The following is a 113,995-nucleotide window of genomic DNA, read 5'->3' as shown; positions in this document are numbered from 1 at the left end:
GTCGAGGCCCGCCGGGTCGGCGACCGCGCCTCGCTCTACGTCGAGGACCGCGGCATCGGCATCAGCCGCGAGCAGCTGCACGAGCTCAACGAGCGGCTCGCGACGCCCCCACAGGTGGACGTGGCCGTGTCCCGGATGATGGGCCTGGTCGTGGTCGCCCGCCTGGCGTCGCGGCACGGGGTCCGTGTCGAGCTGCGTCCCGGCGCCGACCGCGGCACGGTCGCGGACGTGACTCTGCCGACCTCGGTGCTGGTGCCCCGGGCGCTCTCCGGCCGGCAGCAGCAGCCGCCGGCCCTGCCCGCGGCTGGCCCGCAGTACGGCGGGCCACCGCCGGCGCTCGGCGCGCTGCCCGCGCTCGGCAACGGCCCTCGTCCCAGCGAGTCCGGCAACCAGGTCACCCTGGGCGGTCGGCCGTTCGACCCGGCTTCGCGCAACGGCGCCGGCACGCCCGCCAACACCGGTGCGTACCGCTCGATGCCGGCCTGGTCCGACCTGACCGGCGCGAGCGCGACGAACGGCGCCAACGGCGGCGATGGGTTCACCCCCCGGACGACCAACGGCCAGTCGATCGATCCGCTGCCGCAGCGCCGGGCCGGCGACGAGCCCACGACCACCGGTCAGCAGCAGCCGGGCATCCCCCGGCAGCTGCCCAGCAGCCCGGAAGCGCGCCCGTACTCCGCGCCGCCGGTCTCCGCGCAGCCGTACTCCGGCGCGCCGGTCTCCGCCTCGCCGTCCTCCGGCCAGCCGTACTCCGGGCAGCCCTACTCGGGTGCGCCGTACGGCAGCCCGCCGGTGTCCGCCGCTCCGGCCTCCGGCCAGCCGTACGCCGGCCCGCCGGTGTCCGCGTCGCCGTCCTCGGGCCAGCCGTACTCCGGCCAGCCGTATTCGGCGCCACCCGCCTCCGGGCAGCCGTACTCTGGGCAGCCATATTCGGCGCCGCCCGCCTCGGCGCAGCCGTACTCGGCGCCGCCGGCAGCCGGCCAGTCGTTCAGCGGCTTCACGCCCCGGTCCGCCCCGCCCGACCCTGGGCCGAGCGCCCCCGCGCCGCCGGCCTGGCCGCCGGTGCCGGGCGGCGAGCGGGACACGCAGACCCCGCCGGTGCCCGAGCGGCTCGCCGCCGCCCTGGACATGACGACGGAGCTGCCCCGGGTGCCGCGCGCCGAGCAGCAGACCGCCGCGGCTCAGCCACCGGCGACTCCCGCGCCGGCACAGAGCCGTCCGGCGCCCCAGCAGCCGCAGGCCCAGAACCGGCAGCGGTACGCGGACGAGACCATGGAGCTGCCGATCTTCCGGGAGCTCGAGTCGGCCTGGTTCCGTACCCGCCGTCCGGGTCCGGAGGAGGCGGCTGCCGCCGCCAAGCCGGCGGCGAACGGCGGCGACGCGACCCAGCAGCTCGCCACGGTCGAGGCCACCGGTCGGACAGTCCACAAGACACCACCCGGGACGACAGGTAACACGCCGATGGCAGAGACTCCGACGACCGGAGGAGCGCCGCGGGACAACGGGTCGACAGCGAACGGGGGCGCACGCCCCAGTCTCGCCGAGAGCCTGCCGAACCGCCGGCCCCAGCCGCAGACCAACGGTTGGCAGACCGCCGCCGACGACGGCTGGCGTGCCGCCTCGGCAGCGGCCAGCGCGGCCCCGGTGAACGAGACCACCACGACCGGTCTGCCGAAGCGCAAGCCGATGGCGCAGCTGGTGCCGGGCGCGGTTGAGAAGCCTGCCACCTCGGTCCAGCGGCGTTCCCCGGAGGCGGTCCGTGGCCTGCTCTCCGCCTACCACCGGGGCGTGCAGCGAGGGCGTAACACCTCGGACACCCCGACCAGCCCGGAGGCGACTCCGGGAGGGCAGCAATCCTCGCAGTCTGGCTCAGGCCCAGCGGCCGGGAGCGGGCAGAAGGAGCAAGAAGGATGACAACTACGCAGGATCTTGGTTGGCTGCTGGCCAACTTCGCCGACCGGGTGCCCGGTGTCGCGCATGCGGTCGCCGTCTCGGCGGACGGCCTGCTTCTCGCGTCGTCACGGGATCTGCCGCGGGACCGGGCCGACCAGCTCGCCGCGATCGCGTCCGGTCTGGTCAGTCTGACCCAGGGGGCGGCCCGCTGCTTCGAGGGAGGCGCCGTACTCCAGACCGTCGTAGAGATGGACAATGGCTTCCTGTTCCTGATGTCCATCTCGGACGGCTCGTCCTTCGCGGTGCTGGCCGCCCGCAGCTCGGACGTGGGGCAGGTTGGCTACGAGATGGCACTACTGGTCGACCGGGTGGGCGACGCCCTGACCCCGCAGCCGCGTGCGGCCGCGGGCATGCTGGGCTGACGTCCCACCAACCTGAGGTTGGCGCAACTGCAACGACAACAACGACGAGTTTCACCGGTGGGAGCCGGTACCGGGTGCGAAGGAGGTGAGCGGCGACATGGCCGATCGTGACGAACCGACCGGAGCGTTGGTCCGTCCATACGCCGTGACCCGTGGTCGTACCCGTCCCCGGCTCGACATCGCGCTGGAGGCGCTCGTCGAGACGACGGTGCGCGGCCGGGCCGCTGCTCATGGCAACGGTGGCCAGGGCCGCGAACACCAGTACATCGCCGCGCTGTGTGACGGACGCGTGCAATCGCTCGCTGAGATCGCGGCGCGGATGCAGCTCCCGCTCGGTGTGGCCCGGGTGCTCATCGCCGACATGGCGACGGACGGCCTGGTCGCGGTCCACGAGCCGACCATCCTGGACGACTCCGACGACGCGGTGGGCACTGAACTGCTGGAGAGGGTGCTGAGTGGACTTCGCAGGCTCTGACATGTCGCACCGCCCGCCGAACCCGAGCGGGCGCGTGACGTCGGCGAAGATCGTTATTGCCGGTGGGTTCGGCGTCGGTAAGACGACGCTGGTCGGCTCGGTCTCGGAGATCACGCCGCTGACCACTGAGGCCATCATGACCTCCGCTGGCGTGGGCGTCGACGACACCCGGCAGGTGCCGGGCAAGACGACGACCACGGTGGCCATGGACTTCGGCCGGATCTCGATCGACCGTGACCTGATCCTGTACCTCTTCGGTACGCCGGGTCAGACCCGATTCTGGTTCATGTGGGACGAACTGGTCCGGGGCGCGATCGGCGCGGTCGTGCTGGTGGACACCCGCCGGCTGGCCGACTGCTTCGCGGCGATCGACTTCTTCGAGCACCGGCGGCTGCCGTACCTGGTGGCCATCAACTGCTTCGACGGGATGCAGTACCACGACCCGCAGGACGTTCGGGACGCCTTGGCGATCTCGAGCGACGTGCCGGTGGTGGCCTGCGACGCCCGTAACCGGGAGTCGACGAAGCACGTGCTGATCTCGCTGGTCGAGTACGTGCTCACCATGCGCCGTACGCGCGCCGTCGCCCCGGCCTGACCGGGACGATCCCGCGCCCGGTGGTGGCCCTGGCCGCCACCGGGCGCTGAGTGCTGCCCGAGCCCACACCCCTCCCGGGCGCGCCTGCGCAACGCAAAAAGATCTTGGATGGGAGCCAGCCCGCCACAGGGGCCACTCATGTCCAAGATCTTTTGCGTTGGTGGGGGAGAAGGTGCCGAACCCGGTGCCCCGCCCTCAGGTTCGATGTCTGAGGGCGGGACGGGCACGTGTGGCGGAGCCGGGACTGCCGGTCGGTCAGGACTGGTAGCCGGCGGAGCGGTACTCGTACTCGCGGTCGTCGTCGCGGTCGCCGTGGTCGCGGCTGAAATCCCAGCCGCCGGCAGCCTCGCGACCCGGCCGGCCGCCCACCGCGAACCCGCCGATCTCCTGCCCGCGACGCCAGCCGCGGAAGTAGCCGGTGGTGTTCTCGGCGAGGCTTGCCGCGTCACGCACTATCCGCAGCGGACGCTCCTCGCGTATCGGGGAACCGGGGACCAGGTTGGCCTGCGGCACCCGCTTCGGCAGTCCGGCGTTGGTCTCGGCGCCCACCGAGGGGCGTGCGGCCTGCTCGGCGGCCTGCCAACCGGTGTCGGCCGTGGTCGACCAGTCCAGGTCGGACTCCTCGGCCTGCCCGACGAACCAGGCGGACTTGGCCTGCGCGAAGATCAGCAGGTCACCGTCGCCCTCGTCGGCCACCGGCGGCGGCCGGTGCTCGACCGGCGGTGCCGGCCGGTGCTCGGGGGCACGGTCGACGCGAGGCGCGGGGCGGCCGTTGCGGGCGGCCTGCTCCCGGTCGACGAGCCGCAGCGGCGGCGTCTCCAGGCGCGGGTCGGTCGACGGGTTGAGCCCCTCCCGCAGCGCCCGGTCGGCCAGCGGTGGCGGCTCGACGAGCCGCAACATCGGTGGCTCCTGCGGCAGGTCGTCGGCGAGCCAGGGCGGGGTGACCCGACCGTCGGCCCGCCCCGGGTCCGTCGGGGCGTCGATGCCACGGCCGCCGCCATACGAGTAGGCGGCCGGGTTGTTCGGCGAACTGTCGGCCGGGTCCTCCGGATTGTTGACCAGCGGCCAGTTCGCCCGGGAGCCCGGAGGCGCCTGCTCCTGGCCCGGCCGGGGGGCGGGCACCGGGATGCTGAGGTCGGTGGCGCTGAACCCGCCGGTGGGCGGCTCGTCGACCGGCCGCTGCAGGTGACTCGGTCGTTCGCCGTTGGTCTTGGGGCGGGGCGGGATGACCGTGCGCTGCCGCTCGGCCCGCGCGTTGTTGATCGCGGCGGTGGTCAGGGTCGGCCGGAACGGCTCGCCCGCCTCGGCCGGCGGGACGGTGCCACGCTGCGCCGGAGCGATCGGGGTGATCCCGGGCGGCGGGGGCGGCGGCGAGGAGACCGGGCGGTTGGTCGGGCCGTCGATCCGGCTCGGGAGCGGCTCGGCGCGGCCGGGGAGCGCCGACACCGGCGGGCCGGCCATCGCGGCGGCCGGTGCGATCGGTGCGGGTGCGACCGGCGGCGGAGTGATCGGGGCCGGGGCGACCGGCGGCGGGCCGAGCGGGCGCGGTGACGCCAGCGGGGCGCTGCCCGGGGCCGGCTCGGGGCGGCTGCGTCGGCCGACGACGGGTGTGGGCTCGGCGGCGGTCGGGGTCGGTCGGACGGCACGCAGGCCGGCGCCGGTGTTGGTCAGGCTGGTGTCGGCGTTGGTCAGGCCGGCCAGCTCGCCGATCGAGTCGCCACGACGGGTGGCGGCCCGGCGACCGGGAGCCGGAGCGGGCGTCCTGACCCGCGCGCTGAGCGCGCTCACCAGCGCCTCGCAACCGGCGTCGCAGGCGCGTACGGAGGCTACGGCCTGCCGGACCGTCTCGGCCACGGCCGAGGTGAGTGCCCGGTTGACCGTGGCGCGGCGCGGCGTCTCCGAGATGGCGACCCGCAGCGCGGTGACCGCCTCGTTGATCTCTTCGGCGTCGGCCACCCCGTCCGCCGCGAGGTGCGCGGCGATGGCGTCGGCGGCGACGGACACCTCACGACCCCGGGCGACGGTGCCGCCGAGCATGCCCGGCTCGGGCAGTGCGTCAAGCACCGCCAGCGAGACCGGTTCGGCCGGATCCGGGTACGCGCGCAGCGCCGCCGGGTAGAGCTCCCGCAGCACCTCACGCAGCGCCACCGCGGCGGAGTGCCGACCGCTGGCCAGGGCGGCGTGCGCGGCGAGCACCTGCTTGTAGCCGGCGAGGTCCCGGGGCGCCGGCAGCGTGACAGCGGAGAGCGCACCCGCCTGCAACGCACGGGCCAGACCGACGGCACGCCGCTCGGCCGGCGGTGACTGCATCTCCTCCAGCGAGTCGTCGTCGGCGAACCGCTCGGCGAAGTCGTCCACCGAGTCGTCGTCCGCGATCGCCAGGGGGCGACCCGCCGCGCTCAACAGCGAGGTGACCGTGTGGTCGTCGCTGTCGGCGGCGATGGCCGCACCACTCGGCCCGCCCGACCGCTCCACGAGCAGCGCGACGAGCTGGGCGTAGCCAGCCGCGTCATCACTGATCTCGCTGACATGAAGCAGACGGCCTGCGTCGTCGACCACCGCGGACGTCAGCGTCGACCTGACCGGAGCCGGTCGGTCAGCCGAATCCGCCGAGGCCAGACCGCAGTACACGCGCACGAGCGCCAAGGCGTCGTCCTCCTCCCGGGACAGGTCTTTCTACTGCCAGCAACTGATGCTCCCCGGTACGGGTCAGTCGCGCCAGTCCACGACCGCAGAGATCTTGCCGACAATGGTGCGCCAACCCAGACTTGCGGTTTGTGCCCCGATTTTTTTCAACCGCCGCCGGCCCATGAAACCGCCGATCCCGCCGTTGACCGTTGCCCGCAGTGCCTCGTCCAGGTTGTCGAGGCTGGAACCGGCGGAGAGCATGTCCAGGACCGCGGGCAGCCGCAACGCGTACGCCAGGTCACGGGCGACCTCGCCGGCCTCGATGAGCAGGGTCGAATCCCAGGCGTCGTGCCCGCCGCGCAGGTTCTCCACCACGAGGTCGAGCTCGTAGGTGTCCTCGTCGAGCGGCACGATATCGGCCGGCTCCACCCGTTCGGACAATTCATTCCAGCTGTCCAGTTGGGACAGGTCATTCGGTGCGCCGGAACGGATGAAACTCACCAACGACTCGGGGGTCTTGAACAGCAGCAGCTTGCCCCGGTGGCTGAGGAAGGCCGGCACCTCCTCGTCGTCCGCCTCGTCGGTGGCGTCCTCGTCGTCGGCCTCGTCGTCGTCGGTCGCGTCGGCGTCCGTGGTGCCGCCCCGGCGACGACGCGACGGCTCGTCCTCGTCGCTGTCGGCGAACTCCTCGGCCAGCTCCTCGTCGAGGATGACGACCTCCTCGTCGTCCTCCTCCTCGATGGCCTGGCGGCGGGCGAGGAACGGGTCGTCCTGGTCGCGCTCGGTCACGTCGGTCGGGGTCAGCGACCCCGCAGGCCGGTACGCCCGCAGCGTGAAGCCGGTGCCGGCGGGCAGGGCGATCTCCACCGGGTCGATCCGCAGTTCCTCCCAGAGCGCCCGGTCGATCGCGGCGCGGGGGGTGTCGGCCTCGTCGGCCTCGTCGGGCTCGGGGCCGGTGGTGTCGTCGAGCTCGGGCTCGTCGGCGTCGGGCCGTTGGGGCGACTGGCGGGCCACGCTGACCTCCGTGTGCTTCGGGTTGCTGACCCGTCGGCGTCTCGAACCGACGAGTGACTCTGGGCACATACCCTAGTCGGCGGCTCGGGAAGCTTGGAGCCCGCACCCCGATGACCGGCCGGGCCTGCGGGTGAGTGGCGGTGGCGCGCAGGCCGCCTGACAAGTAGCGTTGCTACGCATGAAGGCCCAGTCGCTGCACGGCCACCTCGACGCCCTTCTGCTCGCCGTTCTCGAACAGGGTGCGCTGCACGGCTACGCGATCATCGAGTCGCTGCGTGCACGCAGTGACGGCAGTCTCGATCTGCCCACCGGCACCATCTATCCGGCGCTGCGCCGGTTGGAGCGCGCCGGGCATGTGGCGAGCACCTGGAGCACTGTCAACGGGCGGGAGCGGCGCACGTACCAGCTCACCGACTCCGGCCGCCGGGCGCTGGCCGGGGAGCGGGCCGGGTGGCAGGAGTTCCGCGTGACGGTCGGCAGGTTCCTCGACCCCGGCACCCCGCCCACCACCCCGGCCTGAACGCATCGAGCCACGGGTCAGCGGGCGACGGCGGCACGCAGCCAGCCGCGCGCCGCGCGGGTCAGCGAGAAGTACGCCGCGCCGGCCAGCACCAGCCCGATGATCATCGGCGGCCAGGTCAGTGCGGCGTCCCACCGGTCGAGCGACCAGGCGAACAGGGCGCCACCGGACAGCATGCCGAGCACCAGCGTGCCGGTCAGACCGGCACCCACCGCCCGCTGCGCGGCCGCCAGACCCGGTCGCGGCGACCGGGCGCTCGCCGCCACCACCAGCAGACCGGCCACCGCGAGCAGCAGCGCGCCCATCCAGATCCAGTCGACGGAGGTGGACAGCAGACGATAGGCGGCCGGCGGGGGCGGCGCGCCGTCACTCCAACTCGACCCGCGCCAGGTCAGGTCGCCGGCCACCACCGCCACCCCGGCCACGGCCAGCATCCGCAGGGAGAGCCCGCGCAGGGCCGCCACCGCCAGTTCGGCCTGCCAGGAGGGGAGCAGCTGCGCCGGTGAGCCGAACTCGATCACCGCTCGCCGCTGCGCCTCCGTGGGCGGCACCCCGTCTTCGCGGTACGCGTCGACGACGTCCAGCAGGTCGTGTCGCGCCTCGGTCAGCAGGTCGGACTTCAGCCGCGCCGGCCCGTGCAATCGGGAGGCCAACTCCCGCAGGTGTTCCTCCACCAGGACGTCCTCAGCGCGTGGCATGACAACCACCCTGCCACGGACGGCAACGTCCTCACGTCGGGGAGAACCCTGGTCCGTCCCCGAGCCGGCTCAGGGGGCGAGCGCCAGATATCCGCGCTCGGCCGCCGCCTGGAGCAGCCACTGGTCCCGGTACCAGCCGGGGGAGGCGACGAGTTCGGCGTGTCGGCCGCGTTGGATCACCCGGCCGCCGTCCAGGACGACGATCTCGTCCAGCTCGGCCAGCCCGCTGAGCCGGTGGCTGATCAGCAGCACCGAGTGCCCGGCGGGGGTGGCGGCGAGGGCGGAGGCGAGCACCGAGTCCGCGGCGGCCGGGTCCAGCCCTTCGGTGGGTTCGTCGAGCACCAGCACCGGGGGCGCGGCGAGCAGGGCCCGGGCGAGTGCGAGCCGCTGCCGCTGGCCGCCGGAGAGTTGACCACCCTCCTCGCCGACGAGGGTGTCCCAGCCGGCCGGCTGGGCGCGTACCCAGTCGAGCAGGCCGGCGGCGGCGGTCGCCGCGGCCAGCTCGTCGTCGCTCGCACCGGCCCGACCGAGCAGCAGGTTCTCCCGCACTGTGGCGTGGAAGACGTACGCCTCGGCGAGCAGCCCACCGACCGTGCGGGGCAGGTCCTCCTCGGCGTACGTGGACAGGTCGCGGCCGGCCAGGGTGACGCGGCCGGAGGTGGGCCGGACCGCGCCGGTCAGCACGGCGGCCAGGGTGCTCTTGCCGGCGCCGCTCGGGCCGACGACCGCGATCCGCCGGCCGGCCGGCAGGTCCAGGCTCAGCCGGTCCAGCGCGGGTGCGGCACCGGCCCGGTACCGCACGGTCAGGTCGGTGAACCGCAGCTCGTGCGGGACGTCGCGGGCGGCGCCGCCATCCGCCTCGACGGGCTCGGGAGCCGGCGTCTCGGCGTCGAGCAGGGTGGCCACCCGGGCCAGGCCGGGCCGCAGTTGGGTCCACTGCCGGGCCGCCGCGACCAGGGCCAGCGCCACCTCGACGGCGGCCAGTGAGCCGACGGCCAGCACGCCGATCAGTACCCCGCGCACGTCGGCGGCGAGCGCGACGAGCACCACGGCGGCGGCCGTCAACCCGGCGGTCAGCACCCCGGCCGCGTCCACCGCGAACCCGGTGGCGGCCAGCCGGCGTTCCAGCCGGGCCAGCCGGCCGGCCCGGTGCTCGGCGGCGCGCAGCGCGGCGTCGGTCGCGCCGAACGCGGCCAGGTCGGCGGCACCGTGGGTGAGGTCGACCGCGTCGGTGGCCAGCGCACCACGCAGTGGGGCCACCTCTGCCGCGCTGCGTCGGGTGACCGCCGTGGCCAGCGCGGGCAGCGCCACCCCGGCGACGAGCAGGCCGATGGCGAGCACCCCGGCGGCCGGCGGCGAGATCAGCGCCGCGCCACCCACGGCCAGCACACCGACCAGGGCCGCCGCCGCACCGGGCACCAGCACCCGCAGCAGCAGGTCCTGGACCGCCTCGACGTCGGAGACCAGTCGACTCAGGACGTCCCCGGAGCGGTGGCCGGTGGTGCGGCGGGCCGCGAGGGTGGCGAAGACCCGGGCCCGGACGTCGGTGATCATGCGGAGGACGGCGTCGTGCCCAGCGAGCCGTTCGGTGTAGCGGAACACGCCACGGCTGATCGCCAGCGCTCGGACCGCCACGATCGCCACGGTGAGCCGGTCCAGCGGAGGCTGGCCGGCGGCGCTCATCAGCAGCCAGGTCGCCGTGGCCATCAGCGCGAGCCCGGCGAACTCCGTGGTGGCGGCGAGCAACCCCGCGCCGACCAGCCGGTTCAGGTACGGGCGGGCCAGCCGCAGCACCGCCCGCTCGGCGGCGATCCGCCCGGCCGGGGCCGCGTCGGCGGGGGCCGGCTCGATCGCCGGTGGCACTGGTGCCGCGCTCATCGGGCCACCTTCGGCGTCAGCTCGGTGACCTGGCCGTCCTCGATGCGCAGGATCCGGTCGGCGTCGGCCAGCAGCGCCGGCCGGTGTGCGACCAGCAGCGCGGTCCGCCCGGAGACCAGCCGGCGGGTGGTGTCGAGAACCACCGTCTCGGCGGCCGTGTCCAGTCGCGCGGTGGGTTCGTCGAGCAGCACCAGCGGGGCGTCCCGCAGGAACGCCCGGGCCAGGGCGACACGTTGCCGCTGCCCGCTGGAGAGCCCGTGCCCGCGCTCGCCGAGCAGCGTGTCAAGCCCGTCCGGCAGGCCGGCCACCACGTCGTCCAGGGCCGCGTCGTGCACCGCCGAGGCGAGCGCCTCCGGTGGGGTGTCCGGCGCGCCGAGCCGGATGTTGTCGGCCAGCGAGGCGGCGAAGAGGTGGGCTCGCTGCGGCACCCAGGCGACCTGTCGACGCCACGCGTCCGGGTCGGCGGTGGCGAGGTCGACGCCGTCCACGGTGACCCGGCCGCTGGTCGGTGTCACGAAGCCGAGCAGCAGGCCGAGCAGGGTGCTCTTGCCGGCGCCGCTGGGCCCGATGATGGCGATCCGCTCGCCGGGCCGGATGGTCAGGGTCACGTCGCGCAGCGCCGTGGTCCGCTCGTACGCCACGGTCACCGCCTCGAACCGGATCTCGCCTCGCCCGTGCGGGGTGGTTGCGCCCTCGCTGGCGCGGGGGGCCGCGGGGGCGGCCGAGACGGTGAGCGCCTCGTCCAGCGCGGTGAGCCCCTCCATGCTGGCGTGGAAACGGCTGCCGGCCGCCCGCAGTGGCAGGTACGCCTCCGGGGTGAGCAGCAGGATCAGCAGCGCGGTCTGCAGTGCGAGCCCGCCGCCGAGCAGTCGGATGCCGACCGGCACCGCCACCAGAGCCACCGACAGGGTGGCGACCAGCTCCAGCACCAGAGCGGAGAGGAACGCGATCCGCAGCGTCTTCATGGTGGCGACCCGGTGCCCGTCCGCCATCCGGCGCACCACCTCGGTCTGCGCCCGCGCCCGGCCGAACGCCCGCAGGGTGGGCAGCCCGGCGACCATGTCCAGGAAGTGCCCGCCGAGCAGGGAGAGCCGCCGCCACTGCCGTTCGGCGGCGGCCTGCGCCTGCCAGCCGAGCAGCGCGCCGAAGATCGGGATCAGCGGCAGGGTCAGCGCGATGATCAGCGCCGAACTCCAGTCCGCGAAGACGACCCGGGCCAGCACCGCCACGGGCACCGTGACGCTGAGCACCAGCTGCGGCAGGTACCCGGTGAAGTACGCGTCCAGCGCGTCCAGCCCGCGGCCGGCCAGGGTGGCGAGCTGACCGGCCCGCTGACCGGCCACCCACCCCGGCCCGTGCCGGCCCACGGCCTGGAACAGGTCGGCCCGCAGCGTGGCCTTGACCGTGGCGGCGACCCGCGCGGAGACCGTGCCCTGTGCCCAGACCAGCGCCGAACGGGCGGCGACCGCGACCACGAACCCCGCCAGCGCCGGCCGGTTCAGCCGCCCGTCGAAGGCGGTGGCCAGCACCGCCGCCAGCGCGGTGGCCTGCGCGATGATCAACCCGGCGGCGAGCACGCCGAGGAGGGCGAGCACGGCGAGGTCGCGCCGGGCCGCAGGGACCCGACGCAGCAGACGCGGGTCGAAGGGACGACGGTTCACCAGTACACCGGTGCCCTGCCGTCGGTCCGTCCCCGGAAAACCCACCAGCACATCGCCTGGAAGCCTAGTAGGGCCGGCAGCAGCGGCAGCGCCACCCAGCCGAGCAGCCGCAACGTCGGTGTGCTCGCGGCGGCGTCGGCCACCGTCAGCGAGGCATTCGGGTCGGCCGTGGACACCAGCACGTAGGGCCAGAGCGCCGCACCCACCAGCACCACCGGCAGCGCCAGGGCCGCGCCGGTGGCGACCAGGGCCCACCCCGGCCGCCGCCGCGCCAGCGCCGCGCGGGCCGCCAGCAGCGCCCCCACCAGCAACACCGGCAGGAGTACGCCCACCGCCGGCCGCTGCACGGTGTCGCGTACCCGAGCGGAGAGCAGGCCCACGACGGTGGCCAGGGCGATCGCGGACAGTGCCACCGGCACCAGCCGGCGGGCGGTGCGGCCGACCACGGCGGCGTCGGCCACCGGCAGTCGCAGGGTGAGGAACGTCGCACCGTGCACCGCGACGAGGGCGACCATGGCCAGCCCGGCGGCGGCGGCGAACGGGGTGGCCAGGTGGGACACTCCGGCGACGTGCCCGTCGGCCTGGCGGGGTACGCCCTGGAGCAGGGCGGCCAGCAGCACGCCCCAGCCCAGCGCGGCGAGCGTGCTGCCGACGATCACGACCCGGTCCCAGCGGGCGCGGGTCCGCTGGTCGCCCGGTCGGCTGCGCAGTTGCACCCCGGCGGTGACCAGGACGACCCCGACCAGCGCGCCGGCGACGGCCGGATAGCAGCCGGCGAGCAGCTCGCCCTCCAGCAGCGGGAACGCGCCGAACAGGATGCCGACGGCGGCGACCAGCCAGACCTCGTTGCCGAGGAAGAACGGGCCGAGGGCGTTGAGTGCGCCGCGCCGACCGGCGGGCCCGATGCCGCGGGCCAGCAGCAGACCGACGCCGTAGTCGTAGCCGGCGAGCACCAGATAGGTGGCGAAGAAGAGGCCGAGCAGGGCGTACCAGGCGAGGGCCACGGTGATCTCCTCAGACGAGGGTGGGCTCGGGGTGGGCCGGCTCGTCGGTCGGCGCCGGTGGGCGGCCGAGAGCCGGGTCGGCCGCGCCGCGCGCCGCGTGCCGGGCGAGCAGCACCCAGTTGGTGACAGCGAGGGTGCCCAGCAGCAGGCTGAAGCCGATCAACGAGGCGAGCATGATGGGCGCGCCGACCGGGGAGACCGCCTGCTCGGTGGGGAGCAGCCCGTACGCCACCCAGGGCTGGCGGCCGACCTCCCGGGCGATCCAGCCGAGGATCACCGCGACGAACGGCAGCGGCAGGGCGAGCAGGATCAGCCAGAGCGGGAAGCGCAGCCGGATGATCCAGTCCTTGAAGAGCAGGGGGAGTAGGAGCCAGACGCAGCCGAGGGTCAAGCCGATCAGGATCATGAAGCCCAGCCCGACATTGGCCAGCACGGGCGGGGTGTAGTCGCCGGGACCGAACCGCGCGGTCCAGTCGGCGATCAGCGCCTGCGCCCCGGGACCCTGGCCGAACTTGGTCGGCTGCACGTCGCCGACCGGGCCGAACTGGGCGAAGCCGAAGCCCTGCACCAGCGTGATCGCCAGCGCCGAGGTGACCAGGCCGATCCGCAGCGAGGTGCGGAAGAGCAGGAAGTCGGGGGTGCGCCGGATCAGGTGCCAGGCGCTCACGGCCGCCATCAGCATCCCGCCGACCAGCAGCGCGGCGGACACCACGTGCCCGAACGCCATGCCGAGGCTGGGGTTGGTGAGCAGCGCGCCGAAGTCGGTGAGGTGGGCGATCCCGTCGCGGACCTCGTAGCCGACCGGGTTCTGGAGCCAGGAGTTGGCCACCATGATCCAGAACGCCGAGGCGTACGCGGTGAGCGCCACGCCCCAGAGCAGCGCGAGGTGGACACCCTTGCGGAGCCGGTGCCAGCCGAAGATCCACATCCCGAGGAACGTGGACTCCAGGAAGAACGCCACAAGCGTCTCGATGGCCAGCGGAGCGCCGAAGACGTTGCCGACGTAGCGCGACAGCCCACTCCAGTTCAGCCCGAACTGGAACTCCATCACGATGCCGGTGGCGATGCCGAGCACGTAATTGATCACGTAGAGCTGACCCCAGTAGCGGGTGAGCCGCTCCCACCTCGGGTTGCCGGTGAGCACCCAGGCGGTCTGCACCCCGACCAGCAGGGTGACCAGCCCGAGCGTGACGACCACGAACAGGAAGTGGATCGAGGTGGTGGTGGCGAACTGCAGGCGGGCGATGAGCAGCGTGTCCATGGCCAGCTCCGGTAGATAGGCTCCCTTGATATAGCAACCATACACGTAGCCTCGCTACGTATTGGCCCGCGATCTTGCGCTCTCTGCCCGGGAAAAGGGTGCAAAAAGGCCGTAGCGGCGACCGGAAGTGCAAGATCGCCGACGAGGGCGGCGCGGGGTCAGCTCAGGAAGAGGCTGATCGGGAGGGCTACCAGGGTGGTGGCGACCGCCAGGGCGATGGCGCCCAGCACCCGGGGCGGCTGGTCGCTGATCAGGAGGCGTTGCATCCGTACGTCCAGGTCCCGATCGCCCATGCCCAGCGCGCCGGCCGGTGTGATCCGGTGGCCGGCGGCGGCGAACCGGCGCAGCGCACCCGCCAGGGGCGCCTCGGCGTGCAGCTCGCGCGCCTTGTCGTCAGCGCGCATCTCGACCAGCAGGGCGACCCGCTCGTGCGCGTCACGCACCCAGCCGAACCACGGCAACGCGCGGCACAGCGCGGTGAACGGCAGCAGCACCAGGTCGTGCCGTTCGTTGGCGTGCGCGCGTTCGTGGCTGAGCACCGCCGCCAGCTCGGCCCGGTCCAGCAGGCTGAGCGTGCCGGCGCTGACCACCACCTGTGGCCGGACACCTGGCAGGCAGTACGCGGCGGCACTCGGGTGATCCAGCACGAGCGCGCCGGGCGCGGCCGGGTCGTTGCGGGCTACCAGGGTGAGCAGGTCCCGGTGCCGGCGCTGGGCGAGGACGGCGCCGTGAATGCTGCGCACAGTCGTGCCGAGTAGCACCGCCCCGATGCCGATGCCGAAGCCGACCCCGACCCCGGCGAGGTGGAACGCGGTCTCGCCGGCCGGCAGGGTGCCGTGGACGAGGTCGCTGGTCAGGGCGAGCAGTGCGCGCCCGGTCGGCAGGTCGTACGCGGACAGACCGAGCGCCATCGGTAGACCCATCGCGGAGAGGCCCAACGCCAACCCGACGGCCTGCCAACAGATGATCGCCACCCGAGGGCTGCGCCACGTCCAGGTGGAGCGGGCCAGCACCTGAGCGGTCAGATAGCAGGCCAGCATGGTGGCGGCGAAGTGCGCGGCGTAGGCCATGACGCGCTACCGCTCCGCTGCCTCGCCGGCCGGTCGCCGGTCGGTCGGCCCGTCCACCCGGTCCGTCAGTTCCGCATCCGCCCCGCCCGTGGAGGCGGGCCCGGTCAGGCCGGCCTCGCTGCCGAGGGCAGCCCGCAGCACCTCTGCCTCGGTGCCGGTCACCGAGCGGGCGAAGCGCACCAGTGCCGCGTCCCGGCTGCCGCCCAGGTCGAGGGCGTCGAGCATGAGCTGGGCGATGTGCGCCTCACGGCTGGCCGCGGGCCGGTAGCGCCAGGCGCGACCCTCCCGCTCCCGCTGCACCATGCCCTTGCCGGCGAGCCGGTCCAGCACGGTCATCACCGTGGTGTACGCCAGTTCGCGGCCTTCGAGCGCGTCGGCCACCTCGCGCACGGTCACACCGTCCGACGTGCCCGGGACCACGTCCCACAGCACGTCCATCACCGCACGCTCAAGATCGCCCAACCGAGTCACGCCACAATCCTACCCCCGGTAGTAGATCAAGCCTGACCGCCCGGAGTGGGCGGGCTCCCCCGGAAAACCAACAGGCCGCGACCGATCACACCCCCTTGGGATGCCACACCGTCTTCGTCTCCAACAGGGCGGTCATCCGGGTCAGGCCCGGGTCGGCGGACCAGTCCTGCTCGGCCAGCGCCGGCCGGAGCACCCGCTTGAGGTTCTCCGCCGCCTTGACCTCCAGGTCGGTGGCGAGCGAGGGGTCGCTCACCCCGGTCAGGTCGATCGCGTTGACGTCCATGTGCGCCGCCAGCGTCGGCGCGGTCTCGGTGATCGCGCCGGTGAGAATGTTGACCACCCCGCCGGGCAGGTCGGAGGTGGCCAGCACCTCGGCCAGCGTCACCGCCGCGAGGGGCTCGGTCGCCGACGCTGCCACCACCACCGTGTTGCCGGTGACGATCGCCGGGGCGATCACACTGACCAGGCCGAGCAGCGCCGGGCGTTCCGGGGCGACCACCGCGACCACGCCGGTCGGCTCGGGAGCGGAGATGTTGAAGTACGGGCCGGCGACCGGGTTGGTGCCGCCGTACACCTGGGCGAGTTTGTCGGCCCAGCCGGCGTACCAGACCCAGCGGTCCACCGCGGCGTCCACCTCGTCGCCGGGCACGCCGAGGGCGACGAACTGCTCGCGGCGGCCCTCCAGCATCTCGGCGGCCCGGTAGAGGATCTGACCCCGGTTGTACGCGGTCGCGCCGGCCCAGCCCTTCACGGCGGCGCGGGCGGCGACCACCGCGTCTCGGGCGTCCTTGCGGGAGGCCAGTGACACATTCGAGGACTGCACGAGATACGACCGTCCCGACTCGCTGCGCGGGAACTTCCCGCCGATGAAGAGCTTGTACGTCTTGCGTACCGCGACCCGCTCAGACATTGAGGTATCCCTCCAGCCCGTGCCGGCCGCCCTCGCGACCGTAGCCCGACTCCTTGTAGCCACCGAACGGCGAGGTGGGGTCGAACTTGTTGAACGTGTTGGCCCAGACCACCCCGGCGCGCAGCCGGTCGGCCATCCACAGGATCCGGGAGCCCTTGTCGGTCCAGATCCCGGCCGACAGCCCGTACGGCGTGTTGTTAGCCTTCTCGACGGCCTCGGCCGGCGTGCGGAAGGTGAGCACCGACAGCACCGGGCCGAAGATCTCCTCGCGGGCGATCCGGTGCGCCTGGGTGACGCCGGTGAAGATGGTGGGCGCGAACCAGAAGCCCCGCTCGGGCAGCTCGCACGGCGGCGACCAGCGCTCGGCGCCCTCGGCCGAGCCGGCGTCGGACAGCTCGCGGATCCGTTCCAACTGGGCGGCGGAGTTGATCGCGCCGACGTCGGTGTTCTTGTCCAGGGGGTCACCGACCCGGAGCAGAGCCATCCGTCGCTTCAGCGACTCCAGCACGCGGTCGGCCACGTTCTCCTGGACCAGCAGTCGAGAGCCGGCGCAGCAGACGTGCCCCTGGTTGAAGAAGATGCCGTTGACGATGCCCTCGACGGCCTGGTCGATGGGGGCGTCGTCGAAGACGATGTTGGCGGCCTTGCCGCCCAGCTCAAGGGTGAGCTTCTTGCGGGTGCCGGCGATGGATCGGGCGATGGCGCGACCGACCTCGGTGGAGCCGGTGAACGCGACCTTGTCCACGTCGGGGTGCTCGACCAGTGCGCGGCCGGTGTCGCCGGCGCCGGTGACGATGTTGACCACACCGGCCGGCAGGTCGGCCTGCTGGCAGATCTCGGCGAAGAGCAGCGCGGTCAGCGGGGTGGTCTCGGCGGGCTTCAGGACCACCGTGTTGCCCGCCGCGAGGGCCGGGGCGATCTTCCAGGCCAGCATGAGCAGCGGGAAGTTCCACGGGATGACCTGCGCGGCCACACCGAGCGGCTGCGGGTTCGCGCCGAAGCCCGCGTGCGGAAGCTTGTCGGCCCAGCCCGCGTAGTAGAAAAAGTGCGCGGCGACCAGCGGCAGGTCGACGTCGCGGGACTCCCGGATCGGCTTGCCGTTGTCGAGTGACTCCAGCACGGCCAGCTCGCGGGAGCGCTCCTGGATGAGGCGGGCGATCCGGAACAGGTACTTCGCCCGGTCCCGGCCCGGCATCGGACCCCAGACCTTGTCGTACGCCTTCCGCGCGGCGCGCACCGCACGCTCCACGTCCGCCGCGCCGGCCTCGGCGATCTCGGCCAGCACTTCCTCGGAGGCGGGGTTGATCGACTTGAAGCTGCCGCCGTCGGTGGGGTCGACGAACTTGCCGTCGATGAACAGCCCGTACGAGGGCTTGAGGTCCACCACCGAGCGGGACTCGGGGGCGGGTGCGTATTCGAACATCGGCTCTCAGTCCAGGGTGAAGTAGTCGGGACCGGAGTAGGTGCCGGTCGTCAGCTTGGTGCGCTGCATCAGCAGGTCGTTGAGCAGGCTGGACGCGCCGAAGCGGAACCAGTCCGGGTCGAGCCAGTCGGCGCCAACGGTCTCGTTGACCATCACCAGGTACTTGATCGCGTCCTTGGTGTTCTTGATGCCGCCGGCCGGTTTCACGCCGACCTGCCGCCCGGTCGCCGCGCGGAAGTCACGGACAGCTTCCAGCATCACCAGGGTCACCGGCAGCGTCGCCGCGACCGGGACCTTGCCGGTGGAGGTCTTGATGAAGTCGCCGCCGGCCAGCATCGCCAGCCAGGAGGCACGGCGCACGTTGTCGTAGGTGGCCAGCTCGCCGGTCTCCAGGATCACCTTGAGGTGGGCGTCCCCGCAGGCGTCCTTGGTGGCCACGATCTCGTCGTAGACCTCCTTGTACCGACCGGCCAGGAACGCACCCCGGTTGATCACCATGTCGATCTCGTCAGCGCCGGCCGCGACGGCGGCCCGGGTGTCGGCCAGCTTGATCTCCAGCGGCGCCTGGCCCGACGGGAAGGCGGTCGCCACGCTCGCCAGGTGCACAATGCCAAGTCCGGCCGGCGCGGCGCCGCCCGCATGTCCCGGTCCGCCGGATGGCCGCCCGGACCCGGCACCGGACCCGCGCAGCACCTCGGCGACGTACGGGACCATGGCCGGGTAGACGCAGACCGCGCCGACGTGCGGGCAGGACGGGTCGGCCGGGTCGGGGCGCAGCGCCTTCGCGGCCAGCGCGCGAACCTTGCCCGGAGTGTCCGCCCCTTCCAGGGTGGTCAGGTCGACCATCCGGATCGCCAGGTCGATCGCCTGCGCCTTGGCGGTGGTCTTGATGGAGCGGGTGCCGAGCTGTGCCGCCCGCTGCTCAGCGCCGACCTGGTCCACGCCGGGCAGGCCGTGCAGGAAGGTCCGCAGAGCGGTCTCGGATCGTCCCAGCTCGGAGAGGTCCGACCGGGCCGACGTCGTTGTCGCCGTCATGCCCCGAAGTCTACGCACGGAACGACTGCGTGATCTTGCTCACGTCGGTCGGGCTGGGCGGCTCAGGTGAGCGGCGTCGCTGGTCCGACCGCACCCGCACCACCGGGCCGGCCCGCCCGGTAGGTTGAGCGATCGTGGACGTACACGTCATTGACCACCCGCTGGCCCAGTCTCGGCTGACCGCCATGCGGGACGCGCGCACCGATTCCTCGACGTTCCGGGCGGCGCTGCACGAACTGACCACCATGCTGGTGTACGAGGCGGCGCGCTCCTTCCCCGTCGAGCGGTACCCGGTGCAGACGCCGGTCACCGGCACGGTCGGCACCCGGCTGGCGAACCCGCCGCTGCTGGTGCCGGTGCTGCGGGCCGGCCTGGGCATGGCGGACGCCGCGCTCGGCCTGCTGCCCGAGTCGTCGATGGGCTTCGTCGGCCTGGCCCGCGACGAGGAGACCTACGAGCCGCGCGCCTACATGGAGTCGCTGCCCCGGGAGTTGGCCGGCCTGCCGGTGCTGGTCCTCGACCCGATGCTCGCGACCGGCGGTTCGTTGGAGCACTGCTGCCGGCTGCTGGCCGACCGCGGCTGCACCGACATCACCGTGCTCTGCGTGCTCGCCGCGCCGGTCGGCATCGAGCGACTGGAACGCTCCGGCCTGCCGTTGCGCCTGGTCACGGCCTCGATCGACGAGGGGCTCAACGACAACATGTTCATCGTCCCCGGGCTCGGCGACGCCGGTGACCGTCAGTTCGGTGGCATGCCCCGGTTCTGAGGCGTTACCCGGTTGGTGCCCCCTCCGGCGGGTCCGTGCGCGGTGGTGCACGGACCCGCTACCGTCTCCGGCCATGACTGGTGTTGCGCTCGCCGAGGAGTTGCTGCTCCTCGCCTACGACGACACGACCGGCAAGGCGACCATGCCGCGGATCAGCCTGGACCTCGGCATGGCCGCGGCGGTGCTGGTCGAGCTGGCCCTGGCCGGGCGGCTCGCGTACGCCGACGGGTCCCTGACCGTGGTCGACCCGACGCCCACCGGCGAGCCGGTCGCCGACGAGGTGCTCGGCCGGATAGCGGCCGACACTCCGCACACCCCGGCCTCCTGGGTGCAGCGCCTGCGGCACGGCCTGCGCGACCGCATCCTCGGTGACCTGTGCCGGCAGGGCGTGGTGCGGGACGTCGACGAGACCGAGTTGGGCTTCATCCACGTGCACCGCTACCCGGTGGTGGACACCTCCGTCGAGGCCGACACCCGTCAGCGGCTGACCGGCGCGCTGACCGGCTCGGTGGCGCCGGACGAGCGGACCGCCGCGCTGGCCACCCTGGTCGTGGTGCTGCGGATGGAGGCGGCGCTGGGGATGAGCGGCGCTGCCGCCGCCGACGCCCGCCGGCGGCTGGAGGAGATCGCCACGGGCGCCGGGTTCTCCGGCGAGGTGAGCATCGACGGCTCGGTGGTCCGCCCGTCGGTGGGCCTGGTCGTGGCCGCCCTGGGACGGGCCGTCGACCAGGCGCTCGGCCCCCGCCGCTGACGTCCGGAAGGGCTAGACGCCGAGGGCGGCGGCGATCTCGGCGCGGAGCTGCGCGACCGCCGTGCCCGCGCGGGCGCGTGCGGCGGCCACCTCGCCGTCGGGCACCGGCTCCACCACCTCCAGGTACGCCTTGAGCTTCGGCTCGGTCCCGGACGGGCGGATCACCACCCGGGCCGTCCCGGTACGCAGGATCACCACATCCGACTCCGGAAGCAGGTCCCGGACGCTGTCGACCTGCTGCCCGAGCAGGGTGGTGGGGGTGGCCGCCCGGATTCGGGCCATCGCGTCGGCGATCACCCGCAGGTCGTCCACCCGGACGGAGAGCTGGTCGGTGTGGTGCACGCCGAACTCGGCGGCCAACTCGTCCAGCCGGTCGGCCAGCGTGCGGCCCTGCGCCTTGAGGCCGGCGGCCAACTCGGCCACGGTCAGCGCGGCGGTGATGCCGTCCTTGTCCCGGACGTGCTCGGGGGCGACGCAGTAGCCGAGCGCCTCCTCGTAGCCGAAGACCAGGGGCGCGCTCCCGCCGCCGGCCCGGACGATCCACTTGAAGCCGGTCAGCGTCTCGTCGTAGGGCAGGCCCCGCGCCGCGCACATCGCCCGCAGCAGCGACGACGACACGATGGTGGTGGCGTAGAGCCCGGTCACCCCACGGCGCATCAGGTGGTCGGCCAGCAGCACGCCCACCTCGTCGCCGCGCAGCATCCGCCAGCCACCGGCGCTCTCCCGGACCACCACCGCGCAGCGGTCCGCGTCCGGGTCGTTGGCGATGGCCAGGTCCGCGCCGGTGGAGTCGGCCAGCGCGATGAGCCGGTCCACGGCCCCCGGCTCCTCCGGGTTGGGGAACGACACGGTGGGGAACGCCGGGTCCGGCTCGGCCTGGTCGGGCACCACACCGGGGACCGGGAAACCCGCGCTGGCGAAGGCGGCGGTGAGCACCGCCGCGCCCACCCCGTGCAGCGGCGTGTACGCCACCGTCAGGTCGCGGGGCCCGTCCGGGTCGATCACCGCGGTGGCCCGCTCGACGTACGAGGCGGCCAGGTCGTCACCGAGCACCTGCCCGGGTGGGCCCAGCGGCACCTGGGTCAGCGGGCCGACCGATCGGATGGCCGCCTCGATGCCGGCGTCGGCCGGCGGCACGATCTGTGCGCCGGCACCCAGCGCACCGCCCAGCTCCGCGCCGAGGTAGACCTTGTAGCCGTTGTCCTGCGGCGGGTTGTGGCTGGCCGTGACCATCACGCCGGCCACCGCGCCGAGCTGGCGCACCGCGTACGCGAGCACGGGGGTGGGCAGCGGGCGGGGCAGCACCAGGGCCGGTCGGCCGGCGCCGGTGGCAACCTGGGCGGTGCGCTCGGCGAACTGCCGGGAGCCGTGCCGGGCGTCGTACCCGATCACCAGCGGGCCGGTGCCACCCTGGGCCGCGAGCCAGCCGACCAGCCCGGCGGCGGCCTGGGTGACCACGGCGAGGTTCATGCCGTTCGGGCCGGCGCGCAGCGGGCCGCGTAGGCCGGCGGTGCCGAAGGTCAGCGGCCCGGCGAACCGGTCGGCCAGCTCCGGCGCGCTCGCCGGCAGTCCGTCGAGCACCGCCGTCAGCTCGTCCCGGCTGGCCGGGTCGGGGTCGTCGGCCAGCCAGCGTCGGGCTTGCTCGCGAATGTCGTCGATCTCAGAGGTGTCCGCCGCCATGCCCCTTGATAGCACGGCGGCGGATCACCGCTGTCGGTTCCCTCCGGCTCAGCCGTTCCCGGTGAGCTGGAACGTCCGCACCATCTCGTCGAAGATCGGCTTGCTCTCGGCGAACTTGGCGTCGATCGAGGTGAGGTAGAACGAGTACGCCTTGCCGTCCTGCGCGACGCCACGCCAGACGCCGTGCCGCATGGCGTCACCCTCGCCGCACGTGTATTCGAACTCGGCGGCCGGCTTGCTGGCCAGCTCGGTCTCCGTGGAGGAGACCTGGTTGTACGGCTTGACGCAGGAGGTGCTCTTGGTCTTGAGGCCGTTCTCGGCCGTCTCGGCCCACCGGGTGGAGCTGCTGGACCACTTCTCGGTGATGATCCGCACCTTGCGGCCGCTGTCCTCCGGGTCGATGTAGTCGGTGTACGAGCCGCCGGTGGCCTTCTTCCAGCCCTTGGGCACCATGACCTGGATGCCCCGCGCGGTGTGCTCCTGCATCTCGACCGCCGGGCCCGCCGCGGCGGACGGGGTGGGCTGCGCCTGGGGGGTGGTCGGCGCGGGGTCGTCGCCGCCCGAGAGCGCCAGCACGCCGAGCAGCAGCACCACGGCCAACCCGCCGGCCGCGGCGAGCTGCACCTTGCGCGGCCAGCCCTTGATGGTGCTGACCAGTTGGCCCCCGGTGGCGCGGACCTTGCCCAGGGCGCCGCCGCTCGCCGCGGTGGACGGCGTCGTCCAGGGCTGACCGGTGCCGGGCACCGACCACTGGTTGCCGCCGCCGTAGGTGCCACCGACGCGCTGGGTGGCCTCCGACCCGCCGTACCGGACCTGCTGGGTCGCATCGGCTCGGCTGCCGTAGGTGACCCGCTGGGTGGCGTCCGGGTGTGCGCCCGCGTCCACCCGCTGGGTGGCGTCCGCGCTGCCGCCGTAGGTGCGGCCGCTGCCGGGTCGGCCGCCGGCGGGCATCGCGCCGGTGGGCGTGTGCAGCGGGCCGGCGAGCGCGTCGGCGCTGGTCTCGTCGAGCCCGGCGGCGGCCGGGGCCCCGGCGGGCTCGGGCCGCTCGCCCCGGCGCAACGCGGCGAGTCGGTCGGTCAGCGACTCGTTCGGCGCGAGCATGGCCGGGCCGCCGATCTGGCTGTCCGGCTTCGCCTCCGGCTGGGGCGGCGGGAGGACGGGCACCGGGCGCTGCTGCACCGGCACCACGGCGTACGGGTCGGTGACCGAGTGCACCGCGGTCGCGGTGCTGCCCAGCGGGCCGGCGAGCAGCTCGCGGAGCATGGCCCGGGAGGTGTGCACGTCCAGCCGGCGGGCCGGGTCCTTCTCCAGCAGGCCCATCAGCACCCGGGTCAGCGGGCCGCTGCGCTGCGGCGGGGCCGGCGGGTCCTCGACCACGGCGTGCATGGTCTCGATCGGGTCGCCCTTGTCGAACGGGGGACGCCCCTCGACCGCCGTGTAGAGCGTCACGCCCAGCGAGAACAGGTCGCTCGGCGGGCCGAACTCCTGGCCCATGGCCCGCTCGGGCGAGATGAAGTGCGGCGAGCCGAGCACCATGCCGGGCGTGGTGAGCTGCACGTCGGTGGGCATCCGGGCGACACCGAAGTCGGTCAGCACGCAGCGCCCGTCGGTGCAGATCAGCACGTTTGCCGGCTTGACGTCGCGGTGCAGCACGCCGATCGCGTGCGCGACCTCCAACGCGCCGAGCAGCGCGATGCCGATCTTGGCGACGGCGCGGGGCGCCACCGGCCCGTCCTCGATGACCATGTCGGCGAGGCTGCGGGCGTCCAGCAGCTCCATCACGATCCACGGGCGACCGGCCTCGGTGACCACGTCGTACACCTGCACCACGGCGGGGTGCTGGATGGCGGCGGCGGCGCGGGCCTCGCGCAGGGTGCGTTCGTACATGGCGTCGCGGTCGCTGGGGGCCAGCCCTGGGGGAAGGACCACCTCCTTCACCGCCACGTCCCGGCGCAGCAGGGTGTCTGTGGCGCGCCACACCGTACCCATGCCGCCGTTGCCCACCGCGGACCGCAGCGAGTACCGGTCACCGATGGTGGTGCCGGGCGCCGCTCGTCCGCTGGCGGGACTTACCTGTCCGCCGCTCCACGTCGGGATCTGAGTCACAGAAAAGCCACCGGGGGAAATCGAGGGGGCTGGGACACAACCCCCCTATCTTGCTGGTTCCGACGCCCGATGCGAAAGCCGACGCGGCGGACGTTTACCGAAGTCGACGGATCGTGCCCAACCGTTCACCTCCCGTCGACCGGTCGGGACACAGTGTGCGGTATCCCTCACCCGATCGGACGCCAACGCGCCATACCATCCGGGGATGAGTGAGCGGCGGTCAAGCGAGTCCGGTTTTCCGATCAACGGCGTCTACACGGCGGCCGAGCTCCCGGAGGACCTGGACTCCCGGCTGGGCGCCCCGGGCGAGTTCCCGTACACCCGGGGGGTCTATCCCACGATGTACACGTCCCGTCCGTGGACCATGCGCCAGTATGCCGGCTTCGGCACCGCCACCGAGTCCAACGCGCGCTACCACCAACTGTTGCGGGCCGGCACGATGGGCCTCTCGGTCGCCTTCGACCTGCCGACGCAGATGGGCTACGACTCGGACGACCCGATCGCGCACGGCGAGGTCGGCAAGGTCGGCGTGGCAATCGACTCCATCGAGGACATGCGGCTGCTCTTCGCCGACATCCCGCTGGACAAGGTGTCCACCTCCATGACGATCAACGCGCCCGGCTCGGTGTTGCTGCTGCTCTACCAGCTCGTCGCCGAGGAGAACGGCGTGCCGGGCGCGGCCCTCAACGGCACCATCCAGAACGACATCCTCAAGGAGTACATCGCCCGGGGGACGTACATCTACCCGCCGAAGCCGTCGCTGCGCCTGGTGGCAGACACGTTCGCGTACTGCCGCAAGGAGGTGCCGAAGTGGAACACGATCTCCATCTCCGGCTACCACATGGCCGAGGCCGGCGCGACGCCCGCGCAGGAGATCGCGTTCACCCTGGCCAACGGCGTGGAGTACGTCCGGGCGGCGCTGGCCGCCGGGCTGGCCGTGGACGACTTCGCGCCCCGGCTGTCGTTCTTCTTCGTGGCCCGCACGACGCTGCTGGAGGAGGTGGCGAAGTTCCGCGCCGCCCGGCGGATCTGGGCCCGGCTGATGCGTGACGACTTCGGCGCCAAGGATCCGAAGTCGATGATGCTGCGCTTCCACACGCAGACCGCCGGCGTGCAGCTCACCGCCCAGCAGCCGGAGGTGAACCTCGTCCGGGTGGCGGTGCAGGGGCTGGCCGCGGTGCTCGGCGGCACCCAGTCGCTGCACACCAACAGCTTCGACGAGGCGATCGCCCTGCCCACCGAGAAGGCCGCCCGGCTCGCGCTGCGTACCCAGCAGGTGCTGGCGTACGAGACGGACCTGACCGCCACGGTGGACCCGTTCGCCGGCTCGTACGTGGTGGAGGCGATGACGGCCGAGATCGAGGCCGCCGCCGTCGAGCTGATGGAGCGGGTGGCCGACCACGGCTCGGCCGTGGACGCGATCGAGGCCGGGTTCCAGAAGCGGGAGATCGAGCAGTCCGCGTACCGGATCGCCCAGGAGATCGACTCCAGCGAGCGCGTGGTGGTGGGGCTCAACCGGTTCACCGTGGACGAGGAGGAGCCGTACGAGCCGCTGCGGGTCGACCCGACGATCGAGGCGACGCAGGCTGACCGGCTGGCCCGGTTGCGCGCCGAGCGGGACGCCGACGCGGTGGCGCGTGCCCTCGCCGAGCTGCGGGCAGCCGCCGAGGGCTCGGACAACGTGCTCTACCCGATGAAGGATGCGCTGCGGGCACGGGCCACGGTGGGCGAGGTGTGCGGGACGCTGCGTGAGGTGTGGGGGCTGTACCGGCCCACCGACCGGTTCTGACCGTCTCCTGACCGACGGCCCCGGGGTGTGCCGACCCGGGTTCGCGGGTACGCCGACCCTGCACCGTGACGCACATGGTGTGCGGTCAGGGCGCACCATCGCGTGTGAGCGTCCTTATCCGGCCGTTGCGGAGTGTGGTCGGCTAATTGTCGGAGTGTCAGTTCATCACCCTGACTAATGCGACAATTCGCGGCAAGGGCGTGCGAGTGGTGCCGCGACTCGCAACCACTGGTTTTGGTTACGCGTTGTAGGAGGTGAGGTGGCGGATGACGGCCTTCGACCGTGATCTACCTGCTGTCTCGCACATCTCCGAGCGTCCTCAGCAGGGCATACGTGACGCTGCGCGGTCTGATCATCACCGTAACGAGGTTGCGCAGCGTCACCGTCGGAGGTCTAGGCTGTCTGCTGTCCCCGATGATCCATCCATCTCCAGTAATCGAGATTTCGACGTGACGAGTGCGTTGACGCTGCCCACCGGCGGCCAGCTGGCGTCGTCCTGGCCGGACGCGCCGCCCGGGTCCCAGCCGCTGCCCCGCGACCTGGACCACCTCCTCGCCCTACGGGTACCGGGGCTCATCGCCACGCGCCGTCACATTCACTCGCACCCCGAGCTGTCCGGCACGGAGTTCGAGACGGCCGCCCTGATCGCCCGGGAGCTCTCCCTGGCGGGCCTGCACCCTCGGCTGCTGCCCAAGGGCAACGGGGTGATCTGCGACATCAACGGTCGCCCCGACGGGCCGGTCGTCGCGCTGCGCGCCGACATCGACGCCCTGCCGCTCGACGACTCCAAGGACGTGCCGTACCGCTCCACCGTGGAGGGCGTCTGCCACGCCTGCGGCCACGACGTGCACACCACGATCATGCTCGGCGTCGGCATGCTGCTGGCGCAGCTCGCCGACCTCGGCGAGCTGGACGGCCGGGTCCGGCTCATCTTCCAGCCGGCGGAGGAGATCCTGCCCTGCGGCTCGCTGGAGGTCATCGAGGCCGGTGGCCTGGAAGACGTGGTGCAGATCTTCGCGCTGCACTGCGACCCGAACCTGCCGGTGGGCCAGGTCGGCCTGCGCGTCGGCCCGATCACCGCGGCCGCCGACAACGTCACCGTCCGGCTCACCGGGCCGGGCGGCCACACCGCCCGCCCGCACCTGACCGTCGACCTGGTCGACGCGCTCGGCCGGCTGATCACCGAGGTGCCCGCCCTGGTCAGCCGCCGGGTGCCGGCCAACAGCGGGCTGCTGCTGGTCTTCGGCCACGCGTCGGCCGGCACCCGTTACAACGTCATCCCCTCCGAGGCGTGCGCCTCGGGCACCCTGCGGGTGATGGACCGTGACACCTGGGAGCAGGCTCCCAAGATCGTGGCTCAGGTGGTGCGGGACGTGATCGCCCCGACCGGTGCCACGGTCGATCTGGAATACCTACGCGGCCGGCCGCCGGTGAGCAACGACTCCCGGGCGATCCAGGTGTTGACCGCCGCCACCGCCGCCGCGCTCGGCCCGGAAGGGGTGGCCGAGACACCGCAGAGCATGGGCGGCGAGGACTTCTCCTGGTACCTGGAGTACGTCCCCGGCGCCCTCGCCCGCCTCGGCGTGGGCCGTTCCGGCCCCAACATCGACCTGCACCGCGCGTCCTTCGACGTGGACGAGCGGGCCATTCCGGCCGGCGTACGCGTCATGGTGCAGACCGCGCTGCGGGCACTGGTGGCGGCGCGCTGACCGGAGCGGTCAGGGCCGGGGTCTTCCGCCGCCTGCGCAGCACCAGCAGCAACACCGCCAGCGGTACGCCGAACGCCACCAGCCAGGGCAGCAACGCCCCCAGCACGGTGAGCAGGATGGTCATCGAGGCGACGAACGCCTTCCAGCCACCCTTCAAGCCGACCAGGAAGCCGGTCTCGGTCTTCTCCTCGGTGGCCTTCGCCGCCGGCCCGGCCAGCGAGACGGTGATCGTGGAGAGAGCGGTCAGGTCGGCGAGCCGTCGCTTCTTGGCCTCCAGCGAGGCCAGGTCCGCCTCCCGACGACCCAACTCGTTCTCCAGTGACACCAGGTCGGCGATGGAGGTGGCTTGGGCGAGCAGGCGACGCGCGCTGTCCACGCGTGCCCGCTGACTGGTGATCCGGGCGTCCAGGTCGACTGTCTCCTCGGTGACGTCCTGAGTGTTGATCTCCCGGCTCTGCTGCCGGCCGAGCTTCGCGACCGCCTCCACCACCCCGGCGAACTTCGCCGCCGGCACCCGCAGCTGCAACTCCGCCACCGCGTCCGCCTCGGCGCTGCGCCGCACGTCACCGCCGATGAAGCCGCCGGCCTGGGTGACCATGGCACTGACCTCGCGGGCCGCCGCGTCCACATCGGCCACCTGCACCCGCATCGCTCCGTTGTAGATGATGGCTCGCTGGTCGACCCGCAGGTCCGGAGCACCGGCCCCGGCCGCCCCCGCCGCGTCCGTGCCGCTGTTGTTCTTGTCCGCCGCGCCGCCCTCCGCGACGGCCCGCTCGGGTGCCGAGGCCGCCGAGTCCCGCGCGCCGCTGTCGCCGGCACCGCACCCCGCCAACGCCAGCGTCGCCGTGAGTGCTGTCGCCGTCAGCAGTGCGCCGCGACGCCATCCTGCCCGTCCGTCCATCCCCGCTCCCATCGTTGTCAACCGGTGTGGCGATACGTCGGACGTGGCGCGCCCGCCGGCTGGTTCCGGCAGACTGCGCTGAGGACATCACGATTCGATAGTCGAGGAGTCACGATGCGGCTCACCAAGTACGCCCACTCCTGCCTCCGGGTGGAACACGACGGGGGAGTGCTCGTCGTGGACCCCGGGGTCTTCAGCGACCCGCAGGCGTTGGACGGTGCGGACGCGGTGCTGATCACCCACGAACACCCGGACCACCTCGACCTGGCCGCGCTGCGCCTGCACCTCGACCAGCGACCGCTGCCGATCCACGGGCCGGCCTCGCTCGCCGGCACCCTGGGCGACGCCGCCGAGGCGTTGCGCCCCGTCACGCCCGGCGAGTCGTTCACCGCGGCCGGGGTCGCGGTCCGCGCGTACGGCGGGCGGCACGCGGTGATCCACCCGGACATCCCGGTGGTGGACAACCTCGGCTACCTGATCAACGACGTCGTCTATCACCCCGGCGACTCCCTCGTGGTGCCGGAGGAGACGCCGATCGACACGCTCTTCGCGCCGATCCACGCCCCCTGGTCGAAGTTCTCCGAGGTCGTCGACTTCATCCGGGCGGTCGCCCCGCGCCGCGCGTACGCCCTGCACGACGCCCTGCTCAACGACAACGGGCTAAGCGTGCTCAACCGGCAGTACGCGGCGCTGTCCGGCACGGACTACCAGCGTCTGGAGCCCGGTAGCCGGGTGGACGTCTGACCCGATGCCCGGCCCGCCCTCGGAGCTGGTGCAGCAGCTCTACCGCACCCCACCGGACCGGTTCGTGGCGGCCCGGGACGCCGCCGTGGCCGAGGCCCGGCGGGCCGGTGACCCGGGCACCGCCCGGCAACTGGCCCGGCTACGTCGCCCCACCGTGGCCGCCTGGCTGGTGAACCTGCTCGCCATCCACCGTCCCGAACTGGTCGCCGACCTGGTCCAGCTCGCCGACGCGTTGCGCGTCGCCCAGCGGGAGCTGCGCGGGCCGCGGCTGCGGGAACTGTCGGCCCAACGTCGGGCGGTGGTCGGCGCCCTGGTCGCCGAGGTCCGTAAGCTCGCCGCCGCCGAGCCGGACGCGCCGCCGGCCGGTCGGCTGCCGCTGGCCGAGGTGGAGGCGACCCTCAACGCGGCGCTCTCCGACACCGAGGTCGCCGAGCAGGTCCGGACCGGCCGGCTACTCCGATCGGCCAGCTACGCCGGCTTCGGCGAGGTGCCCCGGCCGCAGCTGCGGCTGGTCACCGACGACGACGAGCCGGAGCCGGAACCTCGCCCTGTGGCCCAGCGCGCACGCCCCGACGCGGCCTCCCGCGCCGACCAGGCCCAGGAGCGTGCCGCGCAGGCCGAACGCGCGGCGCAGCGGGCGGCGCGGGCCGAGCGGGCACGCCGGCGTCGCGCACTGGACCGGGAGTTGGACCGCGCCCACACCGACCAGCAGCGGGCCGAGGCCGAGTTGACCGAGGCGACCGGGCAGGAGCGGGACGGCGCGGCCGTACTCGACGGGATCGAGACCGAGCTGGCCGAGCTGGAGCGGCGGCGTGCCGTCGCCGAGCAGGACCTCAGCCGGGCCAGGCTGGCGCGGCGGGCGGCCGAGCGGGCGGTGACGGTGGCCCGCCGACGCGCGGGTGAGGTCGAGGCGGCCGTCGAGGCCCTGGCGGCCGAAGAGGGGGATGCGGACGCGGGCGGTGGCGCGGCAAACTGACCATCGATGGACGACGACGAGCGGACCGGCCGCCAGGCACCGGCCGTCCCGGACAGAGCCGCAGCTGGCAGGCCGAGGTTGGTGTCCGGATGACGCCGGAGCAGCTCGCCGCCGCCAGCAAGCCCGTCGTCCTCGATCTCGGCGACGGGTTCAGCAGGTGCCCGACCACGCTGCGCCGAGCCCGACTGCTCGGCATTTCCGGCTGGGCGTTCTACATCAGCGGCCGGGCCGGTGCGCTCGGCGACGTACGGGCGGAGACAGCCGCCGCGGCCATCGGTTTCGTCGCCCCGGACGCGGTTGCCGACGGGTGGGACGCCGCCGCCCGGGTCCTCCCGCCGGCCGAGGTGGCCGCCGCCAGCCTCGCCGAGTGCTGCCGGTGGGGGACGGAGCGCTTGGGCGCGCTGCCGGGGGCCGAGCGGCTGGCCGGGCTCGTCGAGCTGGCGGTGGCCGCCGCCGACGCCAGCGCGATGCCGCTCTTCGCCGCGTGGCGGGCAATGCCGCTGCCGGACCTCTCCCCGGGAGCCCGGAGCGCCGCCGGGCTGCGCCTGCTCCGCGAGCACTTCACCGGCGCGTACCTGCTGGCGGTGCGGGCCGCCGGAATGACCCCGCTGGAGGCGGTGCTGGCCGGGCCGGAGGGGGAGGCCGGCGCGGTGGCGTGCGGCTGGCCACCGCCGTACCCGCCGATCGGTCCGCTGGTGCGTCGACGACTCTGGGCGGAGGCGGTGACGAACCGGCTGGCCGCGCCCGCGTTCGCGGCGCTCGGCCCCGCCGACGGCGCCGAGCTGGTGGAGTTGCTGCACCGCACCCGCGCGGCCCTCGCCTGAACGGGCAGGATTGCCGTGGGTGGTCGAAGAGCTACGACCAGGACGGCGCGAGCACTCGGATTTCGCAGCGGACGCCGCTGGCCTTGGCGAGCCGACCATCGCCGGTCACAAGCGGGCAGGCCATCAACTCCGCCGCCGCGACATACGCTGCGTCGTACGCCGTGACGTTGCCCCGCAACTGCCACATTCGGTCGAGCAGCTTCGAGACGCCAACATCGTCGATGACCAATGAAGGCAGAGTGTCGATAGCCTCTTGAGCGCGGGCCAGGCCGAGCTTCCCACCGAGGACCTTGCCTCTGATCACCGACATGACCTCCACCAGAAGGTGCCCTGGCGCTGCCCAGTGCGGGTCTCCGGTCAGTTCCGCCCGCGCCGCGTCGCCCACCGGCCCGTCGTCGACCAGAGCATCAGCCAGGACTGAAGCGTCCACGACAATCATGCGGCGCTTCCGTATGGCCCCCGCTGCTCCCGCTGGTCTGTCAACTCGGCGGCGCTCTCCCCCGGAAGGGCACGAGCGCCATCAGACCGGCCGGCGAAGCGATCAAGGGTTGCCGTGTTGCGCAGACGTCGAGCCTGCGTCTCCACCAACTCCAGCAAGTAGGCCTGGAGCGACTGCCCGCGTGCCTTGGCTTGGGCAGCCAAGGCGTCTCGTACTTCCTCCGGCACGTCCCGAATCTGGAGAGCAACCATGCATTCATTATGCATGCATCCTCGCCGCGCTGCCCGGGAAAGGCCCAATTCCTCGTGGAGAAAATGGGCGGCGCTGGCGGCGGTCGGCTGTCAGGATGTGCTGCCGTGACGCTTCCCGCTGGCTGGGCCACGCGCCGGCCCACCCTTGACGACGTACCGGCGATCCTCTCGGTCGTGCACGCGGCGGACACCTTCGCCATCGGCCACCCCGACTTCGACGCGGAGGATGTCGAGGCGTCGCTGACCGCCCCCCACTTCGACCCGACCCGGGACTCCTGGCTGGCGACGGACCCGGACGGCACCGTGGTCGGCTGGGCGACGGTGGACAATCCGACCGGGGTCGGCCGGGAGTTCGTGGAGGTCTACGTCGACCCGGAGCGGGCGTCCAGCCTCCGTGCGCCGCTGCTGGCCCGGCAACTGGACCGGGTCGCCGAGCGCGCCGCCGAGCGAGGGCTGCCGGCGCTCACCGTCCGGTGCGCGGTCTTCGCGCCCGAGCGCGACTGGGAACGCGACCTGCGTGGCGCCGGGTTCACCCTCGCCAAGCGGTACGTCCGGATGAACCGCCCGCTGACCGACCTGCCCGCCGAGCCGTCCCCGCCGGCCGGGGTGACGGTACGGCCGGTGCGGCGCGACGACGAGGCCGAGTTGCGGGAGTTCCACCGGATCCACGACACCGCCTTCGGCGACACCCCGGATCACGAGTCGCTGTCGTACGAGCGGTGGCGGGCCCGGATCGGCGACGTGACCGCCTGGGACGAATGGTTCGTCGCCGAGGTGGACGGGGCGCTCGCCGGCGCGTTGCAGTCCTCGGACCAGGGGCTCGACCAGCAGGAGGGTTTCGTGCGGAGCCTGTCGGTGCTGCCCGCGTACCGTCGGCGCGGGGTGGGTGCGGCGTTGCTGCGCCGCGCCTTCGCCCGCTACGCCGAGAAGGGCCGGTTGTCCGCCGGCCTGGGCGTGGACCTCACCAACCCGACCGCCCCGGTGTCGCTCTACCGGTCGGTGGGGATGCGGGAAACCTGGTGGAGCGACATGTACGAGCGGGTGGTCCCGGCCGCCGGTGTGTGATTGACGACGCCCGTCCGGCCCGGCGAACCGCCGCACCGGCGACGGTTGCAGACTGTGCGGGTGCGAAGGGCGCTGGAAGGCTGCGGGGGGACCCGGTCAGGCCGAGGCGGTGCCGGTGGGACGGGATCGAAGCTCGGTGACGTAGTCGTCCGGTGCACCCGCCTTCTCGGCGGCGTTCGCGATCTCGGAGAGATACCACGAGGTCGGCAGGCCGCCCTCGTACCCGTCGAACACATAGATCCACGCGGTGACGTCGCCGTCGAGGGTGGAGATCCGGACGTGCAGCTTGCGGTACGTCCCGGCGGTCACGCCTTCCAGCTCGTCGAGCTGGGCCGCGTCGTACGGGTGGATGTCGTAGATCGCCACGAACACCCGGTCGCCGGGGGACTCGACGACGGTGCTCACCGCGCCCTCCCAGCCGATGACGTCCTCCCCGGCGAAGGTCAGCCGCCACCCCTCCAGCCACCCGGTGCCCACCATGGGCGAGTGCGGGCAGTAGGCCCGCATCCGGGCCGGGTCGAGGTTTGAGCCGTAGGCGGCGTGATGACGCACGGCGATGACGATAGCCCGGCTGGCGGGTGGGGGAGAATACGACTGTGCGTGTCGGATGCGTTCGGGAGAAGAAAGTCACTGTGAGCATCAACGAAGGGCGAACTCTGTGAGCCGGATCGTGATCATCGGCGGCGGGCCGGCCGGGTACGAGGCGGCGCTGGTCGCCGCCCAACTGGACGCCGATGTCACCGTGGTGGAGGCCGACGGCGCGGGGGGCGCCTGCGTGTTGTCCGACTGCGTACCGTCGAAGACGTTCATCGCCAGCTCAGGGGTGGTCACCGGCTATCGGGACACCGAGGAGTTCGGGGTGCACTCGGACGGCCTGGAGGCGGTCACCGTCGACGCGCGGGCGGTGCACGAGCGGGTCAAGCGGCTGGCGCTGGCGCAGTCCGCCGACATCCACGCCAAGCTGCTCAAGGCGGGGGTCACCTTCGTGGCCGGCACCGCCCGGCTCGGCGATGACGCCCTCGGGCACACCCACCTGGTCATCGTCACCCCGGCCGACGGCAGCGAGGAGTACTCGATCGCCGCGTCCACGGTGCTGGTCGCCACCGGCTCGACGCCCCGCCAGTTGCCCACTGCCGTGCCGGACGGCGAGCGCATCCTGACCTGGCGCCAGGTGTACGACCTGCCGGAGCTGCCCGAGCACCTGATCGTGGTCGGCTCCGGCGTGACCGGCGCCGAGTTCGCCAGCGCGTACCTGGCGATGGGGGTCCAGGTCACCCTGGTGTCCAGCCGGGACCGGGTGATGCCGCACGAGGACGCCGACGCGGCGTCGGCCATCGAGCGGGTGTTCCGCAACCGGGGCATGACCATCCTCAACAACTCGCGCGCCGACACGGTCCGGCGTACCGCCGACGGGGTCGAGGTGGAGCTCTCCGACGGCCGTAAGGTGACCGGTTCGCACGCGCTGATCGCGGTCGGTTCGATCCCGAACACCGCCGACCTGGGCCTGGCCGAGTACGGCGTGGAGCTGGGCCGGGGTGGCTACGTCACTGTCGACCGGGTTTCCCGGACCAACGTGCCCGGCATCTACGCCGCCGGTGACTGCACCGGCGTGCTGCTGCTGGCCAGCGTCGCCGCCATGCAGGGCCGGATCGCGATGTGGCACGCCCTCGGTGAGGCGGTCCGCCCGCTGCGGCTGCGGACCGTCGCGGCGAACGTCTTCACCGACCCCGAGCTGGCCACCGTGGGTGTCTCGCAGGACGAGGTCGACGCGGGCAAGGTGCCGGCCCGGCAGGTGATGCTGCCGCTGTCCGGCAATGCCCGCGCCAAGATGGACGACCTGTCCGACGGCTTCGTGAAGTTGTTCTGCCGGCCCGCCAGCGGTCAGGTGATCGGCGGTGTGGTGGTCGCGCCGAAGGCCAGCGAGCTGATCCTGCCGATCACGATGGCCGTGGAGAACAACCTAACGGTCAACGAACTGGCTCAGACCATCACCATCTACCCAAGCCTCTCCGGCTCAATAACCGAAGCAGCCCGCCAGCTAATGCTCCACGAGTTGGAGTAATCCCGACCCCGCTCGGGGGTCGATCATGGAGTTGTGGTGGCCGGGTTACGCCGGCACGCCCCTTTTGTGCGGCACCACAACTCCATGATCGACCGAGGGGCGGGTTTGGAGGACCGCCAGCGTTGTCAGCACCGCTACCTCGGTGAGGATGAGGAGGCGCTCGACCAGGCCTAGCAGCACGCGGTCGCCGGGGTAGGCGGACCAGATCATCGCGGCCGCGAGGATCAGGCTGAGCGCGACCAGGGCACGCAGGACGCCCGCCGCCGGTGCCAGGTCGGGTCGGCGGGCGAGCAGCCAACCGCCGACCGGCAGCGCGAGGAAGGCGACGACCGAGGCGTACCGGTGCAGGTAGGCGGCGGTGGTCATGGCGGTGCCCGGATCGTTCGTCGGCACGACCGCGGCCAGCAGCAGCCCCGCCACCCACGCGCCGAGCAGCAGCTCAGCCGTCCGACCGGAACCCGGCCGGGGTGGGCCGGTGCGGCGCAGCCCGTACAACACCGCGACGCTGGCGAGCGCGAGCACCACCATGGCGACGTCGATGACGCCGCCCCGGTCGGAGACGGCGAAGTCGCTGATGGTCAACGCCCACGGGTCGAGGTCGTCGCTGACCTCAAGATGGCCGATCACGGCGAGCAGGGCCGCGAGGGCGATCCCCCCGAGGGCCAGCAGACCGGTGTTCCGGATTCCAGGCATGCCTCAGCCTGTCGCCGCGGGCACCCCAGCCGGATCCGGGACGGCCACCGAAATCGATCCCCGGGACCACCCCTAGAGGGCCCCGAAACGACCGTCGCCGGATCAGGCGACGTTCAGTTGGATGTTCCCGATGCGGGCGACGACGTCGAGGTGGCCGCCCAGCCCGGTGACGTAGGCGCGGAGAGTGTCCAGGCTCGTGTGCTCGCCGTTCTCGATCTGGCTGATCCTGGCCTGGGTCAACCCTGCGGCCTCGGCCAGTTGGGCCTGGGTCATACCCAGGTGCTTGCGGATCTCTGCCAGTTGGGCGCCACTCACCGATGCCAACATCTGCTCACGGTGTTGAGCCCGCCGGGCGACCCGGTCCGGATGTTCCCAGGTCGGATCGAGCTCTCGGGCCTTGGCCCGGACGTCCCGCCAATCCACTCCATCGGTCATCTCTGCGTTTCCTTCAGCCTGGAGAGGTGCTCCTGGAACCGGTCGTCCGCCAACGGGACCGCGGTCTTGTACCAACTCTGCCACTGGCCCGACTTGTCGCCAGCGACCAGGAAGACTGCTTCTCGAACGGGATCAAAAGCGAAGATCATGCGGACCTCCGTGGAGCCGGCCGATCCGGGTCGCAGCTCCTTCATGTGGTGGAAGATGCTGCCCTTGAGGCGGTCAACCAGGGGACGCCCGAGTGCCGGCCCGTGCGCGGCGAGGAGGTCGATGGCCTCGCTGATGAGGTCGGCGCTGGCGGGATCCGTCCTGCAGAGGTCGAGAAACCACTCCTCGACCTCGGGATGAAGTTTGACGTCCCACATGACGTCAATATAAGCCCAGCTTATACCCGGCAGGTCCGGCGACACTCAGTCCAGGGGGACGTCGGCTGCGGCGGCGGTGCGGGCGTGCCGGGCGTTGACCAGCGTCATCGCCCATCCGGCCGCCGCGAAACCGGCCGCCGCTGCGGCGGCGATGATGGCCAGGCGCCACGCCGACTGGGTGAGTGCCGTGCCGCCCAGATGCCCGACCAGCGCCCCGTAGGTCGCCCAGCCCAGCGCGGCCACCGCCTCGTAGAGCACGAACAGGCGGTACGGGTAGCGGCTGCGCCCGGCCGAGAAGCATGCCGCCATGCGTCCGCCGGGCACGAACCGGCAGAGCAGAATGACCATCGGCCCGGGTTGACGCAGACCCTGCGTGACCCGGCTGGCCATTCGGCGCGCCCGGCTCAGCTCGGAATGTCGGGGCGCCCGCCGGTCCGGAGCGCTGCGGCCGAGCAGGTAGCAGGCCAGGTCACCGACGAACACGCCGAGCGCGCCGACGGCGATGATGATCGGCAGGTCGAGGCCGCCGTACACGGTGAGCGCGCCGCTGGTGATCATGACGATCTGGGTGGGGATCACCGGGACGAAGGCGTCCGCGATCAGCAATCCGAGCAGTACGAGGTACGCCCACGTCGGCGACGCGACGTCAGTCAGTAGTTCGGGCACGCCTGCCACCTCGCCGGATGCGGCCGATTGGGTGTGTCGAGCCTGACGTCGTGCCCGGCGTCACCGTGCACGGCCCCGTCCCGTCGTGACCGTCGACACCACAGGCCACCCAGATCCAACGAGGCGAACCACCCCCGGGTGACGGCTCCGAGGCTGTTTCACGGGTGCCCGAGGCGGTCGGCGGATCGGCGTCCGTCGGCGTACCGTTGTCGGCGCGGCCCAGCCCGTCGGGTCCCCCGTTCCTGACGATTCGGGTCGCCCCGGGCCGCCGGCGGGTCCCGCGCCGGCGGCCCTCCCCCTCTTTCGCCGCTGCAAATCCGGGTGCGTCCTCGACCGCCCGGCGGGTAGCGTCGCGGCATGCGCAGCGCGGTAGTGATGACCACGACGCCGGGTGTCCCCGGCGCGCCGCTCTGACGTAACCACCGTCGACCAGGCCCCGGGGCGATCCGCCCCCGAGAGCCGTACGGCGTTCGGTGTCCAGGTCGCCTCCGGGTCGTACCCGATCCAGGAGCCCGACATGATCGACCACCGCAGGCTCGGCCGCGAGCTGGACCTCTTCGTCTCCGATCCGCTGGCCGGCGCCGGCCTGCCGATCTGGCTGCCCGCCGGCGCCGCCGCCCGGCATGCCGTCGAGGAGTACGTCCGGGAGTTGGAGCGACGCTCCGGTCACCAGCACGTCTACTCGCCGCCGCTGGGCAAACGTGAACTCTTCGAACTCTCCGGGCATCTCGGCTACTTCGCCGACGACATGTTCCCGCCGATGCGGCTGAGCGCCGACGACGAGTTCGTGCTCCGGCCGGCGCTCTGCCCGCACCACGCGCTGGTCTTCCGCGCCCGGGGCCGCTCCTACCGGGAGTTGCCGCTGCGGATCGCCGAGCTGGGCGGGATGTACCGCTCGGAGCGCTCCGGGGTGCTCGGCGGGCTGTCCCGGGTACGCGCGATCTCGCTCAACGACGCGCACACCTTCTGCGCGCCGGAGCAGGTCGGCGCGGAGGTCGCGGAGATCCTCCGGCTGGTCCGCGCCGCGCACGCCGCGCTCGGCGTCCGCCCGGCCGGTTTCCGGCTGTCGCTGCGCGGGCCGGGCAGCAGGTACGTCGGCGACGACGCGAGTTGGGCCCACGCCGAGGATCTGCTTCGGGAGGCGCTCGCCGGAGTGGAGTACGTCGAGGCACCGGGCGAGGCCGCCTTCTACGGTCCGAAGATCGACATCCAGATCGTGGACGCGGCTGGCCGGGAGTCGACCATCTCCACCATCCAACTCGACTTCGACAAGCCGGAGCGGTTCGACCTGTCGTACACCGACTCCGACGGCAGCCGACGTCGACCGGTCATGGTGCACCGCAGCCTCGTCGGCAGCATGGAGCGGCTCCTCGCGTACCTCATCGAGGTGCACGAGGGTGCCTTCCCGGCCTGGTACGCGCCGGTCCAGCTGGTGCTGCTGCCGGTGGACGACGGGCAGGCCGGCGCGGCGGCCGAGCTGGCCCGGCGGGCCGTCGACGCCGGGCTGCGGGTCGAGGTCGACGCCGCCGGCTCGCTGGGCGCCCGGGTACGGGACGCGGCTCGCCGCCGTGTCCCGTACCTCGGGGTGCTGGGTCCTCGGGAGGTGGCCGACGGGCACCTCGCGCTGCGCCTGCGCGGTGGCCGCGCCCTGGCCCCGATGCCCGCCGCCGCCGCGCTCGCCCTGATCAGCGGGCAGGTCGCCGCCCGCGCGACCGACCTGCTGCCGCCGGACTGACCCGGGAGTCCGAGACATGCGCTAGACCGTCGCGGGTTGGGCGGCGGCCGGTTCCTCGTCGACCACCGCGCCGGTGAACTGGGATCGGTAGAGCTGGTGGTACGCGCCCTTGGCGGCGAGTAGCTGCTCGTGGGTGCCCTGCTCGACGATGCGACCGTTCTCCATCATCAGGATCAGGTCGGCGTCGCGGATGGTGGAGAGCCGGTGCGCGATGACGAAACTGGTCCGGTCCGAGCGCAGCGCCGCCATCGCCCGCTGGAGCAGCACCTCGGTGCGGGTGTCCACCGAGCTGGTCGCCTCGTCGAGGATCAGCAGCGACGGTTCGGCGAGGAACGCCCGCGCGATGGTGATGAGCTGCTTCTCGCCGGCGCTGACGTTGTTGCCCTCCTCGTCGATGACCGTGTCGTAGCCGTCGGGAAGGCTCCGCACGAACCGGTCCACGAAGGTGGCCCGAGCCGCGGCGAGGATCTCCTCCTCGGTCGCGTCCGGCCGCCCGTAGGCGATGTTGGCCCGGATGGTGCCACCGAAGAGCCAGGTGTCCTGGAGCACCATGCCGATCCGACCGCGCAGGTCGTCGCGGCGCATCGTCGTGATGTCCACCCCGTCCAGGGTGATCCGGCCGGCGTCCAACTCGTAGAACCGCATGATCAGGTTGACCAGCGTCGTCTTTCCGGCGCCGGTCGGGCCGACGATGGCCACCGTGTGCCCCGGCTCGGCGACCAGGGACAGGTCGTCGATCAGCGGCTTGTCCGCCTCGTACCGGAAGGAGACGTGCTCGAACTCGACCCGACCGTGCGGGTCGACGACCCGGGTCGGCTCGACCGGGTCGGGGCTCTGCTCGTCGGCGTCGAGCACCGCGAAGACCCGTTCGGCCGAGGCCACCCCGGACTGGAGCAGGTTGGCCATCGACGCGAGTTGGGTGAGTGGCTGGGTGAACTGCCGGGAGTACTGGATGAACGCCTGCACGTCGCCGAGGCTCATCGTCCCGGAGGCCACCCGCAGGCCGCCGACCACGGCGATCGCCACGTAGCTGAGGTTCCCGATGAACATCATCGACGGCATGATGATCCCGGAGACGAACTGCGCCCCGAAGCTGGCCCGGAACAGCTCCTCGTTCTTGGCGGTGAACGCGGCCTCCACCTCGCGCTGCCGGCCGAAGACCTTCACCAGCTCATGGCCGGTGTACGCCTCCTCGATCTGGCCGTTCAGCTCGCCGGTGTGCTTCCACTGCGCGATGAACTGCTTCTGCGAGCGCTTGGCGATGCGCTGGGTGACCAGCACCGACAGCGGCACCGCGACCAGCGCCACCAGGGCCAGCAGCGGCGAGATCCAGAACATCACGCCCAGCACGCCGACCACGGTCAGCAGCGAGGTGAGCAGCTGACTGAGGGTCTGCTGGAGGCTTGTCGAGATGTTGTCGATGTCGTTGGTGACCCGGCTCAGCAGCTCACCCCGAGGCTGCCGGTCGAAGTAGGGCAGTGGCAGCCGGTTGAGCTTCTCCTCCACCTCGGCGCGCAGCCGCAGCACGGTGCGCTGCACCACACCGTTGAGCAGCCAGCCCTGCCACCACGACAGCAGGCTCGCCGCCAGGTAGAGCCCGAGCGCCAGCAGCAGCACCCGGCTCAGGGCGGTGAAGTCGACGCCCACGCCGGGCACCACGTCCATCCGGGCCAGCATGTCGGCGAAGTTGCCGTTGCCGCTGGCCCGGGCCGCCGCGACGGCCTGCTCGGTGGTGGTGCCAGCCTCCAGTTGACGGCCGATCACCCCACTGAAGATCAGGTCGGTGGCGTGGCCGAGGATCTTCGGACCGGCCACGCTGAACCCCACGCTCACCACCGCGAGGGTGACGATCGCGGTCAGGTGCAGCCGGTGCGGGCGCAGCCGGCCGAGCAGCCGCCGGGCGGACGGCCCGAAGTTCATCGACTTCTCGGCGGGCATCCCGGCGCCCGCCCACGGCGGACCGCCGGCCGGGCGGCCCGGAGGCAGCCGCTTCGGTGTCGGCGCGTCGCCGCCGGCAGCCGGCGTCCGCGTGTCGCCGGCCGGCTTCTGCGTGGGTACGGCCGCGGTCCGCCGCTCGTCGGGCTCGCTCACGCCGTCACCTCCGCCGTCTGCTGGGAGGCCACGATCTCGGCGTACGTCGGACAGGTCTCCAACAACTCCGCATGTCGTCCCACTCCGACGACCCCTCCGTCCTCAAGAACGATGATCTGGTCGGCGTCGACGATGGTGGAGACCCGCTGGGCCACGATGACCACCGCGGACTGCGCGGTGACCGGACGCAGTGCCGCCCGCAGCCGCGCGTCGGTGCCGAGGTCGAGCGCGGAGAACGAGTCGTCGAAGAGGTAGATCTCCGGCTGGCGGACCAGCGCCCGTGCGATGGCCAGGCGTTGCCGCTGCCCACCGGAGACCGTGCTGCCGCCCTGGGCGATCGGGGCGTCCAGGCCGCCGGGCATCTGGGCCACGAAGTCCCGGGCCTGGGCGATCTCCAGGGCCGTCCACAGCTCCTCGTCGGTGGCGTCCGGGTTGCCGTAGCGCAGGTTGCTGGCGACCGTGCCGGTGAACAGGTACGGCCGCTGCGGCACCAGGCCGATCCGCCGCCACAGCTCGTCCGGTGCCATCTCCCGTACGTCCACGCCGTCGACCAGCACCGCGCCACCGGTGACGTCGACCAGGCGGGGGATGAGTGACAGCAGGGTCGTCTTGCCGGCGCCGGTGCTGCCGATGATCGCCGTGGTGGTGCCCGGGGTGGCCCGGAAGGAGATGTCCCGCAGCACCGGGTCGACGGCGCCCGGGTACTGGAAACGCACCCCACGCAGCTCCAACTCGGCGCGGGTGGGCAACTCGGTGACCGGCTCGGCGGCGGGGACCACCGACGAGTCGGTGTCCAGCACCTCGATGATCCGCTCGGCGCAGACCGCGGCGCGGGGCACCATCATCAGCATGAAGGTCGCCATCATCACGGCCATCAGGATCTGCATCAGGTACTGGAGGAAGGCGGTGAGCGCGCCGATCTGAATCGCGCCGCCGTCCACCCGCTGCGCGCCGAACCAGAGCACCGCCACGCTGGAGACGTTCAGCACCAGCATGACCACCGGGAAGATCATCGCCATCAGCCGGCCGGTACGCAGGGCGGTGGCGGTCAGGTCGGCGTTGGCGACGGCGAAGCGGTCCGTCTCGTACGGCTCGCGGACGAACGCGCGGACCACCCGGATGCCGGTGATCTGCTCGCGCAGCACCCGGTTGACCGTGTCGATCCGGGTCTGCATGAGCCGGAAGCCCGGCACCATCCGGCGGATGATCGAGCTGAGCGCGATGGCCAGCACCGGCACGCTGACCAGCATCAACCAGGAGAGCCCGATATCCTCCCGCAGCGCCATCACCACACCGCCGACGCTCATGATCGGCGCGGCGACCAGCATGGTGCAGCTCATCAGCACGAGCATCTGCACCTGTTGCACGTCATTGGTGTTGCGGGTGATCAGCGACGGCGCCCCGAACCGGGCCACCTCGCGGGCGGAGAAGCGGTTGACGTGCCCGAACAGCCTGGCGCGGACATCACGGCCGAAGCCCATGGCGACCCGCGCGCCCAGGTAGACCGCGGCGATCGAGCAGATGATCTGGATCAGGCTGACCAGCAGCATCCAGCCGCCGGTCCGCACGATGTAGTCGGTGTCGCCCCGGGCCACGCCCTGGTCGATGATGTCCGCGTTGAGGCTGGGCAGGTAGAGCGAGGCCATGGTGCCCACGAACTGGAGCAGCACCACCGCCAGCAACGGTCGCCGGTAGGTGCCCAGTTGACCGCGTAACAGTCGGATCAGCACGCCGAGTCCTTTGGTTCGGTGGGGCGTCCGCTCATCGGCGGGTCGTCCGCGCTGGCGATGACCTCGAGCAGGAACTCGCGGATCACCTGCGCCTTCGCCGGGTCGGCGTCGATGGAGGTGAGCGGCCGTCCGGAGTGCATCAGGGCACTGAGCGCGGCCACCCGCTCCCGCCCGGCGGGGGTGATGGCGAGGCGGACGCTGCGTCGGTCGTTGTCGTCGCGTTGCCGCTCGACCAGTCCGTCACGGGCCAGCGTGTCCACGATGCCGGTGAGGGTGGCAGGGCGGACGAAGCACCGCTCGGCCACCTGCCGGTGCGGCAGTTCGCCGTGTCGGGCGAGCGTCATCAGCGTCACCATGCCGGCCTGGGTGAGGCCGTGGTCCTCGGCGAGGTAGCGGTTCCACCGCTGCCCGACGAGGTGCCCGGCCACCACCAGCAGCCGGCCGATCGGCGCGTCCTGGAGCGTGATGAGTTGCACGGAGAGCAGGTTAGCTCCCTGATAGTCAGGCTCCAAACGATTTCCCACAGACCCCCGCGCCACGCCGCCCGCGCCCCCTCCTCCCCCGCGTCGATCATGGAGTCGTGGTGGGCGTTTCGCCCAGCCGTGCCCCTTTTGCGAGGCACCACAACTCCATGATCGACGCGGGGGTGGGGCGAGGAGCGGGCGGGGGCGGGGCGGGGAACGGGCGGGGCGGGCGGGTTACCAGCTGGTGGGTAGGGGCATTCCTTCGGTGAAGCCGGCGGCGCTCTGTACGCCGACGATGGCCCGCTCGTGGAACTGCGTCAGGTCCCGTGCGCCCGCGTAGGTGAAGGCGCTGCGGACCCCGGCGATGATCTCGTCGATCAGGTCCTCGACGCCGGGCCGGGCCGGGTCCAGGTACATCCGGGCCGAGGAGATGCCCTCCTCGAACACCGCCTTGCGGGCCCGGTCGTACGGGCTGTCGTCGGCGGTACGGGCGCTGACCGCCCGAGCCGAGGCCATCCCGAAGCTCTCCTTGTAACGCCGGCCGTCGGCGTCGGTGTACAGGTCACCGGGCGACTCGAAGGTGCCGGCGAACCAGGAACCGATCATCACGTTCGAGGCGCCGGCCGCCAGTGCGAGAGCCACGTCGCGCGGGTGGCGTACGCCGCCGTCGGCCCAGACGTGCCGGCCCAGTTCCCGGGCCGCCACCGAGCAGTCGAGCACGGCGGAGAACTGCGGGCGGCCCACACCGGTCATCATCCGCGTCGTGCACATCGCGCCCGGCCCGACGCCGACCTTGATGATGTCGGCGCCCGCCTCGACCAGGTCGCGTACCCCCTCGGCGGTGACCACGTTGCCGGCCGCCACCGGGACGCCCGGGTCCAGCTTCCGGACCGCCCGCAGCGCGGAGATCATCCGTGCCTGGTGACCGTGCGCGGTGTCCACGACCAGCGTGTCCACTCCGGCCTCCAGCAGCGCGGCAGCCTTGCCGGTGACGTCCCCGTTGATCCCGACCGCCGCGGCGATGCGCAACCGACCCCGGTCGTCCACCGCAGGTGTGTAGAGGGTGGCGCGCAGCGCGCCCTTGCGGGTCAGCACCCCGACCAGCCGGCCGTCGGCGTCCACCACGGGCGCGAGCCGGCGTCGGCCGGCGGAGAGCAGGTCGAAGCCGGTACGCGGGTCCGCGTCCGCCGGCACGGTGTGCAGCTCGGTGGACATCACGTGCCGCAGTTGGGCGAACCGGTCCACCCCCACGGTGTCCGCCTCGGTGACCACGCCCACCGGCCGACCGGCCTCGTCGACCACGATCACCGCACCGTGCGAACGCTTCGGCAGCAGGTGGATGGCGTCGCCGACGGTCTCGGTCGGGCCGAGGGTGATCGGCGTGTCGTAGACCAGGTGCCGCTGCTTGACCCAGGCGACGACGTTCGCGACCACCTCGATCGGGATGTCCTGTGGGATCACCGTGATCGCGCCCCGCCGGGCCACCGTCTCGGCCATCCGCCGCCCGGCGACCGCCGTCATGTTGGACACCACCAGCGGAATGGTGGTGCCGGTGCCGTCGCCGGTGGACAGGTCGACGTCGAGCCGGGAACCGAGGTCGGAGCGGGCCGGCGCCATGAAGACGTCGGTGTAGGTCAGGTCGTGCGCGGGAACCGCGCCGTGAAGGAAACGCACCCGGCCATCATTCCCGCCCCCGACCGCCCACGCCCACGTCGCTGCCGCAAACCACCCCGCCGCGCCCGCCCGTCGCGGATGAAGCGCCAGTAAGGGGCCGTCAGGCGATGGTGCAGATGGAAGCGCCGGCAGTGATGACCGCGCCGACCTCGGCGGCGAGCCCGCTGACCGTGCCCGCCTTGTGGGCGTGCAGCGGCTGCTCCATCTTCATCGCCTCCAGCACCACGACCAGGTCACCCTCAGCCACGGTGTCACCGTCGGCAACCGCGATCTTGACGATGGTGCCCTGCATCGGTGAGGTGAGCGCGTCGCCGCCGATCGCCGCGCCAGCCTTGGCGCCACCGGCACGCCGGGTCGGCTTGCGGGTGGCGGGTGCGGCTGCGGTCGTACCCCCGCCGAAGCCGGCGGGGAGGCTGACCTCAAGGCGCTTGCCGCCCACCTCGACCACGACGGTCTCGCGTTCGGCTGGCGCCTCGGCGGTGCCGGCGGCGGCGGCGAACGGCGGCACGGTGTTGTGGAACTCGGTCTCGATCCACCGGGTGTGCACGGTGAACGGTTCGGCGGTGAACGCCTCGTCCCGCACCACGAGCCGGTGGAACGGCAGCGCGGTGGCCATGCCGTCGAGCACCATCTCGTCCAGCGCGCGGCGGGCGCGCTCCAGCGCCTCGGCGCGCGTCTCACCGGTGATGATCACCTTGGCCAGCAGCGAGTCGAAGTTGCCGCCGATCACGTCGCCGGCCGAGATGCCGGTGTCGACCCGCACCCCCGGGCCGGTGGGTAGCCGCAGCGCGGTGACCGTGCCCGGGGCGGGCAGGAAGTTGCGGCCCGGGTCCTCGCCGTTGATCCGGAACTCGATGGAGTGCCCGCGCGGCGTCGGGTCCTCGGTGATCCGCAGCTTCTCGCCGTCGGCGATCCGGAACTGCTCGCGGACCAGGTCGATGCCGGCGGTCTCCTCGGTGACCGGGTGCTCGACCTGGAGTCGGGTGTTGACCTCCAGGAAGGAGATGGTGCCGTCCACGCCGACCAGGTATTCCACCGTGCCGGCACCGTGGTAGCCGGCCTCGCGGCAGATCGCCTTGGCGCTGTCGTGGATCTGTGCCCGCTGGGCGTCGGTGAGGAACGGCGCGGGCGCCTCCTCGACCAGCTTCTGGTGGCGTCGCTGCAACGAGCAGTCCCGCGTGCCCACCACGATGACGTTGCCGTGCTGGTCGGCGAGGACCTGCGCCTCGACGTGCCGCGGCTGGTCCAGGTAGCGCTCGACGAAGCACTCGCCACGGCCGAACGCCGCGACCGCCTCCCGGGTGGCCGACTCGAAGAGTTGGGGGATCTCCTCCATCGTGCGGGCCACCTTGAGCCCGCGCCCGCCGCCACCGAAGGCGGCCTTGATGGCGACCGGCAGGCCGTGGTCGACGGCGAACGCCATCACCTCGTCCGGGCTGGCCACCGGGTCCGGGGTGCCGGGGACCAGCGGAGCGCCGGCGCGCTGGGCGATGTGCCGGGCGGTGACCTTGTCGCCCAGGTCGCGGATCGCCTGCGGGGTGGGGCCGATCCAGGTCAGGCCGGCGTCGATGACCGCCTGGGCGAAGTCGGCGTTCTCGCTGAGAAAGCCATAACCCGGGTGTACGGCGTCGGCGCCGGCCCGGGCGGCGACGTCGAGCAGCTTGTCGATGCGCAGGTACGTGTCGGTCGCGCTGTCCCCGCCGAGGGCGTACGCCTCGTCCGCGAGGGTGGCGTGCAGGGCGTCGCGGTCGGAGTCCGCGTACACCGCGACACTTCCCAGACCGGCGTCACGGCAGGCGCGGACAACCCGGACGGCGATCTCGCCGCGGTTGGCAATGAGTACCTTGCGCACCTTTGTGACTCCTCCCGGCAGGTTACTGACCGGGAGTTTAGCGGTCACCCTGCCCACCCTAACGGTCGCTCAGTGTGGGATGCCGCACTGTGGCCGCAGCGCCCTAATCAAACTTGTCTATTACGCTTATCCGGTGTCTGCGACTCGGATGATGATCCTCGGGCTGGTGCGGTGGATGCAGCCCGTGCACGGCTACGACGTGCGCCGTGAGCTGCTGAGCTGGGGTGCCGACAAGTGGGCGAACGTGCAGCCCGGCTCGATCTACCACGCCCTGCGCAAGCTCACCGAGGAGGAGCTGCTGCGGGCCGTTGCGACCGAGCAGGTCGGTGGCCGCCCGGCCCGTACGACCTACGAGGTGACCGCCAAGGGTGAGGACGAGTTCGAGACGCTGCTCCGCAACCTCTGGTGGGGCCTCTCGGAGCCGCTCGACCCGTTCTCGGCGGCGTTCTCCTTCCTGCCCGCGATGCCGCGATCCGAGGCGGCGGCTGCCCTGCGCAACCGGGCCAACCTGCTGCGCGCCAACGCCGCCTCGATGCGTGCCTCGCTCGAGTCGGACTGGATCCGCAACGCCAAGCCGGTGCATGTCAGTTGGATGCTCGAACTCTGGTCCGAGCGCGCCGAGGCGGAGCTGAGCTGGTGCGAGCGAATCGCGGAACGCGTCGAGTCCGGAGTGTCGTACCTGCCTGCTGAGCTGGAGAGCGCGGATGGTTGGTCGGGATGGACGGACGGCGAAGAGCGGCCCGAGCCAAACGCGACATAATCAACGTTGACTACCAGAGTTATATCTCGTTAGCCTGCAGACGGCACAGCGGGGGAGTGCGCCGTCCGGCGTGGTCCCACTCGGCAGCCGGCTCTACCGGCCCGAACGACCAGGAGCAGAGATGATCGAGACCAGGGGGCTGCGGAAGTCGTTCCGCTCCCGCGCGGGTCGAGAGACGAAGACGGTGGACGCCGTACGCGGTGTCGACCTCAAGGTCGCCGAGGGCGAGATCTTCGGCTTCCTCGGCCCCAACGGCGCCGGCAAGACCACCACCCTGCGGATGCTCGCCACCCTCATCGAGCCCGACGGCGGCGACGCCACCATCGCCGGCGCCGACCTGCGCAAATCTCCCGCCGAGGTGCGCCGCCGGATCGGCTACGTCCCGCAGGGTGGCAGCACCTGGGACGAGTCCACCGCCCGCGAGGAGCTGGTGCTGCACGCCCGGATGTACGGCATCAGCAAGGCCGACGCGCAGCAGCGCGCCGCCCGCGCCCTGGCGGCCTTCCAACTGACCGAGTACGCCGACCGCAAGTGCAAGACGTACTCCGGCGGCCAGCGACGGCGGGTGGAGATCGCGCTCGGCATCATCCACGAGCCGAAGGTCGTCTTCCTGGACGAGCCGACCACCGGCCTCGACCCGCAGAGCCGCGCGCACATGTGGGACGAGATCCGGCGGCTGCGCAGCGACGGGATGACCGTCTTCATCACCACGCACTACCTCGACGAGGCCGACGCGCTCTGCGACCGCATCGCGATCATGGACAACGGCGAGGTCGTCGCCGAGGGCACCCCCGCCGAGCTCAAGCGGGAGATCTCCGGCGACGTGGTGCTGGTCGGCCTCGACCTGGCCGCCACCCCGCAGGCCGCCAAGGCGCTCGACGGCGAGCCGTACGTCAACAAGCTGGAGACCGCAGACGAGGGCGGCCTGCGTCTCTACGTCGACGAGGGCGCCACCGTCATCCCGCAGGTGCTGCGCCGACTCGACCACGCCGGGCTGGAGCTGCGCTCGATCGAGCTGCACCGGCCCAGCCTGGACGACGTCTTCCTCACCAAGACCGGCCGCTCGCTGCGCGAGTCCTGACCACCGGAGAGACGACTCATGAAATTCGCCCGTGACACGTGGCTGATCTTCCAGCGCCAGACCCAACTCCTGTTACGCAACCCGGTCTGGGTCTTCGTCGGCGTGTTCCAGCCGGTCATGTACCTGCTGCTCTTCGCCCCGCTGCTCAAGCCGGCACTCAACGCGCCCACCCAGGCCGCCGCCTACAAGATCTTCGTACCCGGTCTGCTGGTGCTGCTGGCCATCTTCGGCGGCCTGTTCCAGGGCTTCGGCCTGATCGCCGAGCTGCGTGCCGGCGTCATCGAACGCTCCCGGGTCACCCCGATCAGCCGGCTCGCCCTGCTGCTCGGCCGTTCGCTACGCGACGTGGTCTCACTTCTCGTGCAGGCGGTCATCATCACCCTGCTGGCGCTCCTGTTCGACCTGCGGGTGTTCCTCGGTGACCTGCTGCTGGCATACCTGATGCTCGCCCTGATCGCGCTCATGACCTCGGCCGTCTCGTACGGCGTCGCGCTCAAGGTCAAGAGTGAGGACGCGCTCGCCCCGCTGATGAACACCGTCGCGCAGCCCGTACTGCTGCTCTCCGGCATCCTGCTGCCGCTGACCTTCGCACCCGGTTGGCTCCAGGGCATCGCCGACTGGAACCCGTTCTCCTGGGCGGTCGATGGCACCCGCGCGCTGTTCGCCGGCGACCTGGGCAGCGACAAGGTCTGGCAGGGCCTCACCATCACCGCCGTACTCGCCGCCCTGGGTGTCTTCTGGGCGGCCCGCCAGTTCGCCCGAAGCGTCCGCTGACGCTCGGTTCTCGGGGTGCCCTCCGTCGTCGGGGCACCCCGATAGCCGTGTGGTGGCGCCCCTCAGTGCACCCGCGCGAGGGTCAGGCCGTCCGCGATCGGCAGCATCACCGGGTCCACCCGTACGTCGGCGAGGACCTCGTCGTTGAAGGCGGCGATGGCCCGGTCGTTGGCGTCCTGCGGGGCGATAACCCGGCCGCCGCGCAGCACATTGTCAACGGCGATCACACCGCCCGGCCGCATCCGGGGCACCAGCTCCGCCCAGTAGACCGGATATCCCGTCTTGTCCGCGTCGATGAACGCGAAGTCCAGGTGACGTTCGTGCGGCAGCTCCCGCAGCCGGTCGCCGGCCGGGCCGATCCGCAGGTCGATCCGGTCCTGCACGCCGGCCCGATCCCAGTAACGCCGGGCGATGCCGGTGAACTCCTCGGAGATGTCGAAGCAGGTCAACCGGCCACCCTCGGGCAACCCGCGGGCGATCGCCAGCGACGACAGCCCGGTGAACGTGCCGACCTCGACCGCCTGCCGTACGTCGAGCAGCCGGGTCAGGAAGGTCAGGAACGCGGCCTGCTCCGGTGCCACCTGCATGGTCGCGTGCTCCGGCAGCACCGACCGGGTCTCCTCGGCCAGGTCGCGGATGATCTCGTCCGGTGGGGCACCGTGCGCGACCAGGTACGTGTGCAGCTCGTCGGTGAGCGGGATCGACTTGGTGGTCATGACCGGACGGTACCGATCGATTCGACCGTCTGACCGCCCGGCGCGACCTTTGTCCACAAGTCGGTGATCTGTAGGCCCAACTCGGCGAGAAGGCGACGCAGCAGGGGCATCGACAGGCCGACCACCGTCCCCGGGTCACCCTCGATCCGCTCCACGAACGGCCCGCCCAACCCGTCGATGGTGAACGCGCCGGCCACCGCCAGCGGCTCCCCGCTGGCCACGTACGCGGTGATCTCGTCGTCGCTGATGTCCGCGAAGTGGACGGTCGTCGAGGCGACCGCCTCCGCGCGCCGTCCGGCCGCGACGTCGATCAGGCAGTGCCCGCTGTGCAGGACGCCGCTACGCCCTCGCATCCGCTGCCACCGCCGGGTGGCGTCCGCCGGATCGGCCGGCTTGCCGAGGATCTCCCCGTCGAACGCGAGCACCGAGTCGCACCCGATCACCAGCGTCCGCTGATCGGCGCCAGGGCTCAGTCGGGTCAACACCGCCTGCGCCTTGAGTCGAGCCAACTCCAGGCACAGATCCTCAGCCCGGTCGGTCACCACCAGCGATTCGTCCACCCCGCTGACCAGCACGTCCGGCTCGATGCCGGCGGCCTGGAGGGACTTACGTCGGGCAGGGCTCGCCGAAGCGAGCACGAGGCGGAGCGGCAGAGATTCAGACACCACCCGACGTTACCGCCTCCCGACTCACCACCGCTGCTCCGCAGCCGCCGTTCCGCAGCCCAGCCCCCATGATCAACTCCATATCGCCGATATCGCGCTATCCCAGGCCCGCGACACCCCCACATCGCCGACCTCGTGTCGATCACCCCTGTCAGGCCCGTCGAACGGTGTTGGTCCACTCGGGATCAATGAAGTCGGGCCATCCCACAGCCCAGGACACCGCGACATCAAGGAACCCGAGGCGATCACTGCGTCAGCGACTGATCCGGGGCGGTGGATCGTCGCCATGACGCCGACGGCGCAGCACCAGCGCCCATCCGACACCGGCGGCCACGATCACGCCGAGAGTGGCCAGGCCACGTACGGTCGCCCCATCGTCATCGCCCGGCCGAGCACCGGCCGTCGTGCTCGCGCCACCCCCGGCCGGAGCGCTCACCGATTCAAACCCCAACGGGGGTACGTCTGCCGTCAGGGCCGCGACGAGGTCGATAACCCCATAGCCGTACTCGTCGTCCCGCCCGGGCGGACCCTTGTCGACGGCTGTAGCCGTGAGTCGGTGCGCCACCTCCTGCGCGGGCAGGTGGGGATACTTCGATCTGATCAAAGCCGCCGCCCCCGCAACAATCGCCGTCGCGTCAGAGGTGCCGGTGCCTTTGCGGTACTTGCCATCGATGCTCGTGCTGTAGATATCGACGGCTGGTGCAACCACATCAATCTCCGGCCCGGCAACTGCGACCGCCGCGTGATTTCCCCTTCTATCAACGCCACCGACGGCGAGGACGCCATCCTCACTTGCTGGATAGCCAACCTCGGAGTCGGCAGGGCGGTTGCCCGCAGCGGCCACCACAACAATATTTGCAGATATCGCCGCCGTGATCGCACGTCTTAGGCTGGGGCTGGGGCTGCCCGCGCTCGAAATGCTGATGATGTCAGCGCCTGAGGAGATTGCATATTCTATTGCCTTTCCCAGGTCGTCTGCTCTGCTGCGGTTGTCGACACCAGACGACATGATCGGCAAGATCTTGGCTTCCGGTGCGATCCCTCGGGCTCCCTGATTGCCGCCTTGGCCGTGCGCGGCGATGAGCCCTGCCATGCCGGTGCCATGGCTATTCTGATCGGCATGGCCATCTCCGCTTCCGCCGCCGATAATGTCGGTGCCCGGAAGAAGGTTTCGCGCCAAGTCGGGATGCGGATAGACGCCGGTGTCAGGTATCGCCACTATGATGCCGTCGCCTCGACTAACGTCCAGCGCCTTATCGGTCTCAAGTGAAACCAAGTGCCACTGATCTGCCCGAATTAAACTAGGATTTTTGCTGGAGGGCGTCACAGTTGTCGAGGCCGCAATTGACATGCTCGACCCGAAGGTCGTCGCGATGCACGTGATTATCGTCAGGGTGGCATGGATTCCTGGCGGGCTCACCGGCCAATACCGATGGCTGGACCCGGGTCTATTGGGCCATCGTCTTCAGGGGGCCGGACAATTGGGTCAACCCCCTGCTCGGTGCTCCAAGGATTGTCCGGATCCCAACGATTTGGCTCCGTTGTGTGTCCGTCACGCCTGCCGGCGCGACCGGTGCCGCCCATCAATCCAGGCTGTCCCAGACCCGGCGCTCCGCCGATCGGAGGCAGTCCGTGTGCGCCGGAAAAGCCTCTTCCTCCTGAGGGGCGGGACCCGGCCCCGCCGGTAGGTGTCGTTCCGGCCCCGCCACCTCCGATTACGCCTCCAATCGGATTAACTCGACGTGGCGAATTGGCGCTCGCGTCGGTGCGGGGGGGTGTGGGTGTGCCTCCGATAAGTCCGCCTGGTGGCATCCCGCGAAGCGGGTCCGCAGACGCAGATCGAGATAACTGATCGGGCCTATTGGAGTTCAGGGCGCCGGTCCAGCCTCCTTGCCCCCGAATCGCTTTGGGTGCAGGAGGTGGAGGTGGATATGCGAGCGTCGGCCCGGACGGCGTAGATGGTGGCGATACGGGTGTCGGCAAAGTCGTGCTTGGCGGATTGGGGCCGATCCCGGTCCCGCCAAGAATGGGGCCGAGTCCGGGCGCCGTTGGCGTTGGTGCAGGGCCTGCGCTACTCGATGCCAGCTTGGCTGGGGTATTACCTTTGGCTGTTGTTGCCGGAATGGGCACCGGAAGGATCGGCGGAATGGTAGGCGCGGACGCAGTGCCGTATGCGTCTGAATTCGAGATGTCTTTGCCGGATTGTCGGGGCGGCGGTGGTGGGGGTTTTTGGAGGGTGGCTTGGGCTTGTTGGAGTTCGCCGCTCAGGTTGAACATCATCGCCCGTGCCTGTGCGTTCAGTCGCTCCAGCTCGACGTCGGTCACCGGTGGCGCGGTGGCCCGATTACCCATGATCGCCTTGGGATCGGCGGCGGTGGCCTCGTACGCCTGCTTCTGTTGGAGCTTGGCCGCGTACTCCTCGTGGATCTTGCGGAGTCGGGCGCGGGTGGTGCCGATGGCCTGGGTTGCGGCGGACAGCGCGGTGTAGTTCGCGGCGGCGGCGTCGTGGGTGTGCCGCACCTTGTCGATCAGTTCGTCGAGTTGGGCGAGGTACGTGCCGGAGGCGGCGCTGGTCTCGGGTGGCCAGGCTTCGGCGAGGCCGCGACGGTATTCCTGGAGGCGGCCGAGGTGGATCTGGGCCAGGTCGCAGACCTTGCGCCAGCCGGCGACCTGCTTCCAGTGGTTGGTGGTGTCGTGGTCCTGCAGGCACGCCCACATGCTGTTGACGTCCATCAGCTGCCAGTTGGTGTGGCCGGAGGTGCGGCCGCCGCCCCGTTCGATCACGGTAGGACCACCGGCCTCTCGCTGGCGGGGCCGGTGGGGTCGGTCAGGGTCGGGGTCCGGCCGCCGGGCAGGACGGTGCCGGGGTCGGCGAGGGCCCGCTGGACGTCGGTCGCGCGGGCGGCGGAGAAGGCGTCGGTGTCGGCGTACTGGGTGGCGACCCGGTTGGCGACGGCGGCGAGGTGGCCGGTGGCGCCTCGGACGGCGTACACCATGTCGGTGGTGGCCTGCTGCGTCTCGTGGTGTGCGTGCAGAAAGGTGACCAGTTCGACGAAGGCGTCGCAGGGGTTGGGCACCTTCGCGGACATGTCGTCGGCGATGTACGACAGGTGGGGCGCGTAGTTGCGTTGGACCTCGGCGGCGAGCCGGTCGGCGAACTCCCGAAGCTGTCGGATATCGGCCTCGATGCCGCCGTACTCGCGTAGCCAGGGCGCTGGCCGGTCCTCCTCGGGGATCATCGATCCTCCCTACCGTCACGGCACCGTTTCCCTGAGTGAGGTTAACGGCTGAAAGCCCCTCTGGCAGCCCTGTCCCGGGGGGTAGGTCAGCGGGGCAGGCCGGCGGTGCGCCACGCGCCGGGTCCGGCGGAGAGCGTCGTGCCGGTCGGTCGTGCGCTGCGTGCCCAGTTGGACGCGGTCGCGCGGGCCGGGGCGGCGGCCGGGCGGGATCGGACGACGATCGCGCCCACCAGGGCGGCCAGTTCCTCGGCGGTTGGCACGCCGCGAACGACCCGGAACAACGGCTCTTCGGCAGACATGCCGCCAGGGTACGCGGCCCGAAGTTACGGGAAGCGCACAGTGGCGTGCCGGCGGTGTGACCGTCGGCGGGTCCGGGTACCGTCTCAGCGATGTCGAACGCGCTTCCCCAACTCGTCGCTGACCGATACCGGCTTCTGTCGCCGCTCGGCCAGGGCGGCATGGGCCGGGTGTGGAAGGCGCGCGACGAGGTGCTGCACCGGGACGTCGCCATCAAGGAGTTGGTGCCGCCGCCCGGCCTCACCGACGAGGAACGCCGCGAGATGCGGGAGCGTTCGCTGCGCGAGGCGCGGGCCATCGCCCGGCTCAACCACATCAACGTGGTACGCATCTTCGACGTGCTGCGCACGGACGGCGACCCGTGGATCGTCATGGAGTACGTGGCGTCGAAGTCGTTGCAGGACACTCTCGCCGAGGACGGGCCTGTCTCGCCGGCCCGCGCGGTCGAGATCGGGCTCGGCGTGCTGGGTGCGCTCAACGCGGCCCACAAGGCGGGCGTCATGCACCGCGACGTCAAGCCCGGCAACGTGCTGCTCGGCGACGACGGCCGGGTGGTGTTGACCGATTTCGGCCTCGCCACCATCCCGGGCGATCCCAACGTCACCCGCACCGGCATGGTGCTCGGTTCGCCGGCGTACATCTCGCCGGAGCGGGCCCGGGAGGGCACCGCCGGGCCGGAGGCCGACCTGTGGTCGCTGGGCGCGACGCTGTACGCGGCGGTCGAGGGCAAGTCGCCGTACGCGCGGCCGTCGGCCATCTCCACGCTGGCTGCCTTGGCCACCGAGCCGATGCCGCCGCCGAAGAACGCCGGCCCGCTCAAGCCGGTGCTCAACGGGCTGCTGCGCAAGGACCCGAACGAGCGGATCACCGCCGAGGTGGCGGAGCGGATGCTGCGCCGCGCCGGTGGTCGGCGTTCGCGCGGCATCTCGCTGCTGGATGGCGTACGCCGGCCGGGGCCGAACGGTCCGCGTGAAGCGCGCCCGCCACACGTGCCGGTGCCGCGACCCGCCGAGGAGACCGCCGACCGATCGGTGCCGCCGCCGCCGCTCGCCGCCGCTGCGTCGCCCGCCGCCGCGACCCCTGCCGCCGATGCCACGCCGACGGCTGTCGTCGCGTCCGGTGCGGACGCCGACCCGACCGCCCTGGTGCCGTCCGAGCCGACCGCGACGATCGACGGTCCGGCCGCGTCCGACGCCGCCCCGACTGCGAAGCTCGCGGCCGCGAGCGACAACACCGGTGACGGTACGACGAACGGCGACGACGAGCCGACGGTCGTGGACGGTCCGCCGGTGGCGCCGGAGCAGCGCAAGCCGTCGACGCCGACGTCGCTGATGCCCCCGGCCAGTCCGGCGGGGCGGGCGGCGGTGCCGCCGCCGGACGGCACGAAGCCGAACAACACCCGACGCAACCTGCTGATCGGGGCCGTGGTGGCCCTGCTGCTGATCGGTCTCGCGGTGATCGTGCCGCAGCTCGGCGGTAAGGACGAGGACACTCCGCAGGCCGAGCCGACCGGGGCTGCCGCGGCGTCCGAGCCGGCGCCGACGTCCGCTCCCGCCGTGCCTCCGCCGACCACGGGCGCGCCCAGTCCGACGCCGTCGGCCACGCCGTCGGTCGACCCGAACGCGCTGCCGGCGGGTTGGAAGCTACACAGGGACCCGACCGGTTTCGCCCTGCCGATACCGGACGGATGGGTGCGCAGCCAGCCCGACGGCAACACGGTCGTCTTCGAGGAGGCCAACGGGCCGGGTGAGCTGCTGGTCCAGTGGACCCCGACGCCGAAGAAGGACGCCTACGCGGACTGGCAGAGCATCGAACCGGACCGCCGGAAGCTCGTGAACAACTATCAGAATCTCGGCATCAAGCGGTGCGACTTCTGGAAGACCTGCGCGGACTGGGAGTGGCTGGAGACCCGCGACGGGCAACGCATCCACGTCCGTAACCGCGGGTTCGTGACGGCCAGCAACCGGGGTTACGCCCTGCGGTGGGAGATCGCGGAGAAGGACTGGCAGGCCAACCTGCCGAACTTCGACCGGATCGCCACGGGCTTCGTGCCCGACCGCAAGGACTGACCTACGGGATTCGCGCCAGGCGAAATGGTTTCGCATGACCTTGCGTCGTTCGGGGTATCTGACCTCCGACGACGGAAGGAGGTGCGACATGGGTTACCGACGGAGGGACGCTCGGCCCCGGCTGGCACTGTGGATGCTCGTCGCGCTCGGCGATGTGGTCCTGCTGCTGGTCAGCGTGGGAATGCCGGCGGTCGTCGCCCTGCTCAGCGTCGCGACCGTGGCCGTCTGCGGGGTGGCCGCCTGGCGGTTGAGCCGGCGGCCAGCCCTGGCCCGTGAGGACGCTCCGGTGGTGGCGCCGGCGATGAGCCGGCGGCGAGCCTGACCCCGTACCTGCGAAATGGCGGCAGCAGGACCGATTGTCGACCGTACGGTGACAGCCGATCCCGCTGCCGCCAACCGCCTCCCCCAGGAAAGTCAGGCGGGGTGGCCGGGTCAGGCCGTGTTGTTGGCCAACGCGATCAGCCGGCTCCGGTCCCCGTTCCAGTAGTTGCGGTCCACGTTGCCGCTGATCCCGGAGACGGCGCCGGTGCTGGTGTACTGCCAGAAGCTCCACACCGGTGCGCCGGCCGGAAGCGTGCCCGGTGCGCTCGCCCAGCGGGCCAGCCACAGCGGGTGGTTGGCCCACGGGCCGGTCCAACTGCCGGTGCACTGGTTCCACCAGCTCGTGGTGGTGTAGATGACCGCGTACCGGCCGGTGCGGGAGCGGTAGGTGTTCAGGAAGTCCTGCACCCAGTTGCGCATCGCGGTCGTGCTGAGGCCGTAGCAGTAGCCGCCGCTGTACGGGTTGCCCTCGATGTCCAGCGCCGCCGGCAGGGTGCGGCTGTCCGCCGACCACGCGCCGCCGTTGGAGGCCAGGTAGTTGGCCTGGGTCGAGCCGGCGGAGATGTTCGGGCGGGCGAAGTGGTACGCGCCGCGGATCACCCCGGCGTTGTACGCGTTGACGTAGTTCGCGTTGAAGTTCGGGTCCTTGTAGCTGGTGCCCTCGGTCGCCTTGATGAAGGCGAACTGGATGCCGGCGTTGCGGACGCTTGTCCAGTTGATGGAGCCCTGGTAGCGGGACACGTCGATGCCGGGCGTGGTTGCCGCGGCCGCCGGTCCGGCGGTCGCGACCAGGGCCGCCGCCGCGGTGGCGAGGACGGTGAGGCCGGCCGCGAGCACGCGGCGCAGCGGTGATCTGGTACGGGCCATGAGTGCCTCCAAGGACGGTCTATTGACGCCCATCTTTGGAGTTAAATGCCCTAGATCACAAGACCTATAGAAAGAAACTTTCATCGACGGGTGTCGGTGGCCCCCGGAAACTGCGGTGGGACGGATCAGCGCAGAGCGGCCGGGTCGAGCTGCCAGCGGAACGGCTCCACGAGGGTCAGCGTCTCGCCGGGCTTGGCCACCTGGTCCTCGACATAGTGCTCGCCGTCCAGCCGGTACAGCCGCAGCGAGTGACCGTCGCCGTCCTGCTCGACCAGCAGGTACCACGGGATTCGCGCGATGGCGTAGAGCTGCATCTTGACCAGCCGGTCCGCGGCGGCGTTACCCGGCGAGACGATCTCGCAGACCAGCGCCACCTCAGCGGCCTCCACCACCGTGCCCTCGTCGTCGGTGTCCGCGACGACCACGTCCGGGATGGCGATCCGGTCCACCCCGAGTCGTACGTTGACCGCCTCGAAGACGAGGAGGTTGTCTGTTGCGACCTCGATGTGGTTGGCCAGACGGCGCGACACCAACTGGTGCCGCTTGCTTGGAGCAGGGCTCACGATCAGGCTCCCGTCGAGCAGCTCGATCCGGTCCGCGGTCTCCCCGAGGGCGAAGTAATCGTCCTCGGTCCACAACCCGACATGTGGTTCAAGGGGTGCCGCGCTCATCGGCGTCCGCCTTCCGCTTCGGAACTCACCTGCTCAGTCTCACAGGATACGAGCCGGTGCCTCGGAAGCGACACGGAAGCCGCCGGTAGGCTCGCGCCCCATGATGTCGATCGACGGGCTGGGCGACCTGTGGGACACGCTGTTCGGCGCACAGCCGGACCCGCCCCCACTGCTGGTGCTGATCACCGCCGCCGTCGCGCTGGTGGTGGTGTCCACCCGGCTGCCGTGGCGGATCGCCCGCAACGCGATCACCATCGCGCACGAGGGCGGGCACGCGCTGGTCGCCCTGCTCACCGGCCGTAAGTTGCGCGGTATCCGGTTGCACTCGGACACCTCGGGTCTGACGCTCTCCGCCGGCCGACCCACCGGACCGGGCATGATCCTCACCCTGCTCGCCGGTTACGTCGCCCCACCGCTGGTGGGGCTGGCCGGCGCCTGGCTGCTCGGCGGCAACCGGATCACCCTGCTGCTCTGGGTCGCGGTGGTTCTGCTGCTCGCCATGCTGATCATGATCCGCAACGTCTTCGGGGTGGTGTCGCTGCTGGTCACCGGCGCACTGGTGCTCGCCGTCTCGTGGTACGCCACGCCGCAGGTACAGGCCGCGTTCGCGTACGCCGGGGTGTGGTTCCTGCTGCTCGGCGGGCTGCGGCCGGTGGTCGAGCTGCAACGGCTGCGCTCGCGTGGCCGGATGCCCGCCTCCGACGCCGACCAACTCGCCGGGCTGACCCCGTTCCCGGCGTTCTTCTGGGTGGTCCTCTTCGCCCTGGTCAACCTGGCCGCCCTGGTCACGGGCGCGCTCCTGCTGGCCGGCCCGATCCTCACCGACGCCGGCCTGACCATCTGACCCCATCCGCCGGAAGGGCGCGGGGCCGCCCGGCGGGCAGAGGGAGGCCGGCCCTGGCCAAGATGAGCGGGTTACCGGGGCAACCGAGGGGCCGTCCCGGCGCGTGTTCCCTGCGACCGACACGGGGAGGTAGCGGGTGCCGGACGTCGACGGGTTCGACGAGTTCTACCGCGGGAGCCGGCAGCGGCTGCTCGGTTTCGTCTACGCGCTGACCGGCGATCGGGTCGAGGCGCAGGACGCCGTGCAGGAGGCGTACATCCGGGCCTGGCAGCGCTGGTCGACGGTCAGTCGATACGACGACCCCGAGGCGTGGGTACGGGTGGTGGCCAGCCGGATCGCGGTCAGCCGGTGGCGCAGCCTGCGCAGTCGCGCCCGCGCGTACCTGCGGCACGGTGCCGTCGAAGCCGTCCCCGGGCCGGGCACCGACACCGTCGAGGTGGTCGCCGCGCTGCGTCGGCTGCCCGAGGAGCAACGCACCGCCATCGCCCTGTACTACCTGGTCGGCATGCCCGTCGCCGACGTGGCCCGGGAGACCGAGGCCCCGGTGGGCACGGTCAAGGCCCGTCTCTCCCGGGGGCGCGCCGCGCTCGCCGGTCTGCTCGCCGTCTCTGACCTGGAGGAGGCAACCGATGCGTGACGACCCGACATTCGTCGAACGGGTCCACCGGGACCTGAGCGACGTGCGGTGGCCGGAGCCGCAGGAGATCCGGGCCAGGGCCCGGCGACGCAGCAGGCGTACGGCCGCGCTGGCGGCGGTCGCGGTGCTCGCGGCGGTGACCGGTCCGGCGTACGCCCTGACGGAGCGAGCGGCGACTCCGCCCGAGACGGCTGTGCCGAAACCAGTCGGGACCATGGCCACCGCGGACATCCCGCAGGAGTCGCTGCTGACGCCGAGCGAGGTCCCCGTCGTTACCGGCGTGCAGCTGGGCGATGCCGGCCTCGGTGAGCTCGTACGGTTGGACCCGGTGCTGCAGAGGTGCGGTGACGACCGTGGCCTGCCGGAGGTGCGCGCGTACTCCCGCTACTCGCGGTCGCAGACCCTCCTGTCGCCGACGAGGGACGGCGGCGGGCCGGTGCGGGCCGAGCTCAGCCAGGACGTCTACCGGCTCGATCCGGGGGCGAGTGGGCAGCTCTTCGCCCAGCTGAGAAGCCTGCTGAACGCCTGCCGCGAGTGGCGGTACTCCGGGTCCATCGTGGTCGACGGCGAGACGACGTCGGCCGAGATCGCGCACGCCTGGGAGATGGCGGCGAGCGATTTCGCCGGCGACGACTCGATTCTGGTGCGACACGTGCCGTACGCCCCGCTCGGCCCGCCCGCCGGGATCAAGCTCCGGCCCACCGGACGGGTCGACATGACCCTCGTGGTCCGGGTGGGTGACCTGGTCACGGTGCTGGTGCCCGGCTCCGACCTGACCCTCAGCGACGCGGAATTCGAGGCGCTCGGCCGAGCGGCGGCCCAGCGAATGTGCGCCGCCGCCATCCCCTCCTGCTGACCGCGAGCCGGCCCGGGGCACGGTCAGAGGGGGATGTTGCCGTGCTTCTTCGGCGGGAGGGTCTCGCGCTTGGTGCGCAGGACGCGCAGCGCCCGGACGATCTGCGTGCGCGTCTCGTGCGGCGGGATCACCGCGTCGATGTACCCGCGCTCGGCGGCCACGTACGGGTTGGCCAGCGTGTCCTCGTACTCGGCGATCTTCTCGGCCCGGACCGCCGCCGGGTCATCGGCGCCGGCCAGGTCCGAGCGGTACAGGATGTTCACCGCGCCCTGTGCGCCCATCACCGCGATCTGCGCGGTCGGCCAGGCGAAGTTCAGGTCCGCGCCGAGGTGCTTGGAGCCCATCACGTCGTACGCCCCGCCGTACGCCTTGCGGATGATCACGGTGACCTTGGGAACGGTCGCCTCGGCGTACGCGTAGATGAGCTTGGCGCCCCGGCGGATGATGCCGTCCCACTCCTGGCCGGTGCCGGGCAGGAAACCGGGCACGTCCACAAAGGTCAGCACCGGGATGTTGAACGCGTCGCAGGTGCGGACGAACCGGGCGGCCTTCTCGGAGGCGGCGATGTCCAGGGTGCCGGCGAAGTGCATCGGCTGGTTGGCCACCACGCCCACGGGCCGCCCCTCGACGCGCCCGTAGCCGACCACGATGTTCTGCGCGTAGAGCGGCTGGACCTCCAGGAACTCCCCGTCGTCGAGGACGTGCTCGATCACCGTCTGGATGTCGTACGGCTGGTTGGCCGAGTCCGGGATGAGCGTGTCCAGTTCGCGGTCCTCGTCGCTGATCTCCAGCTCGGCGGGGCTCTCGACGACCACCGGCTCGTCGAGGTTGTTCGACGGCAGGTACGACAGCAGGGCCTTGACGTAGTCGACCGCGTCCTCCTCGTCGGTGGCGAGGTAGTGCGCGTTGCCGCTGCGCGAGTTGTGGGTGCGAGCCCCACCCAGCTCCTCCATGCCGACGTCCTCGCCGGTCACCGTCTTGATCACGTCCGGGCCGGTGATGAACATGTGCGAGGTCTGGTCGACCATCACGGTGAAGTCGGTGACCGCGGGAGAGTAGACCGCACCGCCGGCGCAGGGCCCCATCACCAACGAGATCTGCGGGATGACGCCGGAGGCCCGGACGTTGCGGAAGAAGATCTCACCGTAGAGGCCGAGCGAGACCACGCCCTCCTGGATGCGCGCCCCACCGGAGTCGTTGATGCCGACCACCGGGCAGCCGATCTTCATGGCGAGGTCCATCACCTTGACGATCTTCTCGCCGAAGACTTCGCCGAGCGAGCCACCGAAGACCGTGAAGTCCTGGGCGAAGACGCACACCTGCCGGCCGTCGACCGTGCCGTAGCCGGTGACCACCCCGTCGCCGTACGGGCGGTTCTTCTCCAGCCCGAAGGCGGTGGACCGGTGCCGGGCCAGCTCGTCCAGCTCGACGAACGAGCCCTCGTCGAGCAGCATCTCGATCCGCTCGCGGGCGGTCTTCTTACCGCGTGCGTGCTGCTTCTCGACCGCGCGAGCCGAACCGGCGTGCACCGCCTCGTCGACCCTGCGCTCCAGGTCCGCCAGCTTGCCCGCAGTGCTGTGGATGTTGGTCCCGGTCTCGGTAGTCACCCAGGGAATATAACGATGGTTAAGGCCTTTGCGGCTGTGCAGTACGCCTCACTGCCGGGTTGGCCACCGCCGTAGGCTGGCGGGATGCCGGGCTCCCCGTACACCGATCTGGACCGACCGCCGCTGTCGGCGGCCCGCCTGCGGCGCGCACTGGTCGCCCCGCACGGTCCGTGGGCCCGGCTGGAACTGCGCACCGAGACGGGCTCCACCAACGCGGACGTGGCCGAGGCGGCGGCGGCCGGCGAGCCGGAGGGCTTGGTCGTGGTCGCCGAGCGGCAGACCGCCGGGCGCGGTCGGCGCGGCCGGATCTGGCAGTCCCCGGCGCGGGCCGGGATCGCCACCAGCGTGCTGCTGCGGCCCGGAGACGCCGTGCCGGAGCGTGGGTGGCCGGCGGTGCCCACCACGGGGTACGGGTGGCTGCCGCTGCTGGCCGGCGTAGCGCTGGTCGAGGCGGTGGCCCGGCTGGCCGAGCTGGAGGCCGTCCTGAAGTGGCCCAACGACCTGCTGATCAATGACGCGAAGTGCGCCGGGGTGCTGGCCGAGGCGGTGCCGGGGCGTTCGCCGGCCCAGCCGCCGGCCATCGTGCTCGGCATCGGCCTCAACGTGACGCTGCGCGCCGACGAGCTGCCGGTGAACCCGACCGGATTGCCGGCGACCTCGCTGCAACTGTCCGGCGCGGCGGCCACCGACCGGGACCCGCTGCTGCGGGCCCTGCTGCGCTCCCTCGCCGACTGGTACGACCGCTGGCGATCCTCCGGCGGGGACGCCGTGGCCAGCGGCCTGCGCGACGCCTACGTGGCGGCCTGCTCCACGGTCGGCCGCGAGGTGCGCGTCCTGCTCCCCAACGGCGACGAGTTGACCGGCACCGCGACCGGGGTGGACCCCACTGGCCAGCTCCTGATAACCACCTCAACCGGCGACCGCGCCCTGGCCGCCGGCGACGTCCTCCACCTGCGCTAACCCCACCTCCGCGATCTTGCAGTTCCGGTCGCCGTCCTGCGGCTTTCGCCCGTTCCGCCCGGGCAGCAACTGCAAGATCGCGAAGACTCGGGGTGGGCCGCGTGGCGGATGTTGTGGTGAGCCTTGGGGGGTTTACGGTCTGCGCGTCAGTAAAAGGCGTTGGAGGTTCCCGTGGCGTTTCCTGAAGACGTGCTCACCGAGGACGAGCATGTCGTGCTGCACCTGCACCCGCACTGGAAGGCGTTGATCCGGCCGATCGCGGTGCTGGTGCTGGCCATCGCCGCGGTGGTGGTCGGTGTGCTCCGGCTGCCCCAGAGCGGTGGTGGTTCGATCGCGCTGGCCGTGATCGGTGCGATCGCACTGGTCGCGGTGCTCTGGCTCGGGCTGTGGCCGTTCCTGGTCTGGCGCACCACGCACTACCTGTTCACCAACGAGCGGGTGCTGTTGCAGCACGGTGTCTTTTCCCGCGATCGGCGGGACCTCCCGCTCACCCGGGTCAACGACCACTCGATGAGCCAGCGCTTCATCGAGCGCCTGGTCGGTTGCGGCACGCTCACCATCGAGTCCGCCGGCGAGCGCGGCCAGTCGGTGCTCGTCGACGTGCCCGGGGTCAGCCGGGTGCAGACCACCCTGTACGAGCTGATCGAGGCGCAGCACGACAAGCACTCGCTGGGTGACGGCGAGATGCGCGACATCCTCGCCGACATGCGCGAGGGCAAGCCGCTGCGCGACCCCACCAGCTGATCCCGACCGCCCCGGCCATCGTGCCGGGGCGGGTCGGTCAGTGGGGCAGGTCCGCCCCGGACCGGTCGGCGTCGGAGCCTTCGACCTGCGCCGGGCCGGCCTCGTGGGTTCCGGCCCCGGACCGCGCGACAGGCACCGGTCCGTTTTCGGGCTGTTCGGCCGCGCGGGGTCCGTTTTCGGGCCGTGCGACAGGCGCCGGTCCGGATTCGGGGCGTTCGGCCTCGGGCGTGGCCTCGGCCGGGCGCAGGGCGAACCAGCCACGGAAGCGGGTCCGCAGCACCTCCTGCTCCGGCCGGTCGTCCGGGCCGAGGCGGAGCATGGTGCCGGTGAGGCTGACGGTGCCGAGCCCTGGGCGGGCCGTCGACGGCCGGGCGCCCATCACATCCACCCGGACGGCGAGACGGTCCCCGGCGCGTACCGGGGCGAGCCACCGCAGCTCCTCCAGGCCGGGGGAGGCGTCGGCCGCCGCGCGGGACAGCAGGTGATCGACGTACGCCCGCATGAACAGGCTGACCGTGTAGAAGCCGCTGGCGATCATCCCGCCGTGCCGGCTCGCCCCGGCCAGCTCCGGGTCGACGTGGTACCACTGCGGGTCGAAGCGACGGGCGAAGGCCACCATCTCGTCGCCGTCCACGGTCACCACACCGAGATCGACGGTGAGCCCCGGAACGAGGTCCTCGAAGAACAGCTCGGCGGGCGCCCCGGTGCCGGAGCGGGTGTGGGGAGTGGTCACCGGCGGGGCGCGCGGCGGGTGCCGGCGTGCAGATCCGCGGCGAGTTCCGCGGACAGGTCTGCGGGGAGGCTCGCGGTCATCGGTGTGTGCCGTCCCTGGGTGGGAGTGGCGCCGTTCGGGCCGGGTGCGGCCTCCGGGCGGTCACTGGACTGCGCCTCTTCCAGCTCGGAGACGGATTCGGCCAGTTCGGCGACCGGGTCCATCTCGGCCATCGTGTCCCACTCGTCGCGCGGGATGCTGTGCCAGGTGGGTGCGGTCTTCTCGTCGGCCTCGGCCGGTGCGATGGGCTGGAAGACGAAGGTCCGGTACGACCAGAAGCGGAACAGCGTGGCCAGCAGGACACCGACGGTCTTGGCCAGATTCAGCGCCAGCAGGCTGTTCATGCCGAGGCCGTACTTGGCGGCAGCCAGCACCCCCAGCTCGATGAGCAGGCCTGTCGCGTTGAACAGGAAGAACAGGACGTACTCCCGCCGAAGCGCAGATTTCGGGCGATCCCGGTACGTCCAATGGCGATTCATCAGATATGACGTGATCGTCGCCACGATGGTCGCGATCACGGTCGCCTTCAGCTGACCGTCGGCAAAGACGGTAAGTGCAAGGGCATTGAACACCGCGTAATTGATGACAGTGTTGATGCCACCGACGATGCCGAATTTGAGCGCCTCGTTGATGAACTTCTGCCAGCGCTCAGGCAGCAGACGGACAAGACGCATGCGAAACACCTTAGGGCAGTCGGTGAAGCCGGCGGTCACCGGCCGGACGAGGTGGGCGGCAGGTCACGCCCCGTGGTCGCGGTCGTGCTCCGCCTGCGGAACGGGCCGAGTTCCCGCTTCGACGAAGACGAACCGCCGGTAGGACCAGAATCGGAACAGCGTCCCGAGGCCCGTGCCGACCACGAAACTGGCGAGGTTGTCGGCCAGTTGTGTCTGGAAGACGGCCGGCCAGATGCTGCCGAGCCCGTAGCGGCTGATCGCGAGGCAGGCCACCGCGATGCCGAGGCCGACCGCGTTGAAGAAGAAGAACAGCGCGTACTCGCGGGCCGGGTTGCTGCGCTGGCGGTGCCGCCAGGTCCAGAACCGGTTGCCGACGAAGGCGAAGGTCGCCGCGATCACCGTGGAGATCGTCTTCGCGGTCACCTGCTCGACACCACGCGCGGTCGTCAGGTAGTTGAACAGCGCGAAGTCGATGAGGAACGCGATCCCGCCGACCGTGGCGAACTTGCTCAGCTCGCGGACGAGGTGACCGAAACGGTCGAGCAGTGCGCGGACCAGACCCGGTCTGGTCTGCCGGGGACCCGGTTGCTCCCCGGTCATCGTGGCGGCCACGGGCCGAGCCTACCGGCTGCGGACCAGTCGGAGGGGTAGCAACGCGAGCGGCCGTCGTCGCTTGATGCGGCCCTGTCGCCGGGTGCGTGCCGTTGAACGCAGCGTAACCAATTCGCAGGACTGAGGCGGCCTGGAACGGGAATCCCCGAACCGGTCGGCGATGCGGGTTCACGGCCCGACCGCAACGCGCGTCGGCCGGGGTGCACGACAAGATTTGCGTGAAACTGCGCAGGAAAGCGGGTATCAGCTCGTGATACCGCAGCGAAGCCGCACCTTGTGCAGTTCTTCACAACCAGTCCCACTGACTCGGAAGGCTGCCCGGTTTACGCTGAGGCCAATCCCAGGTTTCCACGAAGGCGACGCATTCGGCGCCGCCGAGTCTCGTGCATCCCATAGATCGGTCAGCGTCGACCACAAGGAGATGTGTCATGGTTGCTCCGGCTGTTGTGCGGGGTATCGATCAGGCCCCGACGTCCCATCCGAAACTGCTCGCCTGGGTCCGTGAGGTCGCGGAACTGACCACCCCCGACCGGGTCGTGTGGGTGGACGGGTCCGACGAGGAATGGCGCCGCCTCACCGATGAGCTGGTCGAGGCCGGCACGCTGATCCGGCTGAATCCGGAAAAGAAGCCGAACTCGTTCTACGCGCGTACCGACCCGACGGACGTCGCCCGGGTCGAGGAGCGCACCTACATCTGTTCCGTCGATGAGGCGGACGCCGGCCCCACCAACAACTGGATGGCGCCGGCCGAGATGAAGCGCACGATGACCGATCTGTACCGCGGTTCGATGCGCGGTCGCACCATGTACGTCATCCCGTTTGTCATGGGTCCGGTCGAGGCCGAGAGCCCGATGTTCGGTGTCGAGATCACCGACAGCCCGTACGTGGTGGCGTCCATGCGGATCATGACCCGGATGGGCGCGAAGGTCCTCGAGGCCATGGGTGACGACGCGGGCTTCGTGCACGCGCTGCACTCGATCGGCGCCCCGCTCGCGCCGGGTCAGCAGGACGTGGCGTGGCCGTGCAACGAGACCAAGTACATCTCGCACTTCCCGGAGACCCGGGAGATCTGGTCGTACGGCTCCGGCTACGGCGGCAACTCGCTGCTGGGCAAGAAGTGCTACTCGCTGCGGATCGCCAGCGTGATGGGCCGTGACGAGGGCTGGCTCGCCGAGCACATGCTCATCCTCAAGATCACCTCGCCGGAGGGCAAGGTCCACCACATCGCCGGCGCCTTCCCGTCGGCCTGCGGCAAGACCAACCTGGCGATGGTGGAGCCGACCATCCCCGGTTGGAAGGTCGAGACCATCGGCGACGACATCGCCTGGATGCGGTTCGGCCCGGACGGCCGGCTCTACGCGGTCAACCCGGAGTACGGCCTGTTCGGCGTCGCGCCCGGCACCGACTGGAAGACCAACGCCAACGCCATGCGGACCCTGGACCGGGGCAACTCCGTCTTCACCAACGTCGGCCTCACCGACGACGGGGACGTCTGGTGGGAGGGCATGGGCGAGCCGCCGGCGCACCTGATCGACTGGAAGGGCAACGACTGGACGCCGGAGAGCGACAGCCTCTCCTCGCACGCGAACAGCCGGTTCTGCACCCCGATCACCCAGTGCCCGATCCTCGCCGACGAGTACTTCGACCCCAACGGCGTGCCGATCGACGCGATCCTCTTCGGTGGTCGCCGCAAGGACACCATCCCGCTGGTGACCGAGGCCCGCGACTGGGTGCACGGCGTCTACATGGGCGCCACGCTCTCCTCGGAGACGACCGCCGCCGCGTCTGGCGCGGTCGGCGTGGTCCGGCGGGACCCGATGGCGATGCTGCCGTTCATCGGCTACAACGCCGGGGACTACTTCCGGCACTGGATCGAGATGGGCAAGGGCGCCGACGGCGACGAGGCCAAGCTGCCGAAGATCTACTACGTCAACTGGTTCCGCAAGGACCCGGACGGCTCGTTCCTCTGGCCGGGCTTCGGGGAGAACTCCCGGGTGCTCAAGTGGGTCGTGGAGCGGATCGAGGGCACTGCCGACGCAGTGGAGACCCCGGTGGGGATGGTTCCGGCACCCGACGCGTTGGACGTCGAGGGCCTGGACATGACCCCGGAGGACGTTCGGATCGCGCTCAAGGTCGACCCGGACGAGTGGCGCAACGAGCTGCCGCTGATCACCGAGTGGTTCGAGAAGTTCGGTGACAAGCTGCCCGGCGTGCTCTGGGCCGAGCTGGACGCGCTGCGGGCCCGTCTGGACGCCGCGCAGCCACAACGGTAGGTGTGAACATCGCCCGCCACGGGCATCATCAGATTCCATGAGGACGGCCGCCGAGACCGAGGTCCGGCGGCCGTCCGCCGTCCGGGTGCTCACCATCCTGCTGGCGACGACGGCGGCGGCCACCGTCGTGGTCGAGCTGCTCAACTGGTGGTACGCCCCGGAGCAGGGCTTTGGTCTGGCCGTACGCACCGGCTGGGCGATGTTGCGCTCGTTCGGGTTCCTGCTGCTGATCGGGCACGTGCGCCGGGGCCGGACCGTGGCCCGCCCGTTCGGGCTGATCCTCGCCGTCACCACGATCTTCGCTGTCGGCCGGCTGATCGTGCCCCGGCAGGGGGTGCCGCCGCTGCCCGGGTTGCTCGGTTTCGCCGTACTCGCCGCGCTCTGTGTGGCGGTGGTCTGGCTGCTCTACCGCTCGTCGGCACTGGCCGGGCACCTCGTGCGGTACCGGCCACGGCTGGTCATCGACCGGGCCGGCATCTCCTGGCGGGAAATCCCACCACGCCGGCCAGAGGCGAGCGGCTGGCTGTTGACCAGTCGGGTGGCGGCCTTCACCTACAGCCCACTGATGCTCGTACCGGCACTGGTGGCCGGCGGGTCCATCCTGGACGGTCGGTTGAGCGCCGTCCCTGCCGTGCTCCTCTGGTTCGGCGCGGGCATCTCGGCCAGCTACGCGGTGCTGTTCTGTACCGCCTTCCTGATGCGCGGCAAGCACTGGGCACGCGGCCTGCTGGTCGTCGTCACGGTGGTCGTCCTGGCCGTGGACCTGCCGCTGTGCTGGTGGCTGCTGGGGGTCGACGGCCTGGTCCGTGATGGCGCCCCGCTGGTCGCCGCCGCCGCGCTCACCCTCTACGGCCTCCACCGAGCAGCCCGTGCCCCGAACCCACCCCCACCCTGACCCCGCCCCACCCGCATCCCGCCCCCGCCCGCTGCCCCCGCTGCCCCCGATCCTGCCCACCGTCACCCCGTCCGCCGCCCCCTCTGCCGCCCACTGCCCGTCGATCTTGCACTTTCTGTCGGTATGTAAGGCTGCAAAAGCCGCAAAGCGGCGACAGAAAGTGCAAGATCGCGGGGATGAGCGGCGGCTGAGTCGCGCCCTGCGCCCAGGCGCGCCTGCGCCCCGCACCGCATACCCCGCGTCCGCGCCGTGCCCCGTGTCCCGTGCCCGCGTCGCGCCCCGTGCCCGCGTCGCGCCCCCGTGCGCCATGCCCCGCGCGCCCCTGCGTCGCGAGCTGCGCCCGGCCCTCCCGCGCGCCGATCTTGCACTTTCGGTCCGGGCGAAAGGCGTGAAAGGTACGAAGCGGCGACACAAAGTGCAAGATCGCGGGGGTGGGGGCAGGCGCGCTGCCGCACGGCGATAGCCGTGGGGTGGGTGGGGTGGGGGAGAATTGAGTGGCGGGGGTCACAGTGGGTGGGGTGGTGGAGGGGAGGAGGCCGGGTGGGCGACGAGTTCGATGTGGTGGTGGTGGGAGCAGGGCCAGCCGGGGCGGCTGCCGCACTGACGGCCCGCCGGGCGGGCGCCAGTGTGCTGCTGCTGGACCGGGCCGACTTTCCCCGCGACAAGGCGTGCGGTGATGGGATCGCCGCGCACGCGGTGGACGTACTTGCCGAGCTTGGGGTGACCGAGGCGGTGGACGGCTACGCCCCGCTGCCCGCGCTGCGCATGGTTGCCCCGGGTGGCGGGGCGGTGGCCCGGGCGCTGCCCCGGCCGGCGTACACCGTGCCCCGGGAGGTTTTCGACGCCCGGCTGATCGCGGCGGCGGTGGCCGCCGGCGCGCAGCTGCGTCGGCACACTGTCCGCCGCGTCGAGACGCGGGCGGATCGGGTGGTGCTCGACGGGGAGCTGTCCGGTCGGGTGGTGGTGGGCGCGGATGGGGCCGGGTCGGTGGTGCGCCGGGCGCTCGGCCACCCGGTCAACCCGGACCGGCACCTGGCACTGGCCATCCGGGGGTACGCTCCGGCGCTGCCCGGCCCGCCCGAACAGCTCATCGTGACCTCGAAAGCGCGCTGGCCGGCGTACGCCTGGTCGTTTCCGATCGGCGACGGGCGGGCGAACGTCGGGTACGGGGAGGTGCTGCGCGGTGAGGCGCTGAGCCGCTCGTACCTGCTGGACCGGCTGGTCGCCCTGCTGCCCGGCACCGATTTGTCGACGGTAACCGCGCTGCGGGCACACCACCTGCCGCTGTCCACGCATCGGCCGGCGCCGGGGCGGGGTCGCACCCTGCTGGCCGGGGACGCGCTGTCGCTGATCAACCCGTTCACCGGTGAGGGCATCTTCTACGCGCTGCTCTCCGGTGCGCTGGCTGGGGCCGCCGCGGCCCGCGAGCCGGAGGGTGCCGCCCGCCGGTACGCCGACGGGCTTCGCCGCCGCCTCGGCACCCACCTGCGGCACAGTTCGGTGGCGGCCTGGCTGGCTCGGCGTCGGCGGGTGGTCGACGCGGCGGTCCGGGCGGCCCGTCGCGACGACCGGGTGTTCGACGACGTGGTCGAGTTGGGGCTCGGCGACGGCCGGCTCACTGCCCGTACGCTGGGCATGATCGGCATCGAATTGTCCCCCGGTGATCGGGCTCCGAGGCGGTGAGCCGGCCGGCGGGTCGCTACGCTGCTAGGTGATGACGCTGCGGAACCTTATCTACTCCGTCTACGAGCGCCGGCTCACGGCGAAGCTCGCGGGCAAACCGGTGCCACGGCACGTCGGGGTGATGTGCGACGGCAACCGCCGGTGGGCGCGGGAGATGGGCTTCGTCGACCCGAATGACGGGCACCGCGTCGGCGCGGCAAAGATCAAACACGTGCTCGGCTGGTGTGACCAGGCCGGTATCGGGCACGTCACCCTCTACCTGCTGGCCACCGACAACCTGCGCCGCCCGGCCAGCGAGCTGGACCCGCTGCTTCAGATCATCGAAGACCTGGTGGTGGAGCTGGCCGAGGAGGGCAATCCCTGGCGGCTGCGCATCGTCGGTGCTCTGGACCTGTTGCCGGCCCAAACGGCGGCGGCGCTCAAGGGTGCCGAGGAGCGCACCCGGGACCGCAGCGACGGGGCTGAGGTCAACATCGCGGTGGGCTACGGCGGCCGACGGGAGATCACCGACGCGGTCCGCTCGTTGCTGCTGGAGCACGCCGCCTCCGGCGGGACCCTCGAGGAACTGGCCGAGGTACTGGACGTCGAGCACATCTCCGAGCATCTCTACACCCGCGGCCAACCCGACCCCGACCTGGTCATCCGCACCAGCGGGGAGCAGCGGCTGTCCGGTTTCATGCTCTGGCAGTCCGCACACTCGGAGTTCTACTTCTGCGAACTCAACTGGCCGGATTTCCGGCACATCGACTTCCTGCGTGCGCTGCGCTCGTACGCCACCCGCCAACGTCGTTACGGCGTCTGAGCGGGCGGCGTCAGCCGCGGCTCAGGGCAGGTAGGTCAGCGCCCGGGTGAGGAAGTCGCCCAGAGCGGCCGGGGACTCGATGGTCAGGTCGGCGGCGTCGGCCACCTCCTGACCGGTCTCCGAGTTGGCGACGGCCACGCACACGCCGAAGAAGTCCGGGTCCGCCGCGGCGCGGGCTCGCAGCGCCGCGAACGCCTTGATGTCCGAGACGTCGTCGCCGAAATACCAGGCGCCGGTGGCTTCCTGAACCACCTCGCCGATCACCATGCCCTTGTCCCGGTCGACGGGCGGCTTGAGCTCCAGCACCATCCGCCCGGCCTGCACCCGCAGCCCCAGCCGGTCGGCCTGCGCCTGCCCCCACTCCTGCACGGTCGGGCCGAGTTGCGGAGCGGTCCGCCAGTGCAGCGCGACGGAGAGCCGCTTGAACTCGACAAGCGTGCCGGGCGGCAGTTCAGCCCGGGCCAGGTCGGCCAGCTCCGCCATGGTCGGCACCCAGGGCAGGGCGGCGGGTTCGGTGACCGTCTCGCCGCCGGAGTGGCTGTGCTCCAGCCCGTAGAGGCCGTAGAGGTCCACACCGCTGAGCTCGCCGAGGCGGTCGCGGAGGAACTCGACAGGTCTCGCGGAGACGATTGCGACTCGCCTGACCACCGGGGCCAACGCCTCGATCGCGGCCAGCGCCTTGGGGGCGGGCCGCACTGCGGTCGGGTCATCGTCGACGGGCGCGAGTGTGCCGTCGAAGTCGAAGAAGAGCACCGTCCCGGCGGCCCGGCCGGCGGTGACCTGCCAGGCCTGGTCGGCGTTCAACGGGGTCTTCGGCTGGTGGTTGCCCAGATTCAACGGTGGCACGCGCGTCAGCGTACCCCGGCGATGCGGGCCTATTCCTGGCCGAGCGCACCCCGCTCGGCTGGGGGCGCGGTCAGCGTTCGGCGGCTCCTCGTCCGCGCCGGCCGATCGGCACCACCGCCGCCTCCTGGCCGTGGTTCAACAGGTAGCCCTCCACGAAACCGGTGTTGCGATCCCCGGTGCGCTTCTCGATCTCGTTGAGCCGGGCCACCAGGAAGTCGGTGAGTGCGCTCAACCGGTCGTTCAGGCGCTCGTGCAGCTCTGCGAGGACGGCCAGGACGACCGCCGTGCCGGCGCTGACGAGCGCGAGGAGGTTGACGAACAGCGGAAGCTGCCCGCCGTTGACCGCGAGGGTCACCGCATTGCCGGTCGCCCACAATGTCATCGACACCGCGGCGACCACGACTGCCACCCACTTCAGGGTCATGGACAGACCCCTCCTTCTGTCCCGCAGGGCTGAGTTCGGCCTTGTCCCGTCCCCCGCCGATGACGAGCCCAAGCAGTACGAATAGGGACGCTAGCGTGCCCGTTCCGGCCCCGGAGTGAAACGAATGAACCTGACCAGGCGTTCTTTCGCCATCTGAGGAACTACCCTGCCTGATTCCCTCTTTTTCGGACATCGACCGGCAGCGTTGGGCGGTATGCGAGATATCTGATGGTTTCGCGGATGTGGAACTTCTCCGCGTCCGACACGTCGGGGTCGACCAGGCGACGCAGCAGAGCCTCCACGTCCGGATCCATCGGCGGGGCGGGCTGGCTGACCCGCGGGCCGGAGGCGGTGCGGTCCCAGCCCAGCGCGGCGAAGGCGGTGGCGGGGTTCAGCCCGAGGCCCTCGCAGAAGGCGACCACCCGTTCGGCCTCGGGGTCGCTGGCCCAGTCGCCACGGACCCACCGGTTGATGGTCTGGCGGGAGACGCCGGTACGTCGGGACACCTCGGTGCCGCTCCAGGCCCGGGTGGCTCGCGCCTCGTCGAGGGCACGCCGGACGAAGGTGGCGAAGGCGATCTTTCGCGCATTGGCCGTCTCAGTCACCCCGTGACGGTACGGCCAAGGGGAGGCCTGTGTGTGTTCAGGCACGCTGCTGTCACGCGGACGTGACGGTGGCCTCGGGTTCCAGGTAAACGATCCAGAGTCACTCTTGAGGGGTGTCACCCGGGCAGAATAGATGCCCATAGTGGTCAAGGTAAACAGACGAAAAGCTGATACTGTCACGCTCATGGGACAATCTACGGTGTGTCACGTGCATGAGACGATTAGTGCTCGCATGCGTCACGCCCCCGGTGCCAGGGGGGTGTGGTGACCGAGCTCGCCACCCGAGCCCAGGCCTTCGGGCTGATCGCCGAGGGAGTGGCCGCGGGGCTGAGTGCCCCGTGGCGCCTCTACCTAGCCCGAGGCTGCCGATACCTGTCGCTGAGCGTCAGCGACCGCACCGAGTGGAATGCCTGGCGCACCCACCTCGGCTGCCCCGAGCTGAGCGTCCGGGTCTACGACGCCGGTGGGGAGATCCGCCGCTCCTCCGTGGCCGAGGTCGTGCTGGACGGCTGCCGGATCAGCGTCGAGCTGGTCGAGGAGGTCAGCACCGACGATCTGGACCGGCTTCTCGTCGCCGACCCGACCCAGGTCGAGCCGGAGGAGCGATGACCCGGCGTCCGGGCCGGGCCGGGGCCGCCCGATGAGCCCTTTCCTCGTGGTCTTCCTCGTCCTGGTGCTCGCTGCCACCAGCTACGCGGCCGGTCGGCTGCACGGGCAGTTGAGTTACCGCATCGGGTACCGCTTCGGTTACCGGCAGGGCTACTTCGACGGCGACCGGGGCGCCTGGAACCGGCGGCGGCGCGACGCCCAGGCGGCGATCGCCTCCGCCCTGTCGGTCTCCTCGGCGGGCGCGGTCCGTTCCGCCGGCACCGTGGCCCGCCCCGGCACCACCTACACCGGCTCGTCGTTCACCGCGCCGGCCGCCCCGATCACGGGGCGGCACCCGACCGGCACGCTCGTTCGACGGACCGGTTGAGCCGGCCGGCGGGCCGCCGCGAGCGGTCCCGCCGACCGGCGCCACGAACGCGGTGCGTCGTCCGCGGCGGACACGCACCGTCGGGGTCACGTCAGACCGGTGACGGTGGCTCCGCCGGCCGGGATGCGCGCAGGGGGCATGCATCCCGGCCGGCTCGCCGCATACCCCTGCCGGCCCGGCCACGTCCGGCGTCGGTGGGGTGTCAACAGGGCTGTCTCCGAAGATCCACGATCGTGCACTAGCCGGGACGGTCCGCCGCCGCTAGCGTCTAGGCATGGCACGGGGTTCTCCCGAGCCAGCCGGTCCGCCCGGATCTGCGACCTCGCACACGGGGTTCCGCATCCGACCCCGTGTCCCCGGGCACCGGACGAGGCGGAACACGGGTGGCCGGGTGCCCATCCGTCGGAGCAGGCCTGTGACGACTCGCCGTATCACCGCCGGTGCCGACCAGACCCCGGCCGCGACTGCCACGACCCGCCGCGCCACCCGGAGCCGCAGTGCGCCGGCCGTCGTGCCGGTCGACCCCGAGGAGCCGCGACCAGCCGGGCAGGCGTTCGTTCTGGACACCTCCGTGCTGCTGTCCGACCCGGCGGCGTTCCACCGGTTCGCCGAGCACGAGGTGGTGCTGCCACTGGTGGTCATCACCGAGTTGGAGGGCAAGCGGCACCATCCGGAGCTGGGCTGGTTCGCCCGGCAGTCGCTGCGCATGCTCGACGAGCTGCGGATCCGGCACGGCCGGCTGGACCGGCCGGTGCCCGCCAACGATGTCGGCGGCACGCTGCGGGTGGAGCTGAACCACACCGACGACGGGGTGCTGCCGCCCGGGTTCCGCACCGAGAGCAACGACGCCCGGATTCTCTCCGTGGCGCTCAACCTCGCCGCCGAGGGACGGGACGTCACCCTGGTCAGCAAGGACATGCCGCTGCGGGTCAAGGCTGCCTCGGTGGGTCTGCGCGCCGACGAGTACCGGCACGGCCAGGCCAGCGACCCGACCTGGACCGGCATGTCCGAGCTGGAGTTGGGTGAGGAGCAGATCGGTCAGCTGTACGCCGGCGAGACGCTCGACGTCGACGAGGCGGCTGGCCTGCCCTGCCACACCGGCCTGGTGCTGCACTCGACGCGCGGCTCCGCGCTCGGCCGGGTGCTGCCGGACAAGTCCGTCCGGTTGGTCCGGGGCGACCGGGAGGCGTTCGGCCTGCACGGCCGCTCGGCGGAGCAGCGGGTCGCGCTCGACCTGCTGCTCGACGAGTCGATCGGGATCGTCTCGTTGGGTGGCCGGGCCGGCACCGGCAAGTCGGCGTTGGCGCTCTGCGCCGGGCTGGAGGCGGTGATGGAGCGCCGTCGGCACAAGAAGGTGATCGTGTTCCGCCCGCTGTACGCCGTGGGTGGCCAGGAGTTGGGCTACCTGCCGGGGTCGGAGTCAGAGAAGATGTCGCCGTGGGCCCAGGCGGTCTTCGACACGCTCGGCGCGGTGGTGCACGAGAACGTGCTGGAGGAGGTCACCTCGCGGGGCATTCTCGAGGTGCTCCCGCTGACCCACATCCGAGGGCGCAGCCTGCACGACGCCTTCGTGATCGTGGACGAGGCGCAGTCGCTGGAGCGCGGTGTGCTGTTGACCGTGCTGTCCCGGATCGGGCAGGGCTCCCGGGTGGTGCTCACCCATGACGTGGCCCAGCGGGACAATCTGCGGGTCGGCCGACACGACGGCGTGACCGCTGTCATCGAGGCACTGAAGGGCCATCCCCTCTTCGCCCATGTCACGCTCAGCCGTTCGGAGCGTTCGCCGATCGCCGCAATGGTGACCGATCTTCTGGAGGACATCCCGCTCTGATGGGGCTTTTGTAGGCTTTCGTCCACATTTTCAGTGTGGTGCAGATCACAAACGGCCGTGTTGGTTTCCCATCAGCCTCACTGTGCGCGATGGTGTCCAACGAGCGCCCACGCACCACGGGGATCGTTGGTGATCGGTTGCCCAGAGATGGCGACCATCGGTGACGGTCGGTGCGTCGGCGCGACCGGCAGACCGGTCGGGGCGCTCGCGGCACGGCTGACGGCCCGCGTGGCCTGGGCCGCGCCGTGTCCTTGCCCCCGACGAAGGGACCACTTCGTGAGTCGGCTGTGGAGCCGGTTGGGCGCCCGTACGGCTGCTGTCGCGCTGCTCTCCGTGGGCGTTGCCGGTGGCTTCTACCTGGGCGAAGACCGCGAAACTCAGCAACAGGGCCTGACCGAGCAGGTCAGCCTCGAGGTCGACCGGGCCGATTTCGCCTACCAGCGTGATCGGCAGGCCGCACACCAGGTCGCGTTCGCCAAGCAGCGGGCCGCCGAGTACCAGGCCAAGCTGCGGGCCGCGCAGGCCGCCAAGGAGGCCGCCGAGCGGGCCCGTAAGGCCGAGGCCGCCGCAGCCGCCCGCAAGGCCGAGCGGAAGGCCGCCGACCAGGCCGCCAAGCCGTACGACGGGCCCATCCCGGCGTCCTGCGCCGAGTACAGCGGCAACCGCAAGATCGGCTGTGCGTTGATGATCGACGCGGGCTTCGGCATCTCCGAGTTCCCCTGCCTGGAGAAGCTCTGGACCAAGGAGAGCGGCTGGAACCACAAGGCCCGCAACTCCTCGTCCGGCGCGTACGGCATCCCCCAGGCGTACCCGGGCAGCAAGATGGTTTCCGCTGGCGCCGACTGGCAGACCAACCCGGCCACGCAGATCAAGTGGGGGTTGGGCTACGTCAAGGGCAGGTACAAGACGCCCTGCGGTGCCTGGACGTACTTCCAGAACAACAACACGTACTGACGATCTCCACGGCGGGGCGGGTGGGCGACCACCCGCCCCGCCGTCGTCCGTACAGCGGACGTATGGGCGGGACGCGAGTGGCGGTTGGCCGCTTTTGCTGATAGCAGTTGGGGGGTGACACTGCACCCGTCAAGCGGCGACCCCCACCGGTTCGGCACCGAGGCGTTCTACGCCGCGCTCGGTCGGGCCTTCGTCGCGATGTGCGCGGTGGTCCCGTTCCTCTTCTTCATCGAGGCCTTCGACCAGGGCCTCGACTTCGGCCTGGATGCCACGGCCGGCATCATCCCGCACCGCATCGACGGCCTTGACGGGGTCTTCTTCTCCCCGTTCCTGCACCACGGCTTCGACCACCTCTACAGCAACAGCATCCCGCTGATCCTGCTCGGCACCTTCGTGCTGGCCGCCGGTGCCCGGCGGTTCCTCTGGTCGACCCTGATCATCATCCTGGTCAGCGGGCTCGGCGTGTGGTTCACCGGCTCGCCCAACTCGGTGGTGGTCGGCGCCAGCGGGGTGATCTTCGGCTACCTGGGCATCCTGCTGACCCGGGGCATCTTCGAGCGCAGCTGGTGGAACTTCGCCGTCTTCCTGCTGGTCGGCCTGCTCTACGGGTGGCAGCTCGTCGGCATCCTCCCCACCGACGAGCGGATCTCCTGGCAGGGGCACCTGTTCGGGTTGCTCGGTGGCGTGGTGGCGGCGATCCTGTTCCGCCGCCGTCGGCCCACCGTGGACGGCTCGGACTACTCGGGGTCCACCCTCAGCCTGCCCTGACCTGCTCGTCGGCGCGCCGGGACATGCTTGCCCGACCGGTGCCACCCGCTTACCGTCTGGATCAGCAAGCGTTGATCCGTGAGCGGAAAGCGACGGTACGCCATGCATGAGGTCGATGTAGCCGTGATCGGGGCCGGCCCGGCCGGGCTCTTCGCCGCGTACTACGCCGGGTTTCGCGGGTTGTCGGTGGCGGTGATCGACGCGCTGCCGGAGCCTGGCGGTCAGGTCACCGCCATGTACCCGGAGAAGCTGATCCTCGACGTGGCCGGCTTCCCCGCCGTCAAGGGCCGCGACCTGGTGTCCAACCTGGTCGCCCAGGCGGCCCCGTTCGGCCCGCGGTACCTGCTCGGCACCAGGGCCGAGAAGCTCTCGTACGTCGATGGCCGGCCGGTGCTCGGCCTGGCCGGCGGCGACCAGCTCGCCTGCGGCGCGGTCGTGGTCACCGGCGGGCTGGGCAGCTTCAGCCCACGGCCGTTGCCCTGCGCCGACGGCGCGCCCGGCACCGGGATCGTCTATTTCGTCACCGACCCGGCCGAGCTGGCCGACCGGGACGTGCTGATCGTCGGTGGCGGCGACTCCGCCTTCGACTGGGCGTTGGCCCTGCAACCGCTGGCCCGTTCGGTGACCCTGGTGCACCGGCGGGAGAAGTTCCGGGCGCACGCGTCGACGGTCGCCCGGGTGCTGTCGCTGCCGGTGCGGGTGGTGGTCAACGCCGAGGTCACCCGGCTGCTCGGGGACGGCACTGTGACCGGTGCCGAGGTGACAGTGCGTGGTGGCGCGGCCGAGACGCTGCCGGTGGACACGGTGGTCGCCGCCCTCGGTTTCACCGCCGACCTGGGTCCGCTCGCCGAGTGGGGGCTGCGGCTGGACCGCCGACACATCCTGGTGGACAGCGCCATGGCCACGAACCTGCCCCGGGTCTTCGCGGCCGGCGACATCACCGAGTACCCGGGCAAGGTACGCCTGATCGCCACCGGCTTCGGCGAGGCCGCCACGGCCGTGAACAACGCGGCGGTGGTCATCGATCCGAGCGCACACCTGTTCCCCGGGCACTCCTCCGACGCCGGCTGACCGTCGGTACCGGACACTGACCGGCCCGTGTCCGGATCGAGACGGGTCGACCGGACCCTGAGGGGATGACGGGGTCCGAGAAAGCACGTGACGGCGCACCGACCACGCTGTCGTGGCTCTGCCACCCGGCCACTCTGCTAGCCCTGGTGGTGTTGGTGGTCAACGACCACGTGTGGAAGGCGGCGTTTCCGGGCCTGGTGACGGGCAAGTTGAGTGACGTGGCGGGCCTGGTGCTCGCTCCGCCGCTGGTCGCGGTGTTGCTGACGCTGGTGGTGCCGCGAATGCCGGCCCGGATCGCCGCCGTGGCCGGCCTGGTCGCGGTGGGTGCCGGGTTCGCGGTGGTCAAATCCAGTGGGTACGCCGCTGAGTTGGCCTCCTCGGCCTGGACCGCGCTGGCGGGGCCGTCGCTGGTCCGGGCCGACTGGACCGACCTGTTCACGCTGCCGGCGCTCGGCCTGGCGTGGTGGAGTTGGACGCGGGCCCGGGTGCGGCCGGTGCGGCACCGGACGGCTCGGCTGGTCCGGCTGCTGGTTGTCCTGCCGCCGGCAGTCCTTGCGGTGGCCGCCACCAGCCCGGTCCACTACCCCTACGCGCTGGGCGTCACGACATTCGAGGGTCACCCGGCGATCGCGGTCGGCACGGGCTTCGACGGTAGCTGGCCCGACGGGCCGGCCGACGGCTGGTGGTCGATCAGCGACGACGCGGCGACCACCTGGCGAACCGCCACCGACGGCGAGGTGCAACTACTGCGGGCCCAGGACTCTCCGCGCCAGCAGGCGTGCGCGCCGGACGAGCCCCGGCGCTGTTACCGGGTGGTCCCCGGGCACCTGCGGGTGGAGCAGAGCGACGACGCCGGCGTGACCTGGCAGATTGCCTGGGAGGTGTCGGACGCACGGCGCGAGGCGTTGGCCCGCCGATACCCTAGCCCGGGCGACGTACGCCGACACTTCTCCTCCCGCGAGTTGGCTGTCTATCCACACGCCGGCGGTGGCCACGAGGTACTTGTCGCAAACGGTCGGGACGGCTTCCTGCGCCGTCTGTCGGACGGCGATTGGCGGCGCGACGGCCACCTCGGCCCGTCCAGCTACAGGGTCGACAAGAGTGATCTGCCGGCGATCGACGACGACGGGTCGGTGCGACGCGAGACGGACCTGCTGCTCGCCACCACGCTCGCGTTACTACTCGGCTGCGCGGTCACCGTGATCGCCGGTCACGTGGCGATCCGACGTGGTGGAGGAAGCCGCTGGTGGGGAATCGCCGGTGCCCTGCCGATCCTGCTGGCCGCCCTTGTGCTGGAGGCCGCCTGGCCCCGCGACGACGACGGCGGCGTCGTGGTCATGGTGCTGTTCGTCATCCTGCCGTTGGGCGCGCTTGCGGTGACGGGCATGCTCCTGGTCCCGTGGCTCGGCAGCGCGCCGGGCCGTTGGGTCGGATGGACCGTGGCCGACCTTCTGCTCACCGCGATCCTGGCCGGACTGCCGCTGGTCGGCTGGGTGAACGGCACTCCCGAGCAGACCCGGGTGGCGGTCGCGCTGGCCCTGCTGGCCACCGTGCCGGGTCTGCTGCTGGCCGTCCGGCTCGCCAAGCTCGCCGACCCGGCCCGCGAAGAGAACCGGCGCGGCACGCCGCCCTACCCGCCCTACCAACCCCTGCCGCCGAGGGTGCCGCTGCGCTGACGCCTGCTGCGGCCCCGGGACGTGTCGGCGGGCGGGTTGTGTCAGTGCGGGACGAGCGCGCCTTTTCGGTATCGCGGGAGGTAGATCTTGGCCACTTTCCGTTGGCTAACGGAAAGTGGCCAAGATTGTCAGCGATGGCGGGTGAAGCGGCCCGAGGTCGTGCCCCGCGGGCGCGCGGGTGGGGCCAGGGCGGCGATCAGCACGGCCACCATGGTCAGCGCGGCCCCGAGCAGGGTGTTCACGCCGGGGTGCGAGGCCGCCGTGGGCAGCACCAGGTCCAGCAGGACCGCGCCCACGATCTGGCCGGCGATGGTGGCCAGGCCGAGCAGCAGGACGCCGGTGAAGCGCACGATCGCGGCGGCGATCGCGATGAACACGATGCCGATCGGGCCGCCCAGGTAGAGCCACGGCTCGGTCGGCAGGTGGCCGGTCGGCCAGCCGCGTACCGCGATGTCGATGGCGAACGCGACGAGCAGCGTGACCGTGCCGACGGCGAAGTTGACAAGCGTGGCGGTCAGCGCGCTGTCGGCTGCCGCCCGGACCCGGCCGTTGACCGCCTGCTGCCAGGCGATGCCCACCCCGGCCAGCAGCGGCAGCAGGGCCAGCGCCAGCGTGCCCGGGTCGCCGAGCCGGTCGCCGACCGCCAGAGCGACCGCGAGCACGGTGAGCACCGCTCCGGCCAGGCGCTGCCGGGTGATCGGCTGCCGACCGGTGGGGCCGATGCCGGCGCGATCCACCAGGAGGCTGCTGCCGGTCTGGCCAGCGACGACCGCCACGGTGAAGAGGGCCACACCCAACGAGCCGATGGTGAGCCCCTGGGTCGCGACCAGGAACGCCCCGCACATCCCACCCAGGCACTGCCAGGGCCGCAACGCGCCCCCGGTGAGGGCACGTCGCAGCGCCGCCAGGCCGCGTCGCCCACCGGGGGTGGTGGGCACCAGCACCAGCAGCACCAGCAGACCCAGCCCGAACGAGACCACCGCGGCGGCGAACCCGTCGGCCAGGCGTACGCCCAGCTCGCCGTTGATCCGAGATTGCACCGCCACCGCGACCCCGGAGAACGACGCCAGCGTGACGCCGGTGATCCGGCGGGCGGCGGAGAGGGACTGCGGGGTCGCAGTGTCGGTGACTGTCACTCCTGCTCGGCCAGCGGCCGACCGTCGAAGTCGACGGCCGAGTAGAGGGCCAGCTTCTCCAGCCGGTGGTACGAGTCGATCACCCGGATGGTGCCGCTCTTCGACCGCATCACGATCGACTGGGTGTACGCGCCACCGGCCCGGTAGCGCACCCCACGCAGCAGGTCGCCGGAGGTGACCCCGGTCGCCACGAAGAAGCAGTTGTCCCCGGTGACCAGGTCGTCGGTGCCCAGCACCCGGTCCAGGTCGTGCCCGGCGGCGAGCGCCTTCTCCCGCTCCTCGTCGTCGCGTGGCCAGAGCTTGGCCTGCATCGCGCCACCCATGCACTTCAGCGCGCAGGCCGAGATGATGCCCTCCGGGGTGCCGCCGATGCCCATCAGCACGTCGACGTCCGACTCGCCCCGGGCCGCCGCGATGGAGCCGGCGATGTCGCCGTCGGAGATGAACCGGATGCCCGCCCCGGCCCGGCGGATCTGCGTGACCAGGTCGTCGTGGCGGGTGCGGTCCAGCACGCAGACCGTCACCTCGGACACGTCGGTGCCCTTGACCTTCGCGATCCGGCGCAGGTTCTCGGCCACCCCCGCGTTGATGTCCACCACATCGGCGTACGCGGGGCCGACGGCGAGCTTCTCCATGTAGAAGACCGCGCTCGGGTCGAACATCGCACCCCGCTCGGAGACGGCGAGCACCGCCAGCGCGTTCGGCATGCCCTTGCTCATCAGGGTGGTGCCGTCCACCGGGTCGACCGCGACGTCCACCTCCGGGCCGGTGCCGTCGCCGACGTGTTCACCGTTGAAGAGCATCGGGGCGTTGTCCTTCTCGCCCTCGCCGATCACCACGATGCCGCGCATCTGGATCGAGTTGATCAGCTTGCGCATGGCGTCGACGGCGGCTCCGTCGCCGCCCTCCTTGTCGCCTCGGCCGACCCAACGGCCGGCGGCCATCGCCGCGGCCTCCGTGACCCGGACCAGGTCGAGGGCAAGGTTGCGGTCGAGATCCTGTGGGATCCGCGTCCTGGTGTTCGTCATGACGGCTCCTCCTCGCGACGGTGCGGGGACGACCGGCGGCAGGGTGGTCCCCTGCTGCCGGCTTTGTCGCTGATCCTCACACGATGGCCGACCAAGCTTCGGCGCGGGGCGGTGATGGCCCGGATACCGCCGGTCGGGCGGCTGCGAAGATGGGAGGGTGGAACCCGCACAGCCAGCTGATCGCGTACCCGCCGACCGCACGCCGCCCGCCGGCCAGCCGCCGGCCGGGCTGCCCGCCGATGCCGCTGCCGAGCCCGTCGTGACCGGTCCGACGACGCCGGCCACCGGCGAGCCTGCCCTGGTCGCGTCGGAGCCGGCGGCACAACCGCCGGCACCGCTTGGCGGCTCCGGGGCCGGCGGCGTCCCGAGCACCGGCGGACGACCCACGCCGCCGAGGGCGGCGGCGGCCAAGGCCGAGCGGTCGCCGAAGGACATGGCGATCTCGCTGCTGGTGCTGCTGATCCCGATCGCGCTGCTGCTGGCGTTCTACCGGGGCTTCCTCGGCGGCGACCAGGCCGCCACGGTCGACCCGGCCCCGGCGATCGAGCAGGCCCGGTCGGCGAACACCTTCCCGGTGAGCCAGCCGCAGGGTCTGGGCTCCGACTGGCGTACGGTCAGCGCCCGCTACCAGAGCGTCGAGGGCGGCGCGAACCTGCGGATCGGCTACCTCACGCCGGAGGGGCGGGGGGTCCAGTTGTTGCAGAGCAGCGTGCCGGCCGAGCGGCTGCTCCCCGCCGAGTTGACCGACGAGGGGCAGCCACAGGGCCCGACGGAGCTGGCCGGGCGCACCTGGCAGCGCTACGCGGCCCGGGGCAACCAGCAGGCGTTGGTCCTGCTGGAGCCGACCCGAACGGTGATCGTCCTCGGTGACGCCCGGGACAACGAACTGCGCGAACTCGCCGGCGCGTTGCGCTGAGCGGCGTCGCGGGCGGGCCGGGGCGTCGTGTCCTTCTCCGCCGGCAATCGGACATCAGGGTGATTGTCCGAGGCGTCGACAGGGAACAGAGGAGGGAGTGATCCGGGCGCACTGCTCGGCCCGGGTCGCGCGGCGTGGCCAACGGTGTTGCCGCGTCGCCCGGTTTCCGGCGCCGACCAGGTCGTCGGGTGACCCCCTTGGGAGACACGAATGACTGTTCGACGACTCAGTGCCGGCCTGGTAGCCGCCGCCCTGTTCACGCCCGCCCTGACCGCCTGCGCTGGCGGTACGACCGGCACCGCCGGGTCGACCGCGTCGCCGACGGTGAGCGCGTCCGGCACGCCCAGCGCGTCCGGCGCACCCGTGTCGGGCGACGCCAAGCAGGCGCTGCTCGACTCCACCAAGGAGATCAGCAACGGCAACTTCCGGTTCACCCTCTCCGGCGCCGGCTCGACCGCCGAGGGTCAGGTGCACCAGCCGAGCCAGAGCGCGGCGATGAAGTTTGCCCTCGGCGGCCCCTCGTCCGACCTGGCCATGAAGCTCGACGTGATCCACGCCAAGCCGGACAGCTGGGTGAAACTGGAGCTGACCGGTCCCACCGCCGACAGCCTGCCCGCCATCAAGCAGCTCAACCTCGGCAAGTACCAGCACCTGGACCAGACCCGCATCAAGGGCAACAAGAACCTCGGCTTCGACTTCGACAAGGTCGACCCGGCCGGCAGCGCGGTGCTGACCCAGGGCATCACCGAGGTCCGCAGCACCGGCACCGGCACGTACGCCGGGACCATCGACGTCACCAAGGCGGCCGAGGCGGGCTCGCTGAACGCCGCCACGATCGCCGCGCTGGGCACCCAGGCGAAGACCGTGCCGTTCACCGCGAAGGTGGACCCGCAGGGCCGGCTCAGCGAGCTGGTGCTCCAGCTGCCGGCCGCCGGTCAGACCGCCGCCCAGGAGATCAAGATGACGTACTCCGACTACGGTGCCGCCACCGCCGCGCAGAAGCCGCCGGCGGACCAGGTCGTCGAGGCGCCGGCCGAGCTGTACAGCCTGTTCAACTGACGTACGCGGGTGGGGCGGCTCCGGCCGCCCCGCCGGCGGTCAGGAGGCGGGCTCCTGCCGGGCGGCGTCGATCCGCGCCCGGGCGCCGTCCAACCAGCGCTGGCAGATCACCGCCAGCGCCTCGCCGCGCTCCCAGAGCGCCAGCGACTCCTCCAGCGACGTGCCGCCGGCCTCCAGCCGCTCGACCACCGAGGCCAGTTCGGCCCGCGCCTGCTCGTAGCTGAGCCGCTCGTCCGGCCCGGCCTTCGTGTCGTCAGTCATCGCGCCCATCTCAGCACATCCCTCCCGCGGTCACCGCGTCGCCACTGCGCCGTCGCACACTCAGCCGTCCACCGTCGCGGCCAGCTCACCGTCGGCCAGTCGTACCCGCAGCGGGTCGCCCTTGCCGACCTCGGCCGCCGCGCGGACCACCTGGCCGTCGGCGCGCTGCACGATCGCGTACCCCCGGTCGAGGGTGGCGGCGGGGGAGAGGGCACGGAGGCGGGCCAGGGTGTGCCGCAGCTCGTCGTCCGCGCCGGCGAGCCGGTGGTCCAGGCAACGGCTGGCCCGTTGGCGCAGCGCGGTCAGCTCGGTCACGCGGTGCTCCACCATCACCTGGGGCCGGGCCAGCACCGGCCGGGAGCGCAGGCTGTCGAGGCGGTGGGACTCGCGGTCGACCAGGTTGCGTACCGCCCGTTCGAGGCGGTGCCGAGCCTGGCCGATGAGGCGTACCTCCTCGGTGAGGTCGGGGACGACCCGCTTGGCCGCGTCGGTCGGGGTGGAGGCCCGCAGGTCGGCGACGTAGTCGATCAGCGGCGTGTCCGTCTCGTGGCCGATCGCGCTGACCACCGGGGTACGGCACGCGAACACCGCGCGGCAGAGCGCCTCGTCGGAGAAGGGCAGCAGGTCCTCGATGCCACCGCCGCCCCGGGCGATGACGATGACGTCGATGCTCGGGTCGGCGTCCAACACCTTGAGCGCGTCGATGATCTGCGGCACCGCGGACGGGCCCTGCACGGCCACGTTGACCGTCCGGAACTCCACCGCCGGCCAGCGTCGCCGGGCATTGGTCAGCACATCCCGCTCGGCCGCCGAGGCACGCCCGGTGATCAACCCGATCCGACCCGGCAGGAACGGCAGCCGGCGCTTTCGGGAGCGGTCGAACAGCCCTTCGGCGGCGAGCAGTTTCTTGAGCTTCTCCAGTCGGGCCAGCAGCTCGCCCAGCCCCACCTGCCGGATCTCGTCGGCCCGCAGGCTCAGCGTGCCCCGGGCGGCGTAGAACTCCGGCTTGGCGTGCAGCACCACGCGGGCGCCCTCACGCAGCTCCGGAGCGCCAGCGTCCAGCACGTCCCGGTTGGTGGTGACGGTCAGGCTCAGATCGGCCGACGGGTCCCGCAGGGTGAGGAAGACGGTGGTGGCGCCCGGACGGCGGCTGATCTGCGCCACCTGCCCGTCCACCCAGACCCAGCCCAGCTTGGCGATCCACGCGCCGACCTTCTGGCTGACCACCCGGACCGGCCAAGGCTCCTCGGCGGTGCTGCCACCCACCCGTGCGGTATCACTCACCCGCCCACCCTACGGACCCCCTCGGTGATCAAGAAGTTTGCGTCGGTGCCGGGCGCGTTTCTGACGCGAACCTCTTGATCACCGGGGCTTTGGGGGTGGGGCTGTGGGATCTGCCGGCTGGGGTGCGGGCACGTACGATGGGTGGGTGACTCAGGCTGAAGCGACTTCCCGGACCGGCAAGCGCGTGCTCCTGGCGAAGCCCCGCGGCTACTGCGCGGGTGTCGACCGTGCGGTGCAGACCGTCGAGGAGGCGCTCAAGCTCTACGGCGCTCCGATCTACGTCCGCAAGCAGATCGTGCACAACAAGCACGTCGTGCAGACCCTGGAGGCCCAGGGCGCGATCTTCGTGGAGGAGAACGAGGAGGTGCCCGAGGGCGCCACCGTCATCTTCTCCGCGCACGGAGTGGCCCCCGAGGTCTACGAGCAGGCCAAGGCGCGCTCACTGAAGGCGATCGACGCGACCTGCCCGCTGGTCACCAAGGTGCACCAGGAGGCGAAGCGGTTCGCCGCCGAGGACTACGACATCCTGCTGATCGGCCACGAGGGGCACGAGGAGGTCATCGGCACCGCCGGTGAGGCTCCCGCGCACATCCAGCTCGTGGACGGCCCGGACGGCGCCGACAAGATCAGCGTGCGCGACCCGGAGAAGGTGGTCTGGCTCTCCCAGACCACGCTCTCGGTCGACGAGACGCTGGAGACGGTCGCCCGGCTCAAGCAGCGGCTGCCGCTGTTGCAGTCCCCGCCCAGCGACGACATCTGCTACGCCACCTCCAACCGGCAGCACGTCGTCAAGGAGATCGCCGCCGAGTGTGACGTGGTGATCGTGGTCGGCTCGACGAACTCCTCCAACTCGATCCGGCTGGTCGAGGTGGCCCTGGATGCCGGCGCTCGCGCCGGTCACCTGGTGGACTTCGCCCACGAGATCGACGACGCCTGGCTGGCCGACGCCCGCACCGTCGGGCTGACCTCCGGCGCGAGCGTCCCGGAGGATCTGGTCCGGGATGTGCTCGCGCACCTCGCCGCGCGTGGGTTCGGCGACGTCGAGGAGATCATTACCGCCAACGAGCGGCTCACCTTCTCGCTGCCGCAGGAGTTGAAGCGGGACATGAAGGCCGCCGCCGCAGCGCGCGGCTGAGTATCCGTTTGACGGGAACGCCGGGGCGTTCCGGTGCGTCGAAGCCGGCATGAGGACATTTCGGCTCGCCGTCCCCGCCCTGGTCGTCTGCGCCGTGCTGAGCGCCTGTGGTGGGACGGCCGACCCCGCCAGCCCCGGCACACCGTCGACAGCGACCGCGGAGCCAACCTCGGCCGCCCCGACGCCCCCGTCCCCGACGCTCAAGTCCCCCGGTGGGCCCAGCGTCCCGCCGCCCGTCGGCGCCACCGAACTCACCGGCACGGTCACCCCCGGGGTGGAGCCGAACTGCCTGCTGCTCGACGGCTATCTGCTGATCGGCGGCCCCCGGGACGTGCTGACCTCCGGCGCGCGGGTCACCGTCACCGGCCGGGTGGAGGCGGGCCTGATGACCACCTGCCAGCAGGGCACCCCGTTCGTCGTGGAGGGCGCCCACCGCAGCTGACCCCGACCGGACCGCCCGTCAATGGTTGCGCTCGGCCCCGTCCAGCAGCTCGGGCGCCTGCGGCTGGCGGGGCGTCAGCTCGACCTGGGCCGGGGCCGCCAGCTCCTCGTCCGAGACGCCCAGCTCAGCGAGCTTGCGGGCACTGACCAGCACCCGGGCCTCCAGCGAACCGACCGCCCTGTTGTACGCGGTCACCGCACCGGTCAGCGACGACCCGAGCTTGCCCACGTGGTCGCCGAGGGTGGAGAGCCGGCCGTACAGCTCCCGGGCGAGGGTGTGCACCGCGACGGCGTTGCGGGCCAGCGCCTCCTGCCGCCACGAGTAGGCCACGGTGCGGAGCAGGACGACCAGGGTGGCCGGCGTGGCGAGCACCACGTTGCGGGCGAAGGCGTGCTCCAGCAGCGTCGGGTCACGCTGGAGCGCGACGTCGAGGAACGGGTCGGCGGGCACGAACAGGACCACGAACTCGGGGGAGCTGTCGAACGCGGTCCAGTACGCCTTGGCCGCCAGGGCGTCGACGTGCCCTCGCAGGTGCCGGGCGTGCGCGTCGAGGTGGGCGTCCCGGCCCCGCTCGTCGCGGGCCTCCATCGCGGTGAGGTACGCGTCGAACGGCGCCTTGGCGTCCACCACCACCGACCGGCCGCCGTGCAGCCGGACCACCAGATCCGGGCGTACGACCTGCTCGTCGGTGGTGGCGGTGACCTGCTCGGAGAAGTCGCAGTGCTCCAACATGCCGGCGGCCTCGACGATCCGGCGCAACTGGTGCTCGCCCCAGCGCCCTCGCACCTGCGGCGCGCGTAGCGCGGCCACCAGTTGCTTGGTCTCCGTGCGCAACTCGCCGGAGACGGCGCTCATCGAGCGGACCTGCTCGCGCAGCTCGGCGTACGCGTCGACCCGCTCGTGCTCCAGCTCGGCGACGCGCTGCTCGTAGCGGCGCAGCGTGTCGTGCAGCGGCGCGACGGCACGGGCCACCGCCTCCTGCGACTGTGCGGTGGCCTCGTAGCTCAACGCCCGCATGGACTGCTCCAGCCGCCCCTCGCCCTCGCGAGTCGCGGTCAGGGTGGCGTCCAACCGGGCGATGTCGGCCGCCGAGCGGGATCGGGCCGCGAGCCAGCCCACCGCGCCGCCGGCGCCGAGGCACACGATCACCACTAGCAGCGTCGAGACGTCCATCACCGGAGCTTGCCAGACGTCTACGACGAGACACCCGGGGGTACGTTCGATGACATGGAACTTGTGCTGTGCCTCGCCATCGTGCTGATCGGGGCGTTGGGTGCCGTGGCGCTCGGCCGTGCCCAGTCCACCGCCCGTCGGCGCACCGAGCTGGGCGACGCCCGCGCGGAGGCGCAACGCTGGTACGAGCGCCTCGGCGGCCAGCTGTTGACCCTGCAGGGCGACGAGCCGGCGGTCCGCCAGGCGCTCTCCGACGCCGGTGAGCGGTACAACGCGGCGGGCTCGCAGCTGGAGCAGGCGCGTACGCCGCACCAGTTCACGCTGGCCCGGGAGACCGCGCTGGAGGGCTTGGCGTACATCCGGGCGGCGCGGACCGCGCTGGGGTTCGATCCCGGCCCCGAGCTGCCGGCGCTGGCCGCCGCGCGGGGCGTCGGGCAGCTCACCAAGGAGCGCGAGGTGCAGGTGCAGGGGCAGACCTTCCGGGCCGGCCCGCAGCCTGGTCGGGGCACGCCCTACTACTACCCGGGTGGTCGGTACCAGGGCCGGCCGGTGCCCGCTGGCTGGTACTCGACGCCGTGGTGGAAGACCGCGCTGGGCGCCGGCGCGGGCGTGCTCGGCGGCATCCTGATCGCCGACGCGCTGTTCTCACCGGCCTTCGCCGACCCGGGGTACGGCGCCGACGCGGCCGGTGCCGACCAGGGCATGGACGGCGGCGACCAGGACTTCGGCGGCGGTGATCAGGACTTCGGCGGCGCCGACCAGGGCGGCGATTTCGGCGGCGGCGACTACGCAGGCGGCGACTACGCAGGCGGTGACTTCGGCGGCGGCGGCGGTGGCTTCGGCGACTTCGGCGGCGGGGATTTCGGCGGCGGGGACTGGTGAGCCTGGACGGCAGCGTCGATCATGGAGTTGTGGTGGCCGATTAGCACCCGCGAGGGGCTTTTGTGAGGCACCACAACTCCATGATCGACTGAGCTGGGGGCGTCAGCCTGTGTTGCGCATGCCGGCGGCGATGCCGTTCACCGTGGTGAGTAGGGCCCGCTCCAGCGCCGTGCCGTCGCTCGGTGTGCGCCGGCCGCCTGGCGCGGTGGCGACCGCCCGTCCGGCGGCACCGGAGTCCCGGTACTGCCGCAGCAGCGCCACCTGAAGGTGGTGCAGCGGCTCCAGGTAGGTGTCCCGGACCGCCAGGGTGCGTTGCAGCACCGGCGAGTTCTCCAGCAGGGCGGGTGAGGCGGTCACCGCTAGCACCTCCCGCTTGGTCAGCTCGTACTCCCGCTCGATCTGCTCGAAGATCGGGTGCAGTTGCTCCGGCACCAGGGTCTCGACGTACCGGCGGGCGATGCTCAGGTCCGTCTTGGTCAGCATCATCTCGACGTTTGACAGGAACGTCCGGAAGAAGTGCCAGTTGCGGTGCATCTCGGCCAGTACGTCCGCCAACCCGGCCTCGCGGGCGGCGGCCAGCCCGGAGCCGACGCCGAACCAGCCCGGCACGATCTGCCGGGTCTGCGTCCAGCCGAACACCCACGGGATGGCCCGCAACCCGGACAGCCCGGCGCCGGTGTTGGGGCGCTTCGCCGGCCGGGAGCCGATGTTCAGCGCGCCGAGCAACTCGGTGGGGGTGGATGCCCAGAAGTAAGCGGGCAGGTCCGGGTCCTCCACGAGCGACCGGTACGACCGGTAGGCCGACTCGGAGACCACGTCCATCGTGGCGTCCCAGCGCTCCAGCATCTCGGCCGGCTGCCGGGGAGCGGTGTGCAGAAGCGTCGCCTGGAGCACCGCGGCGAGGGTGAGTTCGAGGTTCTCCCGGGCGAGCGAGGGCAGGCTGTACTTGTCGGAGATGACTTCGCCCTGCTCGGTCACCTTGATCGCGCCGTCCAGCGTGCCGTACGGCTGGGCGAGGATCGCCTCGTGCGTCGGCCCGCCGCCGCGCCCCACCGTGCCGCCGCGGCCGTGGAACAGTCGCAGGTGCACCCCGTGCCGGGCGGCCACGTCGCGCAGTGCGCGCTGTGCCCGGTGGATCGACCACTGGCTGGTGGTGATCCCGGCCTCCTTGTTGGAGTCGGAGTAGCCGAGCATGACCTCCTGCACGTCGTCGCGGGCCGCGACCAACGCCCGGTACGCGGGCAGCGACAGCAGTTCGTCGAGGAGTTCGCCACCGGCGTTCAGCTCGGCCGGCGTCTCCAGCAGCGGCACGAACCCAATCCGCGCCCGCCCGCTGTGTACGTCCACCAGGCCGGCCTCACGGGCCAGCACCACGGCGGCCAGCACGTCGTCCACGCCCATGGTCATCGAGATGATGTACGACTCGATCACCTCGGTGCCGAACCGGTCCTGGGCTTCCCGGATGGTCCCGAACACGTCGAACGTCTTGCGGGCCGCCTCGGAGAGCGGCGTGTCCAGGGTGGACAGCGGGCGGCGGCCGGTCAGCTCGTCGGCGAGCAGTTTGGTGCGCTCCAGCCGGGTCAGCGCCGGGTAGTCGGAGACCTCACCGACGGCGTCGTACAGCTGGGCGAGCACCGCGTGGTGCGCCTCGGCGTGCTCACGGACGTCCATCGTCGCCAGGTGCAGGCCGAACGCGGAGACCGTCCGGATGGTGGAGGCCAGCCGGCCGACGGCGGTGAGCTGCCCGGAGTTGCGGGCCAGCGAGGCGCGCAGCAGATCCAGGTCGGCGATCAGCTCGGCGGAGCCCCGGTAGTCCCGGCCCGGCACGTGCGCGGTGCCCTGGCGCAGCCGCTGCCGGGTGTTGGCCAGCTTCGCCTTTACACAGCGCGCCTTGAGCCGGTACGGCTCCTCGGCGTTGACCCGGCGGAAGCGGGGTGCCACCTCGGGCAGCGCGTCCAGGTCGGCGGCGAGGCTCGCGGAGAGGTCCAGCGAGACCCCGCGCAGCCGGCGGGAGACGGAGACCTCGTTGATGAGGTGGTCCATCGCCTTCTCGGTGGCAGCGATGCCGTGCTCGTGCTGGATGGTCAGCACCTCGCGGGTGACCGCCGGGGTGACGAACGGGTTGCCGTCCCGGTCGCCGCCGATCCAGGTGCCGAAGCTCAGCGGGCGGGCCGTCGGGGACGTCTCCACACCGAGCGTGCGCAGCGTGTCGGCCAGGTCGTCGAGCACCTGCGGGGCGGCCTCGGCGTACAGGTCACGCAGGTAGTAGATGGCGTTGCGGGCCTCGTCGGTCGGGTCGGGTCGGTCCAGTCGCAGCTCGTCGGTCTGCCACATCAGGTCCAGCAGTTCGGCGAGTCGGCGGTTGGCGGGGCCCTCGTCGCTGGCGCCGTACAGGATGGCGTTTGCGGTCTCGGTGTCCAACTCGTCGGCGATGGCGCGCAGCTTGGACAGGATCGAGCGGCGGGCCGCCTCGGTCGGGTGGGCGGTGAAGACCGGCCGGACCGCCAGCCGGCGGGCCGCGGCGGCGATCTCCTCGGCCGGCACCCCCCGCTCGGCGATCATCTTGGCCGCCTGGTCCAGCCAGCCGCCCTGCACGGCGCGACGGCGGCGCAGGTCCCGGCCGCGGTGCACCTGCTCGGTGATGTTGGCCAGGTGGAAGTAGGTGGAGAAGGCGCGGGCCAGCTTGGTGCCGGTGGTCACGTCCAGCCCGCCGAGCCGCTGGGCGGCCGCTGGCGCGTCGGTGCGGACCTGGGCGCGGATCTCCTCGACGAGGTCGAGCAGCGGGCGGCCCTCCTGGCGTGCCAGGGTCTGCCCGAGCAGGGTGCCGAGTCGGCGGATGTCGGCGCGCAGCGCGGCGTCCGGGCCGTCGTGGTCGTGCTGGTCGGTCACGATGCGCTCCTTACGTGAGTACGAAGGACAGCGCTGTCCGACTCCCTGGATGGTATCCGCGCCGGACCTGATGGCAGGAGGGGCTCTCCGCATGGTGATCCGTGACGCGGAACACGATCACCGCGCGCCCGGTGCGGGCGGTCACCCGTCGTCTCCGTACCCGAATCAGAATGGCGTATCCCGGGATGCGCGCCCGATTCGTGGGTGAAATTCGCTGGCCGCGCCCGTTACCGTCTGATCATGGACGCACCCCGATATCCGGCCAAGCCGCAGCCGGGCGACCGGGTCGCGGTCGTCTCACCCTCCGCCGGGCTGGCGGCCGTCTTTCCCCACGTGTACGAGTTGGGGCTGCGCCGGCTGCGCGAGGAGCTCGGCCTGGAGCCGGTGGAGTATCCGACCACGCGGGTGGCGGGGGCGGACCCGCGCGACCGGGCCCGCGACCTGACCGCCGCCTTCGCCGACCCGACAATCACCGCGGTGCTCGCGACCGTCGGCGGGGACGACCTGATCACCGTCACCCCGTACCTCGACGACGACGTGGTGCGCGCCAACCCGAAGCCCTACTTCGGGTACTCCGACAACACAAACGTGCTCAACCACCTCTACCGGCTGGGCATCGTGGCGTACCACGGTGGTTCGGTGTTGGTGCACCTCGGCCGGCCCGGCTCGCCGCACCCGATGACGTTCGACTCGCTGCGCGCCGCTCTGTTCACCTCCGGCTGGTACGAGTTGACGGCCGCGCCCGAATGGGGTGACCGGCCGAACCCGTGGACCGACCCGGAGTCGTTGGCGTACGAGCCGGAGATGCTGGCCGGCGAGGGCTGGCGCTGGCAGGGCCCGGAGCGGGAGGTGCGAGGGCGCACCTGGGGTGGTTGCCTGGAGATCCTGCACTGGCTGATGGCCACCGACCGGGTCCCGGCCGCCGAAGAGCTGGCGGGATCCGTGCTGATCTTCGAGACTTCCCAGGAGATGCCCAGCGCTGACGAGGTGTTCCGGATCGTGCGGAACATGGGGGAGCGAGGGCTGCTCGCCAGCTTCCCGGCGGTCGTTGTCGGTCGGCCCAAGGCGTGGGATTTCGACAAGCCGCTGTCGGTGCCGCAACGGTTGGCGTGGGGTGAAGCCCAGCGCGAGGCGATCACCCGCGCGCTGGCGCCGTACAACCCGGACGCCGTGGTGGTCTTCGACGTCGACCTCGGCCACACCGACCCTCAGTTGATCATCCCGTACGGCGGGGAGATCCGGGTCGACGCTGTCGAGCGCCGGATCGCGGTGCGCTACTGATCTGCCTCCGCCCGCCCTCACCGGGCCTTGGGGAGGGCCCGGTCGAGACGAGCAAATTTCTTCAAGACGCTGGGAACGCCCGCGCCCAGGATTGTTCACGTGGGTCCGGGAGTTGCCAACCAGTGCAGCACCGGAGCGGGGCGTGCGGACCTTTTCGGGGAGGCCCGACGCCCCACCGGACCCCGTGGCGCCCCTGGCGCTCGAGGAGGTGCCGCCCGTCCCCCGACGGCACCTCCCTCGCCGTCGGGGGAGCGGCAGTGGTCAGGCCGCGTCGGACGGGGTGAGCAGCCGGCGCAGCCGGGCCGGCGGGTGACCCACCTGCTCCCGGACCACCCGGGTCAGGTGTGCCTGGTCGGCGAAGCCGTACTCGGCGGCGAGTGCGCCGAGCGAACGGCCGTCGGACTCGGCGAGGGTGTCCAACAGTTCCCGCACCCGCAGCCGGTTGCGGTAGGCCGTCAGGCTGCTGCCGGTCATTCGGTGGAACACCCGGCTGAGATGGTGCGGAGAGCTACCAACCTCCTGGGCGACCTCGTTCAGGCCGAGCGTGAAGCCGGAGTTCGCCAGCACCTCCCGGGCGCGGTCGGCCAGCCTCCGGTGCGCGGCGAGCGTCGCCGGCCGTCGGCGTACGGCCCGATCGACCTCGCCGCCCACGTCGCCGGTGCCGAGAGGGCTGTGGTGCAGCAGGCGAGCCAGGAACCGGTGCAGCCGCTCGGCCATCTCGAAGCCGTCCAGCCCACGCCGGAACTCGGCCACCAGCAGCCGGTGCGCCAGGTCCAGCGGGGCGTCCGACGTCCCGGCCCAGCCGCCCCGGTCCATCCAGTGCTCCGCGTCCGGCCGGTCCGCCAGCGCTGCCGGATCGATCTCCAAGCAGGTGTACGAGTCGCCGCAGCCGAACGGGTGCGACACCGCCAGTTCGTCGCCCGGTCGGGTGATGATCATGGAGGTGGCGTCGGAGAGCCCGACCCGGCCGTTGAGCCGGCGACGGTACGCCCCGGAGCGCCCCAGAATAATCTTGTGGCGGTCCTCCACGGCGGCCTCTGTCCATCCGTGGTTCTCCACGATGCACCGCACCTGATAGATCAACAATCCGTCCGGGTGCCCCAGCACGCGCCACCGTGCGGGCGTGGTGCGGCGACGCGGATCACTGCCGACTCCCTCGGCGGGCATCGTTCCCCCCTGCTCGCGATGTGCTCGTCGGCGGCACGGTGACGCTTCACGGCCAGCACAGATGGTTGTCGAACCATCGATCCCCCGTCCACCCCGGTTCGCGGCGCAACTGCTCGCCGGTGGCGCCCGGTCGTCGGTTGCGCCTGTTCAGCGGCCAGGTGGCGGACATCCTCGACGAACGCGTCCCGGTCGGCCACCTGTTGGCCGAGATCGGTCGACGTCAGGCGTCGACGACGGCGAAGGCGCGGACCGGGAAGGTGCCCATGCCGGCCACCATCGGTGGGGCCGCCGTGAACCGGAACCCGCTGGGCGGCAGCGCGTCCAGGCCGGTCAGGTGCTCCACGATCGGGATGCCGGCGGCGAGCAGGGTGCTGTGCGTGGGGCGTTGACCGCCGGCCGCCGGGCTCATGTCGTCGATGTTGATCGAGTCGATGCCGACCAGGGCCGCTCCGGCGTCCACCAGCGCCTGTGCGGCGTCCCCGGTCAGGTGGGGCGCCTCCGGCGCGCCGTACCGCTCGGTGCCGAAATGCGCGTCCCAACCGGTGTGCAGCAGCACCGCGCGCCCGGCCACCTCGTACGGCGCCAGCAGCAGCCGGTCCACGGCGCGGGTGCCGGCCGGCACCCGGACCACCACGCCGGGCAGGTCCGCCAGGCGGTCCAGCGGCACCCTGGCCAGGTCGTCGCCGTCCGACCAGCGGTGGGCAGGGGTGTCCAGGTACGTGCCGGTGTTGGCGATCATGTCGATCCGGGCCACGTGGAACTCGGTGCCCGGCGCGTAGTTCGCCCGGGACGCCGCGAAGGTCAACCAGTCGCCGATCCGTGGCGCAGGCCAGCCGGGCAGGGTGGTCATCCCGTCGCTGATCACGTGGCTCAGCTCGACGAGCCGACGCCCAGCGCCACTGCCGTCGACGGCGACGCCCCGGCCGCCCTTGTGCGGCTCTTCGATGATCGTCTTCGCGCTGATCCGGACCTGGGCGACCATCAGCAGCCCGAGGTGCCGGACGAAGAGCGCGGCCAGATCCTCGTCACTGATCTCCCGACCCGGGATGTCCAGCCGGAACCCCTCGGTCCGTAGCCCGCCACCGTTGGCGAACCTCACCTCCGCGTCGAACTGCACCCGCCACTGCGTACCCATCCCAGAACCCGACCACGACCCCCCGCCCCGGTCAAGATCCGCGCGGATCGTGGCGGAGGGGATGTGCGGATCAGCCGGTCGGATAGAAGGTGTCTGCCCCGTCGGCCGCCCAGCCGCCCGGCCGCAAGATCGTGCTCGATCCAGGATCGAGTGGTGTTGGTGCGTCGCGGAGGCCACTACATCCAGGATCGAGCGCGAGGGGCGAGGGGCGAGGGGCGAGGGGCGAGGGGCGAGGGGCGAGGGGCGAGGGGCGAGGGGCGAGGGGCGAGGGGCGAGGGGCGAGGGGCGAGGCGCGCGGCGCGCGGCGCGCGGCGCGCGGGGATGTGTGAAGGCGCGCGGTGGGGACCTGGGCGGAAGGGGATGTGTGTCGGTGGACGGGGATAGGCTGGGCGTCGTGCACCCCCCGTCCGACCGGACGAGGGGCAGCCGTCGTGTGCGTCGACTCCCCTGGAAGTGATCACATGCTCACCGGTCTGTTCTCCGCCGCCCTGGCCGATCCCGGGCTGGCCCGGGCGCGTGACCTGGCGCGCTCCGGTGCCGCGCAGGTCGACGGCCTCGACATCACCGCTCCGGCGGCGCTGCGCCCGTTCGCTGTGGCAGCCGTCGCGGCCGACCCCGACGGCACCCGTGGCGGGGCGGGCCGGCCGGTGCTGGCGGTGACCGCCACCACCCGGGAGGCCGACGACCTGGCCGCCGCGCTGGGTGGGCTGCTGCCGCCGGGGCAGGTGGTGGTCTTCCCGTCGTGGGAGACGCTGCCCCACGAGCGGCTCTCCCCCCGCTCCGACACGGTGGGCCGGCGGCTGGCCGTGCTGCGCCGGCTGGCGCACCCCGAGTCGGCCGACGCCCACGGCGGCACCGGGCCGTTGCGGGTGGTCGTCGCACCGGTTCGCTCACTGCTGCAACCGCAGCTCAAAGGGCTCGGTGACCTGGAGCCGGTGCAGCTCGCCGCGGGCGAGGAGGCCGACCTGGAAGAGGTGGCCCGCCGGCTGATCGACATGGCGTACGCCCGGGTGGACCTGGTCACCAAACGCGGCGAGTTCGCGGTGCGCGGCGGCATCCTGGACGTCTTCCCGCCCACCGACGAGCATCCGTCGCGGGTCGAGTTCTGGGGCGACGAGGTGGAGGAGATCCGCACCTTCGCCGTGGCCGACCAGCGGACCATCGAGCAGGTCCCGCTGCTCTGGGCACCGCCCTGCCGTGAGCTGCTGCTCACCCCGGCGGTCCGTGATCGGGCCGCCGCGCTCGCCGAGCAGCACCCGGAGTTGGCCGAGATCCTCGACAAGCTGGCCGAGGGCATCCCGGTGGAGGGGATGGAGTCGCTGGCACCGGTGCTCGTCGGCCCCGACTCGCTGGAGCTGCTGCTGGACGCGATGCCGCCGGGCACCCACGTCCTGCTCTGCGACCCGGAGCGGATCCGCACGAGGGCGCACGATCTGGTGCGTACCTCGGAGGAGTTCTTGCAGGCCTCCTGGGCCGCAGCGGCGGTCGGCGGCCAGGCCCCGGTGGACGTCGGCGCCGCAGCCTTCCGCACCCTGGCCGAGGTCCGCGCCACCGCCGGGACGCTCCGCCAGCCGTGGTGGACGCTGTCCCCGTTCGGCCTCGTCGAGGCGGACACGGCCGAGACGCGGCAGCCCTGGGAGGACGCACCCGAAGAGGCCGCCGTCACCCCGGACGACGCCATCGCGGTGACCCTCGCCGCCCAGCCGGCTCCGCTCTACCACGGCGAGACCGCACGGGTGGTCGACGACCTCAAGCGCTGGGCCGGTGAGGGCTGGTCCATCGCGCTGGTCTTCGAGGGGCACGGCCCCGCCCAGCGGGCGGTGGAGGTGCTGCGCGACGCGGGGCTGGGCGCCCGGCTGACCGAGGAGGTGCCGACCGCGCCCGCCCCCGGCGAGCTGATCGTCACCTGCGGCTCGCTGGGCAGCGGGTTCGTCGACGAGGCGTCCCGGTTCGTGCTGCTCACCGGCAACGACGTCACCGGCGGTCGGGGCACCTCGACGCGGGACATGCGCAAGATGCCGAGCCGGCGACGCAACACCATCGACCCGTTGGAGCTCAAGGCCGGCGACTTCGTGGTGCACGAGCAGCACGGCATCGGCCGGTACGTCGAGCTGGTGCAGCGCACCGTCAACGGCGCAAGCCGGGAATACCTGGTCATCGAGTACGCGGCCAGCAAGCGGGGCCAGCCCGGTGACCGGCTGTTCGTCCCCACCGACCAGCTCGACCAGCTGTCCCGCTACGTCGGCGGCGAGCAGCCGACGCTGCACAAGATGGGCGGCTCGGACTGGCAGAAGTCCAAGGCCCGTGCCCGCAAGGCGGTCCGGGAGATCGCCGCGCAGCTCATCCAGCTCTACGCCGCCCGCAAGGCGTCCAAGGGGCACTCGTTCGGGCCGGACACCCCCTGGCAGCGGGAGTTGGAGGACGCGTTCCCCTGGCAGGAGACGCCGGACCAACTCGCCGCCATCGACGAGGTCAAGCGGGACATGGAGCAGACCGTCCCGATGGACCGGCTGATCTGCGGCGACGTCGGCTACGGCAAGACCGAGATCGCGGTCCGGGCGGCGTTCAAGGCGGTGCAGGACGGCAAGCAGGTGGCGGTGCTGGTGCCGACGACGCTGCTGGTGCAGCAGCACTACAACACGTTCGCCGAGCGGATGAGCCAGTTCCCGGTCCAGATCCGGCAGCTGTCGCGGTTCCAGACCCCGAAGGAGACCGAGCGGACGCTGGAGATGGTCGCCGACGGCACCGTCGACATCGTCATCGGCACCCACCGGCTGCTGCAGACCGCGACCCGGTTCAAGCAGCTCGGTCTGGTGGTCGTCGACGAGGAGCAGCGGTTCGGCGTCGAGCACAAGGAGCACCTGAAGACCCTGCGGGCCTCGGTGGACGTGCTGAGCATGTCGGCCACCCCGATCCCGCGCACCCTGGAGATGGCGATCACCGGCATCCGGGAGATGTCCACCATCGCCACCCCGCCGGAGGAGCGCCACCCGGTGCTCACCTTCGTCGGCGCGCAGGACGACCGGCAGGTGGCCGCGTCCATCCACCGGGAGTTGCTCCGCGACGGGCAGGTCTTCTACCTGCACAATCGGGTCGAGTCGATCGATCGGGCGGCACGGCGACTGCGGGAGCTGGTGCCCGAGGCGCGGGTCGCGGTGGCGCACGGCCAGATGAGCGAGGACGCCCTGGAGAAGGTGATGGTCGGCTTCTGGGAGAAGGAGTTCGACGTCCTGGTCTGCACGACGATCGTGGAGTCCGGCATCGACATCCCGAACGCCAACACCCTGATCGTGGAGCGGGCCGACCTGCTCGGCCTGGCCCAGCTGCACCAGATCCGTGGCCGGGTGGGCCGGGGCCGCGAGCGGGCGTACGCGTACTTCCTCTACCCGCCGGAGAAGCCGCTCACCGAGCACGCCCACGAGCGGTTGGCGACAATCGCGCAGCACACCGAGCTGGGTGCCGGCATGTACGTGGCGATGAAGGACCTGGAGATCCGGGGCGCCGGCAACCTGCTCGGCGGCGAGCAGTCCGGGCACATCGAGGGCGTCGGCTTCGACCTGTACGTGCGGATGGTCGGCGAGGCGGTCTCTGCGTTCAAGGGTGAGCGGCCCGAGGAGGAGGTCGACGTCAAGATCGACCTGCCGATCGACGCGCACCTGCCACACGACTACGTGAGCGTGGAGCGGCTGCGCCTGGAGATGTACCGCAAGCTCGCCGAGGCCCGCGACGAGGAGCGCCTGCGCGAGGTGGTGGCCGAGATGACCGACCGGTACGGCGAGCCGCCCGCTCCGGTGCAGAACCTGGTGGCGGTGGCCCGGTTCCGCCTGCTGGCCCGCCGGTACGGCCTGACCGACGTGTCCATGCAGGGCAAGCACGTCCGGTTCGGTCCACTGCCGCTGCCCGACTCGAAGCAGTTGCGGCTCAAGCGCTACCACCCGGACGCGGTCTACAAGCAGGCCACCGACCAGGTCAGCGTGCCTCGGCCGAGCACTCGCCGGATCGGCGGCGAGCCGTTGCGTGACCAGGCGCTGCTGGAGTGGTGTGCCCAACTGCTCTCCGACGTGCTGGGCGCTCCCGCTCCCGCTCCGGCTGCGGTGGCGAGCGCCTGAGCGGGCACCGATCAGGGCGGTGTCGCGCCGACATTGCCCTGGTCGGTGGTTGGGCGTGGGTGGGGGCCGTCACATCGCCGGGTGACGACGTGAGAGAGTGACTGACATGCGTGCTCGCCGTCTTGTCGCCGTCGCCAGTGTGGCGCTCGGCCTCGTCGCCCTCTCCGGTTGCCGTGCTGAGCCGGGCATCGCCGCCTACATCGGCGACCAGCGCATCACCGACGGCGAGGTCACCGCCGCGATGAACGATCTGCGGACGAAGAACCCGGCACCGACCGCTTCGCCGGAGCCCGGCCTCGGCGGCCAGCCCGCAGCGCCGCAGCCGCAGCTTCCCGAGCTGGCGGACGTGGTCCGGGTGATGGTGCTGACCAACGTGTGCGAGCAGATCTCGGCCGAAGAGGGCTACCAGCCGCGCAGCCAGGTCGCTGTCGAGCAGGCCGCCCAGCAGCTCGGCCTCAACCCGGAGACCGGCTACGTGCGGGAGATGGCCAAGCTCTTCACCTGCCTGTCCGGGTTGCCGGAGGACCAGGTCGAGCCGACCGAGCAGGAGATGACCGACGTGATCGCCGCCGGCCGCGCGGGGGGCAACATCCCGGCCGAGGTGTCCGATCAGGACGCCGCCCGTCAGCTCGACGGCGAGCAGCTGCGCGGGGCGCTGGCGACCAAGCGGGTCCTGGCCGAGGCGGTCGAGCGTTACGACGTGACGGTCAGCCCCCGGTACCGCCCGCTGGAGTTCCCGCTGCTCAGCTTCTCCGGCGACGTCTCGGCGGTCAGCGTGCCGCTGGGTGAGCCGGGCTCCGGCGCGGTCACGGACATCTCCACCCCCAGCGAGGTGCCGTCGCACTCGGACTCGGACTCGCATGGCGAGGGCACGGCCAGCTGAGCATGACGGCACGGATCGTCCTGCTGGTCACCTCGCCCCGGCTGCCGGCCGGCCTGCTCACGGCCGCCGCCTGGGACGTCGTACGCCAGCACCCGGTGCTGACCGGTGCGGAGAGCGAGTTGACCACGGCCATGCGCCAGGCGGGCGCCGACGTGGCCGTGGTGGACGGCCCGGCGACGCAGCCGCTGCTGGACGCGGTGGCGGCGCACGGCACGGTGGTGTGGTTGGCCGGTCCCGCGGGCGACGAGTCGTTGGCTCGGGAGTTGGGCCTGCGGCTGGCCCGGGAGCCGGGGCTGGCCGAAATGGAGCTGATGTACGGCTCGTGGGATCCGCCGGGCGCGCGGCTGCTCGACGCGGTGGCCGTGCTGGACCGGCTGGCCTCGCCGGGCGGTGACCCGTGGAAGCGGGCCCAGACGCACCGCAGCCTCGCCGGTTATCTGCTGGAGGAGAGCTACGAGGCGTACGACGCGATCATCGCCGACGACACCGACGCGCTGCGCGAGGAGTTGGGCGACGTGCTGCTCCAGGTGGTGCTGCACGCCCGGCTCGCAGAGGAGTTGCCCGAGGGCGAGCGGTGGACCATCGACGACGTGGCCGGTGGCCTGGTCGACAAGATGATCCGGCGTAATCCGCACGTCTTCGCTGGCGCGGAGGCCGGCACGCTGGAGGAGATCACCGAGAACTGGGAGCGGATCAAGCGGGCCGAGAAGGCGCGCGACTCGGTGCTGGACGGCATCGCGCTGAGCCAGCCGGCCCTGGCTCTCGCCACGCAGATCCTGGACCGCGCCGCCCGCGCCAACCTGACCGTCCCCCTACCACCGCCGGATGCCCAGCCAGACGAGGAAGCCCGCCTAGGCGCCAGCCTCCTAGCCGCGGTCGCCACAGCCCGCAAAGCAAACCTGAACCCCGAAGAAGCCCTACGCCGCGTAACCCTGACCCAGGCCCAAGCCCTCCGGAAGACCGAACCCCCACCCCCAGACCCGCGTTGATCATGAAGTTGTAGCCACGACTCGCCGAGATGGCCGGCAATAACTTCATGATCGACGGAATGGGCGGGAGGGCTGGGGGCGGTCGGTAGGGTGGGCCGGGTGGAAGAGTTTGGGGTTCTGGCGGAGCGGGTTGTCGAGGCTTTGCTGGAGACGCGGCCGGGGGTTGCCACCTCTGCCGGGGATCACCGGTTCGACGACCGGCTTCCCGATCTGTCGGCCGACGCGTTGGCCTCCGATCGGGCGATGCTCTCCGACGCCGCCAACGCACTGTCCGAGTTGGACCCGGACTCGCTCGGCGTCGACGAACAGGTGGATCACGCGCTTCTCACCTCATTCGTGGACCGCGAGCTGTTCGAGCTGACCGAGATCCGGTCGCACGAGTGGGACCCGCTACGCCACAATCCCGGCCCGCTGCTGCACCCGCTGCTGGCCCGCCCGTACGCCCCGGTCGAGGTGCGGTTGACGCAGCTGGCCGGCCGGCTCGCCGCCGTACCGGATGCCCTCGCGACCGCCCGCGCGACGTTGCGGGACATGCCCCGCATCCACGCCGAGACGGCGGTCGGGCAGTTCGCCGGCACGGCCGCGCTGATCCGCGACGAGCTGCCGCCGCTGCTCGCCCAGGCGCCGAGCGCCCTCGACCGGGTCGAGCCGGCGGCCACGGCGGCGATCGCCGCGCTGGAGGAGTTCGTCGCGTGGCTGCGCGCCGGCCTGGCCGCCGACGCGGGCCCGGGGCGTGACCCCCGGCTGGGCCGCCGCCGCTGGGAGGCGCGGCTCTGGCACACCCTCGACACCGAGTTGGGCGCCGCCGAGATCCAGCGCCGCGCCTGGGCCAACCTGGACCGGGTCACCGCGGAGATCCGCGAGGCGGCCGTCGAGCTGGTCGGCGGCCCGGCCGACGACGAGGCGGTACGCCGCGCACTCGACGTGCTCGCCGCCGAGCACCCGGACGACGCGACGATCGTCGAGCTGGCCGGGGTGACCCTGGACGAGGCGACCGACTTCGTCCGCGCGCACGACCTGGTCACCCTCGTCGACGACAAGTGCGTGATCCAGGAGATGCCGGAGTTCGCGCGGGGCGTCGCGGTGGCGTACTGCGACGCGCCCGGCCCGCTGGAAACCGCAGCCGTGCCCACCCTCTACTGCATCGCGCCCACCCCGTCCGAGTGGCCAGCGCATCGAGTGGAGTCGTTCTATCGCGAGTACAACGACCACATGATCCGCAACCTGACGGTGCACGAGGCGATGCCGGGGCACTTCCTCCAGTTGGCCCACGCCCGCCGCTACGTCGGTGGCACCCGGGTCCGGGCGCTTGCCGAGTCCGGCCCGTTCATCGAGGGCTGGGCGGTGTACGCGGAGGAGCTGATGGTGGGCCTCGGCTTCGGTGGCCTGCCGGTGCGGTTGCAGCAGCTCAAGATGCAACTACGGATGACGATCAACGCGTTGCTCGACCAGCTGGTGCACGCCGAGGACCTGCCCGAGGCCGAGGCGATGGCGTTGATGACCGGGCGTGGCTTCCAGGAGGAGGGCGAGGCTGCCGGCAAGTGGCGCCGGGCGCTGCTCACCTCCACCCAGCTCTCCACCTACTTCGTGGGGTACAGCGAGGTGGCCGAGATCGCCGCCGCCCGCCCGGACGGGGTGTCGGTCCGCGACTGGCACGACGCGATGCTCGCCCACGACTGCCCGCCGCCGCGCCACCTGCGCACCCTGCTCGGCGTCTGAGGTATCCACCAGGCCCGTGGGCCATCACGGCCGGCGGACGGGTGCCCGACGGTGAGCCAGCGCGGCGGGACGGCGGCGATCGTGCTCGGGCCGGTCACGAGCCGCCTGGCCGCCGGTCCACCACGCCGGCGCCGGCGGGCGGGTCGAACGCGTCCTGCTGCACGGTCTCGCTGTAGCGACTCAGCGCCAGCTCCGTCGGCTTGCCGTCGACCGGGCCGCTGAAGCTGCCCAGCACACCCTCGGTGGTCACGCAGGCGGTGAAGTCGCCGTCGGCGCGCTGCACCTCGACGCAGGCGGCGTGGTGGCCGGCGACGGTGGTGTCGCTCTGCTTGATCACTGCCTGCGGGTCGAGCGCGGCGGCCGTCAGCATCCCGACCACCACTGGTGGGGTGACCAGGCCCTGCTGGTTCGCCTCGGCGAAGAGCGCCACGGTGGGCTTGGTGCCCGGAGTGGGGGGTGTGACAAGCGTGCACGCCATGCGGCCGCCGGTCTCCGCGCACCGGGTGACCGCGTCCGGGGTGACGGTGAGCCGCCCGCCCGGATAGGTGTACGCGGAGCGGGCCGGATCCTGCGCCTGCACGATCGCGGCGGCCTGGCCACCGGGTAGCTGGTAGTCGGCCGTGTAGGTCAACTCCAGCGCCCGGTCGAGTCGGGCGGCGAGGTCGTTGACGAGATCGGAACGGCCCATGGCGCGTCCGGCGTCCTCGAATGTCTGACAGCCGGTGACCGTGAGCGACGCGATGACCGACACGGCGAACATGCGGAGGGTGGTCGAGGCGGCGGGCATGGCGACCAGCCTGGTGGATCGGGTCGGCGCAGCGCAAACCCGTTGCCGGTTGAGGCCGGGAAATCCGGGAATGTCCGTCAGCGCAAACCGCCTCGGGTGCGCGGGCGACGCCGTGCCCGTTCGCGCCGCCCGATACGCTGCGTTCAACACCTGCCTCAGCCGCACCGTCGCGGCCCACCCACGGACCGGATCACAACAACGAGGAGCGACTCAGTGGCAACCATCGAGGGAATCGTCGCCCGGGAGATTCTCGACTCGCGGGGCAACCCCACGGTCGAGGTCGAGGTCGGCCTGGACGACGGCACGGTGGCTCGCGCCGCGGTGCCCTCCGGCGCCTCCACCGGCGCCTTCGAGGCGATCGAGCTGCGCGACGGTGACGCCGGCCGCTACCAGGGCAAGGGCGTGGAGAAGGCGGTCTCCAACGTCGAAGACAAGATCGTCGACCAGATCATCGGGTACGAGGCCAGCGAGCAGCGGCTGATCGACCAGAAGATGCTCGACATCGACGGCACCGACAGCAAGTCGGAGCTGGGCGCGAACGCCATCCTCGGCGTCTCACTCGCGGTCGCCAAGGCCGCCGCCGGCAGCGCCGAGCTGAGCCTCTTCCGCTACCTGGGCGGCCCGAACGCGCACCTGCTGCCGGTGCCGATGATGAACATCCTCAACGGTGGCGCGCACGCCGACTCCAACGTCGACATCCAGGAATTCATGATCGCGCCGATCGGCGCGCCCACCTTCCGTGAGGCGCTGCGCTCCGGCGCGGAGGTCTACCACGCGCTGAAGTCGGTGCTGAAGAAGAAGGGCCTGTCGACCGGGCTCGGCGACGAGGGTGGCTTCGCGCCGAACCTGCCGACCAACGCGGCGGCCCTGGACCTGATCGCCGAGGCGGTCGAGAAGGCCGGCTACCGGCTCGGCACCGACATCGTGTTCGCCCTCGACGTGGCGGCCACGGAGTTCTTCGACAACGGCACCTACACCTTCGAAGGTGCCGGGAAGTCCGCCGAGGAGATGAGCACCTACTACACCAAGCTGGCCGACGAGTACCCGATCGTGTCGATCGAGGACCCGCTGGCGGAGGACGACTGGAGCGGCTGGCAGACGCTTACCGCCTCGATCGGCGACCGGGTGCAGATCGTCGGCGACGACCTGTTCGTCACCAACCCGCAGCGCATCGCCCGCGGCATCGCGGAGAAGGCGGCGAACGCCGTACTGGTCAAGGTCAACCAGATCGGTTCGCTGACCGAGACCCTGGACGCCGTGGACCTGGCCCACCGGGCCGGCTTCAAGTGCATGATGAGCCACCGCTCCGGCGAGACCGAGGACACCACCATCGCCGACCTGGCGGTGGCCACCGGCTGCGGTCAGATCAAGACCGGCGCGCCGGCCCGCTCGGACCGGGTCGCCAAGTACAACCAGCTGCTCCGGATCGAGGAGGAGCTGGCCGACGCGGCGCGCTACGCCGGTGCGGGCGCGTTCCCGCGCTACCGTTCGGCCTGAGACGCGCAGAAGCCTCGGGGGAGGGGGTGTGACGATGCAGCAGCGCCGCACACCGGGTGGTCAGCGTCCCGCCCGCCGGCCGGGTCAGTCCGGCCGGCCGGGCGGTGGCCGGGCCACCCGTGGGTCCGTCCGGGACGCGGGCGTACGCGCCGAACCGCGCGGTGCCGCCGGTCGGGCACCGGGCGCGGTCCGGGGCGCCGAGGGCGTGCGCTCCGCGAACCGTCCGGCCGCTGCCCGGCGCACCGCCTCCGGTGGTGCCGTCAAGCGGCTCGCCGCACCCCACCCCCGTCGCTTCACCGGCCGCGCGACAGTGCTGTTCGCGGTCCTGATCGCGCTCGCGCTGGCCTACACCTATCCGGTGCGGGTCTACCTGGACCAGCAGGCCGACATCGAGCGGATGGAGGCGGCCCAGGCGGTGCAGAAGGAAGAGATCGCCAAGCTCGAAGCCGAGGCCGCCAACTGGAAGGACCCGGCGTACATCGAGACGAAGGCCCGGGAGCGGTTCTTCATGGGCCGGCCGGGCGAGAAGATGATGGTGGTGCTGCACGACCCGGAGGGCGCTGCCCGCGACGCCGGGAAGTCGGCCGGCGCGGCCACCGAGGCCGGCCCGGTGACCTGGTACGACACGCTCTGGTCGAGCGTGCAGGCGGCGGACAGCCAGCAGCCGGGTAAGTGATCCACCGACCAGCGCACCAGGAGAGATGGGCACCGTGACTGTCGTACCACCGTCGGAGTCGGCGGCGGATTTCGTACCCCTGCCGCAGCGGGAGCCGGCCACCGAGGCTGACCTGGCCGCGGTGGCGGCGCAGCTCGGCCGTACGCCCCGGGGCACCCAGGCGGTGGCGCACCGCTGCCCGTGTGGCCTGCCGGACGTGGTGGAGACGACGCCCCGCCTCGCCGACGGCACCCCGTTCCCGACGCTGTTCTATCTGACCTGTCCCCGCGCCACTGCGGCGTGCAGCCGGCTGGAGTCGGCCGGGCTGATGAAGGAGATGGCCGACCGGCTGGCGACGGATCCGGAGCTGGCCGCGCACTACCGGGCCGCGCACGAGGACTATCTCGCCCGGCGGGAGGCGATCGGCGACGTGCCGGAGATCGCCGGGATCTCCGCCGGTGGGATGCCGGGGCGGGTGAAGTGCCTGCACGTGCATCTCGGGCACGCGCTGGGTGCCGGCCCTGGCGTGAATCCGTTCGGCGACGAGACGGTGGCGCTGGTCGAGCCCTGGTGGGCGGCTGGCCCGTGCGTGGACGTGCCCCCGACCGAATGACAGCCCAGGCCGAGGATCAGATCACGGTGCGGCGGGCCCGCACCGGGGACGTGCGTGGCATCCGGCGGCTGGTCGACACCTACACCGACGACCGGCGGCTGCTGAGCAAGGCCACTGTCACGCTCTACGAGCAGGTGCAGGAGTTCCGGGTGGCGGTCCGGGCCGAGGACAGCGCCGTGGTGGGTTGCGGGGCGCTGCACGTGATGTGGGAGGACCTGGCCGAGATCCGCACGGTGGCCGTGGACCCGTCCTGCCGGGGCCGGCGGATCGGGCACCGGCTCGTGGGTGAGTTGATCGACGCGGCCCGTGAGTTGGGCGTGGCGCGCATCTTCGTGCTCACCTTCGAGACCCACTTCTTCGGCTCGTTCGGGTTCCGGGCGATCGACGGCGCGCCGGTGCCGCAGCCGGTCTACGAGCAGTTGCTGCGCTCGTACGACGAGGGTGTCGCGGAGTTCCTGGACCTGGAGCGGGTCAAGCCGAACACGTTGGGCAACACCCGGATGCTGCTGCGGCTCTGAGCGCGTGGGCTCGCCTCCGAGCACGGCCGGTGCGCTGTCGTAGGGTTGCGGGGTGACGACGCGTGTGGCGGCCATCGACTGCGGGACAAACTCGATCCGACTGCTGGTCGCCGACCTGCCCGACGCGTCCGCTGGCGCGGAGGCGCCGCTGACCGACGTGACCCGCCGGATGGAGATCGTCCGGCTGGGGCAGGGCGTGGACCGGACGGGGCGACTCGCGCCGGAGGCGATCGAGCGGACGCGGGTGGCGCTGGCGTCGTACGCCGCCGACATCGAGAAGCTCGGCGCCCAGCGGGTGCGGATGTGCGCCACATCGGCGTCCCGGGACGCCGCCAACGCCGCCGACTTCACCGAGATGGTTCAGCGCACCCTGGGTGTGGCGCCCGAGGTGGTCACCGGTGACGAGGAGGCCCGACTGTCGTTCACCGGAGCGGTCCGCGGGTTGCCCGCCGACGCGAAGGAGCCGTTCCTGGTCGTCGACATCGGTGGCGGCTCGACCGAGTTCGTGGTCGGCGACCGGGCCGGTGGTGTGCGGGCGGCGATCTCGGTGGACATCGGCTGCGTCCGGATGACCGAGCGGCACCTGCCCGGCGACCCGCCGACGCTGGAGCAGATCGACGCCGCGCAGGCCGACATCGCCGCCGCCGTGGACAGGGCGCTCGCCGTGGTGCCCGGCCGCGACGCGGCCACGCTGGTCGGCCTGGCCGGTTCGGTCACCACCGTGGTCGCCATCGCCGAGGGCCTGCGCGAGTACGACCCGGAGCGGATCCACCACGCCCGCGTGTCGTACGAGGCGGTGGCCCAGGTGACCGCCGACCTGCTGGGGCGGACCAGCGCGCAGCGGTTGACGATCCCGGTGATGCACCCGGGCCGGGCTGACGTGATCGGCGCGGGCGCACTGGTGCTCCGCGTGATCATGGAGCGGGCCGGGATGCCGTCGGTGGTCGCCTCGGAGCACGACATCCTCGACGGCATCGCCTGGAGCCTTCAGCAGCCCTCGAACTAGCTGGGTTCGATCGACTCCAGTTCGCCGACCTGGTGGTATCCGGCTCATCGGACATACCCAGGTCGCCGACCTGGGGTCGATCACCATCCGCGCGCCGTCCCGCGCGCCGTCCCGCTCCGGCGTGTCGGGATCGAATCGTTGACGCTACTTCGCATTGCACACTAGTGTGCAATGCGTGGACACCACACAGTTGTTGAAGGGCGTGCTCGATCTGGCCGTCCTGGCCGTGCTCCGGGAGGAGGACGGCTACGGTTACGACATCCTGCGCCGGCTCCGCGAGGCCGGCCTGGAAGAGGTCGGCGACGCCTCGGTCTACGGCACGCTGCGCCGCCTCTTCGCCGCCGGCCTGCTCACCACGTACGTCGTGCCGAGCGAATCGGGCCCGCACCGGAAGTACTACTCACTCAACGCCGCCGGGCGTGACCAGTTGACCCGCTCCGGCAAGCTCTGGCGCTCGTTCGCCACCACCATGGACAGTCTGCTCGACGATCGGGGGCTGGCGGCATGACCGTCACGGAGCAGGAGATCACCGACTACGTGGCACGCGTCCGGGCCGCCCTGGCCGACCTGCCGCCCGAGCGGCGCGACGAGTTGACCGAGGACCTGTCCGACCACCTCGCCGAGGTGGCCGCGGAGGCCGACGGCACACTCGTGGAGCGGCTGGGCGAGCCCGAGACGTACGCCGCCGAGTTGCGCGTCGCGGCCGGCGTCGGCCCGGGCGGCGGGCGCAACCTCGACCAGCGGGTCGCCACCGCGCTGGCCAAGGTCCGGGCCCGGCTGCGGGTGATCGACACGGGCCTGGGCCCAGCCCTGGGGTACGAGACGGCCAGCGACTTCCTCCGGTTGCTGCGACCCGCCTGGTGGGTGCTGCGCGGTTACCTGGCGGCGATGCTGATCACCGTGATGAGCACCGGGGGCACCTTCGGTCTGCTGCCCCGGTTCGGCGGCGAACTGCTCGCCGGTCTGATCATGTTGGTCAGCTTCGTGCTCGCCTCGATCTGGCTCGGCCGTCGTGCCGGCCAGCTGAGTCGCTGGCCGCGCTCGGCGCTCCAGGCCGGCAGCGCCGTGCTGGTGGTCTTCGCGCTCTCCGCCCTGATCCAGGCGGAGGACCGGATGCGCTACGGCGACTACGGCGTCGACCCGGCGTCGATCAACAGCCCCTACGACCGGGTCCGGGACGTCTTCGTCTACGACAGCGAGGGTCGGCTGGTGGAGAACGCCCGGCTGTTCGACCAGAGCGGCAACCCGATCCGCCTGGGCTACCCCGACTGCGAAGGCCGCATCGACGAGTACGGCAACCCGCTGCTGCGGCCGTACCCGTACTGCCCGGACCAGGCGCCCTTCGGGCGCCGCGCCCCCGGCCCGGCGGTCCCGTTCACGACGCCCAGCCCCACGCCGGAGCCGACGGCCACACCTGGCCCGACCACCACGCCGGACCCGTCCGGCGCGGCCAGCGGGCAACCCACGGTGAGCCCCACCATGACGCCTAGTGGTGTGCCGACCCCGACCGCGACGAGCTGAGTCACGCCGGACACGAGATCGTGCACAGAAAGCTGGGAAATAGCTGAACGGACGAGGCGAGCGGGGCAGCACCGAAAATCAATGATCGTTACGGTGTCGTCTGCTCATCCAGCCCTCGGAAGGAAACCCGTTGTCAGAGCAGGTCGCACCGCCCCCCGCGCCCGACGCCGCACCACCCCAGCCGGCCGTCGAGACGCCGTCCCCGGTCGAGCCGGAGGCGAAGAAATCCGGTGCAAAGAAGGCCCTCGGCATCATCGGCACGATCCTCGTGATCGTCGTCATCGCCGGTCTGAAGTTCGGTATCGGCAGCTACCTGAACAAGGACGAGACCGCCGACGCCAAGGCCGGCGACTGCATCGCCGAGCTGCCCGAGGTCACCGGCACCGAGCAGGAGGAGGTCAGCGGCGCCAAGGTCGTCGAGTGCACCTCCACCGAGGCCGCGTACAACGTGGTCGGCCGGGTCGACGGGCAGACCGCCGCCCAGGCCAAGGCCGACACCGCGTGCAGCGAGTTCTTCAAGGAAGACGAGATGGGGTACGTCTTCTCCAGCATCGCCTCGGGCAAGACCGGCTATGTGCTCTGCCTGACCAAGAAGGCCTGACCGGAGCACCGGCAGACCAGGCACCAGCGTCGATGGCGGCGGGGGACACTTCCCCGCCGCCATCAGCGTGCGCGGGGTCACCGTCGCAGGGAAACAGGAGGTGAATGCCACTGTTTCCGCATCTTCCCCGGTGCGGTCACGGCATGGCAGGCTACCGGCACGTAGGACCACTGGGCGACCAGCCAACGATGACTGACCGCTAGGAGGACGGCCCATGGGCGAGATGGTGAGCTACCGCAGCAACGGGGGCACGAGCGAGGGGTATCTCGCGATACCCGCCAGTGGCATGGCCAGCCCAGCCGTCATCGTCATCCAGGAGTGGTGGGGCCTGGTCCCGCACATCCGGTCGGTGGCGGACCGGTTCGCCGAGGCCGGCTTCGTCGCCCTCGCCCCGGACTTCTACCACGGCACGACCACCACCGAGCCCGACGAGGCGCAGCGGCTGCTGCTGGCGATGCGGATGGACGAGGCCGCGAAGGACATCGCCGGCGCGGCCGAATACCTCGTCGGTCGGCCGGAGGTCACCGGTAAGGTCGGCACCGTGGGGTTCTGCGCCGGTGCCAGCCTGGCGTTGTGGTCCGCGACGCTCTCCGAGCGGATCGTCGCCACGGTCGGCTTCTATCCCGTACTCCCGTGGGAGTCGATGCGCCCCGACTGGGCCGACTACGCCGGCAAGGCGGCGGTCATCCACTGTTCCGAAGAGGACGGCACCTCGACCGGCGAGGGCGTGCAGACCGCCCGCCGGGCCATCGAGGAGGCCGGCGGCAGCTGCCACCTCTACGACTACCCGGGCACCGCGCACGCCTTCTTCAACGATGACCGGCCGGAGGCGTTCGACCAGCGCTCCGCCGCCAGCGCCTGGGCACGCACCCTGGAACTGTTCCGGGCCAAGCTTGGCTGAGTCGCGTACCCCGGATCAGGTCGTCGCCCGCTCCGCGCGGGCGAGGGACCTGGCCGACCTGGACGCGGCCGTCAGTGACTGTTTCGCCTGCCCCCGCCTGGTCCGGTGGCGGGAGGAGGTGGCCCGCACCCGCCGGGCCGCCTTCCGCGACCAGGAGTACTGGGGCCGCCCGGTCCCGGGTTTTGGTCCCGGGGACGCGCGGATCGGCATCCTCGGGCTGGCGCCCGCCGCGCACGGCGGCAACCGCACCGGCCGGATCTTCACCGGCGACCGGTCGGGTGACGTGCTCTTCGCCGCCCTGCACCGGGCCGGGCTGGCCAACCAGCCGACAAGCGTCGCCGCCGACGACGGGTTGGCCCTGCGCAACACGCGGATCTTCGCCTCCGTCCGGTGCGCGCCGCCGGACAACAAGCCCACCCCGGTCGAGCGGGACAACTGCGCGCCCTGGCTGCACCGCGAGGTCACCCTGATCCGACCCACCCTGCGCGTCGTGGTCGCGCTGGGCGCGTTCGCCTGGGCCGCGTGGTGGCCAGTGCTACGCCAGGTGTACGGGCAGCGCCCGCCCAGCCCGCGACCGGCGTTCGGGCATGGGGCACACTGGTCCGGCGTGGCCGTACCAGAATTGCTCGGCTGTTACCACGTGAGCCAGCAGAACACCTTCACCGGGCGGCTGACACCGGGGATGCTGGACGACGTCTTCGGCCGGGCCAAGCAGTTGGCCGAAGTGGACTGAGATGCGCGTGGGGTGGTGGCGATGACGAGTGGAACGCGGCCGCCCACGCCGTCCCCGCCCGCCGAGCCGGGGGTGCTGCGCCCGGTGCTCGGCCTGCTGTGGCGTTGGTGGCCGGTGGGTGCGGTCGTCGCCCTGCTCGTCGGGGCGGCCCTGGCCTCCGCGCACTCGTCGATCGGGGCCAATCGAATCCCGCCGGCCGCGGAGAACATTCCCTGGGTGCCCGAGTACCCGTCGGAGCAGCCGGCGTCGTCGTTCCCGGTGGAGCCGAGGGACGCCGGTGAGGCCACCCAGGCGCAGATCCCGCAATGGATCGCCACCGTGGCGATCGGGTTGCTCGGCCTGGCGATCCTCGCCGCGTTGGGCTACCTCACCTGGATCCTGATTCGGGGCGTCATGCGCCGCACCACCCGGGCGCTGCCGGCGCAACGGGCCCGGCGTACCGCCGAGGGCACCGCCCGCGAGGTGGTCGCCGCCCTGGACGCCGGCCTGGTGGAGTTGGACGACCAGGACACCGACCCCCGCGTCGCGGTGATCGCCTGTTGGGTACGCCTCGAGGAGGCCGCCGCCGCGGCCGGCGTTCCCCGCCTGCCCGGCGACACCCCGACCGACCTGGTCACCCGGCTGTTGCGGGGCGACCCGACGGCCGGGATTCCGGCCATCGTCAGCGCCGACGTGCTGGCGGAGTTCGCGCACGTCTACCGCGAGGCCCGGTACGCCACGCGGGACGTCGACGAGGGCACCCGCGACCAGGCACGCGCCGCCCTGCGGCGGCTGCGCGGCGAGCTCACCATCGTGACGATGGGTGCTCCCGAGGTGCCAGCGTGAGCGCGAGGAGTGAGCCGGTTTTGCGAGCCCCGCAGTCGCGAGCCCAGGCTGGTTCGGTGAGCGCGAGGAGTGAGCCGGTTTTGCGAGCCCCGCAGTCGCGAGCCCAGGCTGGTTCGGTGAGCGCGAGGAGTGAGCCGGTTTTGCGAGCCCCGG

General features: G+C 71.8%; 108 protein-coding genes (1 of these 108 only partly in view). 57 read left to right on the top strand and 51 right to left on the bottom strand.

The features are described 5' to 3' along the window. The 4 genes from ABZ808_RS21545 to ABZ808_RS21530 all read left to right on the top strand — a co-directional run. Positions 1-1,914: the 3' portion of a nitrate- and nitrite sensing domain-containing protein gene (locus ABZ808_RS21545; protein WP_357009222.1), read on the top strand. Its footprint begins 1,728 nt before the window's first position; 1,914 of the gene's 3,642 nt are visible here — the last part of the coding sequence; the start codon falls outside the window, past its left edge; the stop codon is at positions 1,912-1,914. Then, a complete protein-coding gene (locus ABZ808_RS21540; RefSeq protein ID WP_007455462.1) occupies positions 1,911-2,315 on the top strand; it encodes a roadblock/LC7 domain-containing protein in 405 nt (134 codons plus the stop codon). Before ABZ808_RS21545 ends, ABZ808_RS21540 begins: the two co-directional genes overlap by 4 nt. A gap of 97 nt (positions 2,316-2,412) precedes the next feature. Next, a complete protein-coding gene (locus tag ABZ808_RS21535) occupies positions 2,413-2,790 on the top strand; it encodes a DUF742 domain-containing protein (protein WP_355592580.1) in 378 nt (125 codons plus the stop codon). 1 nt (position 2,791) lies between these two features. Then, complete coding sequence (locus ABZ808_RS21530) at positions 2,792-3,385, top strand: ATP/GTP-binding protein (RefSeq protein WP_007455465.1); 594 nt, start codon at positions 2,792-2,794, stop codon at positions 3,383-3,385. A 255-nt stretch (positions 3,386-3,640) separates the two neighbouring features. Here ABZ808_RS21530 and ABZ808_RS21525 read toward each other — a convergent pair whose 3' ends face one another. Next, positions 3,641-6,055: a transposase gene (locus tag ABZ808_RS21525; RefSeq protein ID WP_357009576.1), complete on the bottom strand. Its 2,415-nt coding sequence runs from the start codon at positions 6,053-6,055 to the stop codon at positions 3,641-3,643. A gap of 39 nt (positions 6,056-6,094) precedes the next feature. Continuing rightward, positions 6,095-7,096: a DNA primase gene (locus tag ABZ808_RS21520; RefSeq protein WP_357009219.1), complete on the bottom strand. Its 1,002-nt coding sequence runs from the start codon at positions 7,094-7,096 to the stop codon at positions 6,095-6,097. 109 nt (positions 7,097-7,205) lie between these two features. Here ABZ808_RS21520 and ABZ808_RS21515 point away from each other — a divergent pair, with 109 nt between their 5' ends. Beyond that, on the top strand, positions 7,206-7,547 hold the full coding sequence (locus ABZ808_RS21515; protein WP_357009217.1) for a helix-turn-helix transcriptional regulator: 342 nt from the start codon (positions 7,206-7,208) through the stop codon (positions 7,545-7,547). 17 nt (positions 7,548-7,564) lie between these two features. Here the strand turns inward: ABZ808_RS21515 and ABZ808_RS21510 are convergent, their stop codons facing one another. From ABZ808_RS21510 to deoC, 10 genes are all read right to left on the bottom strand, one after another. Next, a complete protein-coding gene (locus tag ABZ808_RS21510) occupies positions 7,565-8,245 on the bottom strand; it encodes a permease prefix domain 1-containing protein (protein WP_357009214.1) in 681 nt (226 codons plus the stop codon). Positions 8,246-8,314: 69 nt separating this feature from the next. Beyond that, positions 8,315-10,123 (bottom strand): thiol reductant ABC exporter subunit CydC, encoded by a 1,809-nt coding sequence (cydC, locus tag ABZ808_RS21505; protein WP_357009211.1) that lies wholly within the window; start codon positions 10,121-10,123, stop codon positions 8,315-8,317. Next, complete coding sequence (gene cydD, locus ABZ808_RS21500) at positions 10,120-11,784, bottom strand: thiol reductant ABC exporter subunit CydD (RefSeq protein WP_357009208.1); 1,665 nt, start codon at positions 11,782-11,784, stop codon at positions 10,120-10,122. The genes cydC and cydD overlap by 4 nt, the downstream gene beginning before the upstream one ends. Further along, positions 11,781-12,788 carry a cytochrome d ubiquinol oxidase subunit II gene (locus ABZ808_RS21495; RefSeq protein WP_357009205.1) on the bottom strand — a complete coding sequence of 336 codons (1,008 nt, stop codon included), beginning with the start codon at positions 12,786-12,788 and terminating at the stop codon, positions 11,781-11,783. Before ABZ808_RS21495 ends, cydD begins: the two co-directional genes overlap by 4 nt. 10 nt (positions 12,789-12,798) lie before the next feature. Then, positions 12,799-14,049, bottom strand: coding sequence for a cytochrome ubiquinol oxidase subunit I (locus tag ABZ808_RS21490; RefSeq protein WP_357009202.1), 1,251 nt, complete (start codon positions 14,047-14,049; stop codon positions 12,799-12,801). Positions 14,050-14,207: 158 nt separating this feature from the next. Next, a complete protein-coding gene (locus tag ABZ808_RS21485; protein WP_357009200.1) occupies positions 14,208-15,119 on the bottom strand; it encodes a M56 family metallopeptidase in 912 nt (303 codons plus the stop codon). 6 nt (positions 15,120-15,125) lie between these two features. Continuing rightward, a complete protein-coding gene (locus ABZ808_RS21480) occupies positions 15,126-15,590 on the bottom strand; it encodes a BlaI/MecI/CopY family transcriptional regulator (RefSeq protein WP_357009197.1) in 465 nt (154 codons plus the stop codon). A gap of 85 nt (positions 15,591-15,675) precedes the next feature. After that, complete coding sequence (locus ABZ808_RS21475) at positions 15,676-16,500, bottom strand: aldehyde dehydrogenase family protein (protein ID WP_357009194.1); 825 nt, start codon at positions 16,498-16,500, stop codon at positions 15,676-15,678. Next, positions 16,493-17,923, bottom strand: a complete 1,431-nt coding sequence (locus ABZ808_RS21470; RefSeq protein ID WP_357009190.1) for an aldehyde dehydrogenase family protein — start codon at positions 17,921-17,923, stop codon at positions 16,493-16,495. Before ABZ808_RS21470 ends, ABZ808_RS21475 begins: the two co-directional genes overlap by 8 nt. Before the next feature lie 6 nt (positions 17,924-17,929). Continuing rightward, positions 17,930-18,958 carry a deoxyribose-phosphate aldolase gene (deoC, locus tag ABZ808_RS21465; protein ID WP_357009187.1) on the bottom strand — a complete coding sequence of 343 codons (1,029 nt, stop codon included), beginning with the start codon at positions 18,956-18,958 and terminating at the stop codon, positions 17,930-17,932. Positions 18,959-19,092: 134 nt separating this feature from the next. Here deoC and upp point away from each other — a divergent pair, with 134 nt between their 5' ends. Both upp and ABZ808_RS21455 read left to right on the top strand, forming a co-directional pair. Further along, positions 19,093-19,725, top strand: a complete 633-nt coding sequence (upp, locus tag ABZ808_RS21460) for a uracil phosphoribosyltransferase (RefSeq protein ID WP_357009184.1) — start codon at positions 19,093-19,095, stop codon at positions 19,723-19,725. A gap of 73 nt (positions 19,726-19,798) precedes the next feature. Beyond that, complete coding sequence (locus tag ABZ808_RS21455) at positions 19,799-20,476, top strand: GPP34 family phosphoprotein (RefSeq protein ID WP_357009181.1); 678 nt, start codon at positions 19,799-19,801, stop codon at positions 20,474-20,476. A gap of 12 nt (positions 20,477-20,488) precedes the next feature. Here ABZ808_RS21455 and ABZ808_RS21450 read toward each other — a convergent pair whose 3' ends face one another. Next, positions 20,489-22,156, bottom strand: a complete 1,668-nt coding sequence (locus tag ABZ808_RS21450) for a phospho-sugar mutase (protein ID WP_357009179.1) — start codon at positions 22,154-22,156, stop codon at positions 20,489-20,491. A gap of 48 nt (positions 22,157-22,204) precedes the next feature. Next, a complete protein-coding gene (locus ABZ808_RS21445) occupies positions 22,205-24,262 on the bottom strand; it encodes a serine/threonine-protein kinase (RefSeq protein WP_357009176.1) in 2,058 nt (685 codons plus the stop codon). A 205-nt stretch (positions 24,263-24,467) separates the two neighbouring features. Here ABZ808_RS21445 and ABZ808_RS21440 point away from each other — a divergent pair, with 205 nt between their 5' ends. Further along, complete coding sequence (locus tag ABZ808_RS21440; RefSeq protein ID WP_357009173.1) at positions 24,468-26,051, top strand: methylmalonyl-CoA mutase family protein; 1,584 nt, start codon at positions 24,468-24,470, stop codon at positions 26,049-26,051. Between the two features lie 449 nt (positions 26,052-26,500). Further along, positions 26,501-27,760, top strand: coding sequence for an amidohydrolase (locus ABZ808_RS21435; RefSeq protein ID WP_357009170.1), 1,260 nt, complete (start codon positions 26,501-26,503; stop codon positions 27,758-27,760). Here the strand turns inward: ABZ808_RS21435 and ABZ808_RS21430 are convergent. Further along, positions 27,717-28,682 carry a DUF4349 domain-containing protein gene (locus tag ABZ808_RS21430; RefSeq protein WP_357009167.1) on the bottom strand — a complete coding sequence of 322 codons (966 nt, stop codon included), beginning with the start codon at positions 28,680-28,682 and terminating at the stop codon, positions 27,717-27,719. The two genes, ABZ808_RS21435 and ABZ808_RS21430, sit on opposite strands and share 44 nt — an antisense overlap. A 93-nt stretch (positions 28,683-28,775) precedes the next feature. On the opposite strand from ABZ808_RS21430, the gene ABZ808_RS21425 reads away from it, so the two are divergent. The 3 genes from ABZ808_RS21425 (at position 28,776) to ABZ808_RS21415 (ending at position 31,205) form a co-directional block, all read left to right on the top strand. Next, on the top strand, positions 28,776-29,405 hold the full coding sequence (locus tag ABZ808_RS21425; RefSeq protein WP_357009164.1) for an MBL fold metallo-hydrolase: 630 nt from the start codon (positions 28,776-28,778) through the stop codon (positions 29,403-29,405). A 4-nt stretch (positions 29,406-29,409) separates the two neighbouring features. Further along, positions 29,410-30,381, top strand: a complete 972-nt coding sequence (locus tag ABZ808_RS21420) for a hypothetical protein (protein WP_357009162.1) — start codon at positions 29,410-29,412, stop codon at positions 30,379-30,381. Between the two features lie 89 nt (positions 30,382-30,470). Beyond that, on the top strand, positions 30,471-31,205 hold the full coding sequence (locus tag ABZ808_RS21415; protein ID WP_357009159.1) for a hypothetical protein: 735 nt from the start codon (positions 30,471-30,473) through the stop codon (positions 31,203-31,205). A gap of 31 nt (positions 31,206-31,236) precedes the next feature. On the opposite strand, the gene ABZ808_RS21410 is transcribed toward ABZ808_RS21415, so the two are convergent. Further along, a complete protein-coding gene (locus tag ABZ808_RS21410) occupies positions 31,237-31,659 on the bottom strand; it encodes a type II toxin-antitoxin system VapC family toxin (RefSeq protein ID WP_357009573.1) in 423 nt (140 codons plus the stop codon). Then, positions 31,641-31,895, bottom strand: coding sequence for a hypothetical protein (locus ABZ808_RS21405; protein WP_357009156.1), 255 nt, complete (start codon positions 31,893-31,895; stop codon positions 31,641-31,643). Before ABZ808_RS21405 ends, ABZ808_RS21410 begins: the two co-directional genes overlap by 19 nt. Positions 31,896-32,000: 105 nt before the next feature. On the opposite strand from ABZ808_RS21405, the gene ABZ808_RS21400 reads away from it, so the two are divergent. Beyond that, positions 32,001-32,960: a GNAT family N-acetyltransferase gene (locus ABZ808_RS21400; RefSeq protein WP_357009153.1), complete on the top strand. Its 960-nt coding sequence runs from the start codon at positions 32,001-32,003 to the stop codon at positions 32,958-32,960. Between the two features lie 96 nt (positions 32,961-33,056). Here the strand turns inward: ABZ808_RS21400 and ABZ808_RS21395 are convergent, their stop codons facing one another. Continuing rightward, positions 33,057-33,512, bottom strand: coding sequence for a gamma-glutamylcyclotransferase (locus ABZ808_RS21395; protein ID WP_357009151.1), 456 nt, complete (start codon positions 33,510-33,512; stop codon positions 33,057-33,059). Between the two features lie 106 nt (positions 33,513-33,618). Between ABZ808_RS21395 and ABZ808_RS21390 the strand changes: the two genes are divergently transcribed. Next, positions 33,619-35,022 (top strand): NAD(P)H-quinone dehydrogenase, encoded by a 1,404-nt coding sequence (locus tag ABZ808_RS21390; RefSeq protein WP_357009148.1) that lies wholly within the window; start codon positions 33,619-33,621, stop codon positions 35,020-35,022. 45 nt (positions 35,023-35,067) lie between these two features. On the opposite strand, the gene ABZ808_RS21385 is transcribed toward ABZ808_RS21390, so the two are convergent. The 4 genes from ABZ808_RS21385 to ABZ808_RS21370 all read right to left on the bottom strand — a co-directional run bounded on the left by ABZ808_RS21385 (position 35,068) and on the right by ABZ808_RS21370 (position 37,181). Further along, the gene (locus tag ABZ808_RS21385) at positions 35,068-35,715 is read right to left on the bottom strand and encodes a DUF998 domain-containing protein (protein ID WP_357009145.1); all 648 of its coding nucleotides are present in this window, start codon (positions 35,713-35,715) and stop codon (positions 35,068-35,070) included. 102 nt (positions 35,716-35,817) lie between these two features. Continuing rightward, positions 35,818-36,150, bottom strand: a complete 333-nt coding sequence (locus ABZ808_RS21380; protein ID WP_357009142.1) for a helix-turn-helix transcriptional regulator — start codon at positions 36,148-36,150, stop codon at positions 35,818-35,820. After that, positions 36,147-36,515: a type II toxin-antitoxin system RelE/ParE family toxin gene (locus ABZ808_RS21375; protein WP_357009140.1), complete on the bottom strand. Its 369-nt coding sequence runs from the start codon at positions 36,513-36,515 to the stop codon at positions 36,147-36,149. Before ABZ808_RS21375 ends, ABZ808_RS21380 begins: the two co-directional genes overlap by 4 nt. Positions 36,516-36,560: 45 nt before the next feature. Then, complete coding sequence (locus ABZ808_RS21370; RefSeq protein WP_357009137.1) at positions 36,561-37,181, bottom strand: DedA family protein; 621 nt, start codon at positions 37,179-37,181, stop codon at positions 36,561-36,563. A gap of 517 nt (positions 37,182-37,698) precedes the next feature. On the opposite strand from ABZ808_RS21370, the gene thrS reads away from it, so the two are divergent. Further along, positions 37,699-38,916, top strand: coding sequence for a threonine--tRNA ligase (gene thrS, locus ABZ808_RS21365; protein ID WP_357009134.1), 1,218 nt, complete (start codon positions 37,699-37,701; stop codon positions 38,914-38,916). A gap of 21 nt (positions 38,917-38,937) precedes the next feature. Here thrS and ABZ808_RS21360 read toward each other — a convergent pair whose 3' ends face one another. From ABZ808_RS21360 to ABZ808_RS21340, 5 genes are all read right to left on the bottom strand, one after another. Further along, positions 38,938-40,854 (bottom strand): ABC transporter ATP-binding protein, encoded by a 1,917-nt coding sequence (locus ABZ808_RS21360; protein ID WP_357009570.1) that lies wholly within the window; start codon positions 40,852-40,854, stop codon positions 38,938-38,940. A 149-nt stretch (positions 40,855-41,003) separates the two neighbouring features. Beyond that, positions 41,004-42,737: an ABC transporter ATP-binding protein gene (locus ABZ808_RS21355; RefSeq protein WP_357009131.1), complete on the bottom strand. Its 1,734-nt coding sequence runs from the start codon at positions 42,735-42,737 to the stop codon at positions 41,004-41,006. Continuing rightward, positions 42,731-43,213: a MarR family transcriptional regulator gene (locus ABZ808_RS21350; protein WP_357009128.1), complete on the bottom strand. Its 483-nt coding sequence runs from the start codon at positions 43,211-43,213 to the stop codon at positions 42,731-42,733. The genes ABZ808_RS21355 and ABZ808_RS21350 overlap by 7 nt, the downstream gene beginning before the upstream one ends. Positions 43,214-43,435: 222 nt before the next feature. Further along, positions 43,436-44,875, bottom strand: coding sequence for a GuaB1 family IMP dehydrogenase-related protein (locus ABZ808_RS21345; protein WP_357009125.1), 1,440 nt, complete (start codon positions 44,873-44,875; stop codon positions 43,436-43,438). Between the two features lie 100 nt (positions 44,876-44,975). Further along, entirely contained in the window at positions 44,976-46,727 is a 1,752-nt protein-coding gene (locus ABZ808_RS21340; RefSeq protein WP_357009122.1) for a biotin carboxylase N-terminal domain-containing protein, read from the bottom strand. Between the two features lie 148 nt (positions 46,728-46,875). Here ABZ808_RS21340 and ABZ808_RS21335 point away from each other — a divergent pair, with 148 nt between their 5' ends. The 3 genes from ABZ808_RS21335 to ABZ808_RS21325 all read left to right on the top strand — a co-directional run bounded on the left by ABZ808_RS21335 (position 46,876) and on the right by ABZ808_RS21325 (position 49,342). After that, positions 46,876-47,487: a PadR family transcriptional regulator gene (locus ABZ808_RS21335; protein WP_357009567.1), complete on the top strand. Its 612-nt coding sequence runs from the start codon at positions 46,876-46,878 to the stop codon at positions 47,485-47,487. 121 nt (positions 47,488-47,608) lie between these two features. Continuing rightward, positions 47,609-48,568 (top strand): ATP-binding cassette domain-containing protein, encoded by a 960-nt coding sequence (locus ABZ808_RS21330; RefSeq protein WP_357009119.1) that lies wholly within the window; start codon positions 47,609-47,611, stop codon positions 48,566-48,568. Positions 48,569-48,586: 18 nt separating this feature from the next. Further along, positions 48,587-49,342, top strand: a complete 756-nt coding sequence (locus ABZ808_RS21325; RefSeq protein ID WP_357009116.1) for an ABC transporter permease — start codon at positions 48,587-48,589, stop codon at positions 49,340-49,342. A gap of 62 nt (positions 49,343-49,404) precedes the next feature. Here ABZ808_RS21325 and ABZ808_RS21320 read toward each other — a convergent pair whose 3' ends face one another. From ABZ808_RS21320 to ABZ808_RS21295, 6 genes are all read right to left on the bottom strand, one after another. Beyond that, positions 49,405-50,058, bottom strand: a complete 654-nt coding sequence (locus ABZ808_RS21320) for an O-methyltransferase (RefSeq protein ID WP_357009112.1) — start codon at positions 50,056-50,058, stop codon at positions 49,405-49,407. Next, positions 50,055-50,723, bottom strand: coding sequence for a Maf family protein (locus ABZ808_RS21315; RefSeq protein ID WP_357009110.1), 669 nt, complete (start codon positions 50,721-50,723; stop codon positions 50,055-50,057). Before ABZ808_RS21315 ends, ABZ808_RS21320 begins: the two co-directional genes overlap by 4 nt. Before the next feature lie 253 nt (positions 50,724-50,976). Continuing rightward, positions 50,977-51,999, bottom strand: coding sequence for a S8 family serine peptidase (locus tag ABZ808_RS21310; RefSeq protein WP_357009108.1), 1,023 nt, complete (start codon positions 51,997-51,999; stop codon positions 50,977-50,979). Positions 52,000-52,139: 140 nt separating this feature from the next. After that, the gene (locus tag ABZ808_RS21305; protein ID WP_357009106.1) at positions 52,140-53,507 is read right to left on the bottom strand and encodes a hypothetical protein; all 1,368 of its coding nucleotides are present in this window, start codon (positions 53,505-53,507) and stop codon (positions 52,140-52,142) included. Beyond that, on the bottom strand, positions 53,504-53,962 hold the full coding sequence (locus tag ABZ808_RS21300) for a hypothetical protein (RefSeq protein WP_357009104.1): 459 nt from the start codon (positions 53,960-53,962) through the stop codon (positions 53,504-53,506). The genes ABZ808_RS21305 and ABZ808_RS21300 overlap by 4 nt, the downstream gene beginning before the upstream one ends. Positions 53,963-54,048: 86 nt before the next feature. After that, positions 54,049-54,261: an acyl-CoA carboxylase subunit epsilon gene (locus tag ABZ808_RS21295; RefSeq protein ID WP_357009101.1), complete on the bottom strand. Its 213-nt coding sequence runs from the start codon at positions 54,259-54,261 to the stop codon at positions 54,049-54,051. Between the two features lie 90 nt (positions 54,262-54,351). Here ABZ808_RS21295 and ABZ808_RS21290 point away from each other — a divergent pair, with 90 nt between their 5' ends. Further along, positions 54,352-56,328, top strand: coding sequence for a protein kinase (locus ABZ808_RS21290; RefSeq protein ID WP_357009098.1), 1,977 nt, complete (start codon positions 54,352-54,354; stop codon positions 56,326-56,328). A gap of 88 nt (positions 56,329-56,416) precedes the next feature. Next, positions 56,417-56,650 (top strand): hypothetical protein, encoded by a 234-nt coding sequence (locus tag ABZ808_RS21285; RefSeq protein ID WP_357009096.1) that lies wholly within the window; start codon positions 56,417-56,419, stop codon positions 56,648-56,650. 110 nt (positions 56,651-56,760) lie between these two features. Here ABZ808_RS21285 and ABZ808_RS21280 read toward each other — a convergent pair whose 3' ends face one another. After that, positions 56,761-57,516, bottom strand: coding sequence for a GH25 family lysozyme (locus tag ABZ808_RS21280; protein WP_357009094.1), 756 nt, complete (start codon positions 57,514-57,516; stop codon positions 56,761-56,763). Positions 57,517-57,641: 125 nt separating this feature from the next. Further along, complete coding sequence (locus ABZ808_RS21275; RefSeq protein ID WP_357009091.1) at positions 57,642-58,187, bottom strand: Uma2 family endonuclease; 546 nt, start codon at positions 58,185-58,187, stop codon at positions 57,642-57,644. Between the two features lie 100 nt (positions 58,188-58,287). Between ABZ808_RS21275 and ABZ808_RS21270 the strand changes: the two genes are divergently transcribed. The 3 genes from ABZ808_RS21270 (at position 58,288) to ABZ808_RS21260 (ending at position 60,524) form a co-directional block, all read left to right on the top strand. Further along, entirely contained in the window at positions 58,288-59,031 is a 744-nt protein-coding gene (locus ABZ808_RS21270; protein ID WP_357009089.1) for a M50 family metallopeptidase, read from the top strand. A 136-nt stretch (positions 59,032-59,167) separates the two neighbouring features. Beyond that, on the top strand, positions 59,168-59,668 hold the full coding sequence (locus tag ABZ808_RS21265) for a SigE family RNA polymerase sigma factor (RefSeq protein ID WP_357009087.1): 501 nt from the start codon (positions 59,168-59,170) through the stop codon (positions 59,666-59,668). Beyond that, the gene (locus tag ABZ808_RS21260; RefSeq protein WP_357009085.1) at positions 59,661-60,524 is read left to right on the top strand and encodes a hypothetical protein; all 864 of its coding nucleotides are present in this window, start codon (positions 59,661-59,663) and stop codon (positions 60,522-60,524) included. Before ABZ808_RS21265 ends, ABZ808_RS21260 begins: the two co-directional genes overlap by 8 nt. A 23-nt stretch (positions 60,525-60,547) precedes the next feature. Here ABZ808_RS21260 and ABZ808_RS21255 read toward each other — a convergent pair whose 3' ends face one another. Continuing rightward, the gene (locus ABZ808_RS21255; RefSeq protein ID WP_357009082.1) at positions 60,548-62,131 is read right to left on the bottom strand and encodes an acyl-CoA carboxylase subunit beta; all 1,584 of its coding nucleotides are present in this window, start codon (positions 62,129-62,131) and stop codon (positions 60,548-60,550) included. A gap of 84 nt (positions 62,132-62,215) precedes the next feature. Between ABZ808_RS21255 and ABZ808_RS21250 the strand changes: the two genes are divergently transcribed. Both ABZ808_RS21250 and ABZ808_RS21245 read left to right on the top strand, forming a co-directional pair. Next, a complete protein-coding gene (locus ABZ808_RS21250) occupies positions 62,216-63,091 on the top strand; it encodes a biotin--[acetyl-CoA-carboxylase] ligase (RefSeq protein WP_357009079.1) in 876 nt (291 codons plus the stop codon). 171 nt (positions 63,092-63,262) lie between these two features. Then, a complete protein-coding gene (locus ABZ808_RS21245) occupies positions 63,263-63,835 on the top strand; it encodes a PH domain-containing protein (RefSeq protein WP_357009076.1) in 573 nt (190 codons plus the stop codon). Between the two features lie 37 nt (positions 63,836-63,872). Here the strand turns inward: ABZ808_RS21245 and ABZ808_RS21240 are convergent, their stop codons facing one another. From ABZ808_RS21240 to ABZ808_RS21230, 3 genes are all read right to left on the bottom strand, one after another. Continuing rightward, entirely contained in the window at positions 63,873-64,568 is a 696-nt protein-coding gene (locus ABZ808_RS21240) for a MaoC/PaaZ C-terminal domain-containing protein (RefSeq protein WP_357009073.1), read from the bottom strand. After that, on the bottom strand, positions 64,565-65,281 hold the full coding sequence (locus tag ABZ808_RS21235) for a GtrA family protein (protein ID WP_357009564.1): 717 nt from the start codon (positions 65,279-65,281) through the stop codon (positions 64,565-64,567). The genes ABZ808_RS21240 and ABZ808_RS21235 overlap by 4 nt, the downstream gene beginning before the upstream one ends. Positions 65,282-65,344: 63 nt before the next feature. Further along, positions 65,345-65,881, bottom strand: a complete 537-nt coding sequence (locus ABZ808_RS21230; RefSeq protein WP_357009562.1) for a GtrA family protein — start codon at positions 65,879-65,881, stop codon at positions 65,345-65,347. A gap of 440 nt (positions 65,882-66,321) precedes the next feature. Between ABZ808_RS21230 and ABZ808_RS21225 the strand changes: the two genes are divergently transcribed. The 4 genes from ABZ808_RS21225 to ABZ808_RS21210 all read left to right on the top strand — a co-directional run bounded on the left by ABZ808_RS21225 (position 66,322) and on the right by ABZ808_RS21210 (position 71,546). After that, positions 66,322-68,166, top strand: a complete 1,845-nt coding sequence (locus tag ABZ808_RS21225) for a phosphoenolpyruvate carboxykinase (GTP) (protein ID WP_357009070.1) — start codon at positions 66,322-66,324, stop codon at positions 68,164-68,166. A gap of 37 nt (positions 68,167-68,203) precedes the next feature. Further along, positions 68,204-69,061: a hypothetical protein gene (locus tag ABZ808_RS21220; RefSeq protein WP_357009067.1), complete on the top strand. Its 858-nt coding sequence runs from the start codon at positions 68,204-68,206 to the stop codon at positions 69,059-69,061. Positions 69,062-69,601: 540 nt separating this feature from the next. Further along, the gene (locus ABZ808_RS21215) at positions 69,602-70,744 is read left to right on the top strand and encodes a geranylgeranyl reductase family protein (RefSeq protein WP_357009064.1); all 1,143 of its coding nucleotides are present in this window, start codon (positions 69,602-69,604) and stop codon (positions 70,742-70,744) included. A 31-nt stretch (positions 70,745-70,775) separates the two neighbouring features. After that, complete coding sequence (locus ABZ808_RS21210) at positions 70,776-71,546, top strand: isoprenyl transferase (protein ID WP_357009061.1); 771 nt, start codon at positions 70,776-70,778, stop codon at positions 71,544-71,546. A gap of 21 nt (positions 71,547-71,567) precedes the next feature. Here ABZ808_RS21210 and otsB read toward each other — a convergent pair whose 3' ends face one another. The 3 genes from otsB to ABZ808_RS21195 form a co-directional block, all read right to left on the bottom strand. Next, positions 71,568-72,392 carry a trehalose-phosphatase gene (gene otsB, locus ABZ808_RS21205; protein WP_357009058.1) on the bottom strand — a complete coding sequence of 275 codons (825 nt, stop codon included), beginning with the start codon at positions 72,390-72,392 and terminating at the stop codon, positions 71,568-71,570. A gap of 70 nt (positions 72,393-72,462) precedes the next feature. Further along, entirely contained in the window at positions 72,463-72,816 is a 354-nt protein-coding gene (locus ABZ808_RS21200) for a hypothetical protein (protein WP_357009055.1), read from the bottom strand. A 161-nt stretch (positions 72,817-72,977) separates the two neighbouring features. After that, positions 72,978-73,421, bottom strand: a complete 444-nt coding sequence (locus tag ABZ808_RS21195) for a helix-turn-helix transcriptional regulator (protein WP_357009053.1) — start codon at positions 73,419-73,421, stop codon at positions 72,978-72,980. Positions 73,422-73,685: 264 nt separating this feature from the next. On the opposite strand from ABZ808_RS21195, the gene ABZ808_RS21190 reads away from it, so the two are divergent. The 7 genes from ABZ808_RS21190 (at position 73,686) to ABZ808_RS21160 (ending at position 80,697) form a co-directional block, all read left to right on the top strand. Then, entirely contained in the window at positions 73,686-74,030 is a 345-nt protein-coding gene (locus ABZ808_RS21190; protein ID WP_357009050.1) for a hypothetical protein, read from the top strand. A gap of 31 nt (positions 74,031-74,061) precedes the next feature. After that, positions 74,062-74,397, top strand: a complete 336-nt coding sequence (locus ABZ808_RS21185) for a hypothetical protein (protein ID WP_357009047.1) — start codon at positions 74,062-74,064, stop codon at positions 74,395-74,397. Between the two features lie 415 nt (positions 74,398-74,812). After that, complete coding sequence (locus ABZ808_RS21180; protein ID WP_357009044.1) at positions 74,813-76,228, top strand: PhoH family protein; 1,416 nt, start codon at positions 74,813-74,815, stop codon at positions 76,226-76,228. A gap of 276 nt (positions 76,229-76,504) precedes the next feature. After that, positions 76,505-77,182 carry a lytic transglycosylase domain-containing protein gene (locus tag ABZ808_RS21175; RefSeq protein ID WP_357009042.1) on the top strand — a complete coding sequence of 226 codons (678 nt, stop codon included), beginning with the start codon at positions 76,505-76,507 and terminating at the stop codon, positions 77,180-77,182. A 114-nt stretch (positions 77,183-77,296) separates the two neighbouring features. Beyond that, entirely contained in the window at positions 77,297-77,950 is a 654-nt protein-coding gene (locus ABZ808_RS21170) for a rhomboid family intramembrane serine protease (RefSeq protein ID WP_357009039.1), read from the top strand. Between the two features lie 102 nt (positions 77,951-78,052). After that, on the top strand, positions 78,053-79,021 hold the full coding sequence (locus ABZ808_RS21165; RefSeq protein WP_357009560.1) for an NAD(P)/FAD-dependent oxidoreductase: 969 nt from the start codon (positions 78,053-78,055) through the stop codon (positions 79,019-79,021). 65 nt (positions 79,022-79,086) lie between these two features. Then, on the top strand, positions 79,087-80,697 hold the full coding sequence (locus ABZ808_RS21160) for a hypothetical protein (protein ID WP_357009036.1): 1,611 nt from the start codon (positions 79,087-79,089) through the stop codon (positions 80,695-80,697). 128 nt (positions 80,698-80,825) lie between these two features. Here the strand turns inward: ABZ808_RS21160 and ABZ808_RS21155 are convergent, their stop codons facing one another. Beyond that, entirely contained in the window at positions 80,826-81,833 is a 1,008-nt protein-coding gene (locus ABZ808_RS21155; protein ID WP_357009033.1) for a DMT family transporter, read from the bottom strand. After that, the gene (glpX, locus tag ABZ808_RS21150) at positions 81,830-82,861 is read right to left on the bottom strand and encodes a class II fructose-bisphosphatase (protein ID WP_357009030.1); all 1,032 of its coding nucleotides are present in this window, start codon (positions 82,859-82,861) and stop codon (positions 81,830-81,832) included. The genes ABZ808_RS21155 and glpX overlap by 4 nt, the downstream gene beginning before the upstream one ends. A 157-nt stretch (positions 82,862-83,018) precedes the next feature. Between glpX and ABZ808_RS21145 the strand changes: the two genes are divergently transcribed. Together ABZ808_RS21145 and ABZ808_RS21140 are read left to right on the top strand one after the other, a co-directional pair. Continuing rightward, positions 83,019-83,777 carry a DUF4245 family protein gene (locus ABZ808_RS21145; protein ID WP_357009028.1) on the top strand — a complete coding sequence of 253 codons (759 nt, stop codon included), beginning with the start codon at positions 83,019-83,021 and terminating at the stop codon, positions 83,775-83,777. Positions 83,778-83,987: 210 nt separating this feature from the next. Beyond that, positions 83,988-84,836, top strand: a complete 849-nt coding sequence (locus ABZ808_RS21140; protein WP_357009025.1) for a hypothetical protein — start codon at positions 83,988-83,990, stop codon at positions 84,834-84,836. A gap of 39 nt (positions 84,837-84,875) precedes the next feature. On the opposite strand, the gene ABZ808_RS21135 is transcribed toward ABZ808_RS21140, so the two are convergent. Beyond that, positions 84,876-85,097, bottom strand: a complete 222-nt coding sequence (locus tag ABZ808_RS21135; protein ID WP_030328827.1) for an exodeoxyribonuclease VII small subunit — start codon at positions 85,095-85,097, stop codon at positions 84,876-84,878. A gap of 60 nt (positions 85,098-85,157) precedes the next feature. After that, complete coding sequence (gene xseA, locus ABZ808_RS21130) at positions 85,158-86,381, bottom strand: exodeoxyribonuclease VII large subunit (RefSeq protein WP_357009022.1); 1,224 nt, start codon at positions 86,379-86,381, stop codon at positions 85,158-85,160. A 145-nt stretch (positions 86,382-86,526) separates the two neighbouring features. Between xseA and ABZ808_RS21125 the strand changes: the two genes are divergently transcribed. Together ABZ808_RS21125 and ABZ808_RS21120 are read left to right on the top strand one after the other, a co-directional pair. Then, positions 86,527-87,516, top strand: a complete 990-nt coding sequence (locus ABZ808_RS21125; protein ID WP_357009019.1) for a 4-hydroxy-3-methylbut-2-enyl diphosphate reductase — start codon at positions 86,527-86,529, stop codon at positions 87,514-87,516. Positions 87,517-87,565: 49 nt separating this feature from the next. Beyond that, complete coding sequence (locus tag ABZ808_RS21120) at positions 87,566-87,958, top strand: hypothetical protein (RefSeq protein WP_357009015.1); 393 nt, start codon at positions 87,566-87,568, stop codon at positions 87,956-87,958. An 18-nt stretch (positions 87,959-87,976) separates the two neighbouring features. On the opposite strand, the gene ABZ808_RS21115 is transcribed toward ABZ808_RS21120, so the two are convergent. After that, on the bottom strand, positions 87,977-89,131 hold the full coding sequence (locus ABZ808_RS21115) for a DNA recombination protein RmuC (RefSeq protein ID WP_357009013.1): 1,155 nt from the start codon (positions 89,129-89,131) through the stop codon (positions 87,977-87,979). 54 nt (positions 89,132-89,185) lie between these two features. Between ABZ808_RS21115 and ABZ808_RS21110 the strand changes: the two genes are divergently transcribed. Further along, entirely contained in the window at positions 89,186-90,013 is an 828-nt protein-coding gene (locus tag ABZ808_RS21110) for a hypothetical protein (protein WP_357009010.1), read from the top strand. A gap of 102 nt (positions 90,014-90,115) precedes the next feature. On the opposite strand, the gene ppc is transcribed toward ABZ808_RS21110, so the two are convergent. Beyond that, positions 90,116-92,902 (bottom strand): phosphoenolpyruvate carboxylase, encoded by a 2,787-nt coding sequence (gene ppc / locus ABZ808_RS21105; protein WP_357009007.1) that lies wholly within the window; start codon positions 92,900-92,902, stop codon positions 90,116-90,118. Positions 92,903-93,142: 240 nt separating this feature from the next. On the opposite strand from ppc, the gene ABZ808_RS21100 reads away from it, so the two are divergent. Next, entirely contained in the window at positions 93,143-94,183 is a 1,041-nt protein-coding gene (locus tag ABZ808_RS21100) for a S66 peptidase family protein (protein WP_357009004.1), read from the top strand. A 261-nt stretch (positions 94,184-94,444) separates the two neighbouring features. Here ABZ808_RS21100 and ABZ808_RS21095 read toward each other — a convergent pair whose 3' ends face one another. Continuing rightward, entirely contained in the window at positions 94,445-95,350 is a 906-nt protein-coding gene (locus tag ABZ808_RS21095) for an AraC family transcriptional regulator (protein WP_357009001.1), read from the bottom strand. Between the two features lie 220 nt (positions 95,351-95,570). Further along, positions 95,571-96,485 (bottom strand): cyclase family protein, encoded by a 915-nt coding sequence (locus ABZ808_RS21090; RefSeq protein WP_357008998.1) that lies wholly within the window; start codon positions 96,483-96,485, stop codon positions 95,571-95,573. A 461-nt stretch (positions 96,486-96,946) separates the two neighbouring features. Between ABZ808_RS21090 and mfd the strand changes: the two genes are divergently transcribed. The 4 genes from mfd to ABZ808_RS21070 all read left to right on the top strand — a co-directional run bounded on the left by mfd (position 96,947) and on the right by ABZ808_RS21070 (position 104,185). Beyond that, a complete protein-coding gene (gene mfd / locus ABZ808_RS21085; protein ID WP_357008995.1) occupies positions 96,947-100,594 on the top strand; it encodes a transcription-repair coupling factor in 3,648 nt (1,215 codons plus the stop codon). Positions 100,595-100,700: 106 nt separating this feature from the next. Beyond that, positions 100,701-101,477 carry a hypothetical protein gene (locus tag ABZ808_RS21080; RefSeq protein ID WP_357008993.1) on the top strand — a complete coding sequence of 259 codons (777 nt, stop codon included), beginning with the start codon at positions 100,701-100,703 and terminating at the stop codon, positions 101,475-101,477. A gap of 2 nt (positions 101,478-101,479) precedes the next feature. Continuing rightward, a complete protein-coding gene (locus tag ABZ808_RS21075) occupies positions 101,480-102,466 on the top strand; it encodes a nucleoside triphosphate pyrophosphohydrolase (protein ID WP_357008990.1) in 987 nt (328 codons plus the stop codon). Between the two features lie 99 nt (positions 102,467-102,565). After that, positions 102,566-104,185: a DUF885 domain-containing protein gene (locus tag ABZ808_RS21070; RefSeq protein WP_357008987.1), complete on the top strand. Its 1,620-nt coding sequence runs from the start codon at positions 102,566-102,568 to the stop codon at positions 104,183-104,185. A 94-nt stretch (positions 104,186-104,279) separates the two neighbouring features. Here the strand turns inward: ABZ808_RS21070 and ABZ808_RS21065 are convergent, their stop codons facing one another. After that, positions 104,280-104,972 carry a hypothetical protein gene (locus ABZ808_RS21065; RefSeq protein WP_357008984.1) on the bottom strand — a complete coding sequence of 231 codons (693 nt, stop codon included), beginning with the start codon at positions 104,970-104,972 and terminating at the stop codon, positions 104,280-104,282. Positions 104,973-105,185: 213 nt separating this feature from the next. Between ABZ808_RS21065 and eno the strand changes: the two genes are divergently transcribed. From eno to ABZ808_RS21010, 11 genes are all read left to right on the top strand, one after another. Then, positions 105,186-106,469, top strand: coding sequence for a phosphopyruvate hydratase (eno, locus tag ABZ808_RS21060; RefSeq protein WP_357008981.1), 1,284 nt, complete (start codon positions 105,186-105,188; stop codon positions 106,467-106,469). A gap of 34 nt (positions 106,470-106,503) precedes the next feature. Next, a complete protein-coding gene (locus tag ABZ808_RS21055) occupies positions 106,504-107,145 on the top strand; it encodes a septum formation initiator family protein (RefSeq protein WP_357009558.1) in 642 nt (213 codons plus the stop codon). 34 nt (positions 107,146-107,179) lie between these two features. Next, positions 107,180-107,737: a DUF501 domain-containing protein gene (locus ABZ808_RS21050; protein WP_357008978.1), complete on the top strand. Its 558-nt coding sequence runs from the start codon at positions 107,180-107,182 to the stop codon at positions 107,735-107,737. After that, positions 107,734-108,255, top strand: coding sequence for an amino-acid N-acetyltransferase (locus tag ABZ808_RS21045; RefSeq protein ID WP_357008975.1), 522 nt, complete (start codon positions 107,734-107,736; stop codon positions 108,253-108,255). Before ABZ808_RS21050 ends, ABZ808_RS21045 begins: the two co-directional genes overlap by 4 nt. 64 nt (positions 108,256-108,319) lie before the next feature. Continuing rightward, positions 108,320-109,261 (top strand): Ppx/GppA phosphatase family protein, encoded by a 942-nt coding sequence (locus ABZ808_RS21040; protein WP_357009556.1) that lies wholly within the window; start codon positions 108,320-108,322, stop codon positions 109,259-109,261. Between the two features lie 175 nt (positions 109,262-109,436). Further along, complete coding sequence (locus ABZ808_RS21035) at positions 109,437-109,769, top strand: PadR family transcriptional regulator (RefSeq protein ID WP_109820301.1); 333 nt, start codon at positions 109,437-109,439, stop codon at positions 109,767-109,769. Further along, positions 109,766-110,782, top strand: coding sequence for a hypothetical protein (locus tag ABZ808_RS21030; protein WP_357008972.1), 1,017 nt, complete (start codon positions 109,766-109,768; stop codon positions 110,780-110,782). The genes ABZ808_RS21035 and ABZ808_RS21030 overlap by 4 nt, the downstream gene beginning before the upstream one ends. Before the next feature lie 130 nt (positions 110,783-110,912). Continuing rightward, complete coding sequence (locus tag ABZ808_RS21025; protein ID WP_357008969.1) at positions 110,913-111,383, top strand: hypothetical protein; 471 nt, start codon at positions 110,913-110,915, stop codon at positions 111,381-111,383. Positions 111,384-111,597: 214 nt separating this feature from the next. Beyond that, positions 111,598-112,284 carry a dienelactone hydrolase family protein gene (locus ABZ808_RS21020; RefSeq protein ID WP_357008966.1) on the top strand — a complete coding sequence of 229 codons (687 nt, stop codon included), beginning with the start codon at positions 111,598-111,600 and terminating at the stop codon, positions 112,282-112,284. Further along, complete coding sequence (locus ABZ808_RS21015; protein ID WP_357008963.1) at positions 112,277-113,017, top strand: uracil-DNA glycosylase; 741 nt, start codon at positions 112,277-112,279, stop codon at positions 113,015-113,017. Before ABZ808_RS21020 ends, ABZ808_RS21015 begins: the two co-directional genes overlap by 8 nt. A gap of 21 nt (positions 113,018-113,038) precedes the next feature. Continuing rightward, positions 113,039-113,842 (top strand): DUF4129 domain-containing protein, encoded by an 804-nt coding sequence (locus tag ABZ808_RS21010; RefSeq protein WP_357008960.1) that lies wholly within the window; start codon positions 113,039-113,041, stop codon positions 113,840-113,842. Positions 113,843-113,995 lie beyond the last annotated feature (153 nt).

The organism is Micromonospora sp. NPDC047527, assembly GCF_040643015.1.
GTDB lineage: Bacteria > Actinomycetota > Actinomycetes > Mycobacteriales > Micromonosporaceae > Micromonospora.
This window is presented reverse-complemented; position numbering and strand designations above follow the sequence as displayed.

Excerpts from the sequence above, each read along its gene's own strand:
- ABZ808_RS21540 (WP_007455462.1), top strand. The coding sequence starts at position 1,911 with ATGACAACTACGCAGGATCTTGGTTGGCTGCTGGCCAACTTCGCCGAC.
- ABZ808_RS21535 (WP_355592580.1), top strand. The coding sequence starts at position 2,413 with ATGGCCGATCGTGACGAACCGACCGGAGCGTTGGTCCGTCCATACGCC.
- ABZ808_RS21530 (WP_007455465.1), top strand. The coding sequence starts at position 2,792 with ATGTCGCACCGCCCGCCGAACCCGAGCGGGCGCGTGACGTCGGCGAAG.
- ABZ808_RS21520 (WP_357009219.1), bottom strand. The coding sequence starts at position 7,096 with ATGTGCCCAGAGTCACTCGTCGGTTCGAGACGCCGACGGGTCAGCAAC.
- ABZ808_RS21515 (WP_357009217.1), top strand. The coding sequence starts at position 7,206 with ATGAAGGCCCAGTCGCTGCACGGCCACCTCGACGCCCTTCTGCTCGCC.
- ABZ808_RS21510 (WP_357009214.1), bottom strand. The coding sequence starts at position 8,245 with ATGCCACGCGCTGAGGACGTCCTGGTGGAGGAACACCTGCGGGAGTTG.
- cydC (WP_357009211.1), bottom strand. The coding sequence starts at position 10,123 with ATGAGCGCGGCACCAGTGCCACCGGCGATCGAGCCGGCCCCCGCCGAC.
- ABZ808_RS21490 (WP_357009202.1), bottom strand. The coding sequence starts at position 14,049 with ATGGACACGCTGCTCATCGCCCGCCTGCAGTTCGCCACCACCACCTCG.
- ABZ808_RS21485 (WP_357009200.1), bottom strand. The coding sequence starts at position 15,119 with ATGGCCTACGCCGCGCACTTCGCCGCCACCATGCTGGCCTGCTATCTG.
- ABZ808_RS21475 (WP_357009194.1), bottom strand. The coding sequence starts at position 16,500 with ATGTCTGAGCGGGTCGCGGTACGCAAGACGTACAAGCTCTTCATCGGC.
- ABZ808_RS21470 (WP_357009190.1), bottom strand. The coding sequence starts at position 17,923 with ATGTTCGAATACGCACCCGCCCCCGAGTCCCGCTCGGTGGTGGACCTC.
- deoC (WP_357009187.1), bottom strand. The coding sequence starts at position 18,958 with ATGACGGCGACAACGACGTCGGCCCGGTCGGACCTCTCCGAGCTGGGA.
- ABZ808_RS21455 (WP_357009181.1), top strand. The coding sequence starts at position 19,799 with ATGACTGGTGTTGCGCTCGCCGAGGAGTTGCTGCTCCTCGCCTACGAC.
- ABZ808_RS21450 (WP_357009179.1), bottom strand. The coding sequence starts at position 22,156 with ATGGCGGCGGACACCTCTGAGATCGACGACATTCGCGAGCAAGCCCGA.
- ABZ808_RS21440 (WP_357009173.1), top strand. The coding sequence starts at position 24,468 with ATGAGTGAGCGGCGGTCAAGCGAGTCCGGTTTTCCGATCAACGGCGTC.
- ABZ808_RS21425 (WP_357009164.1), top strand. The coding sequence starts at position 28,776 with ATGCGGCTCACCAAGTACGCCCACTCCTGCCTCCGGGTGGAACACGAC.
- ABZ808_RS21420 (WP_357009162.1), top strand. The coding sequence starts at position 29,410 with ATGCCCGGCCCGCCCTCGGAGCTGGTGCAGCAGCTCTACCGCACCCCA.
- ABZ808_RS21415 (WP_357009159.1), top strand. The coding sequence starts at position 30,471 with ATGACGCCGGAGCAGCTCGCCGCCGCCAGCAAGCCCGTCGTCCTCGAT.
- ABZ808_RS21405 (WP_357009156.1), bottom strand. The coding sequence starts at position 31,895 with ATGGTTGCTCTCCAGATTCGGGACGTGCCGGAGGAAGTACGAGACGCC.
- ABZ808_RS21385 (WP_357009145.1), bottom strand. The coding sequence starts at position 35,715 with ATGCCTGGAATCCGGAACACCGGTCTGCTGGCCCTCGGGGGGATCGCC.
- ABZ808_RS21380 (WP_357009142.1), bottom strand. The coding sequence starts at position 36,150 with ATGACCGATGGAGTGGATTGGCGGGACGTCCGGGCCAAGGCCCGAGAG.
- ABZ808_RS21375 (WP_357009140.1), bottom strand. The coding sequence starts at position 36,515 with ATGTGGGACGTCAAACTTCATCCCGAGGTCGAGGAGTGGTTTCTCGAC.
- thrS (WP_357009134.1), top strand. The coding sequence starts at position 37,699 with ATGATCGACCACCGCAGGCTCGGCCGCGAGCTGGACCTCTTCGTCTCC.
- ABZ808_RS21360 (WP_357009570.1), bottom strand. The coding sequence starts at position 40,854 with ATGCCCGCCGAGAAGTCGATGAACTTCGGGCCGTCCGCCCGGCGGCTG.
- ABZ808_RS21335 (WP_357009567.1), top strand. The coding sequence starts at position 46,876 with ATGATGATCCTCGGGCTGGTGCGGTGGATGCAGCCCGTGCACGGCTAC.
- ABZ808_RS21330 (WP_357009119.1), top strand. The coding sequence starts at position 47,609 with ATGATCGAGACCAGGGGGCTGCGGAAGTCGTTCCGCTCCCGCGCGGGT.
- ABZ808_RS21325 (WP_357009116.1), top strand. The coding sequence starts at position 48,587 with ATGAAATTCGCCCGTGACACGTGGCTGATCTTCCAGCGCCAGACCCAA.
- ABZ808_RS21320 (WP_357009112.1), bottom strand. The coding sequence starts at position 50,058 with ATGACCACCAAGTCGATCCCGCTCACCGACGAGCTGCACACGTACCTG.
- ABZ808_RS21300 (WP_357009104.1), bottom strand. The coding sequence starts at position 53,962 with ATGATCCCCGAGGAGGACCGGCCAGCGCCCTGGCTACGCGAGTACGGC.
- ABZ808_RS21295 (WP_357009101.1), bottom strand. The coding sequence starts at position 54,261 with ATGTCTGCCGAAGAGCCGTTGTTCCGGGTCGTTCGCGGCGTGCCAACC.
- ABZ808_RS21290 (WP_357009098.1), top strand. The coding sequence starts at position 54,352 with ATGTCGAACGCGCTTCCCCAACTCGTCGCTGACCGATACCGGCTTCTG.
- ABZ808_RS21285 (WP_357009096.1), top strand. The coding sequence starts at position 56,417 with ATGGGTTACCGACGGAGGGACGCTCGGCCCCGGCTGGCACTGTGGATG.
- ABZ808_RS21280 (WP_357009094.1), bottom strand. The coding sequence starts at position 57,516 with ATGGCCCGTACCAGATCACCGCTGCGCCGCGTGCTCGCGGCCGGCCTC.
- ABZ808_RS21275 (WP_357009091.1), bottom strand. The coding sequence starts at position 58,187 with ATGAGCGCGGCACCCCTTGAACCACATGTCGGGTTGTGGACCGAGGAC.
- ABZ808_RS21270 (WP_357009089.1), top strand. The coding sequence starts at position 58,288 with ATGATGTCGATCGACGGGCTGGGCGACCTGTGGGACACGCTGTTCGGC.
- ABZ808_RS21260 (WP_357009085.1), top strand. The coding sequence starts at position 59,661 with ATGCGTGACGACCCGACATTCGTCGAACGGGTCCACCGGGACCTGAGC.
- ABZ808_RS21250 (WP_357009079.1), top strand. The coding sequence starts at position 62,216 with ATGCCGGGCTCCCCGTACACCGATCTGGACCGACCGCCGCTGTCGGCG.
- ABZ808_RS21235 (WP_357009564.1), bottom strand. The coding sequence starts at position 65,281 with ATGCGTCTTGTCCGTCTGCTGCCTGAGCGCTGGCAGAAGTTCATCAAC.
- ABZ808_RS21230 (WP_357009562.1), bottom strand. The coding sequence starts at position 65,881 with ATGACCGGGGAGCAACCGGGTCCCCGGCAGACCAGACCGGGTCTGGTC.
- ABZ808_RS21225 (WP_357009070.1), top strand. The coding sequence starts at position 66,322 with ATGGTTGCTCCGGCTGTTGTGCGGGGTATCGATCAGGCCCCGACGTCC.
- ABZ808_RS21220 (WP_357009067.1), top strand. The coding sequence starts at position 68,204 with ATGAGGACGGCCGCCGAGACCGAGGTCCGGCGGCCGTCCGCCGTCCGG.
- ABZ808_RS21210 (WP_357009061.1), top strand. The coding sequence starts at position 70,776 with ATGACGCTGCGGAACCTTATCTACTCCGTCTACGAGCGCCGGCTCACG.
- ABZ808_RS21200 (WP_357009055.1), bottom strand. The coding sequence starts at position 72,816 with ATGACCCTGAAGTGGGTGGCAGTCGTGGTCGCCGCGGTGTCGATGACA.
- ABZ808_RS21185 (WP_357009047.1), top strand. The coding sequence starts at position 74,062 with ATGAGCCCTTTCCTCGTGGTCTTCCTCGTCCTGGTGCTCGCTGCCACC.
- ABZ808_RS21165 (WP_357009560.1), top strand. The coding sequence starts at position 78,053 with ATGCATGAGGTCGATGTAGCCGTGATCGGGGCCGGCCCGGCCGGGCTC.
- ABZ808_RS21160 (WP_357009036.1), top strand. The coding sequence starts at position 79,087 with ATGACGGGGTCCGAGAAAGCACGTGACGGCGCACCGACCACGCTGTCG.
- glpX (WP_357009030.1), bottom strand. The coding sequence starts at position 82,861 with ATGACGAACACCAGGACGCGGATCCCACAGGATCTCGACCGCAACCTT.
- ABZ808_RS21140 (WP_357009025.1), top strand. The coding sequence starts at position 83,988 with ATGACTGTTCGACGACTCAGTGCCGGCCTGGTAGCCGCCGCCCTGTTC.
- ABZ808_RS21135 (WP_030328827.1), bottom strand. The coding sequence starts at position 85,097 with ATGACTGACGACACGAAGGCCGGGCCGGACGAGCGGCTCAGCTACGAG.
- ABZ808_RS21120 (WP_357009015.1), top strand. The coding sequence starts at position 87,566 with ATGAGGACATTTCGGCTCGCCGTCCCCGCCCTGGTCGTCTGCGCCGTG.
- ABZ808_RS21115 (WP_357009013.1), bottom strand. The coding sequence starts at position 89,131 with ATGGACGTCTCGACGCTGCTAGTGGTGATCGTGTGCCTCGGCGCCGGC.
- ABZ808_RS21110 (WP_357009010.1), top strand. The coding sequence starts at position 89,186 with ATGGAACTTGTGCTGTGCCTCGCCATCGTGCTGATCGGGGCGTTGGGT.
- ABZ808_RS21100 (WP_357009004.1), top strand. The coding sequence starts at position 93,143 with ATGGACGCACCCCGATATCCGGCCAAGCCGCAGCCGGGCGACCGGGTC.
- ABZ808_RS21095 (WP_357009001.1), bottom strand. The coding sequence starts at position 95,350 with ATGCCCGCCGAGGGAGTCGGCAGTGATCCGCGTCGCCGCACCACGCCC.
- ABZ808_RS21090 (WP_357008998.1), bottom strand. The coding sequence starts at position 96,485 with ATGGGTACGCAGTGGCGGGTGCAGTTCGACGCGGAGGTGAGGTTCGCC.
- mfd (WP_357008995.1), top strand. The coding sequence starts at position 96,947 with ATGCTCACCGGTCTGTTCTCCGCCGCCCTGGCCGATCCCGGGCTGGCC.
- ABZ808_RS21080 (WP_357008993.1), top strand. The coding sequence starts at position 100,701 with ATGCGTGCTCGCCGTCTTGTCGCCGTCGCCAGTGTGGCGCTCGGCCTC.
- ABZ808_RS21075 (WP_357008990.1), top strand. The coding sequence starts at position 101,480 with ATGACGGCACGGATCGTCCTGCTGGTCACCTCGCCCCGGCTGCCGGCC.
- ABZ808_RS21065 (WP_357008984.1), bottom strand. The coding sequence starts at position 104,972 with ATGCCCGCCGCCTCGACCACCCTCCGCATGTTCGCCGTGTCGGTCATC.
- ABZ808_RS21055 (WP_357009558.1), top strand. The coding sequence starts at position 106,504 with ATGCAGCAGCGCCGCACACCGGGTGGTCAGCGTCCCGCCCGCCGGCCG.
- ABZ808_RS21045 (WP_357008975.1), top strand. The coding sequence starts at position 107,734 with ATGACAGCCCAGGCCGAGGATCAGATCACGGTGCGGCGGGCCCGCACC.
- ABZ808_RS21030 (WP_357008972.1), top strand. The coding sequence starts at position 109,766 with ATGACCGTCACGGAGCAGGAGATCACCGACTACGTGGCACGCGTCCGG.
- ABZ808_RS21020 (WP_357008966.1), top strand. The coding sequence starts at position 111,598 with ATGGGCGAGATGGTGAGCTACCGCAGCAACGGGGGCACGAGCGAGGGG.
- ABZ808_RS21010 (WP_357008960.1), top strand. The coding sequence starts at position 113,039 with ATGACGAGTGGAACGCGGCCGCCCACGCCGTCCCCGCCCGCCGAGCCG.